The 115343-nt window shown below is 33.1% G+C and carries 101 protein-coding genes, 4 tRNA genes and 8 pseudogenes (2 of these 113 running past the window's edge); 61 read left to right on the top strand and 52 right to left on the bottom strand.

The window, feature by feature from the left end:
- The 13 genes from P5P90_RS07445 to queA all read left to right on the top strand — a co-directional run.
- On the top strand, nucleotides 1-947 hold the 3' portion of the coding sequence (locus tag P5P90_RS07445; RefSeq protein ID WP_278034119.1) for a pyridoxal phosphate-dependent aminotransferase. 199 nt of this gene lie to the left of the window's left edge; only the last 947 of its 1146 coding nucleotides appear in the window; its start codon lies beyond the left edge, outside the window; the stop codon is at nucleotides 945-947.
- Nucleotides 948-951: 4 nt separating this feature from the next.
- Entirely contained in the window at nucleotides 952-1809 is an 858-nt protein-coding gene (locus P5P90_RS07440; RefSeq protein ID WP_278034118.1) for a prephenate dehydrogenase, read from the top strand.
- Between the two features lie 49 nt (nucleotides 1810-1858).
- Nucleotides 1859-2938 carry a bifunctional 3-deoxy-7-phosphoheptulonate synthase/chorismate mutase type II gene (locus P5P90_RS07435; protein WP_278034117.1) on the top strand — a complete coding sequence of 360 codons (1080 nt, stop codon included), beginning with the start codon at nucleotides 1859-1861 and terminating at the stop codon, nucleotides 2936-2938.
- 128 nt (nucleotides 2939-3066) lie between these two features.
- The gene (gene rsgA, locus P5P90_RS07430; RefSeq protein ID WP_278034116.1) at nucleotides 3067-4044 is read left to right on the top strand and encodes a ribosome small subunit-dependent GTPase A; all 978 of its coding nucleotides are present in this window, start codon (nucleotides 3067-3069) and stop codon (nucleotides 4042-4044) included.
- Nucleotides 4044-4496 (top strand): D-aminoacyl-tRNA deacylase, encoded by a 453-nt coding sequence (gene dtd, locus P5P90_RS07425; RefSeq protein ID WP_278034115.1) that lies wholly within the window; start codon nucleotides 4044-4046, stop codon nucleotides 4494-4496. Before rsgA ends, dtd begins: the two co-directional genes overlap by 1 nt.
- Before the next feature lie 171 nt (nucleotides 4497-4667).
- Nucleotides 4668-4901: a hypothetical protein gene (locus P5P90_RS07420; RefSeq protein WP_278034114.1), complete on the top strand. Its 234-nt coding sequence runs from the start codon at nucleotides 4668-4670 to the stop codon at nucleotides 4899-4901.
- A 6-nt stretch (nucleotides 4902-4907) separates the two neighbouring features.
- The gene (locus P5P90_RS07415; protein WP_278034113.1) at nucleotides 4908-5435 is read left to right on the top strand and encodes an aminotransferase class I/II-fold pyridoxal phosphate-dependent enzyme; all 528 of its coding nucleotides are present in this window, start codon (nucleotides 4908-4910) and stop codon (nucleotides 5433-5435) included.
- Nucleotides 5436-5626: 191 nt separating this feature from the next.
- Nucleotides 5627-6682, top strand: coding sequence for a sensor histidine kinase (locus tag P5P90_RS07410; protein WP_278034112.1), 1056 nt, complete (start codon nucleotides 5627-5629; stop codon nucleotides 6680-6682).
- Nucleotides 6683-6750: 68 nt separating this feature from the next.
- Nucleotides 6751-7925, top strand: a protein-coding gene (locus tag P5P90_RS07405) for an IS3 family transposase (protein WP_278034111.1) whose coding sequence is annotated in 2 segments (ribosomal slippage) — nucleotides 6751-7018 and nucleotides 7018-7925 — 1176 coding nt in all. Because the reading frame shifts where the segments join, the coding sequence is not laid out codon by codon here.
- A gap of 15 nt (nucleotides 7926-7940) precedes the next feature.
- On the top strand, nucleotides 7941-8474 hold the full coding sequence (locus P5P90_RS07400) for a hypothetical protein (RefSeq protein ID WP_278034110.1): 534 nt from the start codon (nucleotides 7941-7943) through the stop codon (nucleotides 8472-8474).
- 1 nt (nucleotide 8475) lies between these two features.
- Nucleotides 8476-8802: a nucleotide pyrophosphohydrolase gene (locus P5P90_RS07395; RefSeq protein WP_278034109.1), complete on the top strand. Its 327-nt coding sequence runs from the start codon at nucleotides 8476-8478 to the stop codon at nucleotides 8800-8802.
- Between the two features lie 113 nt (nucleotides 8803-8915).
- Nucleotides 8916-10145 carry a 3-phosphoshikimate 1-carboxyvinyltransferase gene (aroA, locus tag P5P90_RS07390; protein ID WP_278034108.1) on the top strand — a complete coding sequence of 410 codons (1230 nt, stop codon included), beginning with the start codon at nucleotides 8916-8918 and terminating at the stop codon, nucleotides 10143-10145.
- Between the two features lie 173 nt (nucleotides 10146-10318).
- Nucleotides 10319-11368: a tRNA preQ1(34) S-adenosylmethionine ribosyltransferase-isomerase QueA gene (queA, locus tag P5P90_RS07385; RefSeq protein WP_278034107.1), complete on the top strand. Its 1050-nt coding sequence runs from the start codon at nucleotides 10319-10321 to the stop codon at nucleotides 11366-11368.
- A 175-nt stretch (nucleotides 11369-11543) separates the two neighbouring features.
- Here queA and P5P90_RS07380 read toward each other — a convergent pair whose 3' ends face one another.
- Nucleotides 11544-12299 (bottom strand): helix-turn-helix domain-containing protein, encoded by a 756-nt coding sequence (locus P5P90_RS07380; RefSeq protein ID WP_340696380.1) that lies wholly within the window; start codon nucleotides 12297-12299, stop codon nucleotides 11544-11546.
- Between the two features lie 348 nt (nucleotides 12300-12647).
- On the opposite strand from P5P90_RS07380, the gene P5P90_RS07375 reads away from it, so the two are divergent.
- The 3 genes from P5P90_RS07375 to kynU all read left to right on the top strand — a co-directional run bounded on the left by P5P90_RS07375 (nucleotide 12648) and on the right by kynU (nucleotide 15787).
- Nucleotides 12648-13499 (top strand): aldo/keto reductase, encoded by an 852-nt coding sequence (locus tag P5P90_RS07375; protein ID WP_278034106.1) that lies wholly within the window; start codon nucleotides 12648-12650, stop codon nucleotides 13497-13499.
- Nucleotides 13500-13525: 26 nt separating this feature from the next.
- Nucleotides 13526-14374, top strand: coding sequence for a DUF4440 domain-containing protein (locus P5P90_RS07370; RefSeq protein ID WP_278034105.1), 849 nt, complete (start codon nucleotides 13526-13528; stop codon nucleotides 14372-14374).
- Between the two features lie 135 nt (nucleotides 14375-14509).
- A complete protein-coding gene (gene kynU / locus P5P90_RS07365) occupies nucleotides 14510-15787 on the top strand; it encodes a kynureninase (RefSeq protein ID WP_278034104.1) in 1278 nt (425 codons plus the stop codon).
- Nucleotides 15788-15846: 59 nt separating this feature from the next.
- Here kynU and yihA read toward each other — a convergent pair whose 3' ends face one another.
- From yihA to P5P90_RS07350, 3 genes are all read right to left on the bottom strand, one after another.
- On the bottom strand, nucleotides 15847-16467 hold the full coding sequence (gene yihA, locus P5P90_RS07360; RefSeq protein WP_278034103.1) for a ribosome biogenesis GTP-binding protein YihA/YsxC: 621 nt from the start codon (nucleotides 16465-16467) through the stop codon (nucleotides 15847-15849).
- A 23-nt stretch (nucleotides 16468-16490) separates the two neighbouring features.
- Nucleotides 16491-17255, bottom strand: a complete 765-nt coding sequence (locus P5P90_RS07355) for an alpha/beta fold hydrolase (RefSeq protein WP_278034102.1) — start codon at nucleotides 17253-17255, stop codon at nucleotides 16491-16493.
- Between the two features lie 61 nt (nucleotides 17256-17316).
- Nucleotides 17317-17445, bottom strand: coding sequence for a hypothetical protein (locus P5P90_RS07350; protein ID WP_278034101.1), 129 nt, complete (start codon nucleotides 17443-17445; stop codon nucleotides 17317-17319).
- Nucleotides 17446-17635: 190 nt separating this feature from the next.
- Here P5P90_RS07350 and mraZ point away from each other — a divergent pair, with 190 nt between their 5' ends.
- The 17 genes and pseudogenes from mraZ to P5P90_RS07265 all read left to right on the top strand — a co-directional run bounded on the left by mraZ (nucleotide 17636) and on the right by P5P90_RS07265 (nucleotide 35431).
- On the top strand, nucleotides 17636-18106 hold the full coding sequence (gene mraZ, locus P5P90_RS07345) for a division/cell wall cluster transcriptional repressor MraZ (RefSeq protein ID WP_278034100.1): 471 nt from the start codon (nucleotides 17636-17638) through the stop codon (nucleotides 18104-18106).
- Nucleotides 18081-18990 (top strand): annotated as a pseudogene (gene rsmH, locus P5P90_RS07340) (16S rRNA (cytosine(1402)-N(4))-methyltransferase RsmH). The gene mraZ and the pseudogene rsmH overlap by 26 nt, the downstream one beginning before the upstream one ends.
- Nucleotides 18991-19003: 13 nt before the next feature.
- A complete protein-coding gene (locus P5P90_RS07335; protein ID WP_379774929.1) occupies nucleotides 19004-19345 on the top strand; it encodes an FtsL-like putative cell division protein in 342 nt (113 codons plus the stop codon).
- A complete protein-coding gene (locus tag P5P90_RS07330) occupies nucleotides 19336-21339 on the top strand; it encodes a penicillin-binding protein (protein ID WP_278034099.1) in 2004 nt (667 codons plus the stop codon). The genes P5P90_RS07335 and P5P90_RS07330 overlap by 10 nt, the downstream gene beginning before the upstream one ends.
- Nucleotides 21336-22799, top strand: coding sequence for a UDP-N-acetylmuramoyl-L-alanyl-D-glutamate--2,6-diaminopimelate ligase (locus tag P5P90_RS07325; RefSeq protein WP_278034098.1), 1464 nt, complete (start codon nucleotides 21336-21338; stop codon nucleotides 22797-22799). Before P5P90_RS07330 ends, P5P90_RS07325 begins: the two co-directional genes overlap by 4 nt.
- Nucleotides 22800-22806: 7 nt before the next feature.
- Nucleotides 22807-24039 (top strand): phospho-N-acetylmuramoyl-pentapeptide-transferase, encoded by a 1233-nt coding sequence (gene mraY, locus P5P90_RS07320; RefSeq protein WP_278034097.1) that lies wholly within the window; start codon nucleotides 22807-22809, stop codon nucleotides 24037-24039.
- Between the two features lies 1 nt (nucleotide 24040).
- Complete coding sequence (gene murD, locus P5P90_RS07315; protein ID WP_278034096.1) at nucleotides 24041-25372, top strand: UDP-N-acetylmuramoyl-L-alanine--D-glutamate ligase; 1332 nt, start codon at nucleotides 24041-24043, stop codon at nucleotides 25370-25372.
- A 97-nt stretch (nucleotides 25373-25469) separates the two neighbouring features.
- Nucleotides 25470-26759 (top strand): FtsW/RodA/SpoVE family cell cycle protein, encoded by a 1290-nt coding sequence (locus P5P90_RS07310; RefSeq protein WP_278034095.1) that lies wholly within the window; start codon nucleotides 25470-25472, stop codon nucleotides 26757-26759.
- A gap of 28 nt (nucleotides 26760-26787) precedes the next feature.
- Nucleotides 26788-27882 carry an undecaprenyldiphospho-muramoylpentapeptide beta-N-acetylglucosaminyltransferase gene (gene murG, locus P5P90_RS07305; protein ID WP_278034094.1) on the top strand — a complete coding sequence of 365 codons (1095 nt, stop codon included), beginning with the start codon at nucleotides 26788-26790 and terminating at the stop codon, nucleotides 27880-27882.
- Between the two features lie 22 nt (nucleotides 27883-27904).
- Entirely contained in the window at nucleotides 27905-29260 is a 1356-nt protein-coding gene (murC, locus tag P5P90_RS07300; protein ID WP_278034093.1) for a UDP-N-acetylmuramate--L-alanine ligase, read from the top strand.
- Nucleotides 29244-29795, top strand: coding sequence for a cell division protein FtsQ/DivIB (locus P5P90_RS07295; protein ID WP_340696379.1), 552 nt, complete (start codon nucleotides 29244-29246; stop codon nucleotides 29793-29795). Before murC ends, P5P90_RS07295 begins: the two co-directional genes overlap by 17 nt.
- A 179-nt stretch (nucleotides 29796-29974) precedes the next feature.
- On the top strand, nucleotides 29975-31375 hold the full coding sequence (ftsA, locus tag P5P90_RS07290; RefSeq protein ID WP_278034092.1) for a cell division protein FtsA: 1401 nt from the start codon (nucleotides 29975-29977) through the stop codon (nucleotides 31373-31375).
- 53 nt (nucleotides 31376-31428) lie between these two features.
- On the top strand, nucleotides 31429-33417 hold the full coding sequence (gene ftsZ / locus P5P90_RS07285; RefSeq protein ID WP_278034091.1) for a cell division protein FtsZ: 1989 nt from the start codon (nucleotides 31429-31431) through the stop codon (nucleotides 33415-33417).
- Nucleotides 33418-33597: 180 nt separating this feature from the next.
- A complete protein-coding gene (locus tag P5P90_RS07280; RefSeq protein ID WP_278034090.1) occupies nucleotides 33598-34047 on the top strand; it encodes a GatB/YqeY domain-containing protein in 450 nt (149 codons plus the stop codon).
- Between the two features lie 152 nt (nucleotides 34048-34199).
- A complete protein-coding gene (locus tag P5P90_RS07275; protein ID WP_278034089.1) occupies nucleotides 34200-34445 on the top strand; it encodes a GIY-YIG nuclease family protein in 246 nt (81 codons plus the stop codon).
- A gap of 1 nt (nucleotide 34446) precedes the next feature.
- Nucleotides 34447-34520: transfer RNA gene (locus tag P5P90_RS07270), tRNA-Arg, on the top strand.
- Nucleotides 34521-34876: 356 nt separating this feature from the next.
- Nucleotides 34877-35431: pseudogene (locus P5P90_RS07265) on the top strand (zinc-dependent peptidase).
- 65 nt (nucleotides 35432-35496) lie between these two features.
- Here the strand turns inward: P5P90_RS07265 and rpe are convergent.
- From rpe to P5P90_RS07220, 9 genes are all read right to left on the bottom strand, one after another.
- Nucleotides 35497-36159 carry a ribulose-phosphate 3-epimerase gene (gene rpe, locus P5P90_RS07260; protein WP_278034088.1) on the bottom strand — a complete coding sequence of 221 codons (663 nt, stop codon included), beginning with the start codon at nucleotides 36157-36159 and terminating at the stop codon, nucleotides 35497-35499.
- Nucleotides 36160-36291: 132 nt separating this feature from the next.
- A complete protein-coding gene (locus P5P90_RS07255; protein WP_007804760.1) occupies nucleotides 36292-37155 on the bottom strand; it encodes a sigma-70 family RNA polymerase sigma factor in 864 nt (287 codons plus the stop codon).
- Between the two features lie 204 nt (nucleotides 37156-37359).
- A complete protein-coding gene (locus P5P90_RS07250) occupies nucleotides 37360-37593 on the bottom strand; it encodes a hypothetical protein (RefSeq protein ID WP_278034087.1) in 234 nt (77 codons plus the stop codon).
- Between the two features lie 112 nt (nucleotides 37594-37705).
- Nucleotides 37706-38452 carry a LytR/AlgR family response regulator transcription factor gene (locus P5P90_RS07245; protein ID WP_278034086.1) on the bottom strand — a complete coding sequence of 249 codons (747 nt, stop codon included), beginning with the start codon at nucleotides 38450-38452 and terminating at the stop codon, nucleotides 37706-37708.
- Nucleotides 38452-40023, bottom strand: a complete 1572-nt coding sequence (locus P5P90_RS07240; RefSeq protein WP_278034085.1) for a tetratricopeptide repeat-containing sensor histidine kinase — start codon at nucleotides 40021-40023, stop codon at nucleotides 38452-38454. Before P5P90_RS07240 ends, P5P90_RS07245 begins: the two co-directional genes overlap by 1 nt.
- A 171-nt stretch (nucleotides 40024-40194) precedes the next feature.
- Nucleotides 40195-40587, bottom strand: a complete 393-nt coding sequence (locus P5P90_RS07235) for a hypothetical protein (RefSeq protein ID WP_278034084.1) — start codon at nucleotides 40585-40587, stop codon at nucleotides 40195-40197.
- Nucleotides 40588-40738: 151 nt separating this feature from the next.
- Entirely contained in the window at nucleotides 40739-42883 is a 2145-nt protein-coding gene (locus tag P5P90_RS07230; protein ID WP_278034083.1) for a polyribonucleotide nucleotidyltransferase, read from the bottom strand.
- 278 nt (nucleotides 42884-43161) lie between these two features.
- The gene (rpsO, locus tag P5P90_RS07225) at nucleotides 43162-43431 is read right to left on the bottom strand and encodes a 30S ribosomal protein S15 (protein WP_026712305.1); all 270 of its coding nucleotides are present in this window, start codon (nucleotides 43429-43431) and stop codon (nucleotides 43162-43164) included.
- A gap of 111 nt (nucleotides 43432-43542) precedes the next feature.
- The gene (locus P5P90_RS07220) at nucleotides 43543-43998 is read right to left on the bottom strand and encodes a GAF domain-containing protein (RefSeq protein WP_278034082.1); all 456 of its coding nucleotides are present in this window, start codon (nucleotides 43996-43998) and stop codon (nucleotides 43543-43545) included.
- Nucleotides 43999-44075: 77 nt separating this feature from the next.
- On the opposite strand from P5P90_RS07220, the gene xrtF reads away from it, so the two are divergent.
- The 8 genes from xrtF (at nucleotide 44076) to P5P90_RS07180 (ending at nucleotide 51057) form a co-directional block, all read left to right on the top strand.
- Entirely contained in the window at nucleotides 44076-44612 is a 537-nt protein-coding gene (gene xrtF, locus P5P90_RS07215) for an exosortase family protein XrtF (protein ID WP_278034081.1), read from the top strand.
- Nucleotides 44602-45045: an exosortase F system-associated membrane protein gene (locus tag P5P90_RS07210; RefSeq protein ID WP_278034080.1), complete on the top strand. Its 444-nt coding sequence runs from the start codon at nucleotides 44602-44604 to the stop codon at nucleotides 45043-45045. The genes xrtF and P5P90_RS07210 overlap by 11 nt, the downstream gene beginning before the upstream one ends.
- 57 nt (nucleotides 45046-45102) lie before the next feature.
- Entirely contained in the window at nucleotides 45103-45933 is an 831-nt protein-coding gene (locus P5P90_RS07205; RefSeq protein ID WP_278034079.1) for a restriction endonuclease, read from the top strand.
- 16 nt (nucleotides 45934-45949) lie between these two features.
- Complete coding sequence (locus P5P90_RS07200; RefSeq protein WP_278034078.1) at nucleotides 45950-47305, top strand: MBL fold metallo-hydrolase RNA specificity domain-containing protein; 1356 nt, start codon at nucleotides 45950-45952, stop codon at nucleotides 47303-47305.
- A gap of 53 nt (nucleotides 47306-47358) precedes the next feature.
- On the top strand, nucleotides 47359-47760 hold the full coding sequence (locus tag P5P90_RS07195; RefSeq protein WP_278034077.1) for an HYC_CC_PP family protein: 402 nt from the start codon (nucleotides 47359-47361) through the stop codon (nucleotides 47758-47760).
- A gap of 98 nt (nucleotides 47761-47858) precedes the next feature.
- Nucleotides 47859-49868 carry a TonB-dependent receptor plug domain-containing protein gene (locus P5P90_RS07190; RefSeq protein WP_278034076.1) on the top strand — a complete coding sequence of 670 codons (2010 nt, stop codon included), beginning with the start codon at nucleotides 47859-47861 and terminating at the stop codon, nucleotides 49866-49868.
- A 16-nt stretch (nucleotides 49869-49884) separates the two neighbouring features.
- Nucleotides 49885-50229, top strand: a complete 345-nt coding sequence (locus tag P5P90_RS07185; RefSeq protein ID WP_278034075.1) for a heavy-metal-associated domain-containing protein — start codon at nucleotides 49885-49887, stop codon at nucleotides 50227-50229.
- Nucleotides 50230-50367: 138 nt separating this feature from the next.
- Nucleotides 50368-51057, top strand: a complete 690-nt coding sequence (locus P5P90_RS07180; protein ID WP_278034074.1) for a DedA family protein — start codon at nucleotides 50368-50370, stop codon at nucleotides 51055-51057.
- Nucleotides 51058-51138: 81 nt separating this feature from the next.
- Here the strand turns inward: P5P90_RS07180 and groL are convergent, their stop codons facing one another.
- The 14 genes and pseudogenes from groL to P5P90_RS07110 all read right to left on the bottom strand — a co-directional run bounded on the left by groL (nucleotide 51139) and on the right by P5P90_RS07110 (nucleotide 65878).
- Nucleotides 51139-52770, bottom strand: coding sequence for a chaperonin GroEL (groL, locus tag P5P90_RS07175; protein ID WP_278034073.1), 1632 nt, complete (start codon nucleotides 52768-52770; stop codon nucleotides 51139-51141).
- Between the two features lie 63 nt (nucleotides 52771-52833).
- Nucleotides 52834-53109 carry a co-chaperone GroES gene (locus P5P90_RS07170; protein ID WP_066326736.1) on the bottom strand — a complete coding sequence of 92 codons (276 nt, stop codon included), beginning with the start codon at nucleotides 53107-53109 and terminating at the stop codon, nucleotides 52834-52836.
- 141 nt (nucleotides 53110-53250) lie between these two features.
- Entirely contained in the window at nucleotides 53251-53592 is a 342-nt protein-coding gene (secG, locus tag P5P90_RS07165; protein ID WP_278034072.1) for a preprotein translocase subunit SecG, read from the bottom strand.
- A 6-nt stretch (nucleotides 53593-53598) separates the two neighbouring features.
- The gene (locus P5P90_RS07160) at nucleotides 53599-54438 is read right to left on the bottom strand and encodes a tetratricopeptide repeat protein (protein ID WP_278034071.1); all 840 of its coding nucleotides are present in this window, start codon (nucleotides 54436-54438) and stop codon (nucleotides 53599-53601) included.
- Nucleotides 54439-54510: 72 nt separating this feature from the next.
- The gene (locus P5P90_RS07155; RefSeq protein WP_278034070.1) at nucleotides 54511-55014 is read right to left on the bottom strand and encodes an LptE family protein; all 504 of its coding nucleotides are present in this window, start codon (nucleotides 55012-55014) and stop codon (nucleotides 54511-54513) included.
- Between the two features lie 140 nt (nucleotides 55015-55154).
- A pseudogene (locus tag P5P90_RS07150) lies at nucleotides 55155-56412 on the bottom strand (sigma-54 interaction domain-containing protein).
- Between the two features lie 262 nt (nucleotides 56413-56674).
- Nucleotides 56675-57046: a GxxExxY protein gene (locus P5P90_RS07145; protein WP_278034069.1), complete on the bottom strand. Its 372-nt coding sequence runs from the start codon at nucleotides 57044-57046 to the stop codon at nucleotides 56675-56677.
- A gap of 88 nt (nucleotides 57047-57134) precedes the next feature.
- Nucleotides 57135-58580, bottom strand: a complete 1446-nt coding sequence (gene miaB / locus P5P90_RS07140) for a tRNA (N6-isopentenyl adenosine(37)-C2)-methylthiotransferase MiaB (protein ID WP_278034068.1) — start codon at nucleotides 58578-58580, stop codon at nucleotides 57135-57137.
- A gap of 344 nt (nucleotides 58581-58924) precedes the next feature.
- Nucleotides 58925-59695 carry a hypothetical protein gene (locus tag P5P90_RS07135; protein ID WP_278034067.1) on the bottom strand — a complete coding sequence of 257 codons (771 nt, stop codon included), beginning with the start codon at nucleotides 59693-59695 and terminating at the stop codon, nucleotides 58925-58927.
- Between the two features lie 137 nt (nucleotides 59696-59832).
- Nucleotides 59833-60558 carry an MIP/aquaporin family protein gene (locus P5P90_RS07130; protein WP_278034066.1) on the bottom strand — a complete coding sequence of 242 codons (726 nt, stop codon included), beginning with the start codon at nucleotides 60556-60558 and terminating at the stop codon, nucleotides 59833-59835.
- 25 nt (nucleotides 60559-60583) lie between these two features.
- Nucleotides 60584-62080, bottom strand: a complete 1497-nt coding sequence (glpK, locus tag P5P90_RS07125; RefSeq protein WP_278036448.1) for a glycerol kinase GlpK — start codon at nucleotides 62078-62080, stop codon at nucleotides 60584-60586.
- 24 nt (nucleotides 62081-62104) lie between these two features.
- Nucleotides 62105-63688 (bottom strand): glycerol-3-phosphate dehydrogenase/oxidase, encoded by a 1584-nt coding sequence (locus P5P90_RS07120; RefSeq protein ID WP_278036447.1) that lies wholly within the window; start codon nucleotides 63686-63688, stop codon nucleotides 62105-62107.
- Nucleotides 63689-64149: 461 nt separating this feature from the next.
- On the bottom strand, nucleotides 64150-65169 hold the full coding sequence (fbp, locus tag P5P90_RS07115) for a class 1 fructose-bisphosphatase (protein ID WP_278036446.1): 1020 nt from the start codon (nucleotides 65167-65169) through the stop codon (nucleotides 64150-64152).
- Between the two features lie 403 nt (nucleotides 65170-65572).
- Complete coding sequence (locus P5P90_RS07110; RefSeq protein ID WP_278036445.1) at nucleotides 65573-65878, bottom strand: hypothetical protein; 306 nt, start codon at nucleotides 65876-65878, stop codon at nucleotides 65573-65575.
- Between the two features lie 339 nt (nucleotides 65879-66217).
- Between P5P90_RS07110 and P5P90_RS07105 the strand changes: the two genes are divergently transcribed.
- The 8 genes from P5P90_RS07105 (at nucleotide 66218) to P5P90_RS07070 (ending at nucleotide 76886) form a co-directional block, all read left to right on the top strand.
- Entirely contained in the window at nucleotides 66218-66988 is a 771-nt protein-coding gene (locus P5P90_RS07105; RefSeq protein WP_278036444.1) for a DeoR/GlpR family DNA-binding transcription regulator, read from the top strand.
- A gap of 192 nt (nucleotides 66989-67180) precedes the next feature.
- Nucleotides 67181-69682 (top strand): type I DNA topoisomerase, encoded by a 2502-nt coding sequence (gene topA / locus P5P90_RS07100; RefSeq protein WP_278036443.1) that lies wholly within the window; start codon nucleotides 67181-67183, stop codon nucleotides 69680-69682.
- 54 nt (nucleotides 69683-69736) lie between these two features.
- Nucleotides 69737-70891, top strand: a complete 1155-nt coding sequence (locus P5P90_RS07095) for a formimidoylglutamase (protein WP_278036494.1) — start codon at nucleotides 69737-69739, stop codon at nucleotides 70889-70891.
- Nucleotides 70892-71114: 223 nt separating this feature from the next.
- Nucleotides 71115-72530, top strand: a complete 1416-nt coding sequence (porK, locus tag P5P90_RS07090; protein WP_278036442.1) for a T9SS ring complex lipoprotein PorK/GldK — start codon at nucleotides 71115-71117, stop codon at nucleotides 72528-72530.
- A gap of 35 nt (nucleotides 72531-72565) precedes the next feature.
- Nucleotides 72566-73216 (top strand): type IX secretion system motor protein PorL/GldL, encoded by a 651-nt coding sequence (gene porL, locus P5P90_RS07085; protein ID WP_278036441.1) that lies wholly within the window; start codon nucleotides 72566-72568, stop codon nucleotides 73214-73216.
- Between the two features lie 56 nt (nucleotides 73217-73272).
- Nucleotides 73273-74811, top strand: coding sequence for a type IX secretion system motor protein PorM/GldM (gene porM / locus P5P90_RS07080; protein ID WP_278036440.1), 1539 nt, complete (start codon nucleotides 73273-73275; stop codon nucleotides 74809-74811).
- 51 nt (nucleotides 74812-74862) lie between these two features.
- Complete coding sequence (porN, locus tag P5P90_RS07075; protein ID WP_278036493.1) at nucleotides 74863-75753, top strand: type IX secretion system ring subunit PorN/GldN; 891 nt, start codon at nucleotides 74863-74865, stop codon at nucleotides 75751-75753.
- 83 nt (nucleotides 75754-75836) lie between these two features.
- Nucleotides 75837-76886, top strand: coding sequence for an NAD(P)/FAD-dependent oxidoreductase (locus tag P5P90_RS07070; protein WP_278036492.1), 1050 nt, complete (start codon nucleotides 75837-75839; stop codon nucleotides 76884-76886).
- Here the strand turns inward: P5P90_RS07070 and P5P90_RS07065 are convergent, their stop codons facing one another.
- Nucleotides 76887-77267: a DUF983 domain-containing protein gene (locus P5P90_RS07065; RefSeq protein WP_278036439.1), complete on the bottom strand. Its 381-nt coding sequence runs from the start codon at nucleotides 77265-77267 to the stop codon at nucleotides 76887-76889.
- A 66-nt stretch (nucleotides 77268-77333) separates the two neighbouring features.
- Here P5P90_RS07065 and P5P90_RS07060 point away from each other — a divergent pair, with 66 nt between their 5' ends.
- Nucleotides 77334-79241, top strand: coding sequence for an ABC-F family ATP-binding cassette domain-containing protein (locus P5P90_RS07060; RefSeq protein ID WP_278036438.1), 1908 nt, complete (start codon nucleotides 77334-77336; stop codon nucleotides 79239-79241).
- Between the two features lie 10 nt (nucleotides 79242-79251).
- Here the strand turns inward: P5P90_RS07060 and P5P90_RS07055 are convergent, their stop codons facing one another.
- Entirely contained in the window at nucleotides 79252-80217 is a 966-nt protein-coding gene (locus P5P90_RS07055; RefSeq protein ID WP_278036437.1) for an App1 family protein, read from the bottom strand.
- Nucleotides 80218-80365: 148 nt separating this feature from the next.
- Here P5P90_RS07055 and P5P90_RS07050 point away from each other — a divergent pair, with 148 nt between their 5' ends.
- Nucleotides 80366-81244 (top strand): diacylglycerol/lipid kinase family protein, encoded by an 879-nt coding sequence (locus P5P90_RS07050; protein ID WP_278036436.1) that lies wholly within the window; start codon nucleotides 80366-80368, stop codon nucleotides 81242-81244.
- A 5-nt stretch (nucleotides 81245-81249) separates the two neighbouring features.
- Here P5P90_RS07050 and P5P90_RS07045 read toward each other — a convergent pair whose 3' ends face one another.
- Nucleotides 81250-82398, bottom strand: a complete 1149-nt coding sequence (locus P5P90_RS07045) for an 8-amino-7-oxononanoate synthase (RefSeq protein ID WP_278036435.1) — start codon at nucleotides 82396-82398, stop codon at nucleotides 81250-81252.
- 96 nt (nucleotides 82399-82494) lie between these two features.
- Here P5P90_RS07045 and P5P90_RS07040 point away from each other — a divergent pair, with 96 nt between their 5' ends.
- Nucleotides 82495-82773, top strand: coding sequence for a 4a-hydroxytetrahydrobiopterin dehydratase (locus P5P90_RS07040; protein WP_278036434.1), 279 nt, complete (start codon nucleotides 82495-82497; stop codon nucleotides 82771-82773).
- Between the two features lie 46 nt (nucleotides 82774-82819).
- Here the strand turns inward: P5P90_RS07040 and P5P90_RS07035 are convergent, their stop codons facing one another.
- Nucleotides 82820-83305: a DUF1761 domain-containing protein gene (locus tag P5P90_RS07035; RefSeq protein WP_278036433.1), complete on the bottom strand. Its 486-nt coding sequence runs from the start codon at nucleotides 83303-83305 to the stop codon at nucleotides 82820-82822.
- A 180-nt stretch (nucleotides 83306-83485) separates the two neighbouring features.
- Between P5P90_RS07035 and P5P90_RS07030 the strand changes: the two genes are divergently transcribed.
- Nucleotides 83486-84343, top strand: coding sequence for a leucine-rich repeat domain-containing protein (locus P5P90_RS07030; RefSeq protein ID WP_278036432.1), 858 nt, complete (start codon nucleotides 83486-83488; stop codon nucleotides 84341-84343).
- A 215-nt stretch (nucleotides 84344-84558) separates the two neighbouring features.
- On the opposite strand, the gene nagB is transcribed toward P5P90_RS07030, so the two are convergent.
- On the bottom strand, nucleotides 84559-86487 hold the full coding sequence (gene nagB, locus P5P90_RS07025) for a glucosamine-6-phosphate deaminase (RefSeq protein WP_278036431.1): 1929 nt from the start codon (nucleotides 86485-86487) through the stop codon (nucleotides 84559-84561).
- Between the two features lie 146 nt (nucleotides 86488-86633).
- Between nagB and P5P90_RS07020 the strand changes: the two genes are divergently transcribed.
- Together P5P90_RS07020 and P5P90_RS07015 are read left to right on the top strand one after the other, a co-directional pair.
- Nucleotides 86634-87515 (top strand): IS982 family transposase, encoded by an 882-nt coding sequence (locus P5P90_RS07020; protein WP_278036491.1) that lies wholly within the window; start codon nucleotides 86634-86636, stop codon nucleotides 87513-87515.
- A gap of 43 nt (nucleotides 87516-87558) precedes the next feature.
- Nucleotides 87559-87783, top strand: coding sequence for an alpha/beta hydrolase family protein (locus P5P90_RS07015; protein ID WP_278036430.1), 225 nt, complete (start codon nucleotides 87559-87561; stop codon nucleotides 87781-87783).
- Nucleotides 87784-87820: 37 nt separating this feature from the next.
- Here the strand turns inward: P5P90_RS07015 and P5P90_RS07010 are convergent.
- The 3 genes and pseudogenes from P5P90_RS07010 to P5P90_RS07000 form a co-directional block, all read right to left on the bottom strand.
- Nucleotides 87821-87891 (bottom strand) — tRNA-Trp (locus P5P90_RS07010).
- Nucleotides 87892-88090: 199 nt separating this feature from the next.
- Nucleotides 88091-89080, bottom strand: coding sequence for an L-glyceraldehyde 3-phosphate reductase (mgrA, locus tag P5P90_RS07005; RefSeq protein ID WP_278036429.1), 990 nt, complete (start codon nucleotides 89078-89080; stop codon nucleotides 88091-88093).
- 608 nt (nucleotides 89081-89688) lie between these two features.
- A pseudogene (locus P5P90_RS07000) lies at nucleotides 89689-90524 on the bottom strand (IS982 family transposase).
- 111 nt (nucleotides 90525-90635) lie between these two features.
- Here P5P90_RS07000 and P5P90_RS06995 point away from each other — a divergent pair.
- Both P5P90_RS06995 and P5P90_RS14320 read left to right on the top strand, forming a co-directional pair.
- Nucleotides 90636-90929, top strand: a complete 294-nt coding sequence (locus P5P90_RS06995) for a hypothetical protein (RefSeq protein ID WP_278036427.1) — start codon at nucleotides 90636-90638, stop codon at nucleotides 90927-90929.
- Nucleotides 90898-90999 carry a hypothetical protein gene (locus tag P5P90_RS14320; protein ID WP_422851729.1) on the top strand — a complete coding sequence of 34 codons (102 nt, stop codon included), beginning with the start codon at nucleotides 90898-90900 and terminating at the stop codon, nucleotides 90997-90999. The genes P5P90_RS06995 and P5P90_RS14320 overlap by 32 nt, the downstream gene beginning before the upstream one ends.
- A gap of 2 nt (nucleotides 91000-91001) precedes the next feature.
- Here the strand turns inward: P5P90_RS14320 and P5P90_RS14315 are convergent.
- The 5 genes and pseudogenes from P5P90_RS14315 to rffA form a co-directional block, all read right to left on the bottom strand.
- Nucleotides 91002-91907 (bottom strand): annotated as a pseudogene (locus P5P90_RS14315) (IS982 family transposase).
- Nucleotides 91908-92258: 351 nt separating this feature from the next.
- A complete protein-coding gene (locus tag P5P90_RS06985) occupies nucleotides 92259-92642 on the bottom strand; it encodes a response regulator (protein WP_278036426.1) in 384 nt (127 codons plus the stop codon).
- 6 nt (nucleotides 92643-92648) lie between these two features.
- Nucleotides 92649-93317 carry a sensor histidine kinase gene (locus P5P90_RS06980; RefSeq protein WP_278036489.1) on the bottom strand — a complete coding sequence of 223 codons (669 nt, stop codon included), beginning with the start codon at nucleotides 93315-93317 and terminating at the stop codon, nucleotides 92649-92651.
- Nucleotides 93317-94759 (bottom strand): PAS domain-containing protein, encoded by a 1443-nt coding sequence (locus P5P90_RS06975; protein WP_278036425.1) that lies wholly within the window; start codon nucleotides 94757-94759, stop codon nucleotides 93317-93319. Before P5P90_RS06975 ends, P5P90_RS06980 begins: the two co-directional genes overlap by 1 nt.
- 471 nt (nucleotides 94760-95230) lie before the next feature.
- Nucleotides 95231-96364 carry a dTDP-4-amino-4,6-dideoxygalactose transaminase gene (gene rffA / locus P5P90_RS06970; protein WP_278036424.1) on the bottom strand — a complete coding sequence of 378 codons (1134 nt, stop codon included), beginning with the start codon at nucleotides 96362-96364 and terminating at the stop codon, nucleotides 95231-95233.
- On the opposite strand from rffA, the gene P5P90_RS06965 reads away from it, so the two are divergent.
- Nucleotides 96364-97269 (top strand): hypothetical protein, encoded by a 906-nt coding sequence (locus tag P5P90_RS06965; protein ID WP_278036423.1) that lies wholly within the window; start codon nucleotides 96364-96366, stop codon nucleotides 97267-97269. The genes rffA and P5P90_RS06965 overlap by 1 nt on opposite strands.
- A gap of 1 nt (nucleotide 97270) precedes the next feature.
- On the opposite strand, the pseudogene P5P90_RS14310 reads toward P5P90_RS06965, so the two are convergent.
- Nucleotides 97271-97540, bottom strand: a pseudogene (locus P5P90_RS14310) (GNAT family protein); the annotation flags it as partial.
- Nucleotides 97541-97667: 127 nt separating this feature from the next.
- Here P5P90_RS14310 and P5P90_RS14305 point away from each other — a divergent pair.
- A complete protein-coding gene (locus tag P5P90_RS14305) occupies nucleotides 97668-98030 on the top strand; it encodes an IS1/IS1595 family N-terminal zinc-binding domain-containing protein (protein WP_422851735.1) in 363 nt (120 codons plus the stop codon).
- A gap of 20 nt (nucleotides 98031-98050) precedes the next feature.
- Nucleotides 98051-98635: a transposase gene (locus P5P90_RS06960; RefSeq protein WP_278036422.1), complete on the top strand. Its 585-nt coding sequence runs from the start codon at nucleotides 98051-98053 to the stop codon at nucleotides 98633-98635.
- Nucleotides 98636-98974: 339 nt separating this feature from the next.
- On the opposite strand, the pseudogene P5P90_RS06955 reads toward P5P90_RS06960, so the two are convergent.
- The 9 genes and pseudogenes from P5P90_RS06955 to P5P90_RS06915 all read right to left on the bottom strand — a co-directional run.
- Nucleotides 98975-99133: pseudogene (locus P5P90_RS06955) on the bottom strand (MFS transporter); the annotation flags it as partial.
- A gap of 90 nt (nucleotides 99134-99223) precedes the next feature.
- Nucleotides 99224-101749: a glycoside hydrolase family 31 protein gene (locus P5P90_RS06950; protein WP_278036421.1), complete on the bottom strand. Its 2526-nt coding sequence runs from the start codon at nucleotides 101747-101749 to the stop codon at nucleotides 99224-99226.
- A gap of 45 nt (nucleotides 101750-101794) precedes the next feature.
- The gene (locus tag P5P90_RS06945) at nucleotides 101795-103906 is read right to left on the bottom strand and encodes a glycoside hydrolase family 97 protein (RefSeq protein ID WP_278036420.1); all 2112 of its coding nucleotides are present in this window, start codon (nucleotides 103904-103906) and stop codon (nucleotides 101795-101797) included.
- A 54-nt stretch (nucleotides 103907-103960) separates the two neighbouring features.
- Nucleotides 103961-105715, bottom strand: coding sequence for an endo-dextranase (locus tag P5P90_RS06940; RefSeq protein ID WP_278036419.1), 1755 nt, complete (start codon nucleotides 105713-105715; stop codon nucleotides 103961-103963).
- Nucleotides 105716-105791: 76 nt separating this feature from the next.
- The gene (locus P5P90_RS06935; RefSeq protein WP_278036418.1) at nucleotides 105792-107249 is read right to left on the bottom strand and encodes a SusE domain-containing protein; all 1458 of its coding nucleotides are present in this window, start codon (nucleotides 107247-107249) and stop codon (nucleotides 105792-105794) included.
- Between the two features lie 12 nt (nucleotides 107250-107261).
- The gene (locus tag P5P90_RS06930; RefSeq protein ID WP_278036417.1) at nucleotides 107262-108743 is read right to left on the bottom strand and encodes a RagB/SusD family nutrient uptake outer membrane protein; all 1482 of its coding nucleotides are present in this window, start codon (nucleotides 108741-108743) and stop codon (nucleotides 107262-107264) included.
- Nucleotides 108744-108755: 12 nt separating this feature from the next.
- Nucleotides 108756-110414: a SusC/RagA family TonB-linked outer membrane protein gene (locus P5P90_RS06925; RefSeq protein WP_278036416.1), complete on the bottom strand. Its 1659-nt coding sequence runs from the start codon at nucleotides 110412-110414 to the stop codon at nucleotides 108756-108758.
- Nucleotides 110348-111778: a SusC/RagA family TonB-linked outer membrane protein gene (locus P5P90_RS06920; RefSeq protein ID WP_278036415.1), complete on the bottom strand. Its 1431-nt coding sequence runs from the start codon at nucleotides 111776-111778 to the stop codon at nucleotides 110348-110350. The genes P5P90_RS06925 and P5P90_RS06920 overlap by 67 nt, the downstream gene beginning before the upstream one ends.
- Before the next feature lie 217 nt (nucleotides 111779-111995).
- Entirely contained in the window at nucleotides 111996-113450 is a 1455-nt protein-coding gene (locus tag P5P90_RS06915; RefSeq protein WP_278036414.1) for a DUF6377 domain-containing protein, read from the bottom strand.
- Nucleotides 113451-113858: 408 nt separating this feature from the next.
- Between P5P90_RS06915 and P5P90_RS06910 the strand changes: the two are divergent.
- Nucleotides 113859-115033, top strand: a pseudogene (locus P5P90_RS06910) (IS3 family transposase).
- 128 nt (nucleotides 115034-115161) lie between these two features.
- On the opposite strand, the gene P5P90_RS06905 reads toward P5P90_RS06910, so the two are convergent.
- Together P5P90_RS06905 and P5P90_RS06900 are read right to left on the bottom strand one after the other, a co-directional pair.
- Nucleotides 115162-115236, bottom strand: a tRNA-Val gene (locus P5P90_RS06905).
- A 38-nt stretch (nucleotides 115237-115274) separates the two neighbouring features.
- Nucleotides 115275-115343, bottom strand: a tRNA-Val gene (locus tag P5P90_RS06900); it runs 9 nt beyond the window's last position.

Genomic DNA, 115343 nt, shown 5'->3' with positions numbered 1-115343 from the left:
GTTATCAAGGATTACCTGAGTTGCGTAAAAGCATAGCTGATTTTTACATGAATAATTTTCAGGTGAGCTTAAATTCGAATACGGAGATTTTACCTTTAATGGGGTCTAAAGAAGGTATTATGCATATTTCATTGGCTTTCTTAAACGAAGGAGATCAGGTTTTGATTCCTAATCCCGGATATCCTACCTATACTTCGGTTACGAATTTAGTAGGAGCAGAAGCTGTGTATTATGATTTGAAAGAAAGTAATAATTGGGAGCCTGATTTTGAAGCATTAGAAAAATTAGATCTGTCTAAAGTGAAATTAATGTGGATAGGTTATCCGCATATGCCTACAGGCGCCAGAGGAAGTTTATCCTTGTTTGAAAAGTTAGTAGCTTTTGCTAAGAAAAACAACATACTATTAGTGAATGACAATCCGTATAGTTTTGTTTTGAACGATAGTCCGATGAGTTTGCTACAGGTTGAAGGTGCTAAAGAAGTAGCTTTGGAGTTAAATTCCTTAAGCAAGACTTTTAACATGGCAGGATGGAGAGTTGGAATGGTTTCTGGAAATGCCGAATTGATTGATGCGGTTTTAAGAGTTAAAAGTAATATGGATAGTGGAATGTTCTATGGAATCCAAAAAGGTGCTATCGAAGCTTTAAAAAGTGATAAATCATGGTTTGATTCCATGAATGAAATTTATAAAAAACGCCGAGTTTTAACCGAACAATTGGCTGAAAAATTAGGATGTAAAGTGTATAAAGAAGGAGTTGGATTGTTTGTTTGGGCAAAATTACCGGAAGGAATCCAATCGGCAGAGGAGTTCATCGATACGATTTTACATGAGAAATATATTTTTATCGCACCGGGAACTATTTTTGGTTCTAATGGAGAAGGATATATTCGATTTGCATTATGTGTGAAAGAAGAAAAAGTACAAGAAGCAATAGATAGATTTTAATAAAATGAAAGTATTTGTAATAGGAATTGGATTAATAGGAGGTTCGATGGTTTTAGACATCAAAGCACATTATCCAGAAGCTACAATTTACGGGATTGATACAAACGAGAAGCATTTGCAACAAGCATTAGAGTTAGGTGTTATTGATAAGGCTGCTACAATGGATGATTTAGCAATTGCTGATTTTGTCATTGTCTCGGTTCCAGTAAATGTGGCTCTTGGCTTATTACCTAAAGTGCTTGATTTGATCAATGATAATGCGATTGTATTAGAAGTGGGTTCGACTAAAAATCCTATTTGTGAAGTGGTAGCTACACATTCAAGAAGAAGAAATTTTATTGCGACTCACCCAATAGCCGGAACCGAATTTTCTGGACCTTCGGCAGCATTGAGGGATTTGTTTAAAGGAAAAACAAATATCATTTGTGAAGTAGAAAAAACAGCTTTCAAATTGCAAGAAAAAGCGTTGGAAGTTTTTAAAACCTTAGGAATGCGTATTCGTTATATGGATCCTAAGTCGCATGATAAGCATATAGCTTATGTTTCGCATCTGTCGCATATTAGTTCTTTTATGTTAGGTAAAACGGTAATTGATAAGGAGAAAGATGAACAAGATATTTTTGATATGGCAGGTTCCGGTTTTGAAAGCACGGTGCGTTTAGCTAAAAGTTCGCCAGCCATGTGGACGCCTATTTTTGAACAAAATAAGGCTCAAGTTTTGGAATCATTAGAAGAGTATATTTCTAATTTGACAAAATTCAAAGATTTGTTAGTTCAGGATAATTATCAGTCGATATATGATGAGATGGCGAGTGTGAATAAAATAAAGGAAATATTAAACGGCATAAGCGTTAAAAAATAGAGTAAAAAGATTTTTAATATAAAAAAACAAACAACAAATAACTAAGAAAATGGAAAACAAGAAAGAAATGAGAAATTGGTTGAACGCATTCAATTTGTCTCATCCATTTGTGATCGCAGGACCTTGTAGTGCTGAAACAGAAGAGCAAGTATTGAAAATTGCTCACGAATTAAAAAATTCTGATGTAAGCGTATTTAGAGCAGGAATTTGGAAACCAAGAACACGTCCAGGAGGATTTGAAGGAATTGGAGAAATTGGATTGAAATGGTTGAAGAAAGCTAAAGAAGAAACAGGACTTTTAATGGGGACTGAAGTAGCTACTGCTGCTCACTGTAAATTAGCTTTAGAATATGATATTGATGTATTATGGGTAGGTGCTCGTACAACAGCGAACCCTTTTGCAGTTCAAGAAATTGCTGATACATTAGCAGGAACTGATAAAATTGTATTAGTTAAAAACCCTGTAAACCCAGATATGGCTTTATGGTTAGGTGGTGTTGAGCGTTTACACATGGCTGGAATCAAAAATTTAGGAGTTATTCATAGAGGTTTCTCTACTTATGAGAAAACAAAATACAGAAACATTCCTGAATGGCAAATTGCTATCGAATTGCAAAATAAATTCCCTGATTTGCCATTAATTATCGATCCATCTCATATTACAGGTAATCGTAACATGATTCTTGAAGTAACACAAGAAGCTTTAGATTTAAACTACGATGGTATGATTATCGAAACGCATATTGATCCAGATAATGCTTGGTCTGATGCTGCACAACAAGTTACTCCTGATGCTTTGAAACAAATCTTGAAAGATTTGAAAATTAGAAAAGTAAGCGGAGATAGCGATTTTGAGGCTAAAATGACAAAATTAAGAGCTAATATCGATGTATTAGACGCTAATTTGTTAGACCTTTTAGGTAAAAGAATGAAAGTAGCTGACGAAATTGGTCAAGTGAAAAAAGACAATAACGTAGCTGTTTTACAAAATACTCGTTGGAATGAAATCCAAGAAAAAATGGTTGCTGAAGGTGCTAAAAAAGGATTATCGGAAGAGTTTATTACTAAACTATTCAAGTCGATTCACCAAGAAAGTATCGAACACCAAGAAAAAATTATCAACGGATAATTAGCTTGAAATACACAATAGAAATCCCTTTGACTTTGCAAGAGTTAAAGGGATTTTTTATTTCTGGCAAATGTTAAAAACCTTAAACTTTAGACTTTGAACTTGAAACAAAATTTTATCTTTGTCCCATGACAGGAATCGTTTATAAATCAACAGGGAGCTGGTACACCGTAAAATCCGAAGAAGGAAATTTTGTGGATTGTAGAATTAAAGGAAAGTTTAGGATGAAAGGTATAAAAAGTACCAATCCTATTGCTGTGGGCGACTATGTCGAATATGAATTAGAAGAATCCAATAATCAAGTAACTGGAGTTATTAATACGATTCAGGATAGAAAGAATTACATTGTAAGGAAATCGGTAAATCTTTCTAAACAAACGCATATTATTGCGTCAAATATAGATATCGTTTTCTTGTTGGTTACCATTAATAATCCGCCAACTACAACAAGTTTTATAGACCGTTTTCTGGTTACTGCTGAAGCTTATGGTATTGAGGCGATTTTAGTTTTTAATAAAATAGATACGTTTGACGAAGCAGCCCTTGACGAACAATTGTTTTTACAATATACTTACGAAAAAATAGGATACAAATGTTTACGTGTTTCTGCTCAGGAACGCAAAGGATTAGACAAACTCATTGAATTAATGAAAGACAGGGTGAGTATGTTCTCAGGACATTCCGGGGTTGGAAAATCAACTTTGGTGAATGCTATTGAGCCGACTTTAAATTTAAAAACCAAACAAATTTCTGATTCACATTCGCAAGGACAACATACTACTACTTTTGCTGAAATGTTTGATTTGTCTTTTGGTGCCAAAATTATTGATACTCCAGGTATCCGTGGATTTGGAGTTGTAGATATGGAAAAAGAAGAAATCAGTGATTATTTTCCTGAGTTCTTCAAATTGAAAAACCAATGTAAGTTTAATAATTGTTTGCACAAAGAAGAACCAAAATGTGCTGTTAAGGAAGCTTTAGAGAATGAAGTAATATCTTGGTCACGCTATAATAGCTATTTGAAATTGTTAGAAGGAGATGATGAAAATTACCGCACTGACATTTACGATGAAGACCGAAAAAATAGCGATAAATCGAGAGGTTAATGAGGGTAGTAATTCAAAGAGTATCTGAAGCATCTGTGACTATTGAAAATAGTAAAGTTGCTGCAATTAATAAAGGGCTTTTGGTTTTAGTAGGTATTGAAGATGCCGATAGCCAAGAGGATATTGATTGGTTAGTGGCTAAAATTATTAAACTCCGCATTTTTGGTGATGAAAACAATGTGATGAATTTATCAGTCCAAGATATCGATGGAGATATAATTGTGGTAAGTCAGTTTACACTTCACGCAGCAACCAAAAAAGGAAATCGACCTTCTTATATAAAGTCTTCTAAACCTGAAATAGCTATTCCCTTATATGAAAAATTTGTTTCTGCTTTAGAACATACTCTTGGGAAAAAAGTGCAAACCGGACAATTTGGAGCAGATATGAAAGTCTCATTGATTAATGATGGTCCCGTTACTATTTTGATTGATTCAAAAATTAAAGAATAAAATTTGAACGAAAAAAGCTTCTAAAGTAGCTTTTTTTGTTAAATTAGAAATCACTTTTAGAATGGTATATTCATTCAATACTGTTTTTGCCCCAAAATAGTTTTGTGTTTTTTTACAGGTAGAGCATGCTGCAAAAGTTGCAATACTTAGGATAATTTAAAACAATATATTTTGGCAAAAATTAATCACAGTAATTATTTAGACGTAGTTGATAGTGTTTGGTCTTCTGCTAAATCAGATGGGATTATGCATATCAACTCTGAGGAAAAATCTTTTAATGGTGAAAAGTTTACTATTCAGGGCAAAGAATTAATTAATTTTGGCACATGTGGCTATTTAGGATTGGAAACACATCCTGAATTGATTGCAAATTCAATTGTCTTGACTAAGAAATTTGGTACTTAATTATCCATGTCTAGGGCTTATATTCGTCCAATCTATATTCAAGAGTTAGAAGAACTCATGTCTCAAATATTTGATGGCAATAAAGTAATTTGCTATACTTCGACTTCCAATGCTCATATCTCAGTTATCGCAACAATAATTAAATCAAATGATTTGGTAATACTGGATCAACAGGTGCATTTTAGTGTTCAATTTCCATGTAAAAACACTAAATTACAAGGCACTGAAGTGAAAATGGTTAGGCACTCTGATTATCGAATGTTAGAGGAGATGATACGAGAAAATTACAATAAATTCAATCGTATTTGGTATATGGCAGATGGTGTCTATTCGATGCATGGCGATTTACCAGATACCGATGTTTTAAAAAGCTTATTATGCAAGTATCCTAAATTCTATTTGTATTTTGATGATGCTCATGGAATGAGTTGGAGTGGTAAAAACGGTGCTGGTTATATTTATGATCGATTAGGAGTTAGCGAGCGAATCGTAATCATATCCACTTTGGCTAAAGGGTTTGGATGTGTTGGTTGAACGAATTGAAAGAAAAGAAATGATTTAGTTAATTAAAGATAGATTAGTTATTTGTAACCTTTACTTAGCTTTTATTAATTTTTTTAAATTTTCAATTTTGGTATTGTTGTTTTAAAGATATTTCTTATATTTATAAATCGTTAGATGTTTTTAGAAATAAATAATACCAAGATATTCAATCTGTTGTATTCATGTCTAAACTAGAAAACATATTAGCCCTAGTGCGCTCCATAAACCAAGATGAGTTTCAGGAGCAAATTACTTATGGGGATAGTTTAGATGATGTTTACGAAGAATTGTTGTTTTTGTCTAAAAAAATCGAATCTAAAAAACAGCGAACGGCAGTTATTGTAGAACAGATTTCCAATTGTTTTGCTGGTGATTTTTTTAATTATTTACCTATTTCTTATGCTCATGACGAATTAGATGTATTCTGTATGGGATTTAATACCTATATAGAGGAGTTAAAAGCAGCGATGGTTTCTCAGAAATTATTAGAAAATTTACAAGAGAAATTAGTTGTAGAAAAAGACCGCTCAGAACAGTTAATTCTTAATAGAGATCATTTTTTAACCTATATTGGGCGTGAAATACGAGAATCACTTCTAACGATATCCAAGGTTACAAATTCTATATCAAAAAACACATTAGATCATAACAGTGTTAATCAATTAGAATATAGTAAGTTAGTGACTGATGTTTTACTCATAACTATAAATGATTTGTTAGATTTAGCTAAAGTAAAATCGAGCCATTTTATCGCTGCAAACAAACCATTTGGTTTAGATCAATTGATTAACTTTTTAAATATTTCATTTTCGGAGAAATGTATTCAAAAAGAAATTGATTTTAAAGTAACTATAGATAGCGAATTACCTAATATTTTAAACGGTGATTGTATTAGAGTTTCTCAAGTATTGTGGAATAGTATAAGTAATGCAGTTAAATATACCCCAGTAGGAGGAAAAATCAGATTGAAAATTCAACTAGAATTTGAAAGTGATGAAGAATATGTGTTACGATTTATTGTTATAGATTCGGGAGTTGGAATTTCTGATGATAAATTGAAAGTTATTTTGCAAGGTTTTGCACAACAAGATGGGGATTTATTAAATGATAATGGAAGTTCTATTTTAGTTTTAGCTATTTGTAAAAAAGTTGTCGATTTACTTAATGGAGAAATTAAAGTTAAAAGTAAATTGCAAATTGGAACTAAATTTACTTTTACTTTGCCTTTCAATAAGTAGAAATTATAGCTATGGACGTGCTAACTTAGCCATCACATAAAGTTAAGAAATAATCTTAATTTTAACCTATGAAACAAGTCCGCAAAATTTATGACAAAGCTTTTAAAGAAAAAGCCGTTCAATTGAGTTATGAGAGAACAAATGTATCAGAACTCGCCAGAGAGTTGGGAATCACAGCACCACAGTTGTATAAATGGCGTAAAGAGTTCGAGGAATTTGGAGAAGGAAGTTTTCCTGGGAAAGGAAATTTAAAACTCACTCCCGAGCAAGAAAAAATTCACGAACTAGAGAAAAGACTCAAAGATGCCGAGTTAGAACGTGATATATTAAAAAAAGCAATCGGCATTTTTTCCAAGAGCGGTCGATGATTTATAGTTTCATAAAAAGCAATGAACAACTATTCCCGATCGAAAAAATGTGCAAAGTTCTAAAAGTGAGCAGCGGAAGTTATTACCGATGGAAAAAACAAGCAGTCACAGCAAGACAACAACTAAAAATTGCCATAAAAGAACAGATAACATTGATTTATTTTGGAGCCAAACAAAGATATGGAAGTCCTAGAATAACATTGGAACTGCAGTATTTAGGTTATAAAGTTTCACGAATTACAGTTGCAAAATATATGAAAGAACTTGGCTTACGAAGCAAATTAAGCAAGAAGTTCAAAGTTACAACCAACTCAAATCATAATTATTTAGTTGTCGAAAATGTATTAAACAGAGAGTTTATTGTAAAAATGCCTTCAAAAGTTTGGGTTTCGGATATTACATATATCCAAACTAAAGAGGGTTTTGTATACCTGACCACTATTATGGATTTATACGACAGAAAAATTATCGGTTGGAGTTTGAGTGACGGAATGAGTACAGAAGAAACTACGCTTGGAGCTTGGAAAATGGCGGTTAAAAACCGAGATATTGATCAAGGTTTGATTTTTCATTCTGACAGAGGTGTTCAATATGCCAGTAAAAAGTTTGTAAATGTTCTTGATTCCTATAAAAAAATAACCCGCAGTATGAGTCGTAAAGGAAATTGCTGGGATAATGCTGTGGCGGAAAGCTTCTTCAAATCTTTGAAAACGGAATTAATTTATGGGAACAAACTGATTTCTAAAGAACAGATGAAACTGGAAATCTTTGAATATATTGAAATTTGGTACAACAGAAAAAGGAGACATTCCACTTTGAATTATGCAACTATTGAAGAATTTAACAATCAAATTAATTACAAAAATGTAGCTTAACTTAATGTGCCGTTTTTGTTTGCATATCCAGCAGATGCTAATCTTGAAAATTATTTAGAGAAAAAAGAAAATGAACTTGAAGGTATTGAGATAAGTGATTATGTTGTTGAAAATAAAAAAGCCGATTTGTCTAAACCAGTTATAGAAAAGTTTAATTTTACCAGCGAGAATCATTGTGAAATAATAAATGGCAAAATGTTTATTGACCCGTTATTGTTTTTTGCGGTGACTAAAAATCCTTTTTTACAGGAAAAAAGAAAGATGCCTATTTATTTTGGGTATCCTAGGCAAGAAAGATATAGTTTGTTTTTTGAGATTCCAGAAGGTTATGAGATAGAATCGATGCCAAAATCATTAAAAATGGCAACCGAGGACAAATCATTAGTTTTTTCATTAAATTCAGCTGTTAATGATGGACGTATCCAAATTGTGGTTTCAAATGATATCAATATTACAATTGCGACTGCTGATCTTTATGATGGATTGAAGAATTTTTGTCAAAAAATAGTAGAACAACAGCAAGAAAAAATAGTGCTTAAAAAAATATAATATGAATCTTAAAAATGCTCAGTTAGAGGTTGATACTTGGATAAAAGAACACGGAGTTCGTTATTTTAACGAATTAACCAATATGGCACAACTAACAGAAGAAGTTGGAGAGGTTGCTCGAATTATTGCCCGTCGTTATGGGGAGCAATCAGAAAAAGAAAGTGATAAGAGTAAAGATTTAGGTGAGGAACTAGCTGATGTGGTTTTTGTGGTTTTGTGCTTGGCTAATCAAACAGGAATCGATTTGCAGGCGGCTTTTGATAAAAAAATGGATTTAAAGTCGGTTAGAGATAAAGATCGTCACAAAAACAACGAAAAATTGAAATAATTATTAGTTTCGGATTATGATTTATGAATTGGGTGTGCTAAATTGCGCCCTCAAATTATTGGTGTTAAATGCCTCAGGCGTTAACTTATAATTCACATCTAATAATCATAAAAATGAATTTACTACTACAAACTACATATTCTAAATTAAATGCTCAAATTGAAGTAACCGGTTCTAAAAGTGAAACGAACAGATTGTTGCTTTTGCAAGCTTTATTTTCTAATATTACTTTAAGTAACACATCTAATTCAGATGATAGCGAAGTCATGCAAATGGCATTGACAGGAAATGAAGAAGTAGTAGATATTCATCATGCTGGAACTGCTATGCGTTTTCTTACGGCTTATTTTGCAGTAAAAGAAGGACGCGAAGTGATATTGACGGGTTCAAGTAGAATGCAAGAACGTCCTGTGAAAATTCTAGTAGAAGCCTTACGTCAATTAGGTGCTGATATTACTTTCTTAAAAGAAGAAGGTTATCCGCCAATTAAAATCAAAGGACAAAAAATCACGCAATCTAAAGTGACTATGGCGGCTAATGTAAGTAGCCAATATATTTCTGCTTTGTTGTTAGTAGCTCCTAAATTAGAAAATGGAATCGAATTGACTTTAGAAGGAGAAATTACTTCTATTCCTTATATCAAAATGACATTGGCCTTGTTGAACGATTTGAATATTCAAACCAGTTTTGAAGGGAATGTAATTAAGGTTATGCCTCAAAAAGAAGTGGAGTCAAAAGTGATGACGGTTGAGTCTGATTGGAGTTCAGCATCTTACTTTTTTAGTTTAGTTGCCTTGTCTGAAGAAGCTGAGATTACTTTGAGTAGTTACAAACAATCAAGTTTACAAGGTGATTCAGCTTTGGTTTCTATTTATAAAGAAATGGGCGTTGAAACACAATTTAATGGAAATACCATTAGTTTGACAAAAACGAAGAAGTTCAAATACAAAGATGTTATTTTCGATTTGAATCACACACCTGATATTGCTCAAACCATTGTAGTTACTTGTCTTGGTTTAGGAATTGGTTGTCATCTTACAGGTCTTCATACGTTAAAAATAAAAGAAACAGATAGATTGGAAGCTCTACGAATTGAATTAAGCAAGCTTGGAGCTAATATTTCTGTTACTAATGATAGTCTGACTCTTGTGGCTACTTCAGAAATCAATTCGAATGTAAAAATCGGAACTTATAACGATCACCGTATGGCGATGGCTTTTGCACCATTAGCTTTAAAAGTGCCAATTATTATCGAAAATGCAGATGTGGTTTCTAAATCATATCCTGATTTTTGGACCGATATGGAAAAATTAGGCTATAAAGTTTCTGATTTAATCGGATAAAAAGTTTCTGATTTCCCCTAAATCATTGATGCTTTGAGGATTTGTTGTTTTAATTTTAAATTAAACAGCAAAATACTTGACATCGCCTATTTGACAATCGTATATTTGCAGCCGTTAAAAGTAGAAGCTAAAAAAACTTCTGACTTCTAATGTCTAACTTCTAATTTTTTCAAATGAAATTATCACATTTTAATTTTGACTTACCAAAGGAACTCTTGGCTGAATTTCCAGCAGAAAATAGAGATGAAGCTCGTTTAATGGTAATAGACAGAAAAAAACAAACCATTGAGCACAGAATGTTCAAAGACATTATCGAGTATTTTGATGATGGAGATGTAATGATTTTGAACAATACTAAAGTTTTTCCTGCTCGTTTATATGGTAACAAAGAAAAAACCGGAGCCAGAATCGAAGTTTTTTTGCTTAGAGAATTAAACGCTGAACAACGTCTTTGGGATGTATTAGTAGATCCGGCTCGTAAAATCAGAATTGGAAATAAATTATATTTTGGTGACGACGATTCATTAGTTGCTGAGGTTATTGATAATACAACTTCTCGTGGAAGAACTTTACGTTTCCTTTACGATGGTTCTTACGAAGAATTCAGAAATAAATTAACGGAACTTGGAGAAACTCCAATTCCTAAATATATTAACAGGGACGTAACTCCTGAAGATGCTGAACGTTATCAAACGATTTATGCTAAGGAAGAAGGAGCTGTAGCTGCACCAACTGCAGGATTACATTTCTCTAAACATTTATTGAAACGTTTAGAAATAAAAGGGGTAAACTTTGCAGAGGTGACGCTTCACGTAGGTTTAGGAACTTTTAACCCGGTTGAAGTTGAGGATTTATCTAAACACAAAATGGATTCTGAGGAATTAAAAATTACTCAGGAAGCCTGTGATATTGTAAATGCAGCCAAGGCTAAAAGAAAACGTGTTTGTGCTGTAGGAACAACTTCTATGCGTGCAATTGAAAGTTCAGTTTCTTCTGCAAACACTTTGAATCCTTACGAAGGATGGACTAACAAGTTTATCTTTCCTCCACATGATTTTAGTGTAGCTAACTGTATGATTACTAATTTCCATACGCCAAAATCAACTTTATTGATGATGATTTCTGCTTTTTGTGGGCATGATTTAATGAAAAAAGCTTATGAAGAAGCGATTAAAGAAAAGTATAAATTCTATTCGTATGGAGATGCGATGCTAATCCTATAATAGAAATTTTAAATTTATAAGAAGAAATCTCGTCAGTCTTGGCGAGATTTTTTTGTTTTGGGCGTGACCCAAGGGTCGGGCTATGCACTTCAAGTCCTCGCATCATTCCGCTATCGCTCCATTTGCTGTGGGCTTTCCGTTGCTATCCCTCACGCAAACAAAAGAGGCGATGAGTTTAATTAGCGCTTCTATATTCATTAGGAGTAAACCCCACTCTTTGTTTGAAAAGTCTAGAAAAGTGCTGCGGATATTTGAACCCTAATTCGTAAGCAATTTCATTTACAGTTTTGGTATTGCCTAAAATTTGGTCTTTAGCCACATCAATTATTTTGTTTTGGATGTATTCCTGAGCAGATTTTCCGGTTTCTTTTTTAATTAAATCACCAAAATAGTTGGCTGATAAATGAAGTTCATCAGCACAATAAGCCACAGATGGCAAGCCAATTTTGCTAGGTTTATCTGAAGTGAAATACTGATTCAGCACCTCTTCAAATTTTTCTAAAACACCTTTGTTGGCGTTTTCTCGTGTTATAAATTGTCTGTCATAAAAGCGATTACAGTAGTTGAGAAACAATTCGATATTGGAAGCAATCAATTTCTTACTGTGTTTGTCTACTCCAATTTCCAACTCCAATTTTATTTTTGAAAAACTATCCAAAACGATCTGTCGCTCTCGTTCGGATAGATGTAAGGCTTCATTAGCTTTATAACTAAAGAAATTATACTCAGTAAGACTTTTAAAAAGCGATGTTCCGTGTACTAAATCAGGATGAAAAACTAGGGCATATCCCTTTGGTTGGTATACTTCACCTGTAGTTTCTACCTCCATTATTTGTCCGGGTGCAGTAAAAACTAATGTACCTTCTTGATAATCGTAATAATTGCATCCGTAGCGTATATCACCACATTTTATATCTTTTAAAAAATACAATAAAATCCGTAATAAATTTTAACACGCTTTTGCCCATTCCATGATCTTTCGTGTGCTTTTGAAAAATCAATCACGCTAATTAAAGGATGCAGAGTCTCAGTATTATTGAATTCATTATACTGACTAATAGTCTCAAATGTAACTGTATTTTCCATAGTTGTTGTTCTTTGATGAGACAAATTTAGACATTTAGTTGTAGCAATCATCAGGTAATAAGTGCAATAAGTAATATTGGTAGTACAATCCGTAATCGATATACTAGTGCCTTCAGATTCAAGTTGCAAATTTGTATCATAGAAAAACAGTTTTGTTTTTTATTTATTAAAACAATTTCAAAATAATACAAATATGCAATATGTTACGCTGAATAACGGAGTTGAAATGCCTCTGTTAGGTTTTGGTGTTTTTCAAATACCGGATACTAAAGAATGTGAAACAGTAGTAATAAATGCTATCGAAGTTGGCTATCGTTTAATTGACACTGCCGCTTCGTATAGGAATGAGGCAGCGGTAGGTAATGCCATTAAAAAGAGTGGTGTTGATAGAAAAGAGTTGTTTATCACTACCAAATTATGGATTGAGGACCACGGGTATGAAAATACAAAAAAAGCGTTTCAAAAATCATTAGACTTATTGCAATTAGACTATTTGGATTTATACCTTATTCATCAGCCGTATGGTGATATTTTTGGTTCTTGGAAGGCGATGTGCGAATTGTATGAAGCAGGAAAAATAAGAGCTATTGGAGTGTCTAATTTTCATCCAGACAGGGTGATGGATTTGATTGTTAATAGTGGTTTTACCCCAGCAATAAACCAAGTGGAAACACATCCTTTTGATCAACAAATAGACAATCAGCTATTCTTACAAGAAAATAACGTTCAAATTGAGTCTTGGGGCCCTTTTGCCGAAGGAAGAAACGATATGTTTCAAAATGAATTATTGATATCTTTCGCTAAAAAATACAACAAGAGTGTCGCACAAATTATTCTGAGATGGTTGACACAACGTGGCATTGTTGTTATTCCAAAATCAGTCCGAAAAGAAAGAATGGAGGAGAATTTTAACATTTTTGATTTTAACTTATCTGCTGAGGATATGCAACAAATCAAAACGTTAGATACCAATCAAAGTTTGTTTTTTGACCACCGAGACCCTAATATGGTAAAATGGTTAAGCGAGAGAAAATTAGATTTATAAGTTAGTAATCACAAAAATATTTAGAAATGAAAAAGCAATCGTATTACACTTTTTTAGTATTTGCCTTCGGAATAGGGATAAGTTCTGTTAAAGCACAAGGAATTACTATATTCCCAAAAGGCGAAAAATCGCCCAACGTACATCATGTTGGAGAGGTTTGGTTGAACGAATTAAGTACAGCTGACACGACTTTCAATTATAGTATAGCCATGGCTACTTTTAAATCCGATGCTAGGTTGAACTGGCACAAACATCCAGGAGGACAAACGTTACTTATAACAGATGGAGAGGGGTATTACCAAGAAAGGAATAGACCTAAACAAATTATTAAAAAAGGTGATGTTATAAAATGTCTGCCAAACATAGAACATTGGCACGGAGCTTCTCCTCAAAGTGGTGTTGCTTATATAGCGGTTTCTCCATCTCAAAAAGGGAAGACCATTTGGCTTGAACCTTTAACAAGTGAACAATATTATGGTGGTATTGCATTCAAAACGGAATTAAAAAGTGAGGAACAAGAAGTGATCCAGCTTTCCAAACAAAAATGGCAGTGGATGGCCGATAAAGATGTCGAAAAATTAACTCCTTTGTTTGACGATAAATCCGTTTTTGTTCACATGGGTGGAAGCTGGGGTAAAAAACAAGAACTCGATATTATTAAGAGTGGTGGAATACATTATAAAAAAGCTGATATTCACGAAGTATCTGTAAATATCATTGATAATACAGCTATTTTGCTAAATAAAATTACTTTGTTAGCAGTCGTGGGCGGAAATGAAGTTACTAATCCATTTATTGTAACCGAGGTCTATATAAAAGAAAATGAAACTTGGAAATTAGGTTCGTTGTCGTTTACTAAATTGCTAACTCCTTAATCATAATACATGTTTTCAAAACTAGGTTACTTATTTAAGTAGCCTTTTTGTTTTTAAATACTTTGTGCCAATTCGTGTCATTCGTGGTCAAATTCCATATTAGTTTGCTACTTTTACTTCATAAAATTAGTAAGAATGATATTTGAAAACAGCCTTGCTTTTGCACGACAACTCGATGCGCAGGACACATTAAGTCACTATCAAAATGAATTTTCTTTTCCGCAAGTCAACGGAAAGAAAGTGATTTACTTTACAGGAAACTCTTTGGGACTCCAGCCAAAACGTACTAAAGCCTATGTAGATGAGATAATGAATGACTGGGCTAATCTGGCGGTTGAAGGGCATTTTTATGCCGAAAAACCATGGTGGGATTATCAGGAACGTTTTGCAAATCCGTTGAGTAAAATTGTTGGTGCTAAACCATCAGAAGTTACCGTTATGAATACGCTTACGGTTAATTTGCATTTGTTGATGGTTTCTTTTTACCGTCCAACAGCAAAACGCTTTAAGATTATTTGCGAGGAAAAAGCTTTTCCTTCTGATCAATACATGTTTCAAAGTCAGGTTCATTTTCATGGTTTTAAAGCTGAAGAAGCTATAGTTGAAATTAAAAGACGTGATGGGGAACATAATATTCGAACAGAAGATGTGATTGCTAAGATTAATGAAGTTGGCGATGAACTAGCTTTAGTCTTAATTGGCGGAGTAAATTATTATACAGGTCAGGTATTTGATATGCGATCCATTACGGCTGCTGGGCACAAAGTAGGAGCTTATGTGGGTTGGGATCTAGCCCATGCTGCTGGGAATGTTGCGTTAGAATTACACGATTGGAATGTAGATTTTGCGGCATGGTGTAGTTATAAATATATGAATTCAGGTCCAGGAAATGCTTCAGGATGCTTTGTACATGAAAAACATCACAATAATCCCGATTTGCCAAGATTTGCAGGATGGTGGGGACATAACAAAGAGCGACGTTTTAAAATGGAGCCTACTTTTGATCCTGTTCAAGGAGCTGATGGTTGGCAAGTAAGCAATTTGCCTGTTTTGTCTTTAGCGCCTTATTTGGCTTCTGTTGAAATGTTTGACGAAATAGGTATGGATGCTTTAGTTGCCAAGAGAGATAAGATTACCGCTTATTTAGAATTTATTTTGCTTGAAATTGATAAAGAAGTGAGTAGTACTTTTGAAATAATTACGCCAGCTAACCCAGCTGAAAGAGCCTGTCAATTATCGGTTTTCTTGCATGGAGAAGGACGAAGTTTGTTTGATTATCTTATGAAAAATGGGGTAATAGTTGATTGGAGAGAACCTAATGTAATTCGTTTAGCACCAGTTCCTTTGTATTGTTCTTTTGAAGATATGTATGATTTTGGGCAAATATTAAAAAAAGGTATTTTAGGGAAATAATAGTGACTTCAGCTCAATAAAAAACTCCATTGAAAAATGGAGTTTTTTATTGCTTTATCTTAAATAGGGCTGTTGTTTTTGAAAATTTCTTGATTAACCTCGTCTATGTATTGTAATAGTTCATCTTTTCCTATTCCTTCTGTTGAAGAAGTTACAAAGTAAGGAGGCATTTCGGCCCAATTGTTTGCAAACATTTGTTTTTTGTATGCTGCAATATGAGCGCTAACTTTTCCTTTGCTGATTTTATCGGCTTTAGTAAAGATAATGCAAAAAGGGATTTCGCTTTCTCCCATGTAGGTCATGAATTCTATATCTATGGCTTGCGCTTCATGGCGAATGTCGATTAATACAAAGGCGCAGGCTAATTGTTCCCTTTTTTCAAAATAATCGGTGATGAATTGCTGGAAAACGTTTTTAGTTTTCTTAGAAACCTTTGCGTAGCCGTATCCGGGTAAATCGACTAAGAACCAGTTTTTGTTAATTAAAAAATGGTTGATAAGTTGCGTCTTTCCTGGTCTGGCTGATGTTTTTGCTAGTTTTTTATGGTTTGTCAACATGTTGATTAATGATGACTTACCCACATTTGACCTGCCGATAAAAGCATATTCAGGCAAGAAGTCTTTAGGACATTTGCTTACATCAGAGTTGCTAATTATAAATTCGGCGGAATTGATTTTCATTGTATTTTTTTATTTAAAATGACTTATAAATTGGTTTTTTTAAGCCATTCTTCTAATAGATTGTTGAATTCATCTGGGTGTTCCATCATGGCCGCGTGACCACATTTGTCTATCCAGTATAAGGTTGAATTTGGTAATAATTTGTTGAATTCGGTTGCTACTTCTGGTGGGGTAACTTTATCGTTTTTTCCCCAAATAATACAGGTTTGTACATGCATTTTGGGTAAATCTTTAGCCATATTATGACGGATTGCACTTTTGGCAATGGTCAACGTTTTGATCAATTTGATACGGTCGTTTACAGTTGCGTAAACTTCATCGATTAATTCGGGAGTGGCAATTTTTGGGTCGTAAAATACGTCTTCCGCTTTTTTCTTGATGTATTCGTAGTCGCCTCTTTTTGGATAGCTGTCTCCCATGGCACTTTCGTAAAGTCCTGAGCTACCTGTTATTACTAGTCCGGCTACTTTTTCTGGATACATTTTTGTATGATATAAAGCAATATGACCTCCTAGAGAATTTCCTAGTAGAATGACGCGGTCAAAACCTTTGAAACTAATAAAATCTTTAACGTATTTGGCAAACGCTTTTACGTTTGTTTTTAGTAAGCTTTGGGTGTAAATAGGTAGGTCTGGAATAACTATTTTGTATCCTTTGCCAGAGAAGTAACTAGCTACACCATCAAAATTACTTAAGCCTCCCATTAAACCGTGTAATATAACAATTGGAGTTCCTTCGCCAGCTTCATAGTAACTGTATCGGCCTTCTTTTTTGTAGTTTTTGTCCATGCTTTTGAATGCGAATTTCAATTTGGGCAAATATAGGATTTAATCAGTTAAAAAGAGTTTATCAATTCGTTTTTTGAGGATAGTAATCTAAAATTTTATTCGTTTTTGGTTTTGGTTGAAGTTGAGTTGCTTGAAAATCATCTTCTTTTTTGTTTAGTTCATCTGTTTTTTTGTCGAAAATACAAATCATTTTTTCGATTGTTTTTGGGTTTGAGTTTAGGTTGATTGTTCATAAGCATTATTAATGCTAATAATCTGATAGTCTAAAAATTAAGGGTTTTGCTTCTGAAGTGGGTAAACTTATCAACAAAGTGGTAGAAAGTGGTAAAAGGTGGTAAATTTTTTTATATTTTTGCTCTGTATCATTTAATCAAACTTTTTTGAACTCAATAGTTGGAACATATGAATGTAAAGTCGATGCTAAAGGAAGGGTTTTGTTGCCTGCACCTTTGAAAAAGCAATTGGCTGCTTCTCTTCAAGACGGATTTGTTTTGAAGCGTTCAGTGTTTCAGCCTTGTTTGGAGTTATATCCAATGGAGGAGTGGAATTTGATGATGCAAAAAATCAACAAGTTAAATCGATTTGTAAAAAAGAATAATGACTTTATCCGCAAGTTTACTGCTGGTGTTAAAGTGGTTGAAATTGATGCTTTGGGTAGATTATTAGTGCCTAAAGATTTAGTGAGTTTTGCAAGTATTACTAAAGACGTGGTTTTTTCATCTGCAGTTAATATTGTTGAGGTTTGGGACAAAGATTTATATGAAAAGTCGATGGATGACGGTGTTGATTTTGCAGACTTGGCTGAAGAGGTAATGGGTAATATAAATGAAGACGACAATGGAATATCATAATCCAGTTTTGCTTAAGGAAACAGTTGATGGTTTAAATATTAAGCCTGATGGTGTATATGTAGATGTGACTTTTGGTGGAGGTGGTCATTCTAGAGAGATATTAAGTCGATTGGGACCTAATGGTAAATTGTTTGCTTTTGATCAAGATGAAGATGCGCTTGCTAATGCACTTCCTGATGAGCGATTTGTGTTGATAAATGAGAATTTTAGATACATCAAGCGTTTTTTACGTTTTTATGGAGCGAGAACTGTTGATGGTATATTAGGTGATTTAGGGGTTTCTTCCCATCAGTTTGATGTGCCTGAAAGGGGTTTTTCTACTCGATTCGATGCAGAATTAGATATGCGAATGAGTCAAAAAAATGATTTGAATGCATACAAGGTTGTGAATGAATATGATGATGCGAATTTAAGACAGCGTTTTTTATGATTATGGAGAATTGAAAAATGCTCCAGCCTTATCAAGAACTATAATTGAGGCTAGGCATCATCGACCAATAAAAACTACCGATGAATTTAAGGAAGTGTTAGCTAAATACCTTCCTGAAAAAGTAAGGAATAAAGTGTTGGCTCAAATTTATCAAGCTATCCGAATAGAGGTAAATCAAGAGATGGATGTTTTGAAAGAATTTTTAGAACAATCACTAGAAATTCTAAATCCAGGAGGAAGATTAAGTATAATTTCCTATCACTCATTAGAGGACCGTTTGGTGAAACGATTTATGAAGAACGGTATGTTTGAAGGGGAACCTGAACGTGATTTTTTTGGGAATTATTCAGTTCCGTTTAAGTCCATAGGGAAATTAATTGTTCCAAGTGATGCCGAGATTAAAATAAATAACAGAGCCAGAAGTGCTAAATTAAGAGTAGCCGAAAAATTATAATAGCAATATAGGAATGAGTATTTATAATCTATTAAAAGCAAGATTTTTAATCGATGATGATGCGATTAAAAATTGGCGTTTTATAGTTTTTCTTATTGTGTTGGCTATCATTATGATTGCTAATACGCAACGATACGAACAAAAGGTTTTTAAGATCGCCGAATTGAGTGCTGAAGTTAAAGAACTGCGTTCGGAATTTGTTGATAAGCGTTCGGAATTGATGAAACTTCGAATGGAATCTACAGTTTCTCAAAAAATGGAGGAAAGACAAATTTTTCCTTCCACAGTACCACCTGTAAAAATTAAAGTAAAAAAAGAAGTTGAAAAAACTTTTCTTCAAAAGTTATGGCAGTAGATGATAAATACATATCGTACCGAATCTATCTGGTTGCTTTTGCTATTTTTTTAATAGCATTAGCAGTGGCTGTTAAGCTTACTAATATTCAGTGGGTAGAGGGAGATTATTATCGTGAATTAGCCAAAGAAAGAACAGTTAAGAACTTTGTTATACCAGCTAATAAAGGAAATATTTACTCGGCTGATGGAAGTTTATTGGCTACTTCAATTCCTAAATACACCATTCGTTTTGATGCTTTGGCGCCTACAAAAGAAAATTTTGAAAAATATGTCAACGACTTATCTGATTCTTTGGCTACTGTTTTAAATAAATCTTCTTTTTATTATCAAAATGAATTGCGAAAAGCGAGAGCTAACAACAATCGCTATTTTTTAGTTGCCAGAGATTTGAGTTACACCGAATATGTGAAGATTAAAGGTTTTCCTTTATTTGAATTAGGACCTTATAAAGGTGGGATTATAATTGATCAAAAAACAGTTAGAGAACACCCAATAGGTAAAATTGCCGAAAGAACTATTGGTTACGAAAGAAAATACGATGCAGGTCATACGGATGGTAAAGGAATCGAATGGGCTTACAGAGAATATCTAAATGGTAAAGACGGTAGAATTTTAAAACAAAAAATTGCGAAAGGACAATGGAAACCTATTCGTGATATGAACGAAGTAGATCCTTTAGATGGATATGATGTGATTTCTACCATTGATGTTTATATTCAGGATATAGCGCATCATGCTTTGTTGAAACAATTAGAAGATTATGAAGCCGACCATGGTTGTGTAGTGGTAATGGAAACGCACACTGGTCAGGTAAAAGCTATTTCTAATTTAGGTCGTGCTAATGACGGAACATATTATGAAACAACTAATTATGCTGTAGCCGAATCTCATGAACCAGGTTCTACTTTTAAATTAGTGGATTTAATGACCATATTAGAGGATAAAGTTGCTGATACTAGTACGGTCTATGATACTTATGGTGGTGTAATAAAATATTCTGGTAAATCAGTTAGAGATTCGCATGAAGGCGGTTATGGGAAGATTTCTTTGGCAAGAGGTTTTGAGCTTTCTTCTAATACTGTTTTAGTTCAGGCTGTTTACAATAATTATAAAAGCAATCCTTCCAAATTTGTTAATCGTGTTAATTCTTATGGATTGAACAAACGTTTGAATATGGATTTTAAGGGGGAAGGACGTCCTTTTATTCCGCAACCTTCTGATAAGAATTGGTCTAATATTTCCTTGCCTTGGATGGCTTTTGGTTATGGTGTTTCGGTTACGCCAATGCAAACATTAGCTTATTATAATGCAGTGGCTAATGGTGGTGTAATGGTAAGACCGCAATTTGTATCTGAAATTAAAGAATGGAACAGAACCATAAAAAAAATGGAACCAGTTGTTATCAATCCAAAAATATGTTCAGATGCTACTTTGGCTAAACTAAAAGCAGTGTTGAAAAATGTGGTTAAAAAAGGAACAGGTTCTAAGTTGTATTCTAAAGATTTTCCTATGGCTGGAAAAACCGGAACAGCTCAGGTAAATTATGGAAAAAGAGATGGCTCAGGATTGTATTATGCTTCTTCATTCGTTGGATATTTTCCAGCAGATGCACCTAAATATTCTTGTATTGTAGTGGTTCATAAACCTAATACTGCCAATAATAATTATTATGGTGCTGATGTGGCAGGGCCCGTTTTTAAGCGTATTGCACAAAAGATTTTTACCGAAGTTCCTTCGACTAATGAGATTAAGAAATTAGATGGAAAGATTGCAAAACAGGAGAAAAATTATAATGCCTATTATGCAAAGCTTCAAAAAACAAATCAATTGATTCCAAATGTTAAAGGGATGCCTGGCATGGATGCTATTGCTTTATTAGAAAATTTAGGATTAAGAGTGAGGACAAAGGGGATTGGAAAAGTGAAAAATCAATCTCTAAAAGCAGGGCAAAATATTACTAAAAACACAACTATAACCTTAGAATTATCGTGATTATTTTAAAAGACATATTATATAGAGTTGCAATTGAAGCTGTACATGGTTCGACAGATATTGCTATCGGTAAATTGGATTTTGATTCCAGAAAAATTCAAGCTGGTGATGTATTTGTTGCTATTCGCGGAACCGTTTCGGATGGTCATGATTATATTCAAAAAGCAATCGATTTAGGAGCTAAAGCTATTGTATGTGATAGCTTTCCAGAGCAGTTTGTTAGCGATGTGACCTATGTAAAAGTGGATGATACCAATAAAGCAATGGCTTTTTTAGCTGCAAATTATTTTGGAGATCCATCAGAAAAATTAAAGTTAGTAGGCATTACTGGTACTAACGGAAAAACTACCATTGCTTCTTTGTTATATCAGTTGTTTAAAAAAGCAGGTTTCAAAGTTGGGTTACTTTCAACAGTTAAAATTTTAGTTGATGATGTAGAGTTTAAAGCTACTCATACTACACCTGATTCCATTACGATAAATTACTACTTGAATGAGATGATTCAATCAGGAGTCGAATATTGTTTTATGGAAGTGAGTTCGCATGGAATTCATCAAAAAAGAACAGAAGCATTGCATTTCGCTGGAGGTGTTTTTACTAATTTGTCCCACGACCATTTAGATTATCATGCCACATTTGCAGAGTATAGAGATGTTAAAAAATCATTTTTTGACAATTTACCTAAAACTGCTTTTGCTATTTCGAACATCGATGATAAGAATGGAGCAGTGATGTTGCAAAACAGTATTGCTAGAAAAAGAACCTATGCTTTGAAATCCTATGCCGATTATAAAGCACAAATCTTAGAAAACTTATTGTCAGGTTTATTATTGAAAATAGAGGGCAATGAAGTTTGGGTGAAGTTAATAGGTGTTTTTAATGCGTATAATCTTTTAGCGATTTATGCAACTGCTATCGAATTAGGTTTAGATAAGTTAGAAACCCTTCGATTATTATCAGAGTTAGAAAGCGTTTCAGGAAGATTCCAATATATCGTTTCAGATACGAATATCACTGCAATTGTAGATTATGCACATACGCCTGATGCCTTAGAAAATGTATTGAAAACCATCAATGAAGTTCGCACAAAAAATGAACAATTAATTACCATTGTAGGTTGTGGGGGAAATAGAGACAAGGCAAAAAGACCTATTATGGCTGGAATTGCTTCTGAGTTGAGCAACAAAGCCATATTGACATCTGATAATCCTCGTGATGAAGATCCGGATGATATTATTGCAGAAATGGAAAAAGGAGTGCCTCCACAAAATCATAAAAAAGTTTTTGCGGTTACCGATAGAAAACAAGCGATCAAAATTGCATGTCAATTGGCTCAGCCAAAAGATATCATTTTGATTGCAGGAAAAGGACATGAAACCTATCAAGAAATCAAAGGTGTTCGCACTGATTTTGACGATATGAAAATTGTAAAAGAAATTTTAGAACAACTACATAAATAGTAAAATTATGCTGTATTATTTATTCGATTATTTCAACAAAGTATTAAATCTTTCTGGAACAGGAGTTTTCCAGTACATTACTTTTAGATCGTCGTTAGCTTTTATTCTATCGTTGTTGTTGTCGACAATTTACGGTAAAAGAGTAATTAAATTTTTGCAAAGACAACAAGTAGGTGAAACTATTCGAGAACTTGGTTTGGAAGGACAAAATGAAAAAGCGGGTACACCTACAATGGGAGGACTAATTATCATTTTTGCAACCTTAATTCCAGTTTTGTTGTTTGCCAAATTGCATAATATTTACATTGTGTTGCTTATTGTGACCACTTTATGGATGGGAACAATTGGTTTTATTGATGATTATATTAAAATTTTCAAAAAAGACAAACAAGGTTTAAAAGGAATTTTTAAAGTGGTTGGTCAAGTTGGATTAGGATTAATTGTTGGTAGCGTATTATATTTCAATCCTCATGTTACTGTTCGAACTGATACGGGTAAAACGGATGTTTTTAAAGTAATTAGTCAAACGGAACTAGTTGCTCCAGCTCCGGTTTATGAAAAATCGACCGCTACCACAATTCCATTTTTTAAAAATAACGAATTTGATTACGCTGAATTATTAGCTTGGACAGGGGATGGTTATGAAAAATGGGCGTGGTTAATTTTTATTCCAGTAGTGATTTTTATCATAACGGCTGTTTCTAACGGTGCCAACTTAACTGATGGTATTGATGGACTCGCAGCGGGAACTTCCGCTATATCGGTCTTGGCATTGGCCATATTTACATTCGTTTCGGGGAATATCATTTTCTCTAATTACTTAAATATTATGTATATCCCTAACTCAGGTGAAATGACTGTGTTTATAGCGTCATTTGCAGGAGCTCTTATTGGATTTTTATGGTATAACTCCTATCCAGCTTCGGTTTTTATGGGAGATACGGGTAGTTTGACTATTGGAGGTATCATCGCAGTTTTGGCTATTGCTGTTCGTAAAGAATTGTTGATTCCGCTATTATGTGGAATTTTCTTGGTGGAAAATTTATCCGTGGTTTTGCAAGTAAGTTATTTTAAATATACTAAGAAACGCACAGGAGAAGGAAAGCGAATTTTCCTGATGTCGCCTTTACATCATCATTATCAAAAGAAAGGCTATCATGAAAGTAAAATTGTTACTCGATTTTGGATTGTAGCCATCTTATTAGCCATACTTTCAATAGTTACCTTAAAATTAAGATAAGATGAGATTAGTTGTTTTAGGCGGTGGTGAAAGCGGAGTAGGTACTGCTATTCTCGGGAAACAAAAAGGATATGAAGTTTTTGTTTCCGATTATGGAAAAATAAAAGACAGTTACAAAGAAGTTCTTATACAAAACGGTGTTGAATGGGAGGATGAAAAACATACCGAATCCTTAATTCTAAATGCCGATGTGGTGATGAAAAGTCCAGGGATTCCTGATAAGGCCCCCATTGTTAAGAAACTAGTCGAAAAAGGGATTCCAGTGATTTCAGAAATTGAATTTGCAGCTCCTTTTACTAATGCCATCACGATAGGAATTACAGGAAGTAATGGAAAAACAACCACAACAATGCTTACTTACCATTTGTTAAAATCGGCAGGTTTGAATGTAGGTTTAGCTGGGAATATTGGGAAGAGTTTTGCAGAGCAGGTGGCCGAAGATAAGTACGATAGCTATGTGTTGGAATTAAGTAGTTTTCAATTGGATGGAATCGTCAATTACAAGCCTCATATTGCTATTATTACCAATATAAGTCCGGATCATTTAGATCGATACGATTATAAATATGAGAATTATATTGAATCGAAATTTAGAATCACAATGAACCAAACGGAAGAGGATTATCTCATTTATGATGCAGATGATGAAGCGATTTCAGAATGGTTAAAAAAGAATAAAACAAAAGCAAAATTAATACCTTTTTCATTGACACAAACATTTGAAGAAGGTGCCTTTATAAAAGATAATACAATGGAATCAATCATTAATCAAGAAGAGTTCAAAATGGAAACCGAATCAATTGCCTTAGAAGGAAAACACAATCTTAAAAATGCAATGGCAGCCACTTCTGTAGCAAAATTGATGCAAATTAGAAAAGCTACCATTCGCGAAAGTTTATCTAATTTCCAAGGTGTTGAACACCGTCTTGAAAAAGTGTTGAAAATTCAAAATGTGCAATACATTAATGATTCGAAAGCGACTAATGTAAATGCTGCTTTTTTTGCATTGGATAGTATGACTACACCGACAGTTTGGATTGTTGGAGGTGTAGATAAAGGGAATGATTATAATGAATTAATGGCTTTGGTTCGCGAGAAAGTGAAAGCAATTATTTGTTTAGGAGTAGATAATCGCAAAATTATTGATGCTTTTGGAAACGTAGTGGACATCATGGTAGAAGTAAACACAATGAATGATGCTGTTAAAATGGCGCAACGTATTACTGAAAAAGGCGATACGGTTTTATTGTCTCCTGCTTGTGCAAGTTTTGATTTATTTGAAAACTACGAAGATAGAGGGCGTCAATTTAAAGATGCAGTACATAATTTGTAAATAGAAGTTAGAAGTTAGGTGTCAGAAGTTAGAAATGTTTGAAGGAAAACATACAAACTCATAACCCATAACTCACAACCCATAACTTAATAAAAAAATGAAAAAACTAATTAACAGATTAAAAGGGGATAAAGGTATTTGGTCATTCGTGGCCTTATTGGCTTTGTTTTCCTTTATGCCTGTTTTTAGTGCGAGTAGTAATTTGGCCTATCTAGGTCATGGAACTGGAAATACCTTGGGTTATTTGGTAAAACATTTGGCACACGTAGCCTGCGGATTTTTTATCATTTATTATGTACACAAAGTTCCTTATCATTATTTCCGTTCGATATCCAAATGGATGTTGCCAATTGTTTGGATTATTCTAGCAATCACAATGATTAAGGGAACGATGATTGGTGGTGCAAATGCTAGTAGATGGCTCCAAATTCCGTTTGTTGGGATTTCGTTTCAGCCTTCTGCTTTTGCAGCTTTGGTGCTTTATGTATTTGTAGCGCGCTATTTGTCAAAAACTCGAACTGAACCTATTGATTTCATAGAATCATTAAGACAGTTGTGGTTACCGGTATTTATAACTTTGATGTTTATTTTGCCATCCAATTTTTCTACTACTGCACTTATTTTTTCAATGATATTAATGTTGGTTTTCATTGGGAAATATCCAATGAGATTCATTGGGATTATTGTAGGTTCTGGGGTTTTGTTTTTAGTGTTTTTTGTGTTGATTGCTAAAGCATTCCCGGATGCAAAGTTCTTTAGTAGGGTGAGTACTTGGGAAAGCCGAATTGAAAATTTTAGCACCGATAAACCAGATGAGGATGATTACCAAATTGAGAAAGCTAAAATTGCGATTGCTTCGGGAAAAATATATGGTTTAGGTCCAGGAAAGAGTGTTCAGAAAAACTTTTTGCCTCAATCTTCTTCCGATTTTATTTACGCCATTATTGTAGAAGAATACGGCTTAATTGGAGGATTAGGAGTTCTAGGTTTGTATTTGTTGTTGCTTTTCCGTTTTGTGGTAGCCTCCCATAAGGCAAATACATTGTTTGGGAAGTTGGTGGTAATAGGATTGGGATTTCCCATGATTTTTCAGGCGATGATTAATATGGCTGTTGCCGTTGAATTATTACCCGTTACTGGACAAACCTTGCCTTTAATTAGTAGTGGAGGGACATCTATTTGGATGACTTGTATTGCACTAGGGATAATTATTGGTGTTACCAAAAAAGAAGAAGAAATTGAACAAGAACAAAAAGAAGCGGCTAAACGAGAAGAAGCAGTTCAACGATTAATAGATGCAGAATTAGCTGCTGAAGAAAATAGAAACGAGAGCTATTCAATTGAGGATAAAGTTTCTAATCCGATGAACGCAGTTTTGAATAAATAATTTTTTGAATTAATATCTTTTGACAATAATGAAACAATACAAATTCATATTAAGTGGTGGAGGAACAGGAGGGCATATTTACCCTGCAGTTGCAATTGCTAATGAATTAAAATCAAGATTTCCAGATGCAGAGTTTCTTTTTGTCGGTGCCGAAGATAAAATGGAAATGCAAAAAGTACCGCAAGCGGGTTATGCTATTAAAGGTTTGTGGATTGCTGGATTACAAAGAAAATTGACTTTGCAAAACATGTTGTTTCCAGTAAAGTTGATTAACAGTTTATGGAAATCCAGAAAAATTATCAAAGAGTTTAAACCGGATGTAGTTATCGGTACGGGAGGGTTTGCCAGTGGGCCTTTATTACAAATGGCTAATATGCTCGGGATTCCAACATTGATTCAAGAACAAAATTCCTTCCCGGGAATCACAAATAAGTTATTGAGTAAAAAAGCCAATGCAATTTGTGTGGCTTATGAAAATTTAGATCAATTTTTCCCAAAAGGAAAAATGATATTGACTGGTAATCCAGTGCGTCAGGATTTGATTGCTATTGATGAAAAAAGAGAGGAAGCGATAGCTTATTTTAAATTAGATGCTAAAAAGAAAATACTTTTAGTGCTTGGAGGAAGTTTAGGTGCTAGAAGGATTAATCAACTGATAGAAAAAGAACTAGGTGCTATTCTAGCCCAAAATGTTCAAGTTATTTGGCAGTGTGGAAAGTTGTATTTTGAAGAGTATAAAAAATACAATTCAGAGAATGTACAGGTAGTGGCTTTTATTGAAAGAATGGATTTTGTGTATGCCGCTGCCGATATTATCATTTCTAGAGCAGGAGCTTCTTCTGTGTCGGAATTGTGTATTGTAGGCAAGCCTGTGATTTTTATTCCTTCGCCAAATGTAGCCGAAGATCATCAAACTAAAAATGCAAAAGCAATTGTAGATAAAAAAGGAGCTATTTTGCTTAAAGAGACTCAATTGGATTCTGAGTTTAGTTTGGTTTTTGAAGCTTTATTAAAAGATAAGGAAAAACAAAATCAGCTAAGTGAAAATATAAAAGAATTGGCTTTGCCGGAAGCAACCCAGCAAATTGCCGACGAAGTGGTTAAATTAATTAGAAAGAAATAATCAGAAAATAAATATAGTAGTTATGAACTTAAACCAAATACAAAATGTCTTTTTTATCGGTATCGGAGGTATTGGTATGAGTGCTTTGGCGCGTTACTTTAAGTATATTGGGAAAAATGTTTTTGGTTATGATAAAACGCCAACGATTTTAACGAACGAGTTAATTGACAGTGGAATTGATATTCACTTTGAAGATGAAATCAATTTGATTCCGAAAGATTATTTTATCGAAAATACCCTTGTAATTATAACGCCGGCTGTTCCTAAAAATCATTCGCAATGGAATTATTTTTTAGAGCGTAATTATCAGGTAAAAAAGAGAGCTGAAGTTTTAGGTATTATAACTAAAGATACCTTCTGTTTTGCTGTAGCCGGAACACACGGGAAAACAACAACCTCTAGTATTTTAGGGCATATTTTACATGAAAGTGGTGCTGATGTTACTGCTTTTATAGGCGGAATTGTTGAAAATTATAATTCCAATTTAATAGGAAGTGGAAAAACGGTAACTGTTGTAGAAGCAGATGAGTTTGATCGTTCCTTTTTGCATTTGCATCCCAATATTGCTTGTGTTACATCAATGGATGCCGATCACTTGGATATCTATGGAACTAGTGATGCGATAAAAGAATCATTTACGGAATTTGCTGATAAAGTAGAAGATAAAAATAAATTATTCATTACGTCCGAATTACCTCTTTCTGGCGTAGTAGTAGGAGTTAATCAAGAAGAGGCTGTTTATAATGCTTTTAATATACGAATTGTGGATGGTAGTTATGTTTTTGATGTAAAAACACCTAACGGAATTTTAAAAGATTTCCGTTTTGGATTGCCTGGAAGACACAATTTGATGAATGCTTTAATGGCTCTTGCCATGGCAGTAAATTTCGGTACCCCAACCGTTGCCATTGCAAGAGCCTTAGCTTCTTTTAAAGGGATTAGAAGACGTTTTTCGTATCAAATAAAATCTGAAAATCTAGTTTATATTGATGATTATGCACATCATCCTACAGAGATTAATGCGGTGCATCAAGCGGTAAGAGAGTTGTATCCTGGGAAGAAGGTTTTAGCAGTTTTTCAACCGCATTTGTTTAGTAGAACTAGAGATTTTGTAGATGATTTTGCTAAAAGTCTTTCGCAGTTTGATGAAGTGTATTTGATGGAGATTTATCCTGCAAGAGAATTGCCTATGGAAGGAGTTACATCGGAGTGGTTGTTTTCTAAAATTGACAATGAAAATAAATCAATTGTTTCAAAAGAAGATTTGATTTCGATGATGGTTCAGAACGATGCGGAAGTCATGGTGACTATTGGAGCTGGTGATATCGGAGAAATGGTACAAGAAATTAAAAATGCTTTAAATGAAAAAAATATTTAATTGGACAAACGTCAGATTAATCATGATGTTGTGCTTGGTTATTTTTCTTTTTTCGTTTACAATTAAACGAAATGAGAAACGCAAACTGTCCAAAATAGATGTTGTTTTTATAGGAAAAAACAATCCTTTTATTAAAGCTGAAACGGTTGATAAATTGTTAATAGAAAATATGAACAACCGTTTAGCTATTCAAAAAGATAAATTAGATTTGAATAAGTTGGAGCGAATACTAGATTCAAATGCGATGATTGACGAATCAGATGTTTTTGTAAGTATAGATGGTGTTCTAAAAGTAGTGGTAAAGCAAAAGACTCCTGTAGCCAGGGTGGTTGATGAATCAGAATCTTTTTATATTGATTATAAAGGTAGTAAGATGCCGCTTTCGGATAATTTTACAGCTAGAGTTCCATTAGTTTCAGGGAATGTTACTAGTGAAAATAAAGAGAAATTAGCGCAATTGTTTCGTCTGATTTATGAAGATGAATTTTTGAAAAAAACATCATTGGAATACAAGTTATGCCTAATTCTAGCTTGAAAATGTTCAACAGGAATTACGATTATCAGATTGTTTTTGGTAGTTTGAACAATTTTGAAACAAAATTTAAGAACTATAAAGCGTTTTTTCAAAAAGCAGTTTTAGATAGTACTTTGTATAAATATAAAATGATTGACCTGAGGTTTACAAAACAAGTAGTTTGCACTAAATAATAGAAAATGGAAAAAGAGAATATTGCAGTAGGTCTAGATATAGGGACAACCAAAATCGTTGCCATGATTGGCAAAAAAAATGAGTATGGTAAGTTAGAAATTTTGGGAGTTGGAAAATCCAAAAGTTTAGGTGTGGCTAGAGGAGTGGTGAATAACATAACACAAACCATTCAATCTATTCAGCAAGCAATTAATGAAGCAGAAACAAATTCAGGTTATAAAATTAAAGATGTTGTAGTAGGAATTGCGGGTCAGCATATTCGTAGTATTCAGCATACGGATTATATAAGCAGAACGAATCCAGAAGAAGTAATAGGTGGTGATGATATTCAATTATTGATTGATCAGGTAAATAAATTGGCAATGTTGCCAGGGGAAGAAATTATTCACGTATTGCCACAAGAATTTAAAATAGACGGACAATCTGAAATAAAAGAGCCTATTGGGATGTATGGAGGTCGATTAGAATCTAGTTTCCATGTGGTAGTAGGTCAGGCATCTTCGATACGTAATGTAGGTCGTTGCATTCAGAGTTCAGGAATAGAATTGTCTGGATTAACATTAGAGCCTTTAGCGTCATCAGATGCGGTTTTGAGTCAGGAGGAGAAAGAAGCAGGAGTTGCTTTGATTGATATTGGTGGTGGAACAACTGACTTGGCTATTTTTAAAGATGGAATTATTCGTCATACAGCTGTAATTCCTTTTGGAGGAAATGTAATTACAGATGATATTAAAGAAGGTTGCTCAATAATAGAAAAACAAGCTGAATTATTAAAAGTAAAATTCGGTTCGGCTTGGCCAGGTGAAAATAGAGACAATGAAATCGTTTCTATACCAGGTTTAAGAGGAAGAGAGCCAAAAGAAATTTCGTTAAAGAACTTATCTAAAATTATTCATGCTCGTGTAGTCGAAATTATAGAACAAGTTTTTACTGAAATTAAGGCTTACGGACACGAAGATCCTAGAAAAAAACTAATAGCAGGAATTGTACTTACAGGTGGAGGAGCTCAACTAAAGCATATCAAACAATTAGTAGAGTACATTACAGGGATGGACACTAGAATTGGGTATCCTAATGAACATCTAGCAGGGAATTCAGATGAAGAGTTTTCGAGTCCTTTATATGCTACGGCTGTTGGATTAGTAATGAACAGCATCGCTAATAATACGCAAAGTGCAGTTAGAAAAGAAGAAGTAGTTCCTCAAAGAACTGTTTTTTATCGTGAAGCAGTTGTCGAGCCTGTGGAGCTTTATCAACAGCAAGAGGTTGAGGAGGTACAAACTCAAGCACCAGTGCAAACACAAAGTTATTCTAAAAAAGAAGAATCTACAGGGGATAAGATTAAGCGATCGTTTTTTGACCGCTATGTAGACAAGATTAAAGATTTTTTAGATAACGCAGAGTAACAAAAAATAAAATAAAGGAATACAAAATATATTAATATCAAATACCAAATAATATGACGAGCAACTCAGAATTTGGAAGTATTTCATTTGATTTACCTAAAAATCAATCAAATGTTATAAAAGTAATCGGTGTTGGTGGGGGCGGAAGCAACGCGATCAATCACATGTTTAAACAAGGAATCAAAGGGGTAGATTTCATTGTTTGTAATACAGATTCACAAGCATTACAAAATAGTGCTGTTCCTAACAAAATTCAATTAGGTGTTAACTTAACTGAAGGTTTAGGTGCTGGAGCAAATCCAGATGTAGGACAACAGTCGGCTATTGAAAGTATCGCTGATATTGAAAAAATGTTAGATCGCAATACTAAAATGGTGTTTATTACTGCCGGAATGGGTGGAGGTACTGGAACTGGTGCTGCGCCTGTAATTGCTCAGCTGGCTAAAGAAAGAGAAATCTTAACTGTTGGTATTGTTACTTTACCATTTACTTTCGAAGGTAAGGTTCGTCAAGAACAAGCACTTATTGGTATTGAAAAATTACGTAAACAAGTAGATTCTCTTATTGTAATTAATAATAATAAGTTAAGAGAAGTTTACGGTAATCTTGGTTTCAAAGCCGGATTCTCAAAAGCGGATGAAGTATTAGCTACAGCCTCTAGAGGGATTGCTGAAGTTATTACACATCACTACACTCAAAATATCGATTTACGTGATGCTAAAACGGTATTAGCAAATAGCGGAACAGCAATTATGGGATCTTCTGTTGCATCAGGAGAAAACAGAGCGAAAGAAGCTATTATCGCTGCATTAGACTCTCCTTTATTGAATGATAATAAAATTACTGGTGCCAAAAACGTATTGTTGCTCATCGTTTCTGGTTCTAATGAAATTACTTTAGATGAGATTGGTGAAATTAATGACCATATTCAAAGTGAAGCTGGTTATAATGCTAATATCATCATGGGGGTTGGTGAAGATGAATCATTAGGAGATGCCGTTGCAGTGACTATTATTGCAACAGGATTTGATATTGAACAACAAAGCGGAATTGTAAATACAGAACCTAAAAAAATCATTCATACCTTAGAAGATGAACAAAAAATTGTTCATAATCTAAGTAATACTCCAGTAGCGAGTTTTGACTTAAACATTGATAAGCCAGTAAGCGCTCCAGAAGAAAGAGTGGTTTTTGAATTAATCGATGAAGAAGAGGAGGTAATAGCTGTGGCACCACAAGTTGTTGAGCAGCCAGTACCTGTTCCAGGGAATGAGGAATTGATGGCAATGTCTGAATTTATTAAAAATATAGATGTTACTTTTGAAATCGTTTCACCAATAAAAGAAGAGGAATTTACTTTTTCTGCACCAAAAGTAGAAGAAGTTAAAGCTGTTGTTGAACAACCAAAAGTTGTTGAAAAACAAGAACAAACCTCTTTTTCATTTGAATTGCCACTTTACAAATCAGAACCGGTTAAACCAGAACCAGTAAAGTCTGAGCCAGTTGCAGCTAAAGAAGAGAAAATTATATTTGAATTGACAAATGAAACTAAGGAGATAAAAGTGAATCAAGCGGTTCAATTTGTTCCTGTAACTGAGTTGTCTGATAATGGGGTTATCAAATATTCTCTAGAAGAATACATGGACGCTGAAAACGAATTGTTGTCTTCTAAACCTGCAGCAAAAGTTGTAGAAGAAGTAATTCCAGAGGAATTGAATATTACAATGAAGAAAATTGAGTCGGCTCCAGAAGATTTCACAAGAAATGAAGATATTTCTCCTATTGAAATGACAATCGAAGAAACGTTGCGTTTAAGAGCCGATGAGAGACGAAAAAAATTAAAAGAATTTAATTATAAGTTTCATAACAACGTATCAAAAATTGATGAATACGAAAAAGAGCCAGCTTATAAAAGATTAGGTATCGATATTTCTAATAATCAAACAAATAATGCCAACTCAAGAATTTCTGTTGGAACAGATAGTAATAATGACTTACAATTGCGTTCTAACAATTCTTATTTGCATGATAATGTAGATTAGTTAAATTAATTTCAAAAACAATAACCCGAAGATTGCATTTAATTTTCGGGTTATTTTTTTTAACTTCGCGCAGTGTTATTAACAAAAACCTATGCTTGTAATGAGCATTTTTTTAGTTTGATTCACCACTATCAATTAAAAGTCTAACTAAGCAAGTTTGCTTACTTAAAAAACATACAAATGAGTTTATCATCAAAAATCATGGATGAAATGAAAACAGCCATGAAAGCAAAAGATACTGTTGCTTTAGAAGCTTTACGAGCAATAAAATCGGAATTACTTTTAGCGCAAACCGCCTCAGGTTCTAAAGAAGAAATTTCAGAAGAGGAAGAAATCAAATTATTACAACGTTTGGTTAAAACTCGTAAAGAAAGTGCTAGAATTTATACAGAGCAAAATCGTCCTGATTTAGCCGAACCAGAATTGGCTCAGGTTGCTGTAATCGAAAAGTTTTTGCCTGCGCAATTAAGTGAGGCAGAAATAGAAGCAGTAATCGCAAAAATTATCGCTGAAACTGGAGCTTCAGGGATTGCTTCTATGGGTAAAGTAATGGGCTTAGCTACATCACAATTAGGAGGAGCTGCTGAAGGAAAAACAGTTTCTACTATTGTGAAAAAATTATTAGTGTAAAACTAAAATAGAAATTCCAAAAAGGAAATGCCAAATTCCAATTTTAATCTTGGGATTTGGAATTTAAAAAATTGGAATTTTATATTATGGCTGCATAGTTCAACTGGATACCTGTCTGCCGACAGGCAGGGAATATCAGATTTCAACAATAAATGGGGTATTTTGTATATGTTTTAGAAAGTGAAGTTGATGGTAGGCTATATAAAGGGCATACGTCTGATATTGATAAAAGGATAATAGAACATAATTCAGGTAAAACTAAATCTACTAAAGGATATAAGCCGTGGAGATTAGTTTATTTTGAAGAATTTGATACAAGAGAAGAAGCTGTTCTTCGTGAAAAATATTTGAAGACAGGAAGTGGAAGAGAGTTTTTAAAAGAAAAATTAATAAAATAATGGCTGCGTAGTTCAACTGGATAGAATATCAGATTTCGGCTCTGAGGGTTGGGGGTTCGAACCCCTCCGCGGTCACATTTTTAGCAACAAAAGGAAAGATCCTCTTTTTGTTGCTTTTTTATTTTTAAAAAGATAAATTTATAAACCCAATCTGTAAAGCTTAACTTATGGCTGCTGTTTTTCAGGCTCTAACAATGTTATTGTTAGTAGCTTTGTTAGTTATTTTTGTTTTTAAATTTATTATTGAACCTACTTATGTGGTGTTTTTTAATAAACCGCTGTATATTCATTATTATTTTCGTGTACGAAAACTAAATGCTGACCAAAGTAGTTTTTTGGAAAGTAATTTTTCTTTTTATAAAAAGCTGCCTTCTAAAAAAAAGAATAACTTCAATCATCGTGTAGCTTCATTTATTGCTAAATATTAATTTATCGGTCAAGGAGGATTTGAGGTGACAGAGGAAGTGAAATTACTCTTGGCGGCTACTTATGTCATGTTGACTTTTGGAATGCGTCATTATCGAATTAATAACTTTGATAAAATTATTATTTATTGCGAAAGTTATTATTCGGTAATAACTAAGCAATATCATAAAGGAGAATTCAATCCTGCCTTAAAAGCACTGGTGTTTTCCTGGAAGGATTTTGAGGAAGGTTTGAAATGTGAGAATGACAATTTAAATCTAGGATTACATGAGTTTTCTCACGCACTCTATTTTCATGGTCTAAAAGGAAGAGATCAGAGTAGTGTTGTTTTTTCCGATTCTTATGATAAAATTATTGATTATCTAAAAAGACCTGATGTGTTGAAAGGACTTGTTGAATCTAATTATTTTCGGATTTAAGCATATACAAATCAAGCTTCATTTATTGCTGTTGTTTTAGAGCATTTTTTTGAAACTCCTTTGCGATTTAAGGAAGAACATCCCGAACTTTTTACTATTGTGGCTGAAATGATAAATATAAAAGAGGAATATTTTGCTTAAAAAAAACACCCTGAAAGAATATTACTTTCAGGGTGTTTTTAGATTTATAACTTGAAATATATGTTTTATATTTTAGTGATTTTCTTTAAATCAGCTACAGTGGCAATTGGATCAGCAGCGCCAAAAACATAACTTCCGGCCACCAGAACATCAGCTCCGGCTTCTACTAATTTAGCAGCATTTTTGTTAGTAACTCCACCGTCAATTTCGATAATTGTGGAAGCTCCTTTTTTATCAATCAACGCTTTTAGTTTTTGAACTTTTGCATAAGTATTTTCAATGAATGATTGTCCTCCAAAACCAGGATTCACACTCATAATCAAAACCATGTCGATATCGTTAATCACATCTTCCAGTAAGTCAACGCTGGTGTGCGGATTTAATGAAACTCCGGCTTTCATACCTTCTGCTTTGATAGCCTGAATAGTTCGGTGTAAATGTGGACAGGCTTCAATGTGAACCGTAAGAATATCAGCTCCCAGTTTTTTAAAAGTTGAGATGTATTTGTCTGGTTCTACAATCATCAGGTGAACGTCGATAGTTTTTGTAGCATGTCTTTTAATGGCTTCTAAAACAGGCATTCCAAAAGAAATATTTGGAACAAAAACGCCGTCCATGATGTCAATGTGAAACCAGTCAGCCTCACTAGCATTAATCATTTCGATATCGCGTTGTAGATTAGCAAAATCAGCGGCTAATACTGATGGAGCAATAAGTGTGTTTTTCATTTTAGTTGTGTTGTGTTTGTTTTTTTGCAAAGGTACAAAATCAAATTTCTTTTTATAGAACCATTTGATTGGCTTTGTTGGATTGTATAAAAAAACTCCGGTTTTTATCGGAGTTTTTGGTGTTTAAAAGGATTAACCTAAGTATGTTTTTAAGATTTTACTTCTAGAAGTGTGTTTTAATCTGCGGATAGCTTTTTCTTTAATTTGGCGTACACGTTCGCGTGTTAGGTCAAAAGTTTCGCCAATTTCTTCTAAAGTCATTGGGTGTTGATCACCAAGTCCAAAGTATAAACGAACTACATCTGCCTCACGAGGTGTTAAGGTTTCTAATGAACGCTCGATTTCAGTACGTAAAGATTCGTGGATTAATTCTCTATCAGGATTTGGAGATTCACCAGAGCGCAATACATCATAAAGGTTAGAATCTTCTCCTTCAACAAGAGGTGCATCCATTGATAAGTGACGGCCGGAGTTTTTCATAGACTCTTTTACGTCATTTACAGTCATATCCAGTTCTTTTGCAATTTCTTCAGCAGAAGGCGGACGCTCATTAGATTGTTCTAATAATGCATACATCTTGTTGATTTTATTGATAGATCCAATTTTATTTAAAGGTAAACGTACGATACGAGATTGTTCTGCTAATGCTTGTAAGATAGATTGACGAATCCACCATACAGCATAAGAAATGAATTTAAAACCACGAGTTTCGTCAAAACGTTGAGCCGCTTTAATCAAACCTAAATTTCCTTCATTAATCAAATCTGGAAGTGTTAAACCTTGGTTTTGGTATTGTTTGGCTACTGAAACCACGAAACGTAAATTCGCTTTAGTTAATTTTTCAAGAGCTCTTTGATCTCCAGCTTTGATTCGTTGCGCTAATTCTACTTCTTCGTCAGCAGTAATAAGATCAACTTTACCTATTTCTTGTAAATATTTGTCTAATGATGCGGTTTCACGATTAGTAACCTGCTTGGTAATTTTAAGTTGTCTCATGTTATTGTCTCCTCAAATTTTAATGTGTACAAATACTTATACGCATGGAGTTGTGAATATGTTACAAAAATTACATTAAAATTTTTAAAAAAATGAAATATTGGTCCTAAAATAATTAAATGAAAATCCTATAGCCATAATAGTACAGTTTTAATTCCTTGTTTTCAAACGTTTACTATCAGGAGCTATAGTTTTTCTTTAAAATTAGTTGTATAGGTTATCTTCGTCATCCGTGTTGATTATTTTGTCAATTAGATTTTTTGCGAATTTAATTAGTATCAATAGGCCTAAAATATAAATGAATTTTATTTTATCATAATCTCCCATGTCATTTAGCATTAAGAACAAGCAAAGGATGATTATGGTTAAAGAAAAAAAGATTCCTACCCAAGGATTATTTTTTAATTTTCTATTCAGTAATTGGAGTATTTTTTTCATCTTGACGTTTTATTTTTGATAAAACTAATTGAATTGAATACCTGAATTTTAAAAATTGTTATGAGTGGGTATTTTTATGTCATAAATTGACTTTTATGAGTAGTTGTTTTTTTTAAGATATGATATTCATCTTTTTCAAGAAATCTTTGTAGGTGTCACTCAAATTTATTTTATGATTTCCTTTTACTATAATAAGATTATCGGCTAGTATAATTTCTTCTATTTTATCGATATTGATAATGAAATTTCGGTGGGTTTGGATAAATTTGTTTTTGTCTAGTAGTTCTAATATTTTAGTTAGAGAAATCTGAATTACAAATTTTTCTTTTTCGGTAATAATATTGCAATAGCGATTTTCGACCTCGATATATAAGATATCGGTTAGAGCCACTTTTTTTAATGATTTTTTCTTTTTTATAAAGAGATATTCTTGGCTAATTACAGTGTCTTGTTCTTCACTCAAAAAAATATTAGGTTGGGCATAGAATTTTTCAACAGCCATTTCTATTGCATATAGGATTTCAAGTTCATTGAAAGGCTTCATTAAGAAACTAAATGGTTTGGTTAATTTAGCTCTTTCAAAAATTTGGCGGTCTTGTGAACTGGTTAAAAAAACAAAAGGTTTAGCCGCATTTGGAATGATATTAATGGTTTCTGCAAAGGTTATCCCTTCTGGTTTGCCATCCAGAAACACATCAATTATAATGATATCAATAGTGTTTTTATAAAATAAATCTAAAGCTTCAGTGTAAGTAGGGGCAATGCCTATCACATTATAATTGTTAGCTACTAATACTTTAGATAAAGCATCGCTTTGAGCTGGGGTGTCTTCTATGATGAGAACATTTATTTGATCCATTATGCTTTTATTTTAGGTAACAAAAGTATCATTTTTGTTCCTTTATTCAATTCACTTTCTATGGTTAGTGAACCTCCATTTTTCTTAACCATTTGTTTGCACAATTGCATACCTAAACCAGTTCCTATTATTTCGGAGTTTTTTTCTTTAGCCAATAGTTCACTATCGCTCAGTAATTCGCTAATGGTATTGGCGCTCATTCCGATACCGTTGTCTTCAATTATACAACGACAAAAGTTTGTTTCAGTATCTTCGGTGTATATTTTTATTAAACCTTTTTCATTCGAAAATTTAATGGCATTATCGAGTAAATTTCTAAGAATAATTTTGAGCGAATCCAAATCTACGTTGATGAAATTGTTTTTAGAAACCCTGTTTTCAAACACAATGGCTTTGTCTGATAGCAAGGCTTTGTAGTTGTATTCAATTTGTTGTACGATAGAATACAAATGCACAGATTCTTTATGAAAATACAATTGTTTGGTTTGTAATAAGGCCCAGTGTAATAGGTTGTCAAGCAAACTATAAGCTCCGTTAGCTATACCACTATTGGTATGTAGGAGTTGGTCTAGTTCATTGTAGTTTTTATTTTCTAAAGATTCTATTAGTTTGGAATTACTCGTTTTTAAAGCATTGACAGAAGAGCGTAAATCATGACTGACAATAGAAAATAATTGATCTTTAGTGGTATTAAGTTCGTTGAGTTTGTTTTTTTGTAAAAGGATAATTTTTTCGTTTTTTATTTTTTGTGCATAAAGATAAGTTCCAATTAATATGAGAATTAATAAAATTATTGAGGAATACAAAAATACGTTTCTTTGGGTGGCTTTTAGTTCGTTTTCTACTTTAAGAACTTTAATTTGTTTTTGCTTTTGAGCGACAGCAAATTTTTTCTCAAAATCAGCAACAGCCCATATTTTGTTTTGATTGTTGAGGGAATCTTTCCATTGTTCTGATTCTTTTCTATATACTAAAGCTTGTTTGTAGTTGCCTCTGTATTCTTCGACAACAGACATGTTTTTTACAGCAATTGCTTTTTTTTCAAAGTCATTAATATTTTGAGTTACGAAATATGCTTTTTTGAAATAATTATAAGCTAGTTGATTTTTGTCTTGCATGAAATATAAATTAGCAACCATCGTGTAAGCTGAATAGATTCCTTCAATATTTTTTTCTTTTTTTCTTAACGCTAAATTTTTATGAAGATATTCTTGAGCTTTTTTCATTTGATTAAGAAATAGATATGTTAAGCCTAACCCTTCATATATATCAATATTACTATATAAAACATTTACTATTTTTGGTAATTTTTCTACTTTTTTATAGTATATAAGTGCTTGTTCAAATTCTCTTAATTCTAAAGAAGCCTTTCCTAACATTATGTTTTTTAAAGGATAGATTTCTTTGGCATCGGACATTAATAGCGATTCTTTTTTACTTTCTTTATAGAGGCTTTTATTATAGAAAGCGTTACTTCTAAAATAATGGCAATAATCAGCTAATTCTTTATTATTATCTGTGTTTATTTGTTTCATTGAATATACCAAAGTAGAATCCCAATTCTTTTGCATGAAAAAGAATTGGGCTTTTCTGAAGTTGGTTTTAGATTTAAATTTTATTGCTTTTTTTTCAAAAAAATATTTTACAGTTGTATTGGAATATGGTTTTCCCTGTGTAAAAGAAACAAGTGAAAAAAGCAATAGAAAAGAAATAAAAAAATGTTTTTTTGAACATTAATTCAATTATATTTTTGTTGTGGTTCCCTTAGAAGTTTCTGGATCAATATCTTTTAAATACGATGTAATACTTGTTATTTCTGTTAAGTTGTCAGAGGAGTAATCCAACTCCATATACCAAACATTTAAACTTACTGGTTTTTCTTCTTGATAGTTGTAATCAAAATACAATTGCAATGAATTGTCAATTTCTTCTGGATTAGGTTCTACCCAAGGTAATTCTTTATCGGCAGCATCAATGTAAAGTGTGACTCTGATTTTTAAAATTTGGTCGCCATTTGCCGGAGTGAATAAATTGGTAGATACTAAAGGTGATAATGGATAACTGGCCTCATTTGCATTTGAAATAATAAAAGGCACTTGGTTTATTTGTGAGATTTGAACAACTTTTAAAGGCATAGTGAGTATTTTTTAAGATTAAAAACAATAAAGATATGTTTTTTATGAGAATTATAGCTAAAAAAATAATTGTCACTTTTTAATCAAAAAAAACCCGTTCGTCAGGGCGAACGGGTTTCCTATAATAAACCTTTAGTAAACTAAGATCTGATTACTCTTGTTTAGCCTCACGTGGAGGACGAGGTACAAGTGCTTTTTTAGACACTTTCTCTTTTTTAGTTTTAGGGTCGATTCCTAAGTATTTTACTTGGAATACATCGCCCATTTTAACTACATCAGCAACGTTTTCGGTACGTTCCCAAGCCAACTCAGATACGTGTAATAAAACTTCGTTTCCTGGAGCAGCAGTATATTCTACAACAGCACCAAAATCTAACATTTTAACTACTTTTACTTCGTAGGCTTCACCCATTTGAGGTTTGAAAGTGATGGAGTCAATTTTAGCTAATACCGCTTTAATTCCAGCAGGATCAGTTCCTAAAATTTCAACTACACCTTGTTCGTCTACTTCGTTAATAACGATAGTTGTACCTGTTGCTTTTTGTAAATCTTGAATCACTTTTCCACCAGGTCCTATTAATGCTCCAATGTAACTTCCAGGGATAGTTCTAGTGATGATTTTAGGAGCATGAGCCTTAACATCTTCTCTAGGAGCAGCGATAGTTTCAGTTAATTTTCCTAAAATGTGTAAACGTCCATCACGAGCTTGAGCTAAAGCTTGTTCCATAATGTCATAACGCAATCCTTCGATTTTGATGTCCATTTGGCAAGCCGTAATACCGTCTGCAGTTCCGGTTACTTTAAAGTCCATATCTCCTAAGTGATCTTCATCTCCTAAGATATCTGATAATACTGCGAATTTTTCTCCGTCAGTGATTAATCCCATTGCAATTCCAGAAACTGGTTTAACCATTCGAACTCCAGCATCCATTAATGCCATTGTTCCTGCACATACGGTAGCCATAGAAGATGAACCATTCGATTCTAATACTTCAGAAACCACACGGATGGTGTAAGGGCAATCTGCAGGGATCATATTTTTTAAAGCACGTTGTGCTAAGTTTCCGTGTCCTACTTCTCTTCTTGAAGTTCCTCTTAAAGGTTTAGCTTCACCAGTTGAGAATGGAGGGAAATTGTAATGTAAATAGAATTTTTCTTCGCCTTGTTCAGATGGAGAGTCAATTTGGTTAGCTTCTCTTGAAGTTCCAAGAGTAACAGTGGCTAAAGCCTGAGTTTCTCCACGTGTAAATAAAGAAGAACCGTGAACTGATGGTAAGTAATCCGTTTCACACCAGATTGGTCTGATTTCTGTTGTCTTTCTACCGTCTAAACGAAGTCCTTTTTCAAGGATTACGTTACGAACCGCTTCTTTATTTGTTTTGTAGAAATATTTACCAACTAATCCTGCTAAGTCAGCATTTTCAGCATATTCTTCTTCTGTAAATAGAGCTTTTGCTTCTTCTTTTACAGCAGCAAATTTTTCTCCTCTTTCGCTTTTTCCTGAAGCTTCCTGAGCAATTGCATAGCATTTGTCATAAGCGGCCGCTTTTACTTTTGCGTAAACTGCTTCGTCTTCTACTTCACCTTCGTAAGTTCTGTATTCAGGATTTCCTAATGTAGCTCTTAAACGTTGTTGCGCAAGAATTTGAACTTTGATCGCTTCGTGAGCAAATTTAATTGCTTCAATCATTTCGGCTTCTGAAATCTCTTTCATTTCACCTTCTACCATCGCAACAGAATCCATAGAAGCCCCAATCATCATATCGATGTCTGATTTTTCTAATTCTGCTCTGCTAGGGTTGATAACCAATTTACCATCAATACGTGCAACACGTACTTCAGAAATTAAATTGTAAAATGGAATATCAGATACAGCTAATGCTGCTGATGCTGCTAATCCAGCTAAAGCGTCTGGCATAACGTTGTCGTCATGAGACATTAACTGAATCATTACCTGAGTTTCAGCGTGGTAATCATCTGGGAAAAGTGGACGTAATACACGGTCAACTAAACGCATTGTTAATACTTCGCTGTCGCTTGGACGTGCTTCTCTTTTGAAGAAACCTCCAGGGAAACGACCTGCTGCAGCAAATTTTTCACGGTAATCTACCGTTAATGGTAAAAAGTCAACACCTGGGTTAGCAGTTCTTGCAGATACTGCAGTTGCAAGCAACATACAGTTTCCTAAACGCACTACTACTGAACCGTCAGCTTGTTTGGCTAATTTACCAGTTTCGATTGAGATGCTTCTTCCATCTCCTAAATCGATAATTTCTTGTTTTACTTGTGGAATCATAAATTTTCCTTTGTTTTGGTTATACTACGGACGATAGTTGTGTTGTTGTAGTTGTTGTGTCCAATGAAAAACCAAACTTTTTTTTATTGTTTGAACCTTAAAAATATTAAATAAACGATTAAGGTTTTTTATTTACAATTAAGCAATTTAGTTTTATTAAGTTTTTTAAATCTTAACTTTCTTAATTTCTTAATGGTTTTAAAATAATTCTGGATGAGAATTATTGAAATATTTTAAAAAACAAAAAGAGGTACTTGCGCACCTCTTTTTTGTATTGATTATTTTCTGATACCCAATACTTTGATGATTTCACGATATCTGTTGATATCTTTCTTTTTCAAGTAGTCAAGTAAAGATCTTCTTTTACCTACTAATTTCACTAGTGAACGCTCAGTGTTGTAATCGTGACGATTTCTTTTTAAGTGCTCAGTCAAGTGGTTGATTCTGAATGAGAACAAAGCGATTTGTCCTTCTGCAGAACCAGTGTTTTCTGCTTTTCCTCCGTGTTGAGCGAAAATTTCCGCTTTTCCTTCTTTAGTTAAATACATGCTAATATTATTTAAATGATTTTTATGTATGTCGTACATTTATTGTAAGACGGCAGCAAAAGTAATACTTTATTTTGAATCGGCAATATTTGCTGTTGTTAATTTAACTTTTTAAAATAATTGGGCTACTTGTTGATTTACAAATTCTAAGAAACGTTCATCTTCAGATGTAAAAGGATCTATTTCATGGCTGTCAATGTCGATTTGTCCTATGTTTATTCCGTTTACAAATAAAGGAACCACAATTTCTGATTTTACGGTAAAACTACAGGCGATGTAATTGTCCTGTGCTGAGACATCCGGAACAACAAAGTTATTGTTAGAAACTGCAACTTGACCGCAAATCCCTTTTCCAAAAGGGATAACCGTATGGTCAGTTGGTGCGCCTACGTAAGGACCTAAATGTAGTGTTTGTGTTTCATGATTGGCAAAATAGAACCCTACCCAGTTATAATAGGGTACATTTTGATTTAATAATTCACAAATAGCTAAAAGTTTTTCGTCTCTTTTAAGCGTTTTGTTTTCAATAATTGAAATTATATTAGAATGTAGTTTTGAAAAATCCATTTTTTAGTTTTTGATTTTGACAAAAGTATTTCAAAATAGCATTTGAAAAAGTTATAATTTTGATAAAAATCATAAACTTGAAAAAATACCTCATTCTATATCGTCCCTTTTTGATTTTTTTGACCAAGTTTTTCTTGACTTATCTGGTTTTAACATTGGTTTATCAAGCCTATTTGTCTAGTTATGATGTAAATTCTGTAGATTTTATTACTCGTTTTGTTGCTTATAATACCGAACAATTACTTCGGTTTTTTAAAGTTGATTTTTTGGTTCTAAATACTCCTAAAAAAGCTTTAATTTTATTGGAATACAATCAGTTAGTGGTTGCTAAAATGATTGAAGGGTGTAATTCTGTAAGTGTAATTATCTTATTTGTTTCATTTATTGTTGCTTTTTCGGGTAAATTAAAACCAACTTTGTTGTATGTTTTAGGAGGAAGTATTTTTATTTATGCTCTAAATGTGGTTCGAATTGCATTATTGTGTTCTGCTTTGTATTGGTTGCCTCAACATAAAACTATTTTGCATGATGTTGTTTTTCCTCTTTTTATTTATGGGGTAGTTTTTGTTTTGTGGGTAGTTTGGGTCAATAAATTTTCTTTGTATGCAAAATAAATATTTTCCAATAGTAGTAAGGTTGTTTGTTGCTTTCAGCTTATTGCTTTGTTTTGTTTTGGTACGATTTTATGAAAATATCCTGTTTTATGATCCGTTCTTGGACTATTTTAAAAGCGATTTTAATAATTTACCATTGCCCGAGTTTGATACTGTTAAGTTAATTCTAAATTTATTGTTTCGATATAGTTTGAATACGGGAATTTCATTAGGATTAATTTATGTTATTTTCAAAGATCGAATGATGATTCGGTTTTCGGTTTTTTTATATTCAATAGCCTTCGTTTTGTTACTGATAACAATGTTTTTAGTTATCCATATTTATGGTTCTGAAAATAATTTACTGCTTTTTTATGTTCGAAGGTTTCTGATTCAGCCTATTTTTGTTTTACTTTTTATTCCTGGATTTTATTTTCAAAAGCGAAATTCTTAATTTAATTGTGTAACTTTAAGTAAGTTATTGGATTGGTTAATAAGAAATTATAGCGATATGAAAATAGTTAAGCATTCAGGTGCAGTAGTCAATTTTAATCCGGATAAACTTATAAGCTCTCTTTTGAAATCAGGTGCAGATGTATTTACAGCTGAATCCATTATGAAAGAAATTAGTAATGAGATTTACGATGGTATTTCGACTAAAAATATTTACAAGAAAGCATTTGCTCTTTTAAAAAAACATACTAATTCGCATGCTGCCCGATACAATCTTAGAGCAGCAATAGAAATGTTAGGTCCAGAAGGATTTTATTTTGAAAAATATATTGCCCGACTTTTTGAAGCTGAAAAGTATGAAACCAAGACTAATGTAGTTTTACAAGGCAATTGTGTGATGCATGAGGTGGATATATTGATAAAAAAGAACAATGTAGTTTCGATGGTAGAATGTAAATTTCATGGAGGTAGAGAAGCAGCATCTGATGTAAAAGTGCCCTTGTATGTTTTTTCTCGATTTAATGATTTAAGGCATAAAGGTTTTACTTTATTTTCAACTAAAGAAAAAATTTCCAATTGTTGGATTGTAACCAATACTCGCTTTACAGCCGATGCAATTGCTTTTGCGGAGTGTTCTGGGATTAATTTGTTGAGTTGGGATTATCCAGAAAAACGAAGTTTAAAATCCAGAAATAACCACGATTGTTTGTATCCTGTTACTTGTTTGACAACATTAACCAAGGCTGAAAAAGAAAAATTATTATTACTAGATATTATACTAGTCAAGGAATTGATAGGGAATAAATTGGGTTTAAAAGAAATAGGAATTAGTTCTGGACGAATTAACAATGTGTTGAAAGAAGTTGCCGATTTGTGTAAATGTTATTAATGAAAAAAATCGCATTATGAAAATTAAATTTATAGGAGCCGCTGGGACTGTAACAGGTTCTAAAACTTTAGTTGAAACTGATGAAGTTCGTTTTTTAGTCGATTGTGGATTGTTTCAAGGAATTAAACCTTTGCGCGAATTGAATTGGGCACCCATTCCAGTTTTGGCATCAACCATTGACTTCGTTTTATTAACTCATGGACATTTAGATCATTGTGGTTGGTTGCCCAGATTAGTTGAACAAGGATTTACGGGTAAAATTTATTGTACAGCTCCCACCTTAGAAATTACCAAATTAATTTTAATCGATAGTGCCAAAATTCAAGAAGAAGATGCTTTGAAAGCCAATCAGAAAAATTCTTCAAAATATGAAATTGCCGAACCATTGTATACTGTGGATCAGGCTAAAAAAGTATTTCCATTACTCACAGTTGTTGCTCCTGATACGATTTTGAATTTGGGAGGAGGAATAGAAGCTAGATATTTTTTGGCAGGACATATCATAGGGGCCTGTAGTATCAGTGTTCAGGTAGAAGGGAAAACGCTAGTGTTTTCGGGAGATATCGGACGCAATAATGATGTTTTATTGCATCCACCTGTGAAGCCCCAAAAGGCTGATTTGGTTTTTCTAGAAAGCACCTATGGTGATCGATTGCATCCAGATAACGACCCAAAATTAGAATTAGTCACTCATATCAAAGAAACGTACAAAAAAGGAGGAACGGTTATTATTCCAAGTTTTGCTGTAGAAAGGGCTCAAAGTATTATGTTTTTACTTTGGGAATTGAAGAAAGAAGGAAGGTTGCCTACTATTCCTTTTATTGTTGATTCGCCAATGGGAGTAGGGGCTTTTGAAGTTTTTTTTAATAATACCAACTGGCATAAACTAAGTCTTGACGATTGTCGGGAAATGAGTAAAATGTTTGTGATTAATTCTGATTATGAAGAAACTTTAGCAGCGATTAATCATAAAGGACCAAAGGTGGTTATTGCTGCAAGCGGAATGATTACAGGAGGCAGAGTTTTAAGTTATTTAGAAAATTATATAGGGATAGCTGAGACAACAATTTTAATTGTAGGTTATCAAGCAGAAGGAACCCGAGGTAGAAAATTAATTGAAGGAGCGAAGTCTATTAAGATTTTTGGCGAATATTATAAAGTGAGAGCTAAAATTGTTGAAATAAAAGGGTTTTCTGCTCATGGAGATCAAGCTGATTTATTGGATTGGCTATCGGAATTAAAAAACAGACCACAAAAAGTATTTTTAGTTCATGGTGAATCAAACGCTGCAGATGAATTACGAATTAAGATGAGAGAACAATACGGATTTAAATGTTCAATTCCGTTGATGGGGCAGGAGTTTGAATTTTAGTTATTAACATTCTTTTGATTTTTTAGTCCGTTTTATTTTTTTACTTTTGCATCATGAAATTAAGAAAATGCATCGGTATGTTTTTGGCTTTCCTACTATTGGTTTCCAATGTAGGTTTAGCATTTGAGGTGCATTACTGTGGTAACAAGATAGCAGATGTTACTATAAAATCTGCGTATTCTACAGTTGAACATTCAAAAAAATGTTGTGCAATTAAGAAAAAAACACTTTCCTGTTGCTCCAATAAGCTTGTTCATTTTCAAAAAAAATCTGATAATGCTACTGTAAAGACATTCTTTTTTCAAGTAGATGCTCCTTTAATTATTACCGAAAATCCTAGTTTTGTTTTTAATACTGTTTCGAATTTTAAAAACAATTCTACTATTTCCTATCAATGCGATGCAAATGCACCGCCATTGTTTAAATTATACCATCAATTTCTTTTTTACGCCTGATTTAAATGTTTGATAGCCAATCGTTTTTAAACGATTACAACCTCTATTTGTGATTTTTTCTCAAATAGTTTTATTTCAACATTTTAAATCATTTTTTTATGCAAAAAAATATCATGTCTTTGGTACTTTTTTTACTAAGCCTTACCTCATTTTCACAAGAAGATTTGAAGGAAGTAAAATTGGTAAAAAAGAAAAAAGGAATTCAAAAATCGTATACCGTAACTTCAAATACTTCATTGATTACCAGTAAAGAACTGCTTAAAGCAGCTTGTTGTAATTTGGCCGAAAGTTTTGAAACAAATCCGTCAATCGATGTCAATTTTTCGGATGCAATAACAGGAACCAAACAAATAAAAATGTTAGGTTTAACAAGTCCTTATTTGATGATAACAGAGGAAAATATTCCTTCTGTAAGAGGGGCTTCTCAGGCTTATGGCTTGTCTTTTACTCCTGGAACTTGGGTCGAAAGTATTCAAGTGACTAAAGGCGCTGGTAGTGTTGTAAATGGTTTTGAAAGTATTTCGGGGCAAATTAATGCCGAACTTCTAAAGCCTGTTAACGATATTCCTTTTTTTCTTAATCTTTATGGGTCTACTGATTCCCGTTTTGAATTGAATACGCATCTTACGAAACAACTTTCAGATAAGTGGGCAACAAGCTTGTTGTTACACGGAAATGCTAGAGTGACTAAAAACGACATGAATAATGACGGTTTTTTAGATGGACCTTTGGGGAATCAAATTAATATAATGAACCGTTATCAGTATAATAACGCCGAAAAAGGCTTGGTTAGTTTTATTAATTTTAGATACATGAACGATAAAAAGCAAGGTGGAGAAGTTGCTTTTGATAAAGATAGAGACAAAGGAACTACTAATTATTGGGGTTCAGAAGTCAATACAGAACGTTTTGATGTTTCTACTAAGATTGGTTATGTTTTTCCAGAAATGCCTTTTCAAAGTATCGGTTTTCAAAATGCTTTTAATAGTCATAATCAAGAATCGTATTATGGATTGAACTTATATAATATCAAGCAAAATAGTTATTATTCGAATTTAATTTTTAATTCTATCATTGGTAACACGATGAATAAGTTTGCTGCAGGTTTGAACTTTACGTACGATAATTATCAAGAATTTGTAAATACCAACGATTATAGTCGAATTGATAATTCGGTAGGAGCATTTTTTGAGTATACCTATGATAACTTAGATAATTTTAGTTTGATTTTAGGAGGTAGAGTTGATAATCATAATCGATTAGGGACTTTCTTTACGCCAAGATTGCATGCACGTTACAATCCTTGGGAAAAAGCCGTGTTTCGTTTTTCGGCTGGTAGAGGAAAACGGTCAGCAAATGTTTTTGCCGAAAATCAACAATTATTTGCTAGTTCAAGAAGGTTTTCATTTTTAGATACTTCAGGCAAAATTTATGGTTTGAATCCAGAAATAGCTTGGAATTATGGGGTGAGTTTTTCTCAGAAATTCGAATTGTTGAATAGAAATGCCGAAGTTGTCCTAGATGTTTATCGAACTGATTTTTCAAATCAAGCCATTGTTGATGTTATGCAAAGTCCACAAGAAGTTTTGTTTTATAATTTAGATGGGAAATCTTTTGCTAACAGTTTACAATTAGAATTTAACTATGAGTTGATTCGTAATTTAAATGTAAGAACAGCGTATAAATTTTATGATACAAAGACGCAGTATTTGTCTGGAAATTTTCAAAGACCTTTTCAAGCAAAACATCGTTTTTTTAGTAATTTAGAGTACGAAACACCAATTACGGAAAAAGGAAAGCAATGGAAAATGGATTATACATTGAATTGGATTGGTCAACAACAATTGCCTACAACGGCAACCAATCCAGAAGCAGATCGATTGCCTGATTTCTCACCAAGTTATGCTTTAATGAATGCGCAGCTTACTCGTGTTTTTTCAGATACATTTGAAGTTTATGTGGGAGGGGAAAATATTGGTAATTACAAACAAATGAAAGCAGTATTAGGAAATGATGATCCTTTTGGAACTAATTTTGATGCTTCTATGTTATATGCGCCAGTTTTTGGACAAATGTATTATGCTGGATTACGATTTAAAATTAAATAATTTAAAAAAGAGAAAGATGAAAAATAGTATTATCACTTTTGCATTTCTAATCATTGGATTGTCGACACAAGCCCAAGTGAAAAAAAATAAAAATTTAAAATATACAACTGAAGTTAATGGTAGTTGTGAGTTGTGTAAAAAAAGAATTGAAAAAGCCGCTTATGCTGTCCCAGGAGTAAAAACAGCCGATTGGAATATTGGTACACATCAATTATCGGTTATTATGAATGAAGAGAAGTGTAATCCGCTTGATTTGAAAAAAGCAATCGCTAAAGTAGGTCATGATACTGATGAAGTAAAAGCAACAAAGGAGGATTATGAGAATTTGCATTCTTGTTGTAAATACGATAGAAAGGAGTAGTGCTTGAGTAGTTTTTAGGATTCTAATTTTAAGCTTCTATTTTTCGTTAATAAAACTTTAAAACAAATTCAATAAATTGTGGTTGAGGTAAATTATTGTTACTTTCACGCACAAATAGTATCGCTTAAAATTAGAATAATGAATAACTTTGATTGGAAAAATTTAATTGACCCGCTTTTTTACATCCATTTTGATATAAATGGGGTTAAAATGGGTATCTATATAGTATTGTTTATAGTTTTTGCCGAAACAGGATTGTTTGCTGGTTTCTTTTTGCCAGGCGATAGTTTGTTGTTCTTGGCAGGAATTTACAATCGAGAACTAATCGAAAATATTGTATTCATTGAAAGCGATTTTATTAATGTCACTTTGCTTTCAACATTAGTGGCTATTGCTGGTATTTTAGGAAATATCGTAGGTTACTGGTTTGGTGCTAAGAGTGGTTATTATTTGTACAATCGTCAAGATAGTTTTTGGTTTAAAAAACAATACTTAATTCAATCTAAAGATTTCTTTGAAAGGCATGGAGGAAGAGCGATTATTTTTGCTCGATTTCTACCAATTTTTAGAACTTTCGCACCCATTGTAGCTGGAATTGTTACTATGGACAGAAAAAAGTTTATGTTTTATAATGTATTGAGTTCATTTCTTTGGTCATTTACTTTAATTTTTGCAGGACATTATTTGTATGGCTTTTTGTTAAACAATTATCAAATTGATTTAAAAGAACATATTGAGATTATTGTTATTGGATTAGTGTTTGTTACACTTTCCCCAGTTATACTTAAATTGACAAAGAAAACAAAGCATTCAAAAAACGAAGAATAAAATAGTACTTTTAAAAACTAAGTGTATAAAAAAACCGTCTCATTTACGAGACGGTTTTTTGTTTATCTATGTGGGAAGATATTACATCATTCCTGGCATTCCGCCACCCATTGGCATTCCACCACCTGCATTTTCTTCTTTAACGTCGATTAAAGCACATTCGGTAGTTAAAATCATTCCTGAAACTGATGCTGCATTTTCTAATGCTACACGAGTTACTTTCTTAGGATCGATAATACCTGCTTTTAACATATCAACGTACTCGTTAGTTTTAGCGTTGTATCCAAAGTCACCTTGTCCTTCAGCTACTTTTGCTACTACTACAGAACCTTCAAGACCAGCATTTTCAACGATAGTTCTTAATGGAGCTTCGACAGCACGTGAAACGATTTGGATTCCTGTAGCTTCGTCAGCGTTGTCAGCCACAAGAGTACTTAAAACTGATTTAGCTCTCAATAAAGCTACACCACCACCGGCAACAATTCCTTCTTCAACTGCTGCGCGAGTTGCGTGAAGTGCATCATCAACACGGTCTTTTTTCTCTTTCATTTCTACTTCAGAAGCAGCTCCTACATAAAGTACAGCAACTCCACCAGCTAATTTAGCTAAACGCTCTTGTAATTTTTCTTTATCGTAGTCAGAAGTAGTTGCTTCCATTTGACCTTTGATTTGGTTCACGCGGTTTTTGATCATTTCTGCATCGCCAGAACCACTTACGATTGTTGTATTATCTTTATCGATAGCTACTCTCTTTGCATTTCCTAACATTTCGATAGTAGTATTTTCAAGAGTGTATCCTCTTTCTTCAGATATTACAGTTCCACCTGTTAAGATAGCGATATCTTCTAACATTGCTTTTCTTCTGTCTCCAAATCCAGGTGCTTTTACAGCGGCAATTTTCAATGCTCCACGCAATTTGTTTACTACTAAAGTAGAAAGTGCTTCGCCATCTACATCTTCAGCAATAATCAATAATGGTTTTCCTGATTGAGCAACTGGCTCAAGAACTGGTAGTAATTCTTTTAATGAAGAAACTTTTTTATCGTATAATAAAATGTAAGGGCTGTCTAATTCCACTTCCATTTTTTCGGAATTGGTAACAAAATAAGGAGAAAGGTATCCTCTGTCAAATTGCATTCCTTCTACAACATCTACAAATGTGTCAGTTCCTTTAGCTTCTTCAACAGTAATAACTCCTTCTTTACCCACTTTTGCGAAAGCAGTAGCAATTAATTCACCAATAACTTCGTCATTGTTAGCAGAAATAGAAGCGATTTGTTTGATTTTGTCTGAATCGCTACCTACTACTTGAGATTGTTTAGCAAGATCAGTTACGATAGCGTCAACTGCTTTATCGATACCACGTTTTAAGTCCATTGGATTGGCTCCTGCAGCCACGTTTTTCAAACCTTCTTTTACAATAGCTTGTGCTAAAACAGTTGCAGTTGTTGTTCCGTCACCCGCTAAATCATTAGTTTTAGAAGCAACTTCTTTAACCATTTGAGCTCCCATGTTTTCTAGTGGGTCTTTCAATTCAACTTCTTTTGCAACAGAAACACCATCTTTAGTAACAGTTGGTCCTCCAAATGTTTTTCCAATGATTACATTACGACCTTTAGGTCCTAAAGTTACTTTTACTGCATTAGCTAATGCGTCAACTCCACGTTTTAATCCGTCACGTGCTTCAATATCGAATTTTATATCTTTTGCCATTTTTGTTTATTACTTTAAAAATCTTAATACTTTGTACTCAATTCTTAATACTTAATTTTAATTTTAGATTATTGCAAGAATATCGTCTTCTCTCATAATCAAATAGTCTTTCCCCTCTAATTTTAATTCGGTTCCAGCATATTTACCGTAAAGTACAGTGTCACCTACTTTAACGGTCATTTCATGATCTTTTGTGCCATTTCCAACGGCTACAACGGTTCCTTTTTGTGGTTTTTCTTTGGCAGTATCTGGAATAAAAATCCCTGACGCTGTCTTAGTTTCGGCTGCAACTGGTTCAATCAGAACTCGGTCTGAAAGTGGTTTAATGTTTAATGTCATGATTTTTTATTTTTTTATTGATTAAATTAAATTTCGCTTCTCTATATTCAGAAATTATGCCAGTCGATTTTTTCTGCCATTTTTTCTTAAAAAAAATGCCAGCTTTGACAGGCTGGCATTTTTGTTCTATTTAGATAGTAATTATTTTGCTGAATTTGGCGTAGCTGGTGTCGCCGGAGTTGCAGGAGCAGTTTGTGCTGCAGGTGCTGCGGCTTCAGTGTTTTCAATGATTTTAGATTCACTGTCTCCTAAATTTCCAGTAAAACTTAAGCTAGATAATAGAATCAAAGCGATTAATACGATAGCTAAAGTCCATGTACTTTTATCTAAAAAGTCAGTAGTTTTTTGTACTCCACCTAACATTTGTGATCCACCTATTGAAGATGATAAACCTCCTCCTTTAGGGTTTTGAACCATGATTACTACAATCAGTAGGAAACAAACTATAGTTATTAAAACTAAAAAAATTGAAAATGTGCTCATTATTACTTAATTATTATTTTGTTGTAAAATCTTAATATCCGCTATGCGGTCTGCAAAGAAACTACTTTTTTCTGGATATTTCAAAATTAATATTTCATAAGCTTGAATTGCTTTTTGATATTTTTTTTGTTCTAAATATACCTTGGCTAAAGTTTCGGTCATTAGCGAAGTAGTATCGTCTTTGTTGATGTCTAAAGTAAAGTTCGTAGGAGTTCCTGGTTTGATAGCGGGAATCTTGGGATTGCTCTGAATAAATTTATCAATAATTGCTTCTTTTTTCTTCTTCGAAACATCCTCGTTTTTTGGAGTTGCTGAATTATTATTGGTTTCAGGTTCTCTAATTATTGGTTGTATTCTGGAAAGTTGTAGCCATTCTTGAAACGAATGGGTTTCATTTTTAGAAAATTCTAAAGGTCTACCTAATTCTAATTTTTCTTCTGGAGTACTACTTGTTTCGTCGTATTCAATAGTGTCCAGCGACTTGGTTTCTATTTCAATATCCTGATTAACCGTGTTGAATGATGGCGGAACGATTTCGACACTATCAATTACGTTAATCGAAAGTAATTCGTTCGCTTTTTTCTCGAATAATTCTTTTTGAATGGCATTAAATTCTTCCGAACTTATGAAATCAAACAATACCGTTCTGTCGGTGGTATGTGCTGCAGTTACTTTTAATGCCGAATTATACTTAAAACTATTTTCGTTATATAAACCTTTTAAACGTAAAGCGCGGGCACTTTGAAAATACGGAAACTCCTCCAATACCTTTTCTAAAGCAAGAGTTTGCTTTTCGGTAATGGTGTTAGGGTTGTTGATTAAATAAGTATAATCGGTTACATTCATAAATTTTATTTGGTTATTTGGTTATTTGTTAAATCGAATTGGCGAATGAACAAATAACCGAATCAACATTGATTACCATTTGGCTAATGATTCATTAAAAATATCTTGTGTAATTCGGTCAAAAATTTCTTTTAATGCTGTGTTTAAAACTGCTCCCTGTAATTGTGTAGTTGCAGGATAGTCGTAATAGAATTCAAATGGTTTTTCAAAATCGTCTGATTCTTTGTTCTTATTGGTAAAACGTACATTGACTCTAATTTTTAAACGGTTTTGGGCAGCTTGTTGGTCGGCAGTGGCTGTCATGGGGCTAATGCGGTAATCGGTGATTTCACCCTCGTAAGTCAAGTCGGCTCCATTTTTAACCAAATTCAAATTCGTTTGATTTTGTAAAATGTCCTGTAGTGTTAATGTAAAAGTTCGGTCAATCCCTGGTTCAACTAAATCAGCATTGTTTTGGAAAAAATTAACCTGAAAGGTTTTGGCATCAATTTTTCCAGTCCCAGTAAAATTGTAAATGCTGCAACCACTCAACATAAAAAGAGTGATTAGTGCAAAAAGTGAAAGTATTTTTTTCATGAAAATAGATAATAAATTCCAATTTTTAAACTCCAAATTCCAATATTCGAAATTCAAAAGTCTGTCAAAGATAGTGAATTTGGAATCGAGCGTTAGCGAACTGGTGGAGCAATTTCGGATTTTAATATTGGTTTTTCTTTTTAAAGATCGAATTGTTTGATTTTGCGGTAAAGGGTTCGTTCAGAAATTCCTAATTCATCAGCAGCTGCTTTTTCTTTTTCCTTTGTTTTTTTCTAAGGATTTTTTGATCATTTCGATTTCTTTTTGCTCTAATCGTAATACTTCCTCTTCTTCAATAGTTTCGGCAAACAAATAATTGTCTTCGGGATTTGTGTACGTTTCAGTGTGTGTAGTTGGTGATACAACTGTTGTTACCGCTTGTTCTTCAAATTCGATTTCGTTATCTTCTTTAGTGCCGTAAATTTTTTGAATAAGATTAGGGTTGATATCTTGAGCTTTTGCAGCGCCACTTTTCATTAGTTCCAATGTGAGTTTCTTTAAATCATTCAAATCACTTTTCATGTCAAAAAGTACTTTGTATAAAATATCTCTTTCGGTACTAAAATCACTTTCGCTCTTATTGCTACTTATTACAGATGGTAAATTACTGCCTTCAGTAGGAGGTAGGTACGATTGCAAGGTAGGAGCAGTGATATCGCGATTGGTTTCTAAAACTGAAATTTGTTCGGCTACATTTCGAAGTTGTCTAATGTTTCCACTCCAACGGTATTTTTGCAAAAGCTGTACAGCATTGTCATCTAATTTTAATGGAGGCATTTTGTATTTATGAGCAAAGTCGGCCGCAAATTTTCTAAATAACAAATGGATGTCGTCTTTTCTGTCTCGTAAAGGTGGTAAAGTGATATCCACTGTGCTTAGACGATAATATAAGTCTTCACGGAATTTTCCTTTTTCAATAGCACTGAAAAGATTCACATTGGTTGCCGCAACAATTCGGACATCTGTTTTTTGAACTTGTGATGAACCTACTTTTAAGAATTCTCCATTTTCAAGAATTCTTAATAAACGAACTTGGGTTGTTAGCGGAAGTTCGCCTACTTCGTCTAAGAAAATAGTTCCACCATTGGCTACTTCAAAATAGCCTTCACGTGTACTTGTCGCTCCGGTAAAAGCTCCTTTTTCGTGCCCAAAAAGTTCACTGTCAATAGTTCCTTCTGGAATGGCACCACAGTTTACAGCAATGTATTTGCCGTGTTTTCTGTGGGAAAGCGAATGAATGATTCTTGGAATATTTTCTTTACCTACACCACTTTCACCAGTAACCAATACTGAAATATCAGTAGGAGCCACTTGAATAGCTTTTTCAATGGCACGATTGAGCTTTGGGTCGTTTCCAATAATCTCAAATCGTTGTTTTATGTTTTGTACTGATTCCATTTCTATTGTTTTTAAAGTGTTCTTTGTTTCTTGTTTTGATTTCTTGATGTTTGATCTAAGAGTTCATTTTGAATAAAAGGTACTTTATGGGTTTGTTTGAAGTTGTTTTTTCTACTTTATGCTTAGGAAAATAGGTCTTCATAATGTAAAAAGTCACTCCAAATCCAAGTATAAAAGTGGCTATTGCAATGAATAGTTGTTTTTTAGTCATTTTTGTTTTTTATTGTTTTACCACAAATTACACAAATTTTCACAAATTAATTTAAATGACTAACCGCTTGTGGGTTAATGATTTGTTTTGAAAATTTACAATGATTCCAATTTGGGAATCGGCTAACTTGATATAGTTGAGAGTTTGTGCAATGTGTTCGTTGTTTATTTCTTTGACAGTTTTTATTTCTAAAATTATCTCATCATAAATAATAAAGTCAGCGTAAAATTTATGAGGAAGTATATTTCCTTTATATTCAATTACGAATTCTTTTTCCCTTTCAAAAGGGATGTTGTTATTTCTAAATTCTATTTCTAAAGCATCTTTATAAACAATTTCTAATAAACCAGGTCCCAAAATTCTATGAACTTCCATACAAATTCCAATTATTTTGTAATTTTCTTCTTGTTTGTAATATTCCATAGTATTAGATTCTAGATTGGAAAGAACATAAGTCAATATAAATTGTAATTTGTGAAAATTTGTGTAATTTGTGGTTTTAAAAAGTAATCTAATTCATATCGGAATAACCCACTGCTTCTCCTTTTAATGTTCCACTCGTGCAAGAAGTGATTTTTACATTCACAAAATCACCAATTTTGTAATTTTCTTTAGGGAATACTACCGTGATATTTTGTGAATTTCTTCCTGAGAATTCTGCTGCCGATTTCTTAGAGATTTTATCAATTAAAACTTCAACTGTTTGACCAATAAATTCCTGACAAGTACTAAGTGAGTGTTTTTGCTGTAAGTCAACAATTTCCTGGAGGCGTCTTAATTTAGTTTCTTCAGGTACGTCATCTTCCATTTTTCTTTCTGCCAAAGTTCCTGGTCTTTCAGAATAGGCAAACATATATCCGTAATTGTATTTTACATATTCCATTAAGCTTAAGGTGTCTTGATGGTCTTCCTCAGTTTCTGTTGGGAAACCAGTAATCATATCTTGAGTGATTGCGCAACCCGGTATGATGTTGTAAATTTTATCAACTAATTCCATGTACTCTTCTCGAGTGTGCAAACGATTCATCTCTTTTAAGATACGGTTGCTTCCTGATTGAACAGGTAAGTGAATGTGTTTGCAAATGTTTGGATATTTAGCAATCACGTGTAAAACACTTTCGTGCATATCCTGAGGGTTAGAAGTCGAAAAACGAATTCTCATTTTAGGAAATGCCTGTGCCACCATTTCTAATAATTGATCGAAATTTACGGCAGTAGCTTTTTGTATTTCAGAGGCTTTGTCGAAATCTTTTTTCAATCCGCCACCATACCATAAATAACTATCTACGTTTTGACCTAAAAGCGTAACCTCTTTAAACCCTTTTTCATACAAGTCTTGAATTTCTGCCATGATACTTTGTGGTTCGCGGCTTCTTTCGCGTCCTCTGGTAAAAGGAACTACACAAAATGTACACATGTTATCGCAACCACGAGTGATAGAAACCAAAGCGGTAATTCCATTACTCATTAATCGTACAGGAGAAATATCTCCATAGGTTTCTTCTTTAGATAAGATTACGTTTATGGCATCTCTTCCTTCTTCTACTTCTGTTAAAAGATTAGGTAAATCTTTATACGCATCAGGACCTACTACTAAATCGACAATTTTTTCTTGTTCTAAGAATTGACTTTTCAAGCGTTCAGCCATACAGCCTAAAACGCCTACTTTCATTTTCGAATTAATACGTTTTACAGCGTTGTATTTTTCAAGACGTTTGCGGATAGTTTGCTCTGCTTTATCACGAATAGAACAAGTATTAACTAAAACCAAGTCGGCTTCTTCTAAAACTTGAGTCGTGTTGTATCCGTTGCTAGATAAAATCGAAGCAACGATTTCACTGTCCGAAAAATTCATCGCACAGCCATAACTTTCTATGTATAGTTTTTTGTTGTTTTCGGGTTTGTTTTCTAAAACAAGACTTTCACCTTGTTTGCTCTCTTCTATAGTCTTTTCCATTAGTTGTAATTTCAGACTACAAAGATAAGAGAATTCGAATGGATATGACAAGATGTCAGCTAAAGAATTAACAATGTTTTAGTTTTTATTAAGTTTTCTTTCAGGAGCTGTTTCTGGCTTTTCGTTTCAAGGCCTAAAAAAAATCAGCTTTTACAAGTGTTATAAAGAGCTTATTTTAGTTGCTTTTATAAAACAGGGAACCTGAGTTTTTTTATTGCGGGATTTTAATTACTATGCTGGCTAGGCTAGGTACGGATTTCGATTTTTGAAAAAAAAAAAACTCTCTTAAATATCTAAGAGAGTTTTTAGGCAACAAGTTTAAACAAAAAACTACAAGTAAAAACTTAAAATAAATCTACGGCTAATTGTATTCTTGCAATTTTGTTAGCGGGATTCCACATCGCAGTTGCAGAAACAGGTAGCTTATAATTTAACACTGAAATTTCTTTTGAAAGTTTGAATCCAGTATTTACAATACCAAAATTCTTGCTTTGGTCTCCTCTGTATAAATTTGAAGTTCCGTCAATTGCAAACACACCACCTGCATAAAGGCTTACATTTACTTTTTGGTTTTCAATAACTGGATAGCTTAATTCTACATAAGTAGAGTATCTACTGTTATAGTTATTGTTAGCATCTATTTGGCGGTCGTTTTTACCAGTGTAAAGAAATACGTCTGCTTCTAGACGCAAAGGGAATGATTTAGGAAAACTGTATGATGTTCTTAAATCAATGATGTGAGTTGTAGTAAGTTTATCATAATTAAATACTTCAGGACTTGTCATTCCTGTAGTGTTAAATAAATCCCACAATCCAATAGAGAAGTTGCTTTTTTGATATTGAATGTAATAATCAATTTCACGGTATTTCCCGTCAAATCCTGCGCCACCCCAAACACCAGTAGTCAAATTTTGATTTTTGTCTAACGCTAAATGGACAAATCCTGTAGCGGTCATTCCGTCGTTTATTACTAAACCTCTCCATAAATGGCTGGTTTTTAATCCAACATTGAAGTCTATGGTGCTCGGTTTAGAATTTTCCAATGCTGGAATATCTTGTGCATATGAATTTATTCCTGCACAGAAAACTAGTATTGCTAATATATTTTTTTTCATTGTTTTGGTGAATTTGAATCTAATGGGTGCGCTAAATTTGAGCGTTGATTTTATTATTTTTTTTACGAGAAAACAGTAGTACAAGCTATGTATAGTTACACCCCTAAGATAAAGTTTGAATTTGTTTTGGTGTTTTATTATAAAGCCATATAAAGGTATGCGGCAATAGTTGCTCCAATGATTGGTGCTACAACTGGAATCCAAGCATAACTCCAATCACTACTTCCTTTTAAAAGTATGGAGTGCATAATACGAGGGCCTAAGTCCCTTGCTGGATTAATGGCGTAACCAGTAGTACCTCCTAGAGAAAGACCAATTGCCCATACTAATATTGCAACGGGTAAAGCACCAATTGAACCAAGTCCAATTTTAACATCTGTTGCTGAGCTCATACTAAGTTCTGGTCCTGCAAGATAGAAGATTACAAAAATAAGAACAAAAGTCCCAATTATTTCGCCAATCATATTTGATACAGTGTTTCTAATTGCAGGTCCTGTACTGAAACAAGCTAGTTTTCCGCCTTCGTCTTCTGTGATAGTAAAGTGATCTTTATGGAATAACCAAACTAAGAATGCGCCTAACATCGCTCCTAAAAGTTGAGCTATTATATATGTAGCAACTTGGCTCCAAGCAAATTTACCTGCAATTGCTAATCCAATAGTTACAGCCGGGTTTAGGTGAGCTCCGCTTATTGGTCCTGCTACAGTTACTGCTACAAAAACCGCAAATGCCCAACCTGCTGTAATAACTATCCAGCCTGAATTGTTTCCTTTTGTTCCTTTAAGAACTACGTTCGCAACTACTCCATTACCCAAAAGGATAAGGAGCATTGTGCCTATTAACTCTGCTATAAATGATGTCATTTTTTATGATTTTTTATGATTTTTATTAATCTTCGATCCAGTTAGAAGCACGGCCAACAGCTTTGTTCCAGTTTTTAATTAAACTATCAACGTTTTCAGTTGGCATTTCTTGAGTAAACTCTTTGTCGATTGACCATTGTTCTTGTAGGTCTTCTACACTATCCCAGTATCCTACAGCTAATCCTGCTAAATAAGCTGCTCCTAAGGCAGTTGTTTCTAGTATTTTAGGTCTGATCACTTTGAAACCAAAAATATCTGATTGAAATTGCATCATTAAATTATTTGCCGCTGCACCACCATCTACTCTTAATTCTGTTCCTTTTCCACCAAAATCTGCTTCCATTGATTTTGTTAAATCATAAACTTGGTAAGCAATACCTTCTAATGTAGCGCGAGCAATATGAGCATTTGTTGTTCCTCTGGTAATACCCACAATAGCACCTCTTGCGTATTGATCCCAATAAGGTGCACCTAAACCTGTTAAAGCAGGAACAAAATAAACACCACCGTTGTCAGGTACACTTGCTGCTAAAGCTTCGATGTCTGAAGCTGAGTCAATCATTTTAGCACCATCGCGCAACCATTGTACTGCTGCACCTCCAACAAAAACACTTCCTTCTAATGCGTAAGTTGTCTTTCCGTTTATTTTCCAAGCTACTGTAGTCAATAGGTTGTTGTTAGAATATACGAGTTTGTCACCTGTATTCATCAACATAAAACATCCTGTCCCATAAGTATTTTTAGCCATTCCGGGCTTTGTACATAATTGACCAAAAAGAGCTGCTTGTTGATCTCCTGCAACACCTGCAATTGGAATTTCCGTAGCAAATAATGTTGTACAAGTTGTACCATATATTTCACTGCTTTGTTTCACTGCTGGCAACATTGCTCTAGGAATAGTTAACAATTCCAATAATTCATCATCCCATTCTAGCGTGTGGATGTTTAGTAATAATGTTCTACTGGCATTAGAAACATCGGTCATAAACATTTTACCTCGAGTTAGTTTCCAAATAAGCCAAGTATCAACAGTTCCAAAACATAGTTTTCCTGCTTCAGCTTTTTCACGAGCTCCTGGTACGTTATCTAAAATCCATTTTACTTTGGTTCCAGAAAAATAGGCGTCTAAAACTAAACCTGTTTTTTTCTTGATCATGTCTGCATGCCCTTGTGCTTTCAACTCATCACAATATTTTGCAGTTCTACGGTCTTGCCAAACAATAGCATTATAAATTGGCTCGCTTGTTTCTCTATCCCAAACAATAGTTGTTTCTCTTTGATTGGTAATACCAATCGCTGCAATTTCTTTTCCGTTTATTCCTGTTTTGGCAATTACCTCTGCGGCAACACTAATTTGTGATGACCAGATTTCATTTGGGTCGTGTTCTACCCATCCTGGTTTAGGAAATATTTGCTCAAAATCTTTTTGAGACACATTTACAATTTCTCCTTCATGGTTAAATAAAATAGCTCTTGAAGATGTAGTTCCTTGGTCAAGAGCTAGGATTAATTTGTTTTTCATAATAATTGGTTAATGGTTAATAGTTTAATTTGATCTAAATTCAGGTAAAAGAAACCCGCTTGCGATTGTTTTGAATTCTTCGGTTTGTGTTTTAATCCAATCCTCATCATGGCCTAATTCTTTAGCCAATAATTGTGCAACTTTTTCTGAAACAGCAATTGCGGCGCGAGCATCTAGGAATAAGAGACGTACTCTTCGTGATAAGACATCATCAATAGTTCTTGCCATTTCATAACGAATACCCCAGACAACTTCAGCCAATGTGTAATCGTAATTGGGATGTAGCTTTTGTTTTAATGCTGGTTGCTGATTTTGTAAGTCTATAATGTTTTGAATATCACTTCCGTATACATATAAATGGTTTTCTCTGTCTAGGGTTGTGGTTTTTTTATTTCCATGAATTGAAAGGTGTTCTGTTTTGCATTCCTTCTTAGGTAATTTTTTTTCTGAGATTGCTTTGTCTATAATGTCTTCAGCAATTTTTCTATAAGTGGTCCATTTCCCACCTGTGATGGTGATTAATCCCGTTTCAGAGACAATTATTTTGTGGCTTCTTGATACTTCTTTAGTACTTTTACCTTCTTTTTCTGGTGCTGCCAGAGGTCTTAGCCCTGCGAAAACGGATAATACATCGGCTCTAGTTGGTTTTTTGGCTAAAAAGCGTTGTGCGGTTTCGAGTACAAATTCAATTTCACTTTCTAATGCAATTGGTTCTAAACTGTGACTTTTTATCAAGGTATCGGTAGTTCCAACTATTACTTTATCATGCCATGGCACAGCAAATAAAACTCTTCCGTCACTTGTTTTGGGAACCATTAAGGCAGAATCACTAGGTAAAAAAGATTTGTCAAATACTAGATGAATTCCTTGACTTGGTACTATATATTTTTTATAGACTTTGTCATTCATTTTCATGATTGAATTTGTAAAGACTCCTGTAGCATTTATTATAACTTTGCCTTTTATTTCTTTTCTCTCAGCTGTTTCTCTATCTTCTAGTTGTACGCCAATTACGTGGTTATTATCGTCTTTTAATAAATTGATTACTTTAGTGTAGTTTAAAACACATGCTCCATTTTCTACTGCAGTTTGTGCTAGATTAATAGCTAGACGTGAATCATCAAATTGACCGTCATGATATATAACACCGCTTACTAGACCTTTTTGTTCTACGGTGGGAAGTAATTCAATGGTTTTTTTCTTTGAAATGTATTTGGATCGACCTAAGCTTAATCTTCCAGCTAATAAATCGTATATAGTTAATCCAATAGTGTAGAAGTAACCACCCCACCAATTGTAATTTGGAATAACAAAAGTTTGATTTTTGACAACATGCGCAGCATTTTGAGCCATTAAGCCTCTTTCTTTTAATGCTTCTTTCACTAATGAAACATCACCTTGTTCTAAATAACGCACACCACCATGAACTAGTTTGGTACTTCTGCTGGTAGTTCCTTTAGCAAAATCTACTGCTTCAACTATAATTGTTTTGTAGCCTCTACTAGCAGCATCTACTGCCGTACCAAGTCCACTTGCGCCACCGCCAATGATGATTACATCCCACTCATCAGTTTCGTTTAATTTTGATACTTGTTCGTGACGTTTCATAATGTATTGTTTTTTGTGTTTTTAACTTTCTTAATGCAAATTAAATGAAACTAAACGAAACTACAAAGAGAATTCTAATATATTTTTATTTTTTTTTCATATTTCATATTTTTACTGTTAAAATATGGTTATTCCTTACTATTGGGGTGTTTTTAAATAGGAGAAATAAGGGTGTTTAATGATATGTTAGATTATAAAGAGTTTGTAGATTGTATTGTTTTATGCTAAAATTGTAATTTTAAAATCGTAACTATACGAAAGCAATTGAATTTTTAGAAGAACTAAGGTCTGTTAGGGGACTCTGGTAATCATGTTATTTATGTTTTTGAAATGAATGCTAGATATAAAGAAGGGTTTCAGGCTGAATAAAGGTAACGCATAATAAAAGAGGCTGTCTGAAAATTACTTTTCGGACAGCCTCAACTTTTTTCGGGCGGTTTGAAATTGGAGTTATTTTAACTTTAGTATTTGCTTAATTTTGCTTTGAGCATAAAATCTTCCGCTTTTTCGACCATATTTTGACTACCGCAAAAGAATGGTGCTCTTTCATGTAATTCAGTGGGAATGATTTCCATTATTCTATTAAACCCATCCGATGCTTTCCCTCCGGCTTGTTCTGCTATGAATGCCATTGGATTACATTCGTAAAGCAATCGTAATTTACCTTTTGGTGCGGTAGTAATAGTTGAATATATGTATACTCCGCCTTTTATCATATTCCTGTGCATGTCCGCAACTAAACTTCCAATGTATCTTGAAGTGTATGGTCTTTCGTCCTCTTCAAGTTGGCAGTATTTGATGTAGTCTTTTACTCCCTGAGGAAAATGAACATAATTCCCTTCATTTGTAGAGTATATATTTCCGTCTTTTGGGAATTGCATATTGGGATGGGATAAATAAAATGTTCCAATAGCTGGGTTCAACGTAAATCCGTTTACACCATTACCTGTAGTATAAACAAGCATAGTTGATGTTCCGTAAATGACGTATCCGGCAGCAACCTGATTGATTCCTGGTTGTAAGAAGTCTTCAAGGGTAACTGGGGTTCCGATTGGGGTAATTCTTCTAAAAACTGAAAAAATTGTCCCTAATGAAACGTTTACATCAATATTTGACGATCCGTCAAGTGGGTCCATTAAGACTACGTATTTGTTATTATGACTTTTATCACTTCCTTCAACAGTTATGAATTCATCGTTCTCCTCAGAAGCAATGCCGCATACTATTTCTCGATTTATAAGAGTTTGAATAAAAACTTCATTAGCATAAACATCTAATTTTTGTTGGTCTTCTCCTTGTATGTTTTGAGCGCCTACTGCACCTATAATATCTACGAGACCTGCTTTACTTACTTTGTAATTGACAACTTTAGCGGCCAAACGAATCGAATTGATGATACGTGATAATTCACCCGAAGAATATTGAAAATCGGCTTGGTTTTCGATGATAAATTCTCCTAAAGTCTTGTTGTGTTCTTTCATGATAACATTGTTGTGGTTGTTTTGAAATCGTAAATTTTTTGGTTTTTTATATAGTTTTATTTATTCGTTGGTCAGAATTATAAATAAAATTATGAGTATCATAATTCTAACTCCTGTTGATTTATAAGTTGTTTAAGTCGATTCGTGATTTGCCTGCTGATCAATTGTAGTTTGAAATTATAAAAGAATGATTTTTGATTTGATTGCCAGAGGATTTTTGTCATTATGTCTTCTTTCCTAGTCTTTTTAATAAGATAGATTTTGTGTTGTTTGAAAACATTGTAATACACCGCGAGCTAATTTAGTATTTTACCTAGAGTTCCTTTTGGGATATTGATTGCTTAGAAGAAGATATTTTTATAGGCTCAGCAAACTGCGTCAAGTTCGATCTCAAATCAGTTAGTTATATTTCGGTTTGAGTAACTTTGTGATTAAAGATAGAATCATAATATTCATAAAAAAATTGATCTAAACTTCCACTTCTAGGAATATCACAGTTCTCTAAAGTCCATTTAGATACATCTGCCATTTGTTGTTTTTCTATTTCTAAAAATTCTTCGTCTATTCTTTTAATTGCATTTCTCATAACTCTTTCAAGTATTGCAAGACAAGTATTTCTTATTAATTCGTTTTTAATTTCTTGCAGTGCTTCTGTTTCTGATGCAATAGATTCTTGTAAATCCTGTTTTAAATTTTGCATTGCAGTCATGATTTTGTTTTTTTTATGGATTAATATTAGTTCAATAAAGCCGAGAATATAACGCATAACATAAGCCGGTGGTTGAAAACAACTTGGTAGGTAAACCGCCGTCGTATGTTATCTTGCGTTCTAACGCAAATAATGAGTATATTCAATATTTGTGCTTTGTTTTGTTTTTTTGTTCGTTTAGTTTTGATTAAGGTTTGTTTTGCCCTTTTTATTTAAAATAAAGTTTCGATTAACAAATATAATGAAATTAAACAAAGGAGATTTAAATAAAATGAAATTTATTTATATAATTTATTTTTGTATCTTTCAAAATCAAAAAAATTAAAAAGACGTTTTATTATGACAATGATCAATAGGAGACAAGAGGATATACTTAAGGAATTAAATCAAAAAGGATATGTGAATGTGGTTGATTTGTGTGAAACACATAATGTTTCAACCGTAACCATACGAAAGGATCTAAATTTTTTAGAAAATGAAAAGCTTTTGCATCGTACACATGGTGGAGCCAGTAAGCAACCTATTTATGCTTTTGAAAGAAATGTTGATGATAAAGAAGGATTGCAGGTTGAACAAAAGAAACAAATAGCAAAAGAGGCTTTAAAATATATTAATGATCACGATTATATTATATTGGGCTCGGGTTCGAATATTCATTATTTGTCTCGGACTATCACAGGGTTTCAAAAATTAACGGTGCTTACCCCTTCATTAAAGGTATCTTTAGAACTTTGTAAAGTAACGAACATAGATACGATACAATTGGGCGGAGATATTCGAAACAGTTCAACTTCAGCCGTAGGTCCGATTGCAGAGGCTACTTTGAGTCAGTTTTCTTGTAATAAACTATTTCTGGGAGCAGATGGGATTCATTTGGATTTTGGTTTAAGTACATCAAATTCTTTAGAAGCGCATTTAAATCAAGCTATGATAGATGTTTCTGAGAAAATTATTGTTTTAGCAGATTCTACAAAAATGAATGTAAGAGGTTTTGGTAAAATTTGTAATTTAGATAAAATTGATGTTTTGATTACAGATGAAGGTATAGATATCGAAACTAAAACGAAACTGGAAGAACTTGGTATTGAAGTTGTAATCGCTCCTAAATAATGATTTTATTTGTAGTAAAATAGGTTAGATTTATAATAAGTGTTCATTTATTATTAGAATGTTTTTTTCTTAAAAGGGATGAGATTTAAACCATTGAAAACTTGTAAATCAACGATTATATTGACTTTTAAAATTTAAAAAACCCAAAATTTAAAAAAATCATATACTTTTGCCGACACAAACAAACGGGACATGGCAAAGAATTTAGTTATAGTGGAGTCACCTGCGAAGGCGAAAACAATCGAAAAATTTCTAGGAAGTGATTATCAAGTAGAGTCCAGTTATGGGCATATTGCTGATTTACCTTCTAAAGAAATTGGTGTAGATGTAGAAAATGGATTCTTGCCTAAATATGAAGTTTCTTCGGATAAAAAAGCTTTAGTTAGCAAACTTAAAACGTTATCTAAAAATGCCGAGACGGTTTGGTTAGCAAGTGATGAGGACCGCGAGGGAGAGGCTATTTCTTGGCACTTGGCGGAAGAATTAAAATTAGATAAAAAGAAAACAAAACGAATTGTTTTTCATGAGATTACAAAGAATGCTATTTTAAAAGCTATCGATAATCCTCGTGAAATTGATTATAATTTGGTAAACGCTCAACAAGCGCGTCGTGTTTTAGATCGTTTGGTGGGTTATGAATTATCGCCGGTTTTATGGAGAAAAATTAAAGGTGGACTTTCGGCTGGACGTGTTCAGTCAGTTTCTGTTCGATTGATTGTAGAACGTGAACGCGAAATTCAAGATTTTAAAGCTGTAGCTACTTATTCCGTTGTTGCCGAATTTACAAATGAAGCCGGAAAAACTTTTAAAGCTAAATTGCCTAAAAATTTCAATACTAAAAAAGAAGCTGAAGATTTTTTAAATAAAAATATTGGTTCGACTTATAAAGTAGCTGATTTAGAAACGAAACCAACCAAAAAATCACCTACAGCTCCTTTTACCACTTCGACTTTACAACAAGAAGCGGCTCGTAAATTGTATTTGCCTGTTGGAATTACAATGCAGTTAGCACAACGTTTGTATGAGGCGGGATTGATTACCTACATGAGAACGGATAGTGTGAATTTGTCCAAAGAAGCTATGGATGCGGCTCAGGCTGAAATCATTAAGTCTTATGGAAAGGAGTTTTCTAACCCTAGAACATTTGCTAACAAAAGCAAAGGAGCACAGGAAGCACACGAAGCAATCCGTCCTACAGATATGTCACGTCATACGGTTGATATTGATAGGGATCAAGCTAGGCTTTACGATTTGATTTGGAAAAGAACATTAGCTTCGCAAATGAGTGATGCGAAATTAGAACGTACTAATGTTAAAATTGCAGCAAATAATCATAATGAGTTGTTTACTGCTTCAGGAGAAGTATTGCTTTTTGAAGGCTTCTTGAAGGTGTATTTGGAGGGGCATGATGACGACGAGGAAGAACAAGAAGGAATGTTGCCTGCTTTGAAAGTAAATGAAAATTTACAAAATAATTTCATTACCGCTACGGAACGTTATTCACGTCCTGCAGCAAGATATACCGAAGCTTCCTTAGTTAAAAAATTAGAAGAATTAGGAATTGGACGTCCTTCAACTTATGCACCAACAATTTCTACAATTATCAATAGAAATTATGTAGAAAAAGGAAATTTAGAAGGTCAGGAACGTAATTATACGCAGCTTACTTTGCAATCAGGTAAAGTGGGTGAGAAAGTATTAAAAGAAAATACAGGTTCTGATAAAGGAAAGTTAGTGCCAACTGATATCGGTACCATTGTTACGGATTTCTTAGTGAAAAATTTTGGTAATATTTTAGATTATAATTTCACGGCCAAAGTAGAGCAGGATTTTGACGAAATTGCCGAAGGTAATATCGAGTGGGCTAAGATGATGCAGGAGTTTTACGATCAATTTCATCCTACGGTTAAACATGTTGAAGAAAATGCCGATAGAGAAAGTGGAGAGCGCATCTTAGGGGTAGATCCGGTATCTGGAAAACCAGTTTCTGTTCGTTTAGGTAAATTTGGTCCGATGGCACAAATTGGCGATGCTGAAGATGAAGATAAGAAGTTTGCTAGTTTAATGAAAGAGCAAAATATTGGAAATATCACTTTGGAAGAAGCTTTAAATTTGTTTTTATTGCCAAAATCATTGGGAACATATAAAGACGAAGAAGTGGAAGTAAATAACGGTCGTTTTGGTCCTTATGTACGTCATGGAAGTGTTTTTATTTCGTTACCAAAAGGCGAAGATCCGCTTGCTGTTACAAAAGAAAGAGCTCAAGAATTAATAGACGAAAAATTAAAAGCAGATGCTCCTATTGCTACTTACAAAGGGGAACCTGTTCAAAAGGGTACAGGGCGTTTTGGTCCGTTTATTAAATGGGATGGCATTTTTATTAATGTAAGTAAAAAATACAATTTTGATAATTTATCTCAGGCTGATATTGAGGAGTTGATAGAGGATAAATTACAAAAAAATATAGACAAAGTTATTCATAACTGGGTTGAGGAAGGCATTGTGGTAGAAAAAGCAAGATGGGGTCGTTCCGTTATTTTAAAAGGAAAAATCAAAATTGAATTGAGTAAAGATGTTGATGCTTCCAAATTGACTGTGGCTGAAGTTCAAGAAATGATTGCTCAAAAGACACCTGCTAAAAAAGCGCCAGCAAAAAAAGCTCCTGCTAAGAAAGCAGCAACAAAAAAGAAATAATTTATCTTTTCCTTTTAATTCTTGGGAAATAAAAAATAAGAATAAGCAACTATGATAGGATTTGATTTTCTAGAGCCCTTAAATAATGAATTCTTAGCATTTGTAAACTCGCTAAGTACTCAGCAACTAGGAAGTAAAGTGGTTTTTCACACTAAGAACGAATTCCCCGATTTAGATAAAGTTAAAATTGCTTTAATTGGGGTTTTAGAAAATCGCGGAAGTGTTTCATCGAATAGCAGTACAGGTGATTTAAGTATTGTGAGAAAGGAATTGTATCGTTTATTTCCTGGAAATTGGGACATGACAATTGCTGATTTAGGTGATATTTTGCCTGGAAATTCAAAGGAAGATACCTATTTTGCTTTACGCAAAGTAGCCGCTGATTTAATTAAAAAGAAAATAATTCCTATTGTTATTGGTGGTTCACAAGATTTAACCTATTCGCTTTATCGTGCTTACGATGAATTAGAACAAATGGTTAATTTGGTTGCTATTGATAGTAAATTCGATTTTGGAAAAGAAGACGAAGAAATGTCTAGTAGTTCCTATTTGAGTAGAATTATTATTGATGAACCTAATAATTTATTTAATTTTTGCAATATTGGTTATCAAACCTATTACAATTCTCAAGAGGAGATTGATTTAATCGAAAAGCTGTTTTTTGATGCTTATCGTCTTGGAGAAGTTTCACACAATATTGCTATTGCAGAACCTGTTTTTAGAGATGCCGATATTGTCAGTTTGGATTTAAATTCAGTTAAATCTTCTGATTCGGGTAATTTCAATTCTTTTGCACCCAATGGTTTTAATGGGAAAGAAATTTGTGCTCTTTCCAGATATGCAGGTATTAGTGATAAAGTAAGCATGTTTGGTGTTTTTAATCATGATAATACGGCACAGGAATCGGTGTTGATTTCACAAATTATTTGGTATTTTATAGAAGGTTATCATTATCGTTCAAATGAATATCCATTTGGAAGCAGAGAAAATTATATAAAATATAGTGTTCTTATAGATGAAGAGACTTTGGTTTTTTATAAAAGCGATCGTACAGATCGTTGGTGGATCGAAATACCATTTGTATCAAATGTTAACAATAAACTAAAAAGAAATACGTTATTACCTTGTTCACATGAAGAATATCTAGCTGCATGTAACCAAGAATTACCAGAAAGATGGTGGAAAGCACAAAGGAAAAATCTTTTGTAAAAGATTTATTGAAAAATAAAACCTACAAAATAGATATAAAAGTGTACTTTATCGGATATTTTTAGCATTTTATCGATAAAATATTTTTTTTATAATTTATTTAACTCTAATTTTGGAGTGGCTATTTAAATATAAAAAAAAATATTGTTTTATTAATAAATAATAAATAGGTTTACATAGGTTTACAAACGAAAAAAATAAAGAATATATAACCCGAATTTATATGAAGAAGTTCATTGCGTTTGCGGCAATTTTGTCACTTTTAATTAGCTGTGGGAAATCGAGTGATAAAGGAGAATTGGTCGGTGTTAAAGGTGCAAAATGGCATCCGGAGAAACCCTATGGAATGACTTTAGTTCCAGGAGGTGCTTATATCATGGGTAAATCTGATGAAGATGTTGCTGGTGTTCAAGATGCTAAAACAATGACAGTAACTGTTCGTTCGTTTTACATGGATGAAACAGAAATTACTAACAGTGAATACCGTCAGTTTGTAGAATGGGTAAAAGATTCTACAATCAGAATGAAGTTGGCTATTTTAGCTGATGAACAAGGAGTAAAGGCTGGAGATGGTAAAGGTAAAAAAGCAGGTAGTATTGGTGATTTTGCTTTTAATGATGCTGATCCCGAAAAAATGTCTGCTTATGATAAGTACATGTATGACAATTATTATAGTATCGGTACTGCTGAAGACCCATATGCTGGAAGAAAATTGAATAAAAAAGTAAAATTAATTAAAGATCCACAACAGTATCCAGATGAATATTACGTTGAAGTAATGGATTCTATGTATATTCCTTTAGAAGAGGCCTATAATGGTTTGAGAACCATTGATGTTGAAAAGTTGAAATTCCGTTATTCTTGGATGGATATTCAAGCAGCAGCCAAAGCAAAAGTGGGTAAGAGAAAAGACTTTATCAGAAATGAAGAAGTAAAAGTATATCCTGATACTACAGTATGGATTAAGGATTTTGCTTATTCGTACAATGAACCAATGCACAACGATTATTTTTGGCACAAAGCCTATGGAGAATATCCTGTTGTAGGTGTAAAATGGACACAAGCAAAAGCTTTTTGCGCTTGGAGAACCTTAAATAAAAACAGTTATATCAAATCTAAAAAAACGGGTCGTGACTTGATTAATAATTTTAGATTGCCTACTGAAGCAGAATGGGAATATGCCGCTCGTGGGGGGCTGGAATCGGCTACTTATCCATGGGGAGGACCTTATACTAAAAATGACAGAGGTTGTTTCTTGGCTAACTTCAAGCCTAATAGAGGAGATTATGCCGCTGATCAAGCCTTATATACTGTTGAAGCAAAATCGTACGAGCCTAATGGTTACAACTTATATAACATGGCTGGTAATGTTTCTGAATGGACGGATTCTTCTTATGATCCAAATGCTTACGAATATGTATCTACAATGAACCCTAATGTTTTAGATGCTTCTAATAAAAGAAAAGTAGTTCGTGGTGGATCTTGGAAAGATGTTTCCTATTTCTTGCAAGTAAGTACTCGTGATTTTGAATATGCAGATTCAGCTAGAAGTTTTATCGGATTTAGAACTGTTCAAGATTACATGGGAGTTAATAATACTGGAAATACAACTACTAGAAGAGCGAATAGAAATCGATAAAAAAACCTACACACTAACTATTAAAAATTAACATTATGGCATTACTAGGAAAAAAAGCAATGAATTTTGCATACGGTATGGGAGCAGCAGTAGTAATTGTTGGAGCTCTTTTTAAAATTACTCACTTTGAAATTGGACCATTAACAGGGACATTGATGCTTTCAATTGGATTGTTAACAGAGGCTTTTATTTTTGCGCTTTCGGCTTTTGAACCCGTAGAAAATGAATTAGACTGGACCTTAGTGTATCCTGAATTGGCGAATGGAACTCCTAATCCAAATAAAAAACCAAAAGCGGAATCAACATCAGAAGCGCAAGGATTGTTATCTCAAAAATTAGATAACATGCTTAAAGAAGCTAAAATTGATGGTGAATTAATGGCAAGCTTAGGAAATAGTATTAAAAATTTCGAATCAGCTGCAAAAGGTATTGCTCCAGCTGCTGACGGAATTGCTGCTACAAAAAAATATAGTGACGAATTGTCTATGGCTGCTGCTCAAATGGAAGCTTTAAACAGTTTGTACAAAGTACAATTAGAAAGTGCTTCTAGAAATGCTGAAGCTAACAAAGAAATTGCTGAAAATGCAGCTCAATTAAAAGAGCAAATGCAATCTATGACGGCAAACATTTCTTCATTGAACCAAGTTTATGGTGGTATGCTTTCTGCAATGAGCAATAAAGGATAATAATTAAGTTTGAAGACTATTTAAAAAAACTACCCCACAACTAATTATTAGAAAATATGGCAGGAGGAAAACTTACCCCTAGACAGAAGATGATTAACCTGATGTATTTGGTTTTCATTGCTATGTTGGCAATGAATGTTTCGAAAGAAGTAATATCAGGTTTCGGATTAATGAACGAAAAATTTGAAAGTTCAAATGCTAGTTCAAAACAAACCAATGATCAAATGTTAGCTGCGCTTGATAGCAAAGCAGCAGAGGCGAAAGGAGAATTTGCTGTAGCATCAGCAACAGCTCATAAAGTAAAAACAATTACGGACAACTTTTACAACTATATCAACTCTTTAAAAGAGCAAGCTACTAAAGGTTTTGAAACGAATCCAGAAACAGGAAAATTACCTTATGAAGACATGGATAAAGGTGATAATGTTGATGATTGGTTTACAGGAGAAGGTTATTCTAAAAAAGGAAAAGAAATTGTTGCAACTATAGAAAAGTACAAAGCGGATATTAAAGCCACTTTAGGTACAGAAAAAAAATACAGTGGAATTATTAAAGAGGTAGAGGAGAAATTCGACCTTTCAGATGTTAAAAATAAAGAAGGTTTAAAAGATAAATATTTGTCTTACCACTTCAAAGGTTTTCCGGCTATTGCTACTGTTGCAAAACTTTCTTCTTGGCAAAATGATATTAACAAAGTAGAGTCTGATGTATATAGTATTGCTTTAGGTAAAGCTGCGGTTGAAGCAGCTTCTTACAGTAATTATCAAGCTATTGTAGTTTTAGACAAAAATGCTTATTTTCAAGGAGAGCAAGTTACAGGAAAAGTAGTTTTAGGTCGTTACGATGAAAATACTAAACCAACAAGTTTTTCAGGACCAGGTAAAATTGTTAACGGTCAAGCTATGATTTCATTAACTGCAGGTGGTGTTGGAGAACAAACAATTGGTGGTCAATTTACTTTTACAGAAGATGGAAAAACGATTCCTTTGAAATTCTCAGGGAAATATGTAGTTGTTCCTAAGCCAAATTCAGCGACTATTTCTGCGGATAAAATGAACGTAGTGTATAGAGGAGTTACAAATCCAATCTCTGTATCTTTTGCAGGAATTTCAGATAAAGATGTTAATGCATCTGCTCCAGGATTGGTTAAAGTTGGAAATGGAAAATACAATATGAGCCCGCAAGGAGGAAACGAAGTGGTGGTTAACGTTACTGGAAAATTACCAAATGGGCAAACAGTTTCTGATAAAAAAGTATTCAGAATTAAAGGAATTCCTGGACCAACAGGTACCATCAGAGGAGAATCAGGTGTGGTAAAAGGTCCTAAATCTAACCTTGAAATTGCTACTATTGGTGCTAAATTAGTAGATTTTGATTTTGATGTTAATTTAGAAGTTGTTGGATTTAATTTAAAAGTCACTGGTCAGCCTACTGTAGTTGTTCCGGGTAACAAATTAAATGCACAATGTAAATCAGTTTTGTCTAAAGCAGGAAGAGGTGACCAAGTTACTATTTCTGAAATCAAAACTAAATTAGTAGGTGCTGGTAGTTATTTATTACCAAGAACAGCTCCAGTAATTTTTGAAATTCAATAAAAAATACTTTTTACCCAGAAGTTTAAATCAATTCTTATTAATGATACTATGATGAATATGAGAAATTTTTTGATAATGGCAATCGCTTTAATTGGAGGAGTAGCTTCTTATGCACAGTCTAATTTGTTGAATGCTAGAATTCCTGAAGAAATTGGTTTAAAAACTAAGGCACAGCAAATCTCAGATAACGATAAACCTTTGGCTTATGGTTATGTGCATGATAGAGATGTTTTGATGGGTAAAATGGTTTGGGAAATTATTGATTTAAGTGAACGAATTAACTTTCCACTTTATTTTCCAATAGATACTGCAAACATTGGTTCGGACAGACGTTCCTTGTATGATGTTTTGACCAGAGCTATTAAAGAAGAACGTATCACTGAGGTTTATGCGGATAGTTATTTTAATACTAAAAAGACCTATAAAGATATTCAAGCTTCTTTAAGTAGAATTGATACTACAGATGCGGGTAGAGAGCAAATTAATGCTGGACAAAAAGTATCTGCTGAATACATCATGAAATCGGATTTGACGGCTCAGGATGTTACGCAATATAAGATTAAAGGTTTCTGGTATTTTGATAAACGTCAAAGCGAATTAAAGTACCGTCTTTTAGCTATCTGTCCTGTAACACCTGATGTGTACACGATGAATAGTGAGGAGAAAGATTATATTGAATTATTTTGGATTTTCTTCCCTGATGCTAGAGAGGTTTTGCATGAAGCCAAATCTTTCAACAATAAAAATTCGGCAATGCCAATTTCTTTTGATCAAATTCTTAATGCTAGACGTTTCAATAGCGTAATATACAAAGAAGAAAATGTATATGGCGATAGAGAAATTAAAGAATACATGAAAGATAATGCTCAAAATCAATTGTTAGAAGCAGAGCGTGTTAAGGAGAAAATTCGTGATTTTGAATCGGATATGTGGAATTATTAATTTCCATTCTAACTTATATAAAAACTCTTACCTGATGGTAGGAGTTTTTTGTTTTATGTATTTTTGTCCTTTATTTGAAAATGATGATCGATTATTTAATTGTAGGTTGTGGATTAGCTGGAATTTCTTTTGCTGAAGTAGCTTTAGCTAATGACAAAAATATTTTGGTTTTAAGTGATGAATCTCAAAATTCATCCAAAATTGCAGGAGGATTGTACAATCCTGTTATTTTAAAGCGTTTTAGTGAAGTTTGGCAGGCTCAGGAACAATTGGAGTTAATGAATCAATTTTACGCTCATTTGAAGCTCAAAATTCCAGTGACGGTTGATTTTAAAAAGCCTATTTTGCGTAAATTCTTTTCTATTGAAGAACAAAATAATTGGTTTGCCGCATCTGATAAACCCGCTTTGGCTCCTTTTTTGTCAAATACCATCATCACAAAAAAGTATGTAGGTATTGACTCGCCTTTTGATTATGGCGAAGTTTTGCATACGGGTTATGTAGATACAGCCTCTTTATTGGAACAATACAAGTCGTATTTAATTAAAGAACAGTTTTTATTGCAAGAAACTTTCGACTATCAGGCTTTAGAAATACTTTCTGATGGTATTCGATATAAACATATTGAAGCCAAACATATCATTTTTGCCGAGGGTTTTGGTTTGCATGCCAATCCTTTTTTTAATCATTTGCCTTTGGATGGAACCAAAGGCGAATTATTTATTATAAAAGCGCCCGATTTGGATTTGGATGTAATTGTGAATACCAGTGTGTTTATACTTCCGTTGGGAGATGGTTTATTTAAAGTAGGAGCAACGTACAATTGGAAAGACAAAACCGATTTGCCAACTGAAGAAGGTAAACAAGAATTGGTAGAGCGTATCAAGGAAATCATCAATTGCGATTTCGAAATCGTATCTCATTTTGCAGGTGTTCGACCTACAGTAAGAGATCGAAGACCTATAGTAGGTACGCACCCTAGTAGTAACTCTATCCATGTATTAAATGGTTTAGGTACTAGAGGAGTGATGCTTGGTCCTGCAATGGCAAAAGCTTTATTTGAAAATATAGAAAAAGGAGTTCCTTTATCTAAAGAAATAAATAGTAGCCGATTTGTAAAACGAAAAAGCTAGTTAGGCTTTGTAATTGGGGTCATAGTGCACAAACATATTGATGTATATGTTTCTTGACCACCTTAATACTAAAGTGCCCAGTACAGTAAGTGTAGCAACAATAGCTATAAATGCTGTTTTGATAGACGCCCCAAGAAAAACATAAGAAATAATAAACGTGGCGATTCCTATCGCTACATTTAACGCATAACTTACGTACATAGCTCCATAGAAAAAGGATGGTTCTATTTGATATACAAAACCACAATGGGAACATTTAGGGTTCATTTTTAAAACCTTAGTGATATTAAATGGATTTTTGTCTTCATACATGCTTTCATTTTGGCATTTCGGACAAGTTCCTGTTAAAATACTATTTAGTTTGGATCCTTTTTTTAACATTTGCAAAAATTTTTAGTAAAGGTACATTTTTAATGAAAGTACCAATGTAACAATAGTCACAAAAATATGCTTAATATTCACAATTTATCGGTTTCTTTTGGTGGTACTTATTTGTTTGAAGAAGTAACCTTTCGATTAGGAGCTGGAGATAGAGTTGGTTTGGTTGGAAAAAATGGTGCCGGAAAATCGACCATGTTAAAAATGCTGGCCGGTGATTTCAAACCCGATTCAGGAGTGATTTCTCAGGAGAAAGATATCCGCATGGGATTCCTGCGTCAGGATATTGATTTTGAAAGAGGAAGAACGGTTCTTGAGGAAGCCTATGAAGCTTTTACCGAAATTAAAATTGTAGAAAAAAAATTAGAAGAAATCAATCATCAATTGGTCACCCGTACCGATTATGAAAGTGAAGAGTATGGAAAAATCATCGAAGATCTATCCGATTACACTCATCGTTTTGAATTACTAGGTGGTTATAACTATGTGGGCGATACCGAGAAAATTCTTTTAGGTTTAGGTTTTAAAAGAGAGGTTTTCAACAATCAAACGGAGACTTTTTCGGGTGGATGGAGAATGCGTATCGAGTTGGCTAAATTATTATTGCAAAATAACGATGTGTTATTACTGGATGAGCCTACGAACCACTTGGATATCGAAAGTATCATTTGGTTAGAAAACTTCCTTCGTAATTATCCAGGAGTTGTGGTGATTGTATCGCACGATAAAATGTTCTTAGATAATGTGACTAATCGAACTATCGAAATTTCGCATGGAAAAGCTTATGATTTCAACAAGCCGTATTCGCAATATTTGGAATTGCGTGAGGAGCTTCGTGAAAAACAATTGGCTACACAAAAAAACCAACAAAAAAAGATTGAAGAGACTCAGAAGTTAATTGACAGATTCCGTTATAGTGCGACCAAATCTTCGATGGCGCAATCTTTAATTAAAAAATTAGATAAGGTGGAGCGTATCGAAGTAGATGAAGATGATAATTCGGTTATGAATATTTCGTTTCCAGTTTCCAAAGAACCTGGAAAAGTAGTTATCGAAGCCGAAAATGTAACGAAAGCTTACGGCGATAAAACCATTTTAAAAGACATTTCTTTGTTGGTAGAACGTGGAAGCAAGATTGCATTTGTGGGGCAAAATGGTCAGGGTAAATCGACTTTTATCAAAGCCTTGGTTAACGAATTTGAATACGAAGGAACTATCAAATTAGGTCATAATGTACAATTAGGTTATTTTGCTCAAAATCAAGCCGAATATTTAGATGGTGAAATCACTTTGTTGCAAACGATGGAAGATGCTGCATTAGATAGCAATCGTTCAAAAGTGCGCGATATGCTAGGTTCTTTCCTGTTTCGTGGTGATGATGTAGAGAAAAAAGTAAAAGTGCTTTCCGGAGGTGAAAGAAACCGTTTGGCTTTGTGTAAACTGTTGTTACAACCTATCAATGTGTTGTTGATGGATGAGCCTACGAACCACTTGGACATTAAGTCTAAAAACGTATTGAAAGCCGCTTTGCAAAAATTTGGCGGAACTTTATTGCTGGTTTCTCACGATAGGGATTTCTTGCAAGGCATGTCAAATATTGTATATGAATTCAAAGACCAAAAAATCAAAGAATATTTAGGAGATATCAACTTTTTCCTGGAACAACGCAATATGGAAAACATGCGTGAAGTAGAGAAAAAAGAAGTGGTGAAAACTGCGGCACCTAAAGAGAATAAGAAAGTCTCTTACGAAGACCAAAAGAAAGGGAAAACCCTTCAAAACCGTTTAAGCAAAATTGAAAGTCAAATCAGTCAATTGGAAAAAGACATTCAAAACGACGATAAAATGTTGGCTTCTAATTACGACAAACACATCGAAGATGCTGCTTTTTTTAAAGCTTATAATAAAAAGAAAGCAGATTTGGACCAGCTGTTATCAGACTGGGAAGTTGTTCAGGAAGAAATAGATAATTTGTAAAAAAATAGGCTTAATTTATTAAGCCTATTTTTTTTGAATGTGCTATCGCTTCTTTACTTTTTTTGAAATAACAAACTTCTACGGAAAGACTTTCTAAATTTTGAAGGGTTTTAATCACTTTAGCTTTTTTGTTTTTAGCAGTTTGTCGGATGTAAATTGCTTGAATGGTCAAAGGAAAAATCTTTGCAATGGCTTCATACAAATAAGGATCTTCCTGTGAATCATCGCCTATGAGTACATATTTTAAATTGGGATAAAACTCCAAAATGTGTTTAATTTTCTCGAATTTATGATTGTGTCCACCTCTTCCGGTCCAGAAAAACTGCGACAAACTCGTTTTTATATCTTTCAATAATAAAACTGCTTTCGGTAAATGATGAATTTCTGTGAATTTTACGATAAAACGATACAAATTCCATTCGCTGCTGGAAACATAAAAAAAGGTATTGAGTTCCTGATGACCGTCTCTTCCGGATTGGCTTAAAGCCTGATAGTGTATGGTTACATCTTCAAATATTTTACGTCGGTTGACATTCTTGAACAAAAGGTTATAGAGCTTTCGTAAAGGATTTAAAGTGTAGGAAACTAAGAAAGTATCATCTATATCTGAAATAATGCCTAAATGGTCAATTTTTGGCCTGATATAAGTTTCTTTTTCCATAATTGTTTTGCCTTTGTAATTCAAACTCACCTCATATTCCACCCAGCCATAATCGGTTTGATTTAGGGGGATGCAAAATTTAAAATAACCATCTTTAAGTGTTCGTGTATGAATTGTATTATCGTTGTGTTTTAAATAAATATCGGCATTGGGCCAGGTTTTCATTCGGTACATACCAATAATGGAACTAGCATTTTTAAAGTTCTTATCCTGAAAATCGTATTCTACTTTTTTTGTTGGTTGAAAGACATGCCCCATTACGATGAGTTCCTGTTCATTAGCATATCCTCGATAAAGTTTAATTATTGGTTTCATTTGTAGCTTTCTGTTTGCTTTTCAAAATTTTAGGCAATCATTTTGTCTCTGGTGGTCTGGTTTTTCAAAATCAGGCCGATTTCATTTCTGTTCTTTCTTTTGTAGTATATTCTAAATTACTTAATTTTAAAGTAAAATAGAAGTAAAAATGCAGAAAAATAATGTTATGATGGTAGTAAACCCTATATCAGGCGGGGTGGACAAATGGGATTTGATTGAGGAAGTTAAACATTATGCAGAAAATTTAAATCTTAATTTTTATTGTTTTGAGACAACAGGTGTAAATGATTTGCAAAATATTAAAGACTATTATGCAAAATATCAACCCGATAGAGTACTTATTGCTGGTGGTGACGGAACTATAAAATTAGTTGCCGAAGCCTTAGAAAATGAGGATGTTTTATTAGGTATTTTACCTGTAGGTTCGGCTAATGGTTTAGCTACCGATTTAGGTTTGATTAAATCCCAAGAAGAAAATATTGCAATTGCTTTTCAAGATTATTTTGTTGTAATTGATTTTATCAGAATTAATAATAAAATGTGTTTGCATTTAAGTGATATTGGTCTAAATGCCGATTTGATTAAAAATTACGAAAAAAGTCCTTTAAGAGGAAAATTAGGGTATGCCCTGCAAATTTTCAAAACAGTATCACGCTTGCGAAAATCATTTCAGGTTCATATAAAAACTTCGGATCAATTAATTGAAACCAAAGCTCAGATGATTGTGATAGCCAATTCGCAAAAGTATGGAACAGGAGTTATGATAAATCCCATTGGAATCATGGGTGATGGTAAATTTGAATTGATTGTTTTAAAAAAATTAAGTTTTAGTGTTTTTTGGAAAATTATTAGAGGCCAAATAACCGTTTCTTCCAAGGATATTACCGTAATTTCTACTGAAAAAGCGATGATACAAATCAATAAGCCAATTAGTTTTCAAATTGATGGTGAATTTTATGGTAAAGAATCTAATTTAGACGTTCAAATTAAAACTAGAAAGTTAAAAGTCGCTATGCTAAAAGTGTAAGCTTGTTATTTGAAAGGATTTCGCTCTTGCCATTCTAATTTAGGTTCAAAATATTTGAATGTTTTTGCAACGAATGCATTCAAAATAGGATTATTATGTTTGATTAATCCAAAAGTGTCAACTGCTTTTGCGCCAACAGAACTTTTAATTTCTAAAGCCGTTCTTGCAAAAATAATTCGCTTGTATTTTTTATTGATAGAGTAGCCTATCATATCATAAAGCATGTTGAGATAGAGCATTTTCTCTTTTTGGTACTTATCATCATATCCTAAGAAATAGGTGTCTATATCATTACCATTTTTTATTAAAGTGTTGAATCCGATTAATTTATTATTTTCAAAATAGCCATAGAATAAAAAATGATCTTTTAAGTTTTTCTTGAAAATTTCAAAATGATTTTCACCGAGATAAAAGGTGTTAAAAGCAGCTTTTTTAGCAACATTCATATACAAATTATGAATTTCTGTTTGATGCTTTTGAATTTCAGTCAGACTCATTTTTTGTTTGTCTAAGGAATCTGATTTTTTTCGGGCTCGTTTGAATTGATCTCGGTATTTCTTGGTTTTATCGGCAATATAATCATCAAATGTTTCCCAGGAATGTTTGATGTTAAAAATCATATTGGGTTGGGTGGAAAAACGATAAAAAGAATCGAATTCGGGAAGGTTAAAGTTTGTAATTTCAGTTTCTGAAAAATCTTTGAATATTGTTAAATGAGGTTTTTTTCCTTTTTTTTGATATTTCTTTTCTAAAGCGTTTGCTACTTCTTTTAATAGTTTGAATAGCGATTTATTCTGTTTTTTTTCAATAAAAGCGATTCCATTTTGTCCTGTTAGCATGTTGTTGCCTAGAATAAGTACTCTGGAACCAAAACGTTTAAAAACAAAATTTCTAATCTTTGTACGTAGGCAATGATCTCTTTCACCAAAAGAAGAAATTTGACTCAAATCAAGAAACTGGGATACACATATCCCAATAAGTTCCTTTTCCTGAAATAAACCTATAAAACAGCAATCCATGTTTTGAGGCGCCGCTGTTTCTAAGATTTGCAGATATTCTTTTGATAGAAAAATATTTTTCTTAGCCAATTGATTCCAATCCTCAGGAACGTTTTGAACAGTAGTGTAAATCTTAAATGAAAGTTTTGATTGCAATTTTAGAAAAAGTATTAGAACACTAAGGTACTATTTTAACTATAATAGCATTATTAAACTCGTATTTTTTTATACTTTTAAATAAAAAAATAATTGATGAGTGCATACAACGAAAAAACAGCCGAATCGCTTTTGTCTGAATTAGATAATTGGAACTTTTTTAAAGATGGAATAGAGAAAGAATTTTTATTCAAGGATTTTAATCAAGCGCTCGCCTTTATTGTTCAATTAGGAATGTTAGCAGAAAAGCACAATCATCATCCTGAATTGCACAACATTTATAATAGGGTTTCTGTCCGGTTAACCACACATGATGCCAATGGGGTTACATTTAAAGATTTTGATTTAGCAAAAGCAATAGATAAATTGTTTTAGAACAAAAACTACTCTCTTGGTTATAGTAGGAGAGGAGTTCGTTTTTTTATTGCCAAGCGCAAATAATCCCTCCCATAATTGTAAAATTTACGGTCCAATAACCTGCATTTACAAAAGTATATTTCCAGCTTTTTCTTTCAAATAGTGAGTTGATGGCTATCATAGGAAATGCAAAGAAAAGACCTGTTAAAAAACCATGTAATGCTCCGTGTTTGAAGGTTCTGAAAGCGGTACCATAATCGGCCATAAAAGCGGCATAGGAAGGTTTAATGTCTTTTGCACCACCGCCACCTATCATACCAAAAGCACCTGTTTGGTGAATAGTTAAATTTTGTAGTACTAAAGAAATTAAAAAGGCAAAGAAAACTGAAAGTCCAAAAATGGCAAGCATATTTGCTCCTTTCATTTTTTCTTCAGTTAAACCAGCTTCCCGCATCCAAATTGATCCAAACACTTTTGGGTTATACCATATAAATCCAACAATTAAAGTTGAAAATGCAGCCGTTACAAGAGCTAATAAATTAAATTCCATAATGTTTTGGTTTTTAGGTTAATGAATCAAATATAGAAAAATATATTCATTGAGCAATTTGTTTTAAAACTTGTAGGATTATTATATTAAAAAACAACCACAGTGTGCATTTTGTCGGTTTTTTTGTGTTTTTAATCGATAATTGTATTACTTTTACCAGTGTAAATAAAATCAAAGTTTATGAAAAATATAATTACTTCTTTTTTGATTCTTCTGTCGACTATAACAATGGTTGCAAATGAAACACTAACTGATAAAGAGATTTTGGTTAAATTATATGAAGCAACTGATGGTGGACATTGGAAAACGAAATGGGATTTGAACCAACCGATGACTACTTGGTCTGGAGTGAAAGTTGTAGGTGATAAAGTAGTTTCTTTAAACTTACAGGATAATAATTTGCATGGACAACTTCCAGTTGAGTTAGGTAATTTGTTTCAATTACAAGAGTTGAATTTACACAAAAATCAATTGGCAGGAAGTATACCAACTTCGTTAGGTAATTTAAAAGAACTTAAACTTTTAGATTTGTCATTTAATAGCTTTTCAGGAGCCATCCCAGCTTCTTTATGTAACTTGACTAATTTGAAAAAGTTAGAATTATACATGAATAGATTAACGGGTGTTTTACCAACTAATCTAGGTGATTTACAAAATTTAGAGACGTTTGCTGTTTTTAATAATGAAATCGAAGGAACCATTCCAGCTTCTTTTTATCAAATGAAGTCTTTAAAAACGGTTTTATTAAATAGTAATAAGTTGAGTGGTACATTGAGTCCAGATGTGGCTAATTTGACTCAATTGACTAATTTGAGTTTGTTTGAAAATAACTTTCAAGGTCAAGTTCCATTGGCTATAGAAAAATTAAATAATTTGAAAGAAATGAATATTTCTTATAATAAATTCAATGGTTTAGTTACACAAAAGTTAGCTATGCTAGATACCCTTAATATGACTATGATTAATGAACAAGGGGTAGCTTATTTAATGAATGTAGTAGTAGATGTGGATACAAGACCTATAGTTTCTGAAGAATAATATTTTTGGTTAGAAAATTGTTTTTTTATTAAGTTAGTTTTATAATACGTTTAGTGTTTGGAAACCTGTGATTAACGTCACAGGTTTTTTATTTGTAGAATTGTTTGTAGTAGATGGATTTAATTTATCGAGCTTAATCTACAGTTGATTTCAAATAAAAAGCTGTTTGAAAAAAATCAAACAGCTTTTAAAAACAATTTAAATATGAAATTTAATTAGAATTTCCACCTTACAAAGGCTTCCATTGCAGCATAGGTTGCTAATCCTAGTTTGTTGTACAATTGGGCTGTTTCACAATTTCTATCCTCAGCTCTTTGCCAGAATTCTCGAGCGTCACTTCCTTGGAAAACTACACCGTCTTTTTGTGATTGATGTTTAAAAATACCATGTCTTTTGGCTAAAACTTGATCAGGACTCATTGGTACTGCCATTTCAATTTCATCAATTCCCCATTCTTGCCAAGCACCTCTATAGAGCCAAATCCAACAGTTGTTCATGAATTCTTTTTCTTTTAAATTTTTTGCAGCTTCAAATACAGCATCAAGGCACACTTTGTGTGTTCCATGAGGATCAGCTAGGTCTCCTGCGGCATATATTTGGTGAGGTTTGATCTTTTCAATAAGATCCATTGTAATTTGGATATCTTCTTTACCAAGTGGTTTTTTCTCAATAGTACCTGTTTCATAAAATGGAAGTTCCATGAAATGAATTTGACTATCGGGTAGGCCTACAAAATAGCTAGTTGCTCTTGCTTCTCCTTTTCGAATTAAACCTTTAATGTATCGAACTTCCGGTATGTCAATTTCACTATCTTTTTTGTTTTTTAAGAAAGCAGTAGCTTTTTCATAAATTTCTTCAGCTTCAGTACTTTTTATGCCAAATTTTTCATTGTAATCAATTACAAAGTTTGCAAAACGAAGTGCTTCATTATCTGCAACTGCTATGTTTCCTGAAGTTTGGTAGGCAACATGAACTTCATGTCCTTGTTCTTGTAATCGCATAAATGTACCCCCCATACTGATGATATCATCATCTGGATGCGGACTGAAAATCAGTACTCTCTTTTTGGCTGGTTCGGCTCTTTCTGGACGGTTTGTATCATCTGCATTTGGTTTTCCTCCAGGCCAACCTGTAATTGTATTTTGTAATTGATTGAAGATTTTGATATTAATTTCATAAGCAGGCCCTGAATCGGCTAATAAATCGCTCATTCCATTTTCGATGTAATCGGCATCAGTAAGCATTAAAATGGGCTTGTTTAGGTGTAGAGCTAAGCTTAAAACGGCTTTTCGGATTAATTTATCTGTCCAAGTTACTTTTTCTACTAACCAAGGAGTTTTAATTCGAGTAAGTTTTGATGATGCTTCTTGGTCAAGTACAAATACAGCATTATTATGTTCTTGTAAAAATGATGCAGGAACTAAATTAGTTACTTGACCTTCTACGGCTACTTTAATAATATTTGATTTTCCTTCACCCCAAGCCATTAAGATTACTTGTTTGGCTTCCATAATTTTCTTTACACCAAGCGTAATTGCTGTTCTAGGGGTATTGCTTAAACCTGAAAAATCCTTACTTGCTGCAACTCTGGTGATATGATCTAGAGCTACTAATCTTGTTTTTGAATTTTGTAACGATCCTGATTCATTGAATCCGATATGTCCGTTTCCTCCAATTCCTAATATTTGCAAATCGATACCTCCTAGAGCTTCAATTTTTTCTTCATATTGGGCACAATATTCTTGGATTTCCTCTTTAGAAAGCGTACCGTCAGGAATATGATAGTTTTCAGGTAAAATGTCAACTTGATCCAGTAACAGTTCTTTCATAAAACGAACATAACTATTGATGGAATCCGGTTGCATTGGATAATATTCGTCCAAATTGAAAGTAATCACATTTTTAAAGCTTAAACCTTCTTCTTTGTGCATTCTTACCAACTCGGCGTATAAACCTTTTGGCGATGAACCTGTAGCTAATCCTAGAATACAAGATTCATTTTGCTCTTGTTTTAATCTGATTAATGCTGCAATTTCTTGTGCAACGGCTACGGATGCTGTTTTTGAATTTTCGAAAACTACGGTGTTAATGTTTTCAAATCTTTTTTCAAACCCAGTTGCTTTGTCGACATTGCTTTTTATCATTTTGATTTTAGTTTTGATTTTATATTTAAGATAGGATTATGTAAATTATTATTGTCATACATATTAACCCGTAGTGCATTATAAAAAGAAGTTGCTCAAAACACCAAAAAGTGTTAAATTGTAATGATTACCAGTCAATTACAGCTATGAGCAACTTAGAGGCAAATTACGAATTAATTCTTACGGAATTACGAAAACTAACAAAAACAGAAAATTTTTATTTCAAACCTATAAAACCAAAATTATCTGACATTGAACTGATTAGCTTAATTATTTTGGCAGAATTTAAATCTATTGATTCTGAACATCAGCTTTTTAGAGAAATAAAGGGTCTTGATATTGGTTCAAAAATCGAACGTACTGTTTATAACAGAAGAAAACGACAGTTGTTTTTTCATATTGAAGAAATAAGAATGAAAATGGTTGAAAAATTTAATGAATTTGAAAATTATTTTGTGGTTGATAGTATGCCTTTAGAGGTTTGCAAAATAGCTCGTTCTTCAAGAAGTAAAATTTGTAAAGAAGAAGATTATGCCCTTCCAAATAAAGGATTTTGCGCCTCTCAAAATTTACACTATTACGGATACAAATTGCATGCTGTATGTTCTATTGAAGGAGTTTTTCAAAGTTTTGATTTAACTCCTGCTTCGGTTCATGATATTCATTATCTAAAAGATATAAAATCGCAATTATCAGATTGTGTGTTGCTTGGAGATAGAGGATACCTCTCTCAAACCATCCAACTTGATTTGTTTAATGAGGTAAATATCGAATTGGAAACTCCGAAACGGGTGAATCAAAAAGACTATAAAACACAGTTTTATCAATTTAAAAAGTTTAGAAAACGTATAGAAACCTTATTCTCTCAATTGTGTAATCAGTTTATGATTAGGCGTAATTATGCTAAATCTTTTAAAGGATTTAAAACAAGGATTCTTTCTAAAATAACGACATTAACCACTATACAATATTTAAACAAATTCGTCTTTGGAAGAAACATCAATAATCTGAAAATTAATTTAACTTAATAATGCACTACGGGTTTTATTTATTAATAGTTTAGTAGCTCGCATGCATGCTGGGAGAGATGATTATTTAAAGGTTTTGAATACTAATGGAATTTATTCAGAAGTGCATGAATTCGAAAATTCGCCTCATTCGTTTTGCCTTTTTAATCCTTGGTTTGAACCAACCATTGGTTACATTGATGGTTTTTTGAAAAAGTTTTTAAGCCATGATCCAGTTGAAGTATCTCAATTGTTTTTTAAAGACCCTATAAAAAAAGCCACAAGATAAAAATCCTGTGGCTTTATAGAATTACAATTTGTACATGCACGGGCGGAGGGATTCGAACCCCCATCAACGGTTTTGGAGACCGCTATTCTACCCTTGAACTACGCCCGTAAGTAATAAAAATAGCAGTGAAATCCGCTATTTGTGGGGCAAATATAGTTTTATTTGTGAAAATAACTAATGCTTGGAATAGCTATAATGCAGAAAAATGGATTCCTTTTTTTAACTTATTGTTACTCTGTAAATTGGTTTTAAAAGTTTTTCAAAAATAATAAAGCCTTAGTTAAGAAATCCTAAGGCTTTATGGTTTTTATTGTAAAATCAAATTGATTTTGTCTAATTCTTCTGTGCTAAAGTTGGTATTGTCTAAGGCTTTAATCGAATCGATAATTTGTTCGGGTTTACTGGAGCCTATTAATACCGATGTAATTCGCTCATCTCTTAAAATCCATGCCAGTGCCATTTGAGCTAATTTTTGACCTCTTTGCTGAGCCAATTGATTTAAAGCTACAATTTTTTCTAATCTTTCGGGCGTAATATGGTCGGCTTTTAAGAATTGTCCACTTGTTGCTACTCTGGAATCGGCTGGAATTCCGTTTACGTATTTATCCGTTAATAATCCTTGTGCCAAAGGCGAAAACGGAATGCAACCTACTTTTTCTTTGCCTAATAAATCTAAAAGGCCATCCTCAACCCAGCGCTCAAACATCGAATATTTCGGTTGATGAATCAGGCAAGGAGTTCCCATTTCTTTTAGTATTTTGAATGCTTTTTCAGCTTCGGCAGGTTTGTAATTTGAAATTCCTACATACAAGGCTTTTCCTTGTTGAACGATTAAATTCAAAGCTGCCATAGTTTCTTCCAGAGGAGTCTCAGGATCGGGTCTATGATGATAAAAAATATCCACATAGTCTAATTTCATCCTTTTTAAACTTTGGTCTAAACTGGAAACAAGGTATTTTTTAGAACCCCAATCGCCATAAGGACCGTCCCACATGGTGTAACCCGCTTTTGACGAAATGATCATTTCGTCACGATAATTTTTAAAATCCAATTTCAAGATTCGACCTAAACATTCTTCTGCCGAACCCGGCGGCGGACCATAATTATTAGCCAAATCAAAATGGGTTATTCCATTGTCGAAAGCTGTCTGTATTAAATTACGGCTGTTTTCAAAATTAGAATTGTAGCCGAAGTTATGCCAAAGTCCTAATGAAAAAGCTGATAATTTTAATCCAGAGTTACCACATCGGCGGTATTCCATATTTTCGTATCGGTTTGTTGCTGGTTGATAGGTCATTTTAAACTATTTTAAGTAATGATTTACGAAAATAGAATTTTTAGTTTAGAATAGGGAAGAGTGAAGCTTATTTTTTGTAATATGGAATTCAATAGGATTGAATACCTGATATAGGGTCTCATTTTTGAAAGCTTTTCTTAGTAATCCTCCGCGGCGGATATGATCCTGACTAACTACGTATTGTTATAAACAAAAAAAGCCTCCTATTTCTAGGAAGCTTTTCTAGTAGACTATTCAGACCGGAAAATCGAATCTTTGATAGATGAGATGGATGATTTTGTTGACTTATTTGAGAGCACAAAAAAAACTCAAGAAGACTCTTGAGGTTATTGGTTCAACTAGTAGACTATTCAGACCGGAAAATCGAATCTTTGATTGATGAGATGGATGATTTTATTGACTTATTTGAGACCACAAAAAAACCTCAAGAGTCTTCTTGAGGTTTTGAGGAGACTAGTGGAGGAAAGATGCTTAATTTCTAATCAAATAATAATTTTATCAAAATTTAATTGAAAACATACCATAAAAAATGATACCAAAATACTTTTTTGAGATTATTGGTTCGAGCGGATTTGCCGGCATTATTTTTAAGTAATTAATTCAAGTTGCTAGTTAATTGATTTATTTAATTGTAATCCGAAGACAAACAAAGTTAGCTTTATTAAAAAACCTTCCAAAGTCACAGCATGTATGGTTCTTGGAAAAGTTTTTTAATATCGCTTATGGTTGTTTCTACTCTTTTTCTCATTTTTAATTTTTCATTCTTTTGCTCCAAAGTGTCTGTTCTTTTAGAATTTGATTTTCTTTGAATCTTTAGAAAAACACATTTTTGCTCACGTGCAAAATCCTCCAATCCATAATCTAAATAGGCACTATCTCCATAAAGAGAGGCTTCAGCAGGTAATTTATCAATCATTTTTCCTAGAGCTTTTACATCGGCTGTTTTCCCCGGAGTAAAATGAAAAGCAATAGGAATACCATCTTTGGTAGTAAGTAATTGTACTTTGATTCCATAAAAATAGTTTCGCATACTTGCCGTGTAACCTCTCCATTTTTTATCCCTGAGAATTTTACTATTGAGAATCCTCATATTATTACATACTGCAACAGGGAAAGAATCAATAATGTACTGCATTTCACAACAAAACTCCTTGAAATAAGTACTTACGATTTCAAATAGCTCATAAAGAAGGTTTCCAACCTTATGAAGACGCCTGTTAAATCTACTCTTATCGAGCATATTGGGAATAAATCCATATTGTTTCATAAATCCAATAGCAGAGGAATGATTTCCATAAAAACAAGTTGACGACACAATAGCTGTTAATATAATTTCACTATCACTATCACTTACTTTTCGACTTATATCTTCTTCATGCTTTATTTCTTGTAAAATATCATCGATTAAACAAAAAATTGAGATAATTTTATCCTTGGTAAGCATCATACTTTTGAGTCTTTAGTTGTGGTAAACCAAAGTTCTCTTTTTTGGTGCTTACTTTTTTATATTTTAACTAGCAACTTGATTTAATTGCATAATGCAACATAAAACCGAGTGTTATATCAATTTAAAAAAGTAACAGAAGAAGACAATTGGTGGGATTGGATTATGTGTATGCTCAATATGGTAGAGCAAACAGCTTTAAAAGGCAGAACCCAAATTGCTGAAATTGAAAATTTTATGAATATTATGGCGGCAGAAATACAGCAAAAATTGCCAAAAATATATTCTAAATATTTAATGGAGGAACTGTTTCGGTTACCTTACACTAAAAGAAATCAATTGGAAAAAGCAGGTTTGGGAAATCTAAAAAACAGTGGGGAATTACCTCAAAGAATTGGAAAATAAAGGATTTTTAAAAAGCGAACAACTGGGTAAAGAAAAATTATATTTCAAATTTAACGTGAGTTCGATATAAACTTATTGAAAAAGTACTAATTGTTTTGTGTCTACAAAATTATTTTTCAAAGACGGTTTTTTGTCTGCAAAGTTGTAAGCAATCAGAGCGGAAAAAATATTATTGAAGTAGTTTGTTTGCGAACGATTTCTGGAATGTTCTACTTGGAAAATGTTTTTTAATTGATCAAATAGGGTTTCAATTATGGCTCTTTTTCTGAGGTAAAATGCGTCTTGAATCGGGGTTACAAGTTTAGTTTTCATATTCTTTCTTAATTTGGTAACAAGATGTATTCCGTTTGAAAATAGATTCTGAAAAAGTTCTTTGGAAAGATATCCTTTGTCACCAAAAAGTTTACCGTATAGTTTCTTGATAAATCCTTTCATTTTTAAAGGTGAGGTGTCATGAACATTAGCTGGAGTTAGCATGAAATCAATTATCCCTCCACAATCGTTAGTTACAATGTGAAGCTTAAATCCATAAAACCAACCTAAGGAACATTGACCTCTTTGAGCAAAGCCTTTAAAAGTTTTATTTTGATGAATGCTCCTTTATCACAAACTCTTGATGGTGTGGAATCTACAAAACTGATACCTGTACAATCTGCCAAACTTTTAGTTTTTAAATAAATCATCATCGGAATAAAAGATGTGGATTTGTGTTCTACCATTCGATTATAACTAACCAAATTTTGGAACTCATTTGTTAAAAATTGCGAAACATAATCCAGATAAAAAGTTTTGAAATTTCTATAACCAGAAATATGAAAAAAGAACTTGAATTGTTATAATTTCAGAAAGTGATAAATTAGATTTTCTTATTCGTTTTTTCCCGTTTGAAAGAAATTGATTTTCCCAGTTTAGCACAAAATCTTTACAAAAATCATCAATAGAGCAAAAAATACTAGTAATTTTATCTAGCGAAAGCATAAGTAAAAGTTTAGTATTTATTTGAAATTAAGTGCTTTAAATATATTAACCTTTGCTTTTTGTACAATTATTTTTACATATTTATTACGTGATTATATCGAACTCACGTAAATTTAGATTATTTAAAGTTTTGAGAGGGAAAAAATAATCAAGAAACTTTTTATGTACGCTAAGAACGATTATAAAATTATAGTGACATGTTATTTCAGAAACTACATAAAAAAAAACAGGTTGTAAAAAGTTTATTTTTTTAGTATGACCAAGAAGTTTTCTTAATGCCCTCCGCTAATTTTAGTATCAAAATCGATTTGGATATTCTTAAATTAAATCGATAATTTGTTTGGAGGAAATTTAACATATTTCTAAAATTTCTTTTATGGTTTCGGACGAAAGAGGTTTACGTATGAATTTTTTTATAGCAGGAATGTCTTTAGCTCTTTTTATATCTTCATTGGAAATAGAGGAGGAAAGCATCATAATGATATGAACTTTTTTGTTTTCTTCTAGTTTTTCATGCTCTTCCAGAAACTGCCATCCATTCATTAGAGGCATATTGATGTCTAATAAAATCAAATCTACATTTTCTGTTCCTCGCTCAAGGTATTTCAATGCTTCTCTTGCGTCTTGAAAAACTTTTATATCATTAGCAATCTTAGCTTTTTCTAATACAATCTTGTTAAATAAGTTTGTAAAAGCATCATCATCGACAAGTAGTAATCTTTCAAGTGTTTTCATAAATAATTATTTTGCAATAGTAAAATAAAAGGTACTTCCTTTTCCTATTTCGGATTCAAGCCATATTTTTCCATCATGTAAATTCACTACTTTTTTACAGTAGGAGAGACCTATTCCAGTTCCTTCATATTGATCTCTACGGTGTAGTCTTTGAAAGACTTCGAATATTTTGTCAAACTGTTTCGAATCAATTCCAATTCCATTATCCTTGATGCTAAATTGGTAGTTTTTTTTATGCTCAATCGAGTCAATGATAATAAGCGGTTTGGTTTCATCGCTTGTGTATTTAATACCATTCACGATTAAGTTTTGAAATAATTTTATTATTTCCTGTTCATAAGCATTTATATGTATTGGTTGTCCAATATATTGGATAGTTGCCTCTTTTTTTTGAATCAAATCAGTTAGGTCTGTTTTAAGGTTTTCAATGAGACTTTCAATATCAATGTTTGTTTTTTTACTGTGAGTTCCCACTTTAGAATACTCTAATAATGATTTGATAAATTCTTTCATTCTTCGAGAAGAACTTTCAATAGCTTCGATGCTTTTTTGACCAATATCACTTAGGTTTTCTTCTTTTAATAATTGAGAAAAAGAAATTATTGTATTTAGTGGTTCCTGTAAATCATGTGAGCTGATGTAGGCAAATTGCTCTAGTTCTTTATTTTTTTCAATTAGGATGTTTTCAATTTTTTTCTTTCAGTTAAATCGGTGTGAGTTCCTACCATTCGAATAGGTTTCCCTTTTTCATTTTTTTCAATTACTTTACCCCGGTCCAATATCCACTTATAAGTACCATCTTTGCATAACACCCGATGAATATTTGAATAAATTTCGGTTTTGCTTTCCAAATGATTATTGACGTCTTCGAGACATGTTTTTAGGTCATCAGGGTGAACTCGAGTGCTCCACTCCGTTAAACTCCCTGTGATTTCATGGTCTTTAAAACCAAACATGGCTTTCCATTGGGGCGAAAAATAAACTTCATTTGTAATTAAATTCCAATCCCAAACCCCATCATTTGCACCTTCAAGTGCAAATTTCCAACGTAGTATACTATTTTCTAATTCTTGTTCAGCTTGATGATTTTCAGTGATGTCTTTTATATAGCCACTCCATAAAATGCTTCCGTCTTCCATTTTTTCAGGTTGAGAAATAGCCTGAATCCATCGTTCTCCCTTAGTGGGTAATACTACCCTGTATTTTATATCAAAAACAGATAAATTATTAATAGAGTTTTGTATGCTAGCATTTATCCTTTCAAGATCATCAGGATGTATATCCTTGAAAATATTAGTGGAGCTTTCTTTAATGTTATAAGGTTGTAATTCTAGTATTTCCCAAAATTTTTCTGAAACATAGGGGTAGCAATCTTTTCCGTCAGGGTAAAGGCGGTATTGGTAAAGTGCACCTGGAACTTGTTGCAAAAGTTTATATAATTGATCTTTTTTTTCTTTTAGTTCAATATTTTTCATAATTATTTTGAGGGGTACTTCGTGAGTTAAAATTGCTATTCCTTGTTCAATCGGCTGAATGATATTATTGAATCTCCCAATTTCTCCATTAGGGAAGTTGAATTCGTTTGTTGTTATTTCAATTTCTTTTTTTTCTATTACTTTTTTAATGGCATGAAAATGATCAGTTGTTTCTATGTTAGGGTATATTTCTGTCATCTTTTTCCCGATTAAACTTCCTGGTGGGTATTTACTGAATTCTTCTGTCTTTTTATTGAGATAAATATATTTAAACTCATTATCGATGATTTGAAATCCAAAATCCATTTTTTCTAAGGTTTCTCTCCAAAAGTCATCTTTCTTTTTGATTTCAGCTTCTAATTTTTTGATTTCAGTAACGTTATTAAGTATACCAATTACCCCTATAAATTTACCATTATCATCTTTAAGGCGTAAACCTTTTGTAAGTAGATGTACAATTGAACCATTTTTATGAGTATAGCGCACTATTTGCTCATAGGTTTCTAATGAGGAATTTTGAAAGTGTTTAAAATTATCTATTGCAAATTTTAAATCATTCTGATTAATTATATTTCTCCAAGAATTATTTTTTTGTATCTCTTCTTTATTGTATCCCAATATATAACCTAATTTAGGATGCATCCAATGTTTTTCAGGGTTTTCCAAATCCCAATGCCAAATTCCATAAGGCGAACCTTCCAAGATAAAATCGTTAATGCGACTGTCTTTTTTAGCTAATTCAAACAAATCAAATTTTAGGAATTGATCCATCGCTTCTTGGTGTTTTATTTATTTAAACAATATTTACTAGATTTTTTTAATTAATTTAATGCAAAAATGGATTAATAATAGTATGTTGTATAAGTCTTATTTTGTCTTTTTTTAACAGTTTTTTTAAAGAGGTTCTTACAATCAAATATAATTTATTTTTTTGAATAATGTTAAGAAATTGTAGGATTAATTATGGTAAACAGGTTACGGAAATGTAAAGGTAAAGAGAGTGTGGTGAAAGTAAATGTTAGTTAATCAATTGTTTAAGTCGTAAATTATCCTGTTAAAAGATTTGTTAGATAAGACAATCTTTGCTATGAAAAAAACAAAATCGGTGTAGATTTATTTGTTAAAAAAAAAGTTAAAAATTAAAGAAGTAATATATTCAACTTCATTGATGGTTAGTTCTGTATGGAAAGGAAGTCGTAATAATCGGTTCGAAATATCTTCAGTGAATTTGGCTCCGACATATCTTCCGGTTTTTAGTCCCATACCAGTGTTGTGTAATGGAATATAATGAAATAAAGCTTCTATGTTTTTTTGATTTAGGTAAATTCTTAGTCGTTCCCTTTCCTCTTTTGAATTTAAAATAATATAGAACTCATGAATGTTTGAACCTACTAAATCTTTAGGAATGAGCCTTAATAGATTTTTTTCTTCTAAGAACTTTAACTTAGAATAATATGTTTTGGAGAGTTCTTGCCTAATCCGAAAAATTTCATCGGACTGACACAATTGGTCATATAAATATGCCGCATTCAATTCATTCATTTGATATTTTGATCCTATATCCACCCATTCATAATAGGGGGTTTCTCCTTTTTGAAAAGCGTTTCTATTAGTACCTAAATGATAAATATTGTTGGCTCTTTCTTTGAATTTTTCATTGTTTATAAGTAAAAGCCCTCCCTGAACCGCAGAAATATGTTTGGTAACATCAAAACTGATTGCTCCAAAATCACCCATACTACCTAAAGCTTGATCTTTGTAATTATTACCAAAACCAACTGCTGCATCTTCAATTAAATATAATTGATGTTTTTTACAGATTTCTTTTAAAACATTCATCTTACATGGATGTCCTGCGTAGTGCATGGCGATAACAGCTTTTGTTTTTGGAGTTATGGCTTGTTCAATAAGAGTTTCATCAATATTAAGGGTGTTAGGATTGATATCAATAAAAACAGGAGTGGCTCCTTTTGAAACAAAAGCATTGGCAGTAGCTACAAATGTAAATGAAGGCATTATAATCTCGTCGCCAACTTGTACATCAATTAAAGAAGCAATCATTTCAAGAGCTCCTGTAGCTGAATGAGTTAGGAACAATTCGCAATTTGGATAAATATCATTAAGTTTATCTAAACAAAGATTGGAGAAGTGTTTTTTTCTGATTAACTCATAGTCCGAAAATAATAGTTCTAAATTTCTTGTAAAATTGTAAGTTTGTCGAATATTGTTAAACAAAATTTTCTTCATTGACTCATTTAGTACATATAATTAATCCTGTAAAAGTAGATAAAAAATCTGACTTGTATTATGCTCAACCAATCACTTTTGAGAGTATTTTGGTTGCCCGAAATTTTTCTAAGTACAAAGAACAAATTACATTATGTACGACCCAGTTTGAAGAAGATAAAAGTTGTATACCGGCAGGGTTTAAAGTACTTTCTAATTTAAACCGATCCGTTTTAAATTTAAATTCAAATTTAAAATCACGAAAGTTACCGCTTATTAAAGATATTTTAGATAAAATCAAAGAAATTGATTCCTGTGATTATTGTATTTATACTAATGTAGATATTGCATTGATGCCTCATTTTTACGACAGCGTTTTTCAATTTATAGCGCAGGGACATGATGCTGTAGTTATTAATCGCAGACGATTAATTAGTGAATATGATAAGGTAGAACAATTGCCAATGATGTATGCTGATTTGGGTAAATCACATCCTGGATTTGATTGTTTTGTTTTCAAAAGATCACTTTTAGATTTATTTGAATTGGATACTATTTGTGTTGGAATTTCTTTTCTGGAGGCGACATTAGTACACAATATATTTTCTTTTGCAAAAAATCCCCTTTATGTTCCTGATGCTCATCTTACTTTTCACATTGGGATGGATGTATTAGTTTCCAGAAAAAATAATTTTTACAAGCACAATAGAAAAGTGTTTTTTAAAACTATTTATCCTAAATTGAAACCTTATTTTGTTCTTAAAAAGTTTCCTTATGGTACTTTGAGTTTTCCAAATAGGCTAATTAAATGGTTTTTAAATCCAAGCTTGTTCACTTTGAATTATTTGAATTTGGAGAAAAAGAATATTTTACAAATTATAAAAGCTTATTTAGATGAGATAAGATGGCGTATTTTACAGCGCTAGATTATTGTAAGAGGTTAATGAGCTTAGGTTTAATATTGTAAAATTGTTCTTTTTTTAGTTTATAAATAGTGAATTCGGTGTTGTGTGGTTTGTCCTCCATAAAACCAAGGAGTTTGTTGTATTTAATAGCATTGCTATTACTGTTTTTGACTTTGGCAAAAATGGTTTCAAGGCCTAATTTGTTAAAAGCATGTTCTAATAATAAAATTGAGGCTCCTAACGTAATTCCGGTTCCATTAAATTTATTATTACCAATAAAAAGACCTGCTTCTCCTGATTTTGTTCTAAAATGGTTTAATAGTCAAAAATGGTTGGTAAAAACGCTGCAAAGCATTGTGAAATATGATGTTTCCGAAAGTTTATTGAAATTCGTTTCAATAAACTTTTTTTATTTATGAATAACTCAAAAAAAGCGCTGTCCCACATGTAAAAGTCTTCAAACTATTAAATGGGGAAAAAGAGAAAATAAACAACGATTTAAGTGCAAAGATTGCGGACAATTATTTACATCAAATAATAAATCAGTTTCGGATTCTAATAAAGAAATTTGGTTTAGAAACTGGGTAATAGGGAAAGATACATTTGATAAAATATCGGTCGAATCAGGGTATAGCAAAAGTACATTACAACGTTATTTTTCTAAAATGCTATCCAAAGCTCCAATTTTAGAATTTAGTTCAACAGATGAAATTTACCTGGTAATTGATGGAACTTATTTTCTAACGATATTTGTCTGGTGGTTTATAGAAACTTTCATTTAAAGTCGACACAGCTTTATAGAATGACTAATGGAGAGCATTTTGAAGAAATAGCAGAAGACTTGCAAAATTTATTAAGTCTAGGAATCAAAATAAAAAGCATTACATCTGATGGAGATAAATCATCTATAAAGGCCATTAAAAAAGTTTGTCCAAGAGTACCTTTTCAACGATGTTTAGTCCATGTTTCAAGAATGTGTAGAATATGGCTTACACAGAACCCTAAACATAAATCAGGTTTTGAACTCAAACAAATAGCAATAAAAATCCATCATATTGATTCTGAATACAAACGACAATTATGGCTAATAGAACTCATTCAATGGGAAGAACGATATAGAGATTTTATTAACCAAAAATCATCTAATATTGAAACAGGAAGATATTGGTATACTCATAAAATGGTTAGAAGATCATTTAATGTAATCAAAAAAGCTATACCTAATATGTTCCTGTACTTGAAGGATGACAAAATACCCAACTCAACAAACTCTCTAGAATCCTTTTTTGGACACTTAAAAGGCAACTTGAATATCCATAGAGGATTAAGTTTAGCCAATAGGAAGAACTTCTTGAAATGGTATTTATATTATAAAAACCAAATCTGAAATAGGTTTTTCTAAGCCATATCAGATTGCCGATAATTAAACAAAAAAAGGATAGCTAAAAACTATCCTTTTAATTATCGTATAATCATCAAATTTATTGCTGGTTGGTTGCTCCTCAGCAGAGCCAACTTCCTCTTCAATTTGACAGCCTAATTTAACTAATCCAAAATGAAAAATCACCAACCATTTTTGACCACATTACCCTCCATAAAAGTCTAATTGGAGCTCTTTTTTGTCTTTTTTTTAAATATGGCACTCAAAGGGAAAAATCAGACCTAAATTAAAAATCAACTAAAAATACACAATTTGTAAAAACAAAAGGGAGCTGTCCTTTTGATATATCGATACAAACTGGCTTTGACCTTGGGTTAAATCAAAAGCTTTTTTAAATACGGGAATTAATATATCGTTGCTGGCAGCGACAAATCCCCAAAAGAAAAATACAATTGCTAAAGGTATAAATTGCCCCCATTGGGTTTGTGTGTTTTTTGAAGTCATTATTTATTTGATCAGTATTTTTTTTAATGTTATCAAGGAATTATCCTAAATAGACTTATGTTTTTGAATTTTACTTAGGATAAAATTTCTTTATTTTGAAGAATTAATCTCTATATGAAGATCCAAACCGGTATCGGGTAATTTGACATAAATTATCCCTTGTTTTTCATCCCAACTATAGGATAGATTTTCATAATTCGAAAGCGCTTTTTCGTTTAACACTTCCGTTTTTTCTTTTTTAATTTTTAAAGTATTTACCAATATGCTTTTAGGCTTACTGTTAGTATGCAATTTTACAATGTAATTTCTGGAACCTGCTGGCTTGTAACCTTTATCTTCTCTGGCATTTATGTGTATCGAGTAGCCTGATGAATTAGTTAAGGCAGTAATTTTTGTTTTACAAAAGATATTCTTTTCATAATCCCTGCTTTCTCCATCATCTTCATATAAAACAAAGGAAGATTCTTTGCCAACTTTGCCAGGATAAACGTCAAAGCTAACAGGATAAACAGGTTTTTCATGTATGTATTGCATTATTGGCATGCTAGGTATTATGGCTCCTTTTTTAACAAACAATGGGATAGCATCTAAAGTAGCTTCAACGGTTATCCATTGTTTCCCTTTATAAACAGTCTTACTATCGTTATAATTAATCCATTCTCCTTCTGGTAAATAGAGCTTTTTGGTAACAGCTCCTTTTTCGACAACTGGAGCAACTAATAATTCCTTACCGAACAGGAACTGTTCGTCTAATCCGAATGTTTCAGTATCATTGGGGTATTCTAAAAACAATGCTCTCATTAAAGGCAATCCTGTATCATGTGCTTCACGGGCATAGGTATAGATATATGGGAATAATTTATATTTTAATTCAATAGCAGTTCGGGTAATATTCTCCACTTGAGTCCCAAAAACCCATGGTTCTACTGCATTTCCTCCCTCATGATGTGCACGACTTAGCGGATTAAAGACACCAAACTGCATCCAGCGAATATATAATTCAGACATAGCATCATAATCTTTGATATCACCGCAATAACCTGAAATATCAGAAGTCCAAAACGGAATTATACCCATTCCGGCAGAAAGTCCCACAGGAATTTGATTCGCAAATTGACTCCATCCATCTAAAACATTGTTGCCGTTTCCAGAATCTCCAGACCATCCAAATGTGTAGCGTTGCAATCCCGCATAAGCAGCTCTTGTCATTTGAAATATTCGCTTATTAGGATTATGCTTGTAAAATTGTTCGGTTACTACTTTGTCCCAGGTAAAACCATACACATTATGAATCTCATCGTGCATCCCTAAATGATGTTTCATATTAAGTCGGTCAGTTGCATCTTCATTACTCCAGGCTGGCTCTCCCATATCGGTCCAAAATCCACGTACACCATCATTTAAGGGTTTTTGTTGGTAATTTCCCCACCAGTCAGCCACTTCGGGTTTAGTAAAATCAACTACTCCACAATTTCCGCCCCATGGCCACGGCATATCATAACTCTTTCCAGTACGAGTATCTATTGCAAAATAGTTTTTAGAATTAGCCTCTTCCCATTGCTTTTTATTTGCTTGGGATATAACAGGGTCCTGAGAAATAATCATTTTAAATCCTTGGTCTTCCAATTCTTTTAGCATCTGTTTAGGATTTTGATAGTTGCTTTTCTTCCAGTCAAAATCCTGAAGTCCTTCAACCCAGCCAATATCTTGATATATAATATCACAGGGTATTTTTCTTTTTCTAAACTCAGCAGCAATGTCCTTAGCTTGTTTTTCAGCAGTATAATTGCCTCGACATTGAGCAAAACCTAATGCCCATTTTGGTGGCATGATGGGTTTACCGGTAAGAGCAATATAATTTTGCATGATTTGTTTATAATCATTCCCATACATAAAATAGTAAATCATTTCGCCTGAAACAGCCTCAAAAGAATAATAATCGTTAGACTCGCTACCAAATTTAAATTCCGTTTTATAGGTGTTGTCAAAGAAAATCCCATAATGATTGCTGCTCATAAAAAAGGGAATGCTTTTATAAAGAGGATCTTCGTTGACGCCATAACAAGGCTGATCACTATTCCACATCTTATAGCTCTTTCCACGACGGTTAAGAGTTCCTGCTTTTTCTCCTAAACCAAAAAACTGTTCATCTGATTTTAATGTTTTGTATGTGGCTATTTGGGTGCCATTTTTTACAAATCCTTTCTCGTTATAATCACCAAATAGTAACTTTTGGTATTTATCAAATACTTGTAATTTAAATGGTTTTTTGTTAACTCTAATTCTAAGTTGTTCTGTGAAAATTTCATAAGCTGAGGTCTCTTCATTAACATTAATATTTCCTGACCAACCCAAGTTTTCATTGATAACAGCAAAAGATTCGTTATTGCGTTTAAAAGTCCCATCAACTGAAATCCATACTTTTAACACCTGACCACTGCAAAATTGTAAAAGTACTTTCGCTTTGTTCTCACAATTAAAAATTACCTGATTATTCTGTGTTGTGTATGAGGTACAATTGCCAAGAGTTTGACTTTCTTTTCCTGAATTTTGTCCGTTAAGACTAACCTGAATGAATAGGTTTATCAGGAGTATATAAATTGATGTTTTTTTCATAATTCAAAGCGCTTGTATTAATTTTGTTTACTGCTGAAATGAAAATTATTTTTTAATTTCAATAATACTGATAGCATAACCACCGCCAGGTACAGAAAGTTGTGTTAACTTTGATTTATTGCTTACCGTTATTTTACGAATGGTATAGGCCTGTGGGTTCGTTTTATAATCTGCCTCTTTTGCATCAGCATAAATAGTAGCGGTGTATTTTTTACCTTTTTCAAGGAAGCCGAAATCAATGTTTGATGTACGAGGAGTTTCTCCATTTACATTTCCTAAAAACCAATTATTAGTTCCTTTGGCTTTTCTTGCTACTGTAATATATTGACCCGGTTCAGCTTCCAGATATTTGCTGTCATCCCAATCTATGGCAACATCCTTAATAAATTGGAAGGCATCTGCAAAACGTTCATAATTTTCAGGAAAATCTGCCGCCATCTGCAATGGACTGTACATGGTAACATAAAGTGCCAACTGGTTTGCAATGGTAGCGTTTACATGCGAACCATTTGTAACATCCATTTGAAAAATTCCCGGAGTGTAATCCATCGGGCCACCAATTAATCTTGTAAAAGGCAATATGGTAACGTGATTTGGATGATTTCGCTCACCTCCAAAAGCTTGGTATTCAGTTCCACGAGCAGCTTCGTTTCCGATAAGATTCGGATAAGTACGTGCAATTCCTGTTGGACGCACTGCTTCGTGTGCATTTACCATAATTTGATAATCGGCTGCTTTTTCGATGGCATATTGATAATGATTATTCGTCCATTGACTGTAATGCGTTTCACCAAGAGGAAGAATACTCCCCACATATCCGCTTTTCACAGCATCATAGCCGTATTGTTTCATCAACTTGTAAGCATCATCCATGTGGCGTTCATAATTGCGTATAGAGCCTGAAGTTTCGTGGTGCATAATGAGTTTTATTCCTTTAGAATGCGCATATTCATTCAATCCTTTTAGATCAAAATCAGGATAAGGTGTCACAAAATCAAAAACATAATCTTTAGCATTACCAAACCAATCTTCCCAACCAGTATTCCAACCTTCAACCAAAACAGCATCAAATCCATTTTTAGCTGCAAAATCGATATACCTTTTTACATTAGCAGTAGTTGCACCATGTTTACCATTAGGTTTCGCTTTAGTAAAATCGGTAACACCTAATTGTACTGCAGGGAATTCATCAGTGTAAGACCAGCTGCTTTTTCCTGAAATCATTTCCCACCAAACACCTACATATTTTGTTGGTTTAATCCATGAAGTTTCTTTGATTTTACTTGGTTCGTTCAAATTATAAGTCATTTTAGAAGCTAAAATAGCACGTGCATCATCGCTTACAATAATGGTTCTCCAAGGCGTATTACAAGGCGTTTGCATTTTACCTTTATCTCCATGTGAATCAGGAGTTAACCAGGATTCAAAAACAAAGTTTTTGTCATTCAAATTAAGGTGCATACAAGAATAATTGATTAAGGCTGCTTCATGCAGGTTGATATACAATCCATCGGCACTTTTCATCATTAAAGAAGTTTGCACACCGGTTGGAGAGAACGAAGTTTGCGAAACATTTCCTGTTGTGTATGCTTTTTCCATTAAGCTTTTTATTTCGGAAAGTTTTGAAGTGGTATAATTGTATTCCTGAGTGTCATAATCTCCAGGAATCCAATAAGCAGTATGATCTCCTGCCATTGCAAATTGTGTACGCTCTTCTTTTATAGTAAAATAGACTAGGTTTTTTTGTTGAGGAAATTCATATCGAAATCCAAGTCCGTCATCAAACAAACGGAAACGAATTATCATTTGTCTATCGGTTCCTTTTTGATTTAAAGTGACTGCTAATTCATTATAGTGATTACGAATAGAGGCTACTTCGCCCCATACCGGTTTCCACGTTTCGTCAAAAATAGTTGTTTTAGTGTCAATAACAGCAAAATCATTGAGTAACGATTTAGTATCGTCTTTAAGGTAAAATCCTAGTTTACTTGGTTTTATAACAGCTTTGTCTTTATAATTCAAACTGTAAATAGGAGTGCCATCACTTTGCAAAGAAAATTCCATTTGCAATTTGCTATTCGGCGATTTTAATTGTTGGGCGATAGCTGCATTGAAGAATAATACAGCTATTAAAGCTCTAAAAAAAGTCTTTTTCATTTTGTATTGATGATTGATTAGAAATAATAGAAAGTCTACTATTTGTTTGGATTATTAATATTCGACTACTATCATTCCCCAATATTGCATAGAAGGCACCTTAAAAATAAGATTACTTCCTACCTGAGTGAATGTAAGTTCTTTTGAAGCACCACCATCTAAATCAGGAGAAGCATACCATACTTTAGATACAGTATTGCTATTAGCTAAGCTTAAAGTAAAATTCTTTTTTACTGCGGGTGCTGTTTGTTCCCCATTGGTATCACGCCAATTTAGATTTGAGGTATTAGAAAAATTAATTAAATGAAGAATTTGTTTGTTTGCCAAAGATTTACCTATTACCGAAACGGTAGAGGCAACTGGAGGCCAGTTTTTCAAATTAAGTTGTCCATCACCTGAATTCAGTACCGGGGAATTGAACGTTCCACCTTCTCTTAAAATATTTTCATAAGCTACCATAAAATCGTAATATTTTTGAAGACGTTTTTTTAATTCGCCACTCATTTGCAAGTTATTATTTGGGAAATATTCTTTAGCCAGCATATGCTCTCCTAATTCCAAATGTGAACCTCCAAAAGCAAAGATTACCGCATCAGTAAATAATACTCCGGGAGTATTAAAAAATCCTGCCGAATTCGCTTTATCATAATTCATATAAGCTGCTAATACAGTATTAACCTGGTTGTTTGAAAGAGAGTTATTATCTTTAATGATATCTGCCAGGCTCTTATAAGTATTATTTGGATCCCAAACTTCAGTATAAGCTATATCAACTCCAGCACTTAAAATATTGGATTGACCGTATTGATTAACAGCATTTAAAACCATTTTCTTGCTAGGGAATTTGGTTTTTAAATTTTTAAGAAATGGAGTAAAGGTTTGATTAATTTGAACGGTATTTCCATTATAATCATATACCGTTCCTCTGTCACCTAATTGGTCCAGATGCCAACCATCGAAATTTAAATTATTATAAACTAAAGTAGTTTTATCAAAAATATAATTCTGCCAGTTTGTATTTCCCGGATTTGTAACATAAATATCGCTCAACCAACCTGGTAAAGGATGTTTGTTTACATTAGTATGACTGTTATTGTTATATATCAGCCATTCAGGAGAAACGCCGTCAGTGGCATAATCATTCCAGGTACCATACAAAAGATTGTAAAACATGGAAGCAATATTTTTGTCATGCCCTTTGTCGATATAGTTTTTAACGGTATTGAATGAAATGCTTCTATTGGCAATATCAACCCATGAAGTTGCAGGAACATTTCCATTCATTTTCAATGGAGCATGATGCTTGTTTAGCCAATCGTAATATTGAATAGCATTAATATGAAAATCCTTTAAAAAATCCAAATTGGCATTAATTTGTGCATCTGAAACATTTCCAAATTCACTCAGGAAACCATATCTTGGAAATTTTGCCCAATCAGAAGAAACGTCAACGGCTATTGTTCCTGCAATAGTTTCGACATTATCGTTGGCTTTGTATATTTCAATCATGTAACCCTTAAAATCAGTTGCCGGGGCTGTCCAAGTCCATGTTTTACCACTCATTGGTTCTTCCTTGATTACGTTGTTTAAGTGTTTGTATCTTACAGTAAAACCGGATAACATTTTGTCGGAAGAAAAAGTAACAGTTTCTCCGGGAGCATACTTTGTTTTATCGGTTTTTAATACCACTTCTGTAACCAGCTGAGTTTCTTCAGGTGTATAATTGAATGTGTCTTCAGGTTTCGTACAGTGTAAAAAAAGCAAAGCAATTAACACTAAAAAGCAATTATTTATTTTTATTAGTTTCATAAAATAAAATTTTAAATTAAAAGTAACAGTGTCATTACTTTAATGACACTGTTAAAAGCATTGAACCAAATACAGTCTAATTGATTGTCATGGTATGAGTATCTAAGTTTATAGCTATCGTATGTGTTCCTGCATTTCCTGACTGTACTTTCCATTTATTGTCCGGACCATCACAGCCATGGGTAATAATATAACTGCCATTTGAAATAGATTGATTAGCTGTAGCTGCATTAATCCAGTCTCCATCGCACCAATCTCCTTTGAATTTCGAAATTTTAAATTCTCCCACATTTAATTGACCCGTAAATGTATAAACACCGTTTGAATAGGTCATAGGAGAAGGAGTACCTATATTCCATCCATTAGGTCCTCCATCACCAATGATGTATAAATTCACTTTTTGAATACTAATGGTATTATTGGCTGTATTTAAAGTAATTTTATATCTACCGGCTTCCGAGGAAGAAACTGTCCATTTATTATCCGGATTACAACCTGAATTTTGTTCTACATCTGTCAAAGTTAAAGCTTGTCCATCTGTTAAAGGACGATACCATTCTCCACACCAGTTTCCGGTAGAACCAGCTAAAATTTTAAAACTTCCAGCCGTGAAATGCGCTTCATAAGTAAAGATGAATGGATTGGAACTACTTTGTGTAAAAGCCTGTGGCGAATTTATATTCCAACCGCTAGAAGATGCATCGCCAACAATGTAAATATTAGAAAATGGCGGAGCACTTACTGCTTCAATAGAAATAGTTAAGTCAAATAAATTTACCGTTACTTTATACTGCCCTCCTTGGGTAATTTCCCACTTCAAATCATCACCACTTCCAGCTATATTATGTACTATTTTAGTCGCATCTGTAGCGTCACGAGTATAAAAATCCTGACACCAGCAACCATTTCTGTTTACAGGTAATTTAAACGATCCTGTGCTTAAAGATCCTTGGTAAACAAACACTCCAGGATTAGATGTTGAAGGAGTCATTTCTGCCGCATTTGCAATATTCCAGCCTGTTGGTGTAGCGTCTCCAACTATAAATAATGTTGTAGAAACAGGCTTGTAAGGGGTTAATGTAAAAGGAACTATTGAAATTTGTGGTTCAGTTTCTAATCCTGCAACCGTTGCAATCACTTTTGCTTCAAAATCTTGAGCTTCTCCCGGACTAACTCCAAAGGTGTTTAACAGTATATAATTTAGATTTTTAATACTTATCGATTGAGAAAACTTATTGACACCTAAATCATATTGAAGAGCATTAGCAAAATTATTATCTGCTTTATCTATTTGTAATGTATAGCTAATCGAAGCACTTGTCCCTTGATTCGTTCCTGTGGTCCAATTGAAAGTAAGGTTTTCATTTTGTTTTGACTCTTGAAGCACTAAATTCGGGTTGGAAACCGTCAGTTTTAACTCATCGTTATAATTAACAATTGAATCCTTTAAAGTTTCTTCACATGAAGTATTCAGTAATGCCATGAATAAGACACTAAGAAAGTAAACTGCTTTTATAAAAATATTTTTTTTCATAATATCTAATATTTAATAACCAGGATTCTGGGTTAATTTTGAATTTCTATCTCTTTCTATCTGAGGGATTGGAAATAGTAAATGTTTTTGCGTTGCATTTGTTTTTCCAATCGAATGAAGAAAATCAAGTGCATATTGACCATTATTCACACGTATCAGGTCAAACCATCTTTGTCCTTCAAAAGCCAATTCTATTCTTCGTTCATGCAATACTTTTTCCCTAAATTGATCTTTACTCAAACCGGTCGCAATATTTGGAAGCCCGGCTCTGTTTCTAACCTTATTTAAAGGGATTTCAGCCTGTGATGTTTGTCCTAACTCATTCAATGCTTCTGCTTTCATTAATAGAATATTTGAAAATCGTAATACAGGAAAATTCATTGGACTGTTATCAAAAGAAGAAACTAGACTCAATGGTACTAAAAATTTTCTCACGTTATATCCTGTGCTTGAATAGGAAGCTTGGTATGTTTTTCCATCAAATTGAGGAGAGCCATCGTACAAAACAGTTACTTTTTTTCTTTTATCATTTGCTTCATAACTATCAATAAATTCTTGTGTGGGTTGATTCCATCCATATCCTCCTCCAACGAAATTGGCTCCTCTAGGCCCCATAAAAGGACTAGTCCAGGCGGCTTGATTTTCGTTATTCCAAAAACTATAGCCTCCGTCGCTAGCATATTGTATTTCAAAAAGAGACTCATCAGAATTTTCTGCATTAGGATTGAAATTATCTTCGTAATTAGTGTTCAATGCAAAGCCCAAGCCTTCTACCTGAGTGGTCAAATCGACTACTTTTTGCCAATTGTTCCCAAGTGTAAGATAGACTTCCGCCAATTCTCCCAAAGCAGCTCCTTTGTTAGCTCTTCCTATATCACTGCCTGAATACTCACTTTTATTGGGTAATAATTCGGCTGCCTTTTCTAAATCAGAAATAATTTGTTGATAAACCAAATCTTTAGAAACTCTTTCAGGAAATAAATCAGTATCTGAACTACCCGGTTCAGTAATTAAGGGTACATCTCCAAAGAAACGTACTAAAATGAAATAATAGTGAGCTCGTAAGAAATAAGCTTCTCCTATTGAACGATCTTTGATAGCATTATCTATCGTTAAAGTAGGAGCTACTTTTAAAACAGTATTAGCCATTAATATTCCCGGCCATGGACCTCTCCACATATCTAAAACGCCTTGATTATCAGTTGTCGTAGTGAAATTAGACATGTCTTGAGTTTCAATACCGTCTGAACCACCACCGGCTCCTACGATACTATTCCCTGCCATGATATCGGTAGTCCACATTCGCAAATTATATAACTTTGGCCATTGCAAAGGTTGATAGGCTCCGTTTACTATTGTAATTAATTCTGTCGCATTTTTAGGATAATTAGAGGTATTTATAGTATCTAATGGTGCTTTATCTAAAAAATCACTCGAACATTGTGTACAAGCTATAATTGCCGTTACAAAAACTATTTTCTTTATAAATTTCATTTTTTTAATTTTTTAAAATCCAACATTTAAACCAAGAGAAAGTGTTCTGGTTAACGGATATACATTATTATCTATTCCGTTACTTGAAACCTCCGGATCAAAACCGGTATATCTTGTGAATGTGAACAAGTTTTGTCCTGACACATAAATTTTAGCGTAGTCGAAAACCTTTTTACTTAAAAGAGTAACTGGAATATTGTAAGACAAGGTCACATTCTTAATTCTGATATAAGAACCATCTTCTATGTATCGGGAAGAGCCTCTGTTATTATTGTTTGGATCTCCATATACGGCTCTGGGAATTGTATTACTTGTTCCCGGAGCTGTCCATCTGTTTAAGACTGCAGCAGATTGATTTGTTGTAATAGACATGGATTCTGTATAAAGTCTATTAGCATTGAAAATATCATTGCCATTTACACCTTGCAAATAAACACTCAAACTTAGATTCCCATAGCTAAGAGTATTGTTTAAAGACGCTGAAAAGTTAGGATTTGGATTTCCTATAAAAGTTCTGTCAGCATCTGTAATCAATCCATCATTGTTTAAATCTTTAAATCTGATATCCCCTGGAGAAGTACTGTTACTTGATGAAGATCCCTGTACTTGAACAGCGTGATTATCAATTTCTGTCTGAGTTTGAAAAATTCCATCTTGAACAAAACCGTAAAAAACATTTATTGGATAACCTTCTTGAATTCTTGATGCATTAAGATTTAATCCCAGCCCTCCCGTTACTAAAGGAGCATCGCCATTTAAGTCAACTACTTTATTTCTATTCATTGAAAAAACAAGGTCAGTTGTCCATGAAAATTTCTCCTTCTTGATGTTTTTAGTATTGATTACTAACTCAATTCCTTTATTTTGGATTTTCCCTGCATTGATGTAAGGAACATAGATATCAGAATATCCTGAAGTAACCGGCACCGATTGAGGAACTAACATATCATTAGTATTTTTGATGTAAGCATCCAATGTCACATTTATTCTGTCATCAAAAAGTGAAGCATCTAGACCAACATTATATTGTTCCTGCGCTTCCCATTTTACATTAGAATTAGGTAAAACAGTTGGAATAGCAGCGCTGACAAATGAACCGTTGAAATTATATAGATAAGTATTGTAATTTGATGAAAAAGAATAATTTCCAATCTCCTGATTTCCGGTAATTCCGTAACCTAATCTTACTTTTAAATCATTTACCACTTTAGACTTGAAAAAACTCTCATTTGAAACTCTCCAGGCCAATGATCCGGATGGAAATGTTCCATACTTATTGCCTTGTCCAAATCTAGAAGAACCATCTCTTCGTACTGTAGCCGTTAAATAATATTTGTTTTTATAATCGAAATTACCTCTGGCAAATGTGGAAAATATTGCCCATTCTGAACCACTTCCATGCAATGTAGCCTGATCAATACCATTGTTTAATGTTTGAGTATTTTCACTTGCAAAATTCTGAATAGAACCACTGATGTATTCAAATTTATTCTCTTGAGCACTCGTTCCCACAACAGCTGTTAAATTAATTCCGTTGTCAAATTTCTTCTGAAAAGTCAAGGTGTTGTCCCAGAGCAATGTAATTGCCTGATTAGAACTTTCACTTAAATAAGCATTTGGAGCCACTTTAGTGTCCCAGGCATAAGAAGGAACCAGGTTCTGGTTTTCCAAAAATTGGCTTCAGCACCTAAAACAGTTTTGAATTTGAAATCTTTTAAAACAGTAAGTTCTCCAAATAGATTTCCCTGAATATTATATCCTTTAGTTGAATTGTCAACTATCGTTGCTTTCCCTATAGGATTGTCCTGATCTCCAGAGTAGATTGGCTGACCTATTGGTCCTGAGAAATTACCATTTTCTCTATATATAGGTTGCGTAGGTAATGATAATAAAGCATTTTGAATATTTACATCTCCCTGCGTCTTTATATCGTGATTTAATTTTAAGCTGTTTCCAAATTTCAAATTATCCGATATTTTAGTGTCACTGTTAAATTGTAAAATATATCTTTTATAATCCGTATTTAAAACAATCCCTTTTTGATCAAAAATATTAAACGAAGTATATACCTTAGATTTTTCATTACCGCTGGAATAAGCCATCGTATAATTATTTTGAAAACCTCTATTAAAATAAGCATTAACCCAATCAGTTCCTTTACCTAAAGATTCAGGGTTTTGAAAATCTGGATTTGGACTTAAACCCGCATTATTCAAAATGTCATTATGAAGACTTGCAAATTGGGAAGCATTCAGAACATCTAACATATTTGTTGCCTCCGAAACTGCTGTAGAAAAATCAAAAGTCAGAGACGATTTGCTAACACTTCCTCTTTTAGTGGTTATAATTACAACTCCATTGGCTCCTCTAGCTCCATAAATGGCTGTTGACGAAGCATCTTTAAGAATTTGCATACTCTCAACATCATTCATATTTACTTGATTGAGACCTCCTGTTAAAGGCATTCCGTCAACAACAATCAATGGATCATTATTACCTATTGTTCCTGTACCTCTGATTCGAAATGTTGGATTACTTCCTGGTTGCCCACTAGTAATTACCTGAACTCCTGCAGCACGCCCTTGAATAGCATCTCCAACATTGGCTACAGGTTGTTTACTTAAATCTCCTAATTTTACAGTAGATATGGAACCTGTTAAGTCTTTCGATTTCACCTCACCATACCCAATTACTACAACAGTATTTAAAGATTCGGATTCTGGTTCTAACTTTATATCTAAGGTCGTTTTTCCATTAGCGCTGACTTCTTTAGTCTTGTATCCTAGAAAAGAAACATTAAACACAGCGTTTTGTGTAGATACTAAAAAATCAAATTTTCCATCAAAATCAGTAATAACACTTTGATTTGAATTTTTTAGTACAACTGTTGCTCCTGGTAATGGTTGGTTAGCTTCGTCCAAAACTTTACCCGAAATTTTAATTTTTCCATTTTGAGCCACCAACAAGAATGGTGTGATGAGAAAAATCAAGAAAAATAGAACTGGTTTTGCCCTATTTAATGAAGTAATTTTCATAATGCATTAATTTTAGTTAGTTATTTAGTTTTTGATTGTGTCGATAAAAAACACTTTCATTACAAATTTGCATAAATAAGCTGCTGACATTACTGAATGAAAAATAGTGTATAGAAAAAAGTAGTTGTTTTTACGTCTTAATTAAATGTATTTAGTTGAAAAACAAAGCAATTACAGGTTTTGTACCTTTAAAAATCATATAGAAAAAAGTAGTTTTTTATAGCTTTAAAGTGGTGTTTTTGAGTAGTTTTTGATCAAAATCATCCTTTTTTACAATAGAATTATTGCGGATTTTTGTTTTAAACGCATAAATGGAATTGACAGAATAGCCTAAAATTTGAGCAATAATTTCATTTTGTGTAATTCCTAAACGAATTAATGCATAGATTCGTAATTCTTTCGTAAGAAATTGTTCCTTTTCTAATTTGATTTTGTACTCTTCTTTCATCAAAAAATTAAACTCATTGATGAAATTGGGAAAAAGATTGATGAAAGCAGTATCAAAATTCTCTAAAAGTTTTTCTTTTTCTCTTTTTAAATTATACCCTGAAACGGTACGTTTTACTTTGTCGTAATTTTCTTCTTCAATGTGATTTTTAATAGTGGTCATGAAAGAATTAAATTTTTCATACACCATATCATATTGAGTAAAGAAAAGACCTAAATATTCTTCTTTAATTTTATTGGCTTCGGATAACTGTTTGTTAACCTGTTTTATCTCTATGTTTTGTAATTTTATTTTTTCATTTACATTTATTAATTGTTTGTTAATCCGTTTCAGATTTTTATGGGCATCGGCTATAATTTTCTTAGCTTTTTTTAATTTTCTAAATTGATAGTAAATAATCAAAACAAAACAGATTGCCAAAACTAAAAAGGAACTTACAATAATGTATTGCCAATAAATTCGTTGTTTTTCTTTCTCTACAATTTTAAGAATTTCCTGTTCTACAAGAGGTAAAATTGCTCCAACCTGTATTTTTCGTTGTTGGGCACCGTAAAAGGATGCGTCCTCATTTGCTTTTTTGATTAGAATTGAGGCTTTATTCAAATCTCCTTTTTTAAATAAAAGTTCAGAAAGTTTAATAATTGCCAATGATTCTTTTGTAGCGGTTTTAATATCTGAAATTACAGCTTCTGTAAAATGTGCAATTGCTTTGTCGTTTTCTCCTAGTTGTTGGTATAATTCACCAAGCATATAATGAACTAAAGCTTGATCATGAGGTTGATTATTCTTTTTTAGAAGAACATTAAAATCTGAAAGAGATTCTTGTAATTTACCATCTTTAGATTTATTAAATGCTTTTAAGAAATAATGAAAAAAATAACCGTCTTCTGTTAATGAAAGTGCTTTTTCCCTATATATATGTGCTAAATTTAAATATTGCTTATTAAAGTAAGGAGTATTACTGTATTCCGCCATATCGCCGTAACAACGTCCTAATACACCATAATAAAGAGTATTGTAGTTAGAATTTTTTTCATCTATTTTAGAAGGTTCCAGAAAATCCAATGCTTCTTTATACATTCCTGATGACACACAAATATCCGCCAGATTCATATTGGCATTAGCTATAAAGGATTTATTATTTAATTGGTATGCCAAATCTTTAGCCTGAATTCCATAATAAAATGCCGAATCACGTTTAAAAACTTTAAAGCGATAGAACATTTCGGTATTCAGATGATAAAGTGATAATAGGTCACTTTTTTTAGTTTTTTTTAAAATTGTTCGAATGCTGTCAATTTCAGCTTTTTTTCTTTATCATACTTTGATGAATTCTCAATGATATGGATTAATGAATTTAACTTGTTTTCTTGAGCTGATAAAGAAGTATAAGTTAATAGTATAATCGTGATTAAAATGTTTAGCTGTTTTGATGGAAATAATTTTGTCATTACCAGTATAAATTTAAAATCAATTAAGTAGCATTATTCTTTAAAAAATTGAAGACGAGCTGTAATAAAGAAAAGTAATTAGTCCGTGTTTTTAGTAAACTCGAAATGTAAATATATGTATTATCTGGACGTGCTAACTTAGCCATCACATAAAGTTAAGAAATAATCTTAATTTTAACCTATGAAACAAGTCCTCAAAATTTATGACAAAGCTTTTAAAGAAAAAGCCGTTCAATTGAGTTATGAGAGAACAAATGTATCAGAACTCGCCAGAGAGTTGGGAATCACAGCACCACAGTTGTATAAATGGCGTAAAGAGTTCGAGGAATTTGGAGAAGGAAGTTTTCCTGGGAAAGGAAATTTAAAACTCACTCCCGAGCAAGAAAAAATTCACGAACTAGAGAAAAGACTCAAAGATGCCGAGTTAGAACGTGATATATTAAAAAAAGCAATCGGCATTTTTTCCAAGAGCGGTCGATGATTTATAGTTTCATAAAAAGCAATGAACAACTATTCCCGATCGAAAAAATGTGCAAAGTTCTAAAAGTGAGCAGCGGAAGTTGTTACCGATGGAAAAAACAAGCAGTCACAGCAAGACAACAACTAAAAATTGCCATAAAAGAACAGATAACATTGATTTATTTTGGAGCCAAACAAAGATATGGAAGTCCTAGAATAACATTGGAACTGCAGTATTTAGGTTATAAAGTTTCACGAATTACAGTTGCAAAATATATGAAAGAACTTGGCTTACGAAGCAAATTAAGCAAGAAGTTCAAAGTTACAACCAACTCAAATCATAATTATTTAGTTGTCGAAAATGTATTAAACAGAGAGTTTATTGTAAAAATGCCTTCAAAAGTTTGGGTTTCGGATATTACATATATCCAAACTAAAGAGGGTTATGTATACCTGACCACTATTATGGATTTATACGACAGAAAAATTATCGGTTGGAGTTTGAGTGACGGAATGAGTACAGAAGAAACTACGCTTGGAGCTTGGAAAATGGCGGTTAAAAACCGAGATATTGATCAAGGTTTGATTTTTCATTCTGACAGAGGTGTTCAATATGCCAGTAAAAAGTTTGTAAATGTTCTTGATTCCTATAAAAAAATAACCCGCAGTATGAGTCGTAAAGGAAATTGCTGGGATAATGCTGTGGCGGAAAGCTTCTGCAAATCTTTGAAAACGGAATTAATTTAGGGGAACAAACTGATTTCTAAAGAACAGATGAAACTGGAAATCTTTGAATATATTGAAATTTGGTATTACAGAAAAAGGAGACATTCCACTTTGAATTATGCAACTATTGAAGAATTTAACAATCAAATTAATTACAAAAATGTAGCTTAACTTAATGTGCCGTTTTTGTTTGCATATCCAGTTCACGCATTAATGTATAATTTGATTATTAGGCAAAAGAAAAAACCCTTTAAATCATACGATTTAAAGGGTTTTGAAACTAATTGTAGTAATACTTGTGGGCGATGAGGGGTTCGAACCCCCGACCCCCTCGGTGTAAACGAGGTGCTCTGAACCAGCTGAGCTAATCGCCCGATAGGTGTGTTTTCTTATCAGGATGTTTTGATAAAAGTGGTGGGCGATGAGGGGTTCGAACCCCCGACCCCCTCGGTGTAAACGAGGTGCTCTGAACCAGCTGAGC

The sequence above is a fragment of the Flavobacterium nitratireducens genome (assembly GCF_029625335.1).
In the GTDB taxonomy this organism is placed as follows: Bacteria; Bacteroidota; Bacteroidia; order Flavobacteriales; family Flavobacteriaceae; genus Flavobacterium; species Flavobacterium nitratireducens.
This window is presented reverse-complemented; position numbering and strand designations above follow the sequence as displayed.

What these genes read in the sequence shown, in the direction of transcription:
- P5P90_RS07440 (WP_278034118.1), top strand. Translation starts at nt 952, where the DNA reads ATGAAAGTATTTGTAATAGGAATTGGATTAATAGGAGGTTCGATGGTT.
- P5P90_RS07435 (WP_278034117.1), top strand. Translation starts at nt 1,859, where the DNA reads ATGGAAAACAAGAAAGAAATGAGAAATTGGTTGAACGCATTCAATTTG.
- rsgA (WP_278034116.1), top strand. Translation starts at nt 3,067, where the DNA reads ATGACAGGAATCGTTTATAAATCAACAGGGAGCTGGTACACCGTAAAA.
- dtd (WP_278034115.1), top strand. Translation starts at nt 4,044, where the DNA reads ATGAGGGTAGTAATTCAAAGAGTATCTGAAGCATCTGTGACTATTGAA.
- P5P90_RS07415 (WP_278034113.1), top strand. Translation starts at nt 4,908, where the DNA reads ATGTCTAGGGCTTATATTCGTCCAATCTATATTCAAGAGTTAGAAGAA.
- P5P90_RS07410 (WP_278034112.1), top strand. Translation starts at nt 5,627, where the DNA reads ATGTCTAAACTAGAAAACATATTAGCCCTAGTGCGCTCCATAAACCAA.
- P5P90_RS07395 (WP_278034109.1), top strand. Translation starts at nt 8,476, where the DNA reads ATGAATCTTAAAAATGCTCAGTTAGAGGTTGATACTTGGATAAAAGAA.
- aroA (WP_278034108.1), top strand. Translation starts at nt 8,916, where the DNA reads ATGAATTTACTACTACAAACTACATATTCTAAATTAAATGCTCAAATT.
- queA (WP_278034107.1), top strand. Translation starts at nt 10,319, where the DNA reads ATGAAATTATCACATTTTAATTTTGACTTACCAAAGGAACTCTTGGCT.
- P5P90_RS07375 (WP_278034106.1), top strand. Translation starts at nt 12,648, where the DNA reads ATGCAATATGTTACGCTGAATAACGGAGTTGAAATGCCTCTGTTAGGT.
- P5P90_RS07370 (WP_278034105.1), top strand. Translation starts at nt 13,526, where the DNA reads ATGAAAAAGCAATCGTATTACACTTTTTTAGTATTTGCCTTCGGAATA.
- kynU (WP_278034104.1), top strand. Translation starts at nt 14,510, where the DNA reads ATGATATTTGAAAACAGCCTTGCTTTTGCACGACAACTCGATGCGCAG.
- yihA (WP_278034103.1), bottom strand. Translation starts at nt 16,467, where the DNA reads ATGAAAATCAATTCCGCCGAATTTATAATTAGCAACTCTGATGTAAGC.
- P5P90_RS07355 (WP_278034102.1), bottom strand. Translation starts at nt 17,255, where the DNA reads ATGGACAAAAACTACAAAAAAGAAGGCCGATACAGTTACTATGAAGCT.
- P5P90_RS07350 (WP_278034101.1), bottom strand. Translation starts at nt 17,445, where the DNA reads ATGATTTGTATTTTCGACAAAAAAACAGATGAACTAAACAAAAAAGAA.
- P5P90_RS07335 (WP_379774929.1), top strand. Translation starts at nt 19,004, where the DNA reads ATGAGTATTTATAATCTATTAAAAGCAAGATTTTTAATCGATGATGAT.
- P5P90_RS07330 (WP_278034099.1), top strand. Translation starts at nt 19,336, where the DNA reads ATGGCAGTAGATGATAAATACATATCGTACCGAATCTATCTGGTTGCT.
- mraY (WP_278034097.1), top strand. Translation starts at nt 22,807, where the DNA reads ATGCTGTATTATTTATTCGATTATTTCAACAAAGTATTAAATCTTTCT.
- murD (WP_278034096.1), top strand. Translation starts at nt 24,041, where the DNA reads ATGAGATTAGTTGTTTTAGGCGGTGGTGAAAGCGGAGTAGGTACTGCT.
- P5P90_RS07310 (WP_278034095.1), top strand. Translation starts at nt 25,470, where the DNA reads ATGAAAAAACTAATTAACAGATTAAAAGGGGATAAAGGTATTTGGTCA.
- murG (WP_278034094.1), top strand. Translation starts at nt 26,788, where the DNA reads ATGAAACAATACAAATTCATATTAAGTGGTGGAGGAACAGGAGGGCAT.
- murC (WP_278034093.1), top strand. Translation starts at nt 27,905, where the DNA reads ATGAACTTAAACCAAATACAAAATGTCTTTTTTATCGGTATCGGAGGT.
- P5P90_RS07295 (WP_340696379.1), top strand. Translation starts at nt 29,244, where the DNA reads ATGAAAAAAATATTTAATTGGACAAACGTCAGATTAATCATGATGTTG.
- ftsA (WP_278034092.1), top strand. Translation starts at nt 29,975, where the DNA reads ATGGAAAAAGAGAATATTGCAGTAGGTCTAGATATAGGGACAACCAAA.
- ftsZ (WP_278034091.1), top strand. Translation starts at nt 31,429, where the DNA reads ATGACGAGCAACTCAGAATTTGGAAGTATTTCATTTGATTTACCTAAA.
- P5P90_RS07280 (WP_278034090.1), top strand. Translation starts at nt 33,598, where the DNA reads ATGAGTTTATCATCAAAAATCATGGATGAAATGAAAACAGCCATGAAA.
- P5P90_RS07275 (WP_278034089.1), top strand. Translation starts at nt 34,200, where the DNA reads ATGGGGTATTTTGTATATGTTTTAGAAAGTGAAGTTGATGGTAGGCTA.
- rpe (WP_278034088.1), bottom strand. Translation starts at nt 36,159, where the DNA reads ATGAAAAACACACTTATTGCTCCATCAGTATTAGCCGCTGATTTTGCT.
- P5P90_RS07255 (WP_007804760.1), bottom strand. Translation starts at nt 37,155, where the DNA reads ATGAGACAACTTAAAATTACCAAGCAGGTTACTAATCGTGAAACCGCA.
- P5P90_RS07250 (WP_278034087.1), bottom strand. Translation starts at nt 37,593, where the DNA reads ATGAAAAAAATACTCCAATTACTGAATAGAAAATTAAAAAATAATCCT.
- P5P90_RS07245 (WP_278034086.1), bottom strand. Translation starts at nt 38,452, where the DNA reads ATGGATCAAATAAATGTTCTCATCATAGAAGACACCCCAGCTCAAAGC.
- P5P90_RS07240 (WP_278034085.1), bottom strand. Translation starts at nt 40,023, where the DNA reads ATGCAAAAGAATTGGGATTCTACTTTGGTATATTCAATGAAACAAATA.
- P5P90_RS07235 (WP_278034084.1), bottom strand. Translation starts at nt 40,587, where the DNA reads ATGCCTTTAAAAGTTGTTCAAATCTCACAAATAAACCAAGTGCCTTTT.
- P5P90_RS07230 (WP_278034083.1), bottom strand. Translation starts at nt 42,883, where the DNA reads ATGATTCCACAAGTAAAACAAGAAATTATCGATTTAGGAGATGGAAGA.
- rpsO (WP_026712305.1), bottom strand. Translation starts at nt 43,431, where the DNA reads ATGTATTTAACTAAAGAAGGAAAAGCGGAAATTTTCGCTCAACACGGA.
- P5P90_RS07220 (WP_278034082.1), bottom strand. Translation starts at nt 43,998, where the DNA reads ATGGATTTTTCAAAACTACATTCTAATATAATTTCAATTATTGAAAAC.
- P5P90_RS07210 (WP_278034080.1), top strand. Translation starts at nt 44,602, where the DNA reads ATGCAAAATAAATATTTTCCAATAGTAGTAAGGTTGTTTGTTGCTTTC.
- P5P90_RS07205 (WP_278034079.1), top strand. Translation starts at nt 45,103, where the DNA reads ATGAAAATAGTTAAGCATTCAGGTGCAGTAGTCAATTTTAATCCGGAT.
- P5P90_RS07200 (WP_278034078.1), top strand. Translation starts at nt 45,950, where the DNA reads ATGAAAATTAAATTTATAGGAGCCGCTGGGACTGTAACAGGTTCTAAA.
- P5P90_RS07195 (WP_278034077.1), top strand. Translation starts at nt 47,359, where the DNA reads ATGAAATTAAGAAAATGCATCGGTATGTTTTTGGCTTTCCTACTATTG.
- P5P90_RS07190 (WP_278034076.1), top strand. Translation starts at nt 47,859, where the DNA reads ATGCAAAAAAATATCATGTCTTTGGTACTTTTTTTACTAAGCCTTACC.
- P5P90_RS07185 (WP_278034075.1), top strand. Translation starts at nt 49,885, where the DNA reads ATGAAAAATAGTATTATCACTTTTGCATTTCTAATCATTGGATTGTCG.
- P5P90_RS07180 (WP_278034074.1), top strand. Translation starts at nt 50,368, where the DNA reads ATGAATAACTTTGATTGGAAAAATTTAATTGACCCGCTTTTTTACATC.
- groL (WP_278034073.1), bottom strand. Translation starts at nt 52,770, where the DNA reads ATGGCAAAAGATATAAAATTCGATATTGAAGCACGTGACGGATTAAAA.
- P5P90_RS07170 (WP_066326736.1), bottom strand. Translation starts at nt 53,109, where the DNA reads ATGACATTAAACATTAAACCACTTTCAGACCGAGTTCTGATTGAACCA.
- secG (WP_278034072.1), bottom strand. Translation starts at nt 53,592, where the DNA reads ATGAGCACATTTTCAATTTTTTTAGTTTTAATAACTATAGTTTGTTTC.
- P5P90_RS07160 (WP_278034071.1), bottom strand. Translation starts at nt 54,438, where the DNA reads ATGAATGTAACCGATTATACTTATTTAATCAACAACCCTAACACCATT.
- P5P90_RS07155 (WP_278034070.1), bottom strand. Translation starts at nt 55,014, where the DNA reads ATGAAAAAAATACTTTCACTTTTTGCACTAATCACTCTTTTTATGTTG.
- P5P90_RS07145 (WP_278034069.1), bottom strand. Translation starts at nt 57,046, where the DNA reads ATGGAATATTACAAACAAGAAGAAAATTACAAAATAATTGGAATTTGT.
- miaB (WP_278034068.1), bottom strand. Translation starts at nt 58,580, where the DNA reads ATGGAAAAGACTATAGAAGAGAGCAAACAAGGTGAAAGTCTTGTTTTA.
- P5P90_RS07135 (WP_278034067.1), bottom strand. Translation starts at nt 59,695, where the DNA reads ATGAAAAAAAATATATTAGCAATACTAGTTTTCTGTGCAGGAATAAAT.
- P5P90_RS07130 (WP_278034066.1), bottom strand. Translation starts at nt 60,558, where the DNA reads ATGACATCATTTATAGCAGAGTTAATAGGCACAATGCTCCTTATCCTT.
- glpK (WP_278036448.1), bottom strand. Translation starts at nt 62,080, where the DNA reads ATGAAAAACAAATTAATCCTAGCTCTTGACCAAGGAACTACATCTTCA.
- P5P90_RS07120 (WP_278036447.1), bottom strand. Translation starts at nt 63,688, where the DNA reads ATGAAACGTCACGAACAAGTATCAAAATTAAACGAAACTGATGAGTGG.
- fbp (WP_278036446.1), bottom strand. Translation starts at nt 65,169, where the DNA reads ATGAAAGAACACAACAAGACTTTAGGAGAATTTATCATCGAAAACCAA.
- P5P90_RS07110 (WP_278036445.1), bottom strand. Translation starts at nt 65,878, where the DNA reads ATGACTGCAATGCAAAATTTAAAACAGGATTTACAAGAATCTATTGCA.
- P5P90_RS07105 (WP_278036444.1), top strand. Translation starts at nt 66,218, where the DNA reads ATGACAATGATCAATAGGAGACAAGAGGATATACTTAAGGAATTAAAT.
- topA (WP_278036443.1), top strand. Translation starts at nt 67,181, where the DNA reads ATGGCAAAGAATTTAGTTATAGTGGAGTCACCTGCGAAGGCGAAAACA.
- porK (WP_278036442.1), top strand. Translation starts at nt 71,115, where the DNA reads ATGAAGAAGTTCATTGCGTTTGCGGCAATTTTGTCACTTTTAATTAGC.
- porL (WP_278036441.1), top strand. Translation starts at nt 72,566, where the DNA reads ATGGCATTACTAGGAAAAAAAGCAATGAATTTTGCATACGGTATGGGA.
- porM (WP_278036440.1), top strand. Translation starts at nt 73,273, where the DNA reads ATGGCAGGAGGAAAACTTACCCCTAGACAGAAGATGATTAACCTGATG.
- porN (WP_278036493.1), top strand. Translation starts at nt 74,863, where the DNA reads ATGAATATGAGAAATTTTTTGATAATGGCAATCGCTTTAATTGGAGGA.
- P5P90_RS07070 (WP_278036492.1), top strand. Translation starts at nt 75,837, where the DNA reads ATGATCGATTATTTAATTGTAGGTTGTGGATTAGCTGGAATTTCTTTT.
- P5P90_RS07065 (WP_278036439.1), bottom strand. Translation starts at nt 77,267, where the DNA reads ATGTTAAAAAAAGGATCCAAACTAAATAGTATTTTAACAGGAACTTGT.
- P5P90_RS07060 (WP_278036438.1), top strand. Translation starts at nt 77,334, where the DNA reads ATGCTTAATATTCACAATTTATCGGTTTCTTTTGGTGGTACTTATTTG.
- P5P90_RS07055 (WP_278036437.1), bottom strand. Translation starts at nt 80,217, where the DNA reads ATGAAACCAATAATTAAACTTTATCGAGGATATGCTAATGAACAGGAA.
- P5P90_RS07050 (WP_278036436.1), top strand. Translation starts at nt 80,366, where the DNA reads ATGCAGAAAAATAATGTTATGATGGTAGTAAACCCTATATCAGGCGGG.
- P5P90_RS07040 (WP_278036434.1), top strand. Translation starts at nt 82,495, where the DNA reads ATGAGTGCATACAACGAAAAAACAGCCGAATCGCTTTTGTCTGAATTA.
- P5P90_RS07035 (WP_278036433.1), bottom strand. Translation starts at nt 83,305, where the DNA reads ATGGAATTTAATTTATTAGCTCTTGTAACGGCTGCATTTTCAACTTTA.
- P5P90_RS07030 (WP_278036432.1), top strand. Translation starts at nt 83,486, where the DNA reads ATGAAAAATATAATTACTTCTTTTTTGATTCTTCTGTCGACTATAACA.
- nagB (WP_278036431.1), bottom strand. Translation starts at nt 86,487, where the DNA reads ATGATAAAAAGCAATGTCGACAAAGCAACTGGGTTTGAAAAAAGATTT.
- P5P90_RS07020 (WP_278036491.1), top strand. Translation starts at nt 86,634, where the DNA reads ATGAGCAACTTAGAGGCAAATTACGAATTAATTCTTACGGAATTACGA.
- P5P90_RS07015 (WP_278036430.1), top strand. Translation starts at nt 87,559, where the DNA reads ATGCATGCTGGGAGAGATGATTATTTAAAGGTTTTGAATACTAATGGA.
- mgrA (WP_278036429.1), bottom strand. Translation starts at nt 89,080, where the DNA reads ATGACCTATCAACCAGCAACAAACCGATACGAAAATATGGAATACCGC.
- P5P90_RS06985 (WP_278036426.1), bottom strand. Translation starts at nt 92,642, where the DNA reads ATGAAAACACTTGAAAGATTACTACTTGTCGATGATGATGCTTTTACA.
- P5P90_RS06975 (WP_278036425.1), bottom strand. Translation starts at nt 94,759, where the DNA reads ATGCATCCTAAATTAGGTTATATATTGGGATACAATAAAGAAGAGATA.
- rffA (WP_278036424.1), bottom strand. Translation starts at nt 96,364, where the DNA reads ATGAAGAAAATTTTGTTTAACAATATTCGACAAACTTACAATTTTACA.
- P5P90_RS06960 (WP_278036422.1), top strand. Translation starts at nt 98,051, where the DNA reads ATGACTAATGGAGAGCATTTTGAAGAAATAGCAGAAGACTTGCAAAAT.
- P5P90_RS06950 (WP_278036421.1), bottom strand. Translation starts at nt 101,749, where the DNA reads ATGAAAAAAACATCAATTTATATACTCCTGATAAACCTATTCATTCAG.
- P5P90_RS06945 (WP_278036420.1), bottom strand. Translation starts at nt 103,906, where the DNA reads ATGAAAAAGACTTTTTTTAGAGCTTTAATAGCTGTATTATTCTTCAAT.
- P5P90_RS06940 (WP_278036419.1), bottom strand. Translation starts at nt 105,715, where the DNA reads ATGAAACTAATAAAAATAAATAATTGCTTTTTAGTGTTAATTGCTTTG.
- P5P90_RS06935 (WP_278036418.1), bottom strand. Translation starts at nt 107,249, where the DNA reads ATGAAAAAAAATATTTTTATAAAAGCAGTTTACTTTCTTAGTGTCTTA.
- P5P90_RS06930 (WP_278036417.1), bottom strand. Translation starts at nt 108,743, where the DNA reads ATGAAATTTATAAAGAAAATAGTTTTTGTAACGGCAATTATAGCTTGT.
- P5P90_RS06920 (WP_278036415.1), bottom strand. Translation starts at nt 111,778, where the DNA reads ATGAAAATTACTTCATTAAATAGGGCAAAACCAGTTCTATTTTTCTTG.
- P5P90_RS06915 (WP_278036414.1), bottom strand. Translation starts at nt 113,450, where the DNA reads ATGTTCTATCGCTTTAAAGTTTTTAAACGTGATTCGGCATTTTATTAT.